The organism is Colwellia sp. MB3u-45 (genome assembly GCF_014077005.1).
Lineage (GTDB): Bacteria > Pseudomonadota > Gammaproteobacteria > Enterobacterales > Alteromonadaceae > Cognaticolwellia.
The window spans coordinates 115,343-230,685 of the sequence record NZ_JACGVC010000044.1 but is presented as its reverse complement, the minus strand read 5'-3'; the positions used below and the strand labels follow the sequence as shown (position 1 = coordinate 230,685).

General features: G+C 40.2%; 103 protein-coding genes (2 of these 103 running past the window's edge). 17 read left to right on the top strand and 86 right to left on the bottom strand.

Annotation, left to right across the window (positions count from 1 at the left end; all coding sequences use genetic code 11):
* Both secA and H4J41_RS06315 read right to left on the bottom strand, forming a co-directional pair.
* On the bottom strand, positions 1-895 hold the start of the coding sequence (secA, locus tag H4J41_RS06320; RefSeq protein WP_182136589.1) for a preprotein translocase subunit SecA. The gene continues 1,784 nt to the left of window position 1, outside the view; the window shows 895 of its 2,679 coding nt (coding positions 1-895); the start codon lies at positions 893-895; its stop codon lies beyond the left edge, outside the window.
* A gap of 139 nt (positions 896-1,034) precedes the next feature.
* Positions 1,035-1,883, bottom strand: a complete 849-nt coding sequence (locus tag H4J41_RS06315) for a M23 family metallopeptidase (protein WP_259364544.1) — start codon at positions 1,881-1,883, stop codon at positions 1,035-1,037.
* A gap of 83 nt (positions 1,884-1,966) precedes the next feature.
* Between H4J41_RS06315 and H4J41_RS06310 the strand changes: the two genes are divergently transcribed.
* Positions 1,967-2,428 carry a DUF721 domain-containing protein gene (locus H4J41_RS06310; protein ID WP_182136591.1) on the top strand — a complete coding sequence of 154 codons (462 nt, stop codon included), beginning with the start codon at positions 1,967-1,969 and terminating at the stop codon, positions 2,426-2,428.
* 661 nt (positions 2,429-3,089) lie between these two features.
* Here H4J41_RS06310 and lpxC read toward each other — a convergent pair.
* The 21 genes from lpxC to mdh all read right to left on the bottom strand — a co-directional run bounded on the left by lpxC (position 3,090) and on the right by mdh (position 27,288).
* Positions 3,090-4,007, bottom strand: a complete 918-nt coding sequence (gene lpxC / locus H4J41_RS06305) for a UDP-3-O-acyl-N-acetylglucosamine deacetylase (protein ID WP_182136592.1) — start codon at positions 4,005-4,007, stop codon at positions 3,090-3,092.
* A gap of 136 nt (positions 4,008-4,143) precedes the next feature.
* Positions 4,144-5,307: a cell division protein FtsZ gene (gene ftsZ, locus H4J41_RS06300; protein WP_182136713.1), complete on the bottom strand. Its 1,164-nt coding sequence runs from the start codon at positions 5,305-5,307 to the stop codon at positions 4,144-4,146.
* 112 nt (positions 5,308-5,419) lie between these two features.
* A complete protein-coding gene (gene ftsA / locus H4J41_RS06295; RefSeq protein ID WP_182136593.1) occupies positions 5,420-6,655 on the bottom strand; it encodes a cell division protein FtsA in 1,236 nt (411 codons plus the stop codon).
* 5 nt (positions 6,656-6,660) lie between these two features.
* The gene (locus H4J41_RS06290) at positions 6,661-7,440 is read right to left on the bottom strand and encodes a cell division protein FtsQ/DivIB (protein WP_182136594.1); all 780 of its coding nucleotides are present in this window, start codon (positions 7,438-7,440) and stop codon (positions 6,661-6,663) included.
* A gap of 3 nt (positions 7,441-7,443) precedes the next feature.
* Positions 7,444-8,379 carry a D-alanine--D-alanine ligase gene (locus H4J41_RS06285; RefSeq protein WP_259364548.1) on the bottom strand — a complete coding sequence of 312 codons (936 nt, stop codon included), beginning with the start codon at positions 8,377-8,379 and terminating at the stop codon, positions 7,444-7,446.
* Entirely contained in the window at positions 8,379-9,785 is a 1,407-nt protein-coding gene (gene murC / locus H4J41_RS06280) for a UDP-N-acetylmuramate--L-alanine ligase (protein WP_220461005.1), read from the bottom strand. The genes H4J41_RS06285 and murC overlap by 1 nt, the downstream gene beginning before the upstream one ends.
* 74 nt (positions 9,786-9,859) lie before the next feature.
* Positions 9,860-10,966 carry an undecaprenyldiphospho-muramoylpentapeptide beta-N-acetylglucosaminyltransferase gene (gene murG, locus H4J41_RS06275; protein WP_182136596.1) on the bottom strand — a complete coding sequence of 369 codons (1,107 nt, stop codon included), beginning with the start codon at positions 10,964-10,966 and terminating at the stop codon, positions 9,860-9,862.
* The gene (ftsW, locus tag H4J41_RS06270) at positions 10,959-12,221 is read right to left on the bottom strand and encodes a cell division protein FtsW (protein ID WP_182136597.1); all 1,263 of its coding nucleotides are present in this window, start codon (positions 12,219-12,221) and stop codon (positions 10,959-10,961) included. The genes murG and ftsW overlap by 8 nt, the downstream gene beginning before the upstream one ends.
* Positions 12,221-13,615, bottom strand: a complete 1,395-nt coding sequence (gene murD / locus H4J41_RS06265; protein WP_310649804.1) for a UDP-N-acetylmuramoyl-L-alanine--D-glutamate ligase — start codon at positions 13,613-13,615, stop codon at positions 12,221-12,223. Before murD ends, ftsW begins: the two co-directional genes overlap by 1 nt.
* Before the next feature lie 10 nt (positions 13,616-13,625).
* Positions 13,626-14,708 (bottom strand): phospho-N-acetylmuramoyl-pentapeptide-transferase, encoded by a 1,083-nt coding sequence (gene mraY, locus H4J41_RS06260; RefSeq protein ID WP_182136598.1) that lies wholly within the window; start codon positions 14,706-14,708, stop codon positions 13,626-13,628.
* Entirely contained in the window at positions 14,708-16,108 is a 1,401-nt protein-coding gene (gene murF, locus H4J41_RS06255) for a UDP-N-acetylmuramoyl-tripeptide--D-alanyl-D-alanine ligase (RefSeq protein WP_182136599.1), read from the bottom strand. Before murF ends, mraY begins: the two co-directional genes overlap by 1 nt.
* Entirely contained in the window at positions 16,105-17,718 is a 1,614-nt protein-coding gene (locus H4J41_RS06250; protein WP_182136600.1) for a UDP-N-acetylmuramoyl-L-alanyl-D-glutamate--2,6-diaminopimelate ligase, read from the bottom strand. The genes murF and H4J41_RS06250 overlap by 4 nt, the downstream gene beginning before the upstream one ends.
* Positions 17,711-19,474: a penicillin-binding transpeptidase domain-containing protein gene (locus H4J41_RS06245; RefSeq protein WP_182136601.1), complete on the bottom strand. Its 1,764-nt coding sequence runs from the start codon at positions 19,472-19,474 to the stop codon at positions 17,711-17,713. The genes H4J41_RS06250 and H4J41_RS06245 overlap by 8 nt, the downstream gene beginning before the upstream one ends.
* 15 nt (positions 19,475-19,489) lie before the next feature.
* Entirely contained in the window at positions 19,490-19,804 is a 315-nt protein-coding gene (gene ftsL / locus H4J41_RS06240) for a cell division protein FtsL (protein WP_182136602.1), read from the bottom strand.
* Positions 19,805-19,819: 15 nt separating this feature from the next.
* Positions 19,820-20,761, bottom strand: a complete 942-nt coding sequence (gene rsmH, locus H4J41_RS06235; protein ID WP_182136603.1) for a 16S rRNA (cytosine(1402)-N(4))-methyltransferase RsmH — start codon at positions 20,759-20,761, stop codon at positions 19,820-19,822.
* Between the two features lie 51 nt (positions 20,762-20,812).
* Positions 20,813-21,271: a division/cell wall cluster transcriptional repressor MraZ gene (gene mraZ, locus H4J41_RS06230; RefSeq protein ID WP_182136604.1), complete on the bottom strand. Its 459-nt coding sequence runs from the start codon at positions 21,269-21,271 to the stop codon at positions 20,813-20,815.
* A gap of 305 nt (positions 21,272-21,576) precedes the next feature.
* The gene (locus H4J41_RS06225; protein WP_182136605.1) at positions 21,577-22,677 is read right to left on the bottom strand and encodes an ABC transporter ATP-binding protein; all 1,101 of its coding nucleotides are present in this window, start codon (positions 22,675-22,677) and stop codon (positions 21,577-21,579) included.
* Complete coding sequence (locus H4J41_RS06220) at positions 22,674-24,302, bottom strand: iron ABC transporter permease (protein ID WP_310649806.1); 1,629 nt, start codon at positions 24,300-24,302, stop codon at positions 22,674-22,676. The genes H4J41_RS06225 and H4J41_RS06220 overlap by 4 nt, the downstream gene beginning before the upstream one ends.
* Positions 24,303-24,326: 24 nt before the next feature.
* The gene (locus H4J41_RS06215) at positions 24,327-25,328 is read right to left on the bottom strand and encodes an extracellular solute-binding protein (protein WP_182136717.1); all 1,002 of its coding nucleotides are present in this window, start codon (positions 25,326-25,328) and stop codon (positions 24,327-24,329) included.
* 205 nt (positions 25,329-25,533) lie between these two features.
* Positions 25,534-26,013, bottom strand: a complete 480-nt coding sequence (locus H4J41_RS06210; RefSeq protein WP_182136606.1) for a YcxB family protein — start codon at positions 26,011-26,013, stop codon at positions 25,534-25,536.
* Positions 26,014-26,352: 339 nt separating this feature from the next.
* A complete protein-coding gene (gene mdh, locus H4J41_RS06205) occupies positions 26,353-27,288 on the bottom strand; it encodes a malate dehydrogenase (RefSeq protein ID WP_182136607.1) in 936 nt (311 codons plus the stop codon).
* 620 nt (positions 27,289-27,908) lie between these two features.
* Here mdh and argR point away from each other — a divergent pair.
* On the top strand, positions 27,909-28,382 hold the full coding sequence (argR, locus tag H4J41_RS06200) for a transcriptional regulator ArgR (protein ID WP_182136608.1): 474 nt from the start codon (positions 27,909-27,911) through the stop codon (positions 28,380-28,382).
* Between the two features lie 104 nt (positions 28,383-28,486).
* Here the strand turns inward: argR and H4J41_RS06195 are convergent, their stop codons facing one another.
* From H4J41_RS06195 to H4J41_RS06175, 5 genes are all read right to left on the bottom strand, one after another.
* Positions 28,487-29,410 (bottom strand): Dyp-type peroxidase, encoded by a 924-nt coding sequence (locus H4J41_RS06195; protein WP_182136609.1) that lies wholly within the window; start codon positions 29,408-29,410, stop codon positions 28,487-28,489.
* Between the two features lie 206 nt (positions 29,411-29,616).
* Positions 29,617-30,882, bottom strand: coding sequence for an ammonium transporter (locus tag H4J41_RS06190; RefSeq protein ID WP_182136610.1), 1,266 nt, complete (start codon positions 30,880-30,882; stop codon positions 29,617-29,619).
* A 10-nt stretch (positions 30,883-30,892) separates the two neighbouring features.
* Positions 30,893-31,231, bottom strand: coding sequence for a P-II family nitrogen regulator (locus H4J41_RS06185; RefSeq protein WP_182136611.1), 339 nt, complete (start codon positions 31,229-31,231; stop codon positions 30,893-30,895).
* Between the two features lie 569 nt (positions 31,232-31,800).
* Positions 31,801-32,649, bottom strand: coding sequence for an HDOD domain-containing protein (locus H4J41_RS06180; protein ID WP_182136612.1), 849 nt, complete (start codon positions 32,647-32,649; stop codon positions 31,801-31,803).
* A 113-nt stretch (positions 32,650-32,762) separates the two neighbouring features.
* Positions 32,763-33,563: a DUF2797 domain-containing protein gene (locus H4J41_RS06175; RefSeq protein ID WP_404842475.1), complete on the bottom strand. Its 801-nt coding sequence runs from the start codon at positions 33,561-33,563 to the stop codon at positions 32,763-32,765.
* A 172-nt stretch (positions 33,564-33,735) separates the two neighbouring features.
* Between H4J41_RS06175 and H4J41_RS06170 the strand changes: the two genes are divergently transcribed.
* Together H4J41_RS06170 and H4J41_RS06165 are read left to right on the top strand one after the other, a co-directional pair.
* On the top strand, positions 33,736-34,002 hold the full coding sequence (locus H4J41_RS06170) for a GIY-YIG nuclease family protein (RefSeq protein ID WP_182136614.1): 267 nt from the start codon (positions 33,736-33,738) through the stop codon (positions 34,000-34,002).
* 116 nt (positions 34,003-34,118) lie between these two features.
* Positions 34,119-34,835 (top strand): DUF3581 family protein, encoded by a 717-nt coding sequence (locus H4J41_RS06165; protein ID WP_182136615.1) that lies wholly within the window; start codon positions 34,119-34,121, stop codon positions 34,833-34,835.
* Between the two features lie 104 nt (positions 34,836-34,939).
* Here the strand turns inward: H4J41_RS06165 and H4J41_RS06160 are convergent, their stop codons facing one another.
* Both H4J41_RS06160 and H4J41_RS06155 read right to left on the bottom strand, forming a co-directional pair.
* Complete coding sequence (locus tag H4J41_RS06160; protein ID WP_182136616.1) at positions 34,940-35,194, bottom strand: PGPGW domain-containing protein; 255 nt, start codon at positions 35,192-35,194, stop codon at positions 34,940-34,942.
* Positions 35,195-35,384: 190 nt separating this feature from the next.
* Positions 35,385-35,924, bottom strand: a complete 540-nt coding sequence (locus H4J41_RS06155; protein WP_182136617.1) for a hypothetical protein — start codon at positions 35,922-35,924, stop codon at positions 35,385-35,387.
* A gap of 219 nt (positions 35,925-36,143) precedes the next feature.
* Here H4J41_RS06155 and H4J41_RS06150 point away from each other — a divergent pair, with 219 nt between their 5' ends.
* Complete coding sequence (locus H4J41_RS06150) at positions 36,144-37,022, top strand: DNA ligase (RefSeq protein ID WP_182136618.1); 879 nt, start codon at positions 36,144-36,146, stop codon at positions 37,020-37,022.
* A 40-nt stretch (positions 37,023-37,062) separates the two neighbouring features.
* Positions 37,063-37,677, top strand: a complete 615-nt coding sequence (locus tag H4J41_RS06145) for a LysE family translocator (protein ID WP_182136619.1) — start codon at positions 37,063-37,065, stop codon at positions 37,675-37,677.
* Positions 37,678-37,779: 102 nt separating this feature from the next.
* Here H4J41_RS06145 and H4J41_RS06140 read toward each other — a convergent pair whose 3' ends face one another.
* From H4J41_RS06140 to H4J41_RS06110, 7 genes are all read right to left on the bottom strand, one after another.
* Positions 37,780-38,673 (bottom strand): class I SAM-dependent methyltransferase, encoded by an 894-nt coding sequence (locus H4J41_RS06140; protein ID WP_182136620.1) that lies wholly within the window; start codon positions 38,671-38,673, stop codon positions 37,780-37,782.
* Between the two features lie 111 nt (positions 38,674-38,784).
* The gene (locus H4J41_RS06135; RefSeq protein ID WP_182136621.1) at positions 38,785-40,209 is read right to left on the bottom strand and encodes a sodium-dependent transporter; all 1,425 of its coding nucleotides are present in this window, start codon (positions 40,207-40,209) and stop codon (positions 38,785-38,787) included.
* 185 nt (positions 40,210-40,394) lie between these two features.
* The gene (locus H4J41_RS06130) at positions 40,395-41,234 is read right to left on the bottom strand and encodes an HDOD domain-containing protein (RefSeq protein WP_182136622.1); all 840 of its coding nucleotides are present in this window, start codon (positions 41,232-41,234) and stop codon (positions 40,395-40,397) included.
* A 73-nt stretch (positions 41,235-41,307) separates the two neighbouring features.
* A complete protein-coding gene (locus H4J41_RS06125) occupies positions 41,308-43,002 on the bottom strand; it encodes a M28 family metallopeptidase (RefSeq protein WP_182136623.1) in 1,695 nt (564 codons plus the stop codon).
* Positions 43,003-43,248: 246 nt separating this feature from the next.
* Positions 43,249-43,728: a winged helix-turn-helix transcriptional regulator gene (locus H4J41_RS06120; RefSeq protein ID WP_182136624.1), complete on the bottom strand. Its 480-nt coding sequence runs from the start codon at positions 43,726-43,728 to the stop codon at positions 43,249-43,251.
* Positions 43,729-43,954: 226 nt separating this feature from the next.
* Positions 43,955-46,516 (bottom strand): EAL domain-containing protein, encoded by a 2,562-nt coding sequence (locus tag H4J41_RS06115; RefSeq protein ID WP_182136625.1) that lies wholly within the window; start codon positions 46,514-46,516, stop codon positions 43,955-43,957.
* A 120-nt stretch (positions 46,517-46,636) separates the two neighbouring features.
* Positions 46,637-46,924, bottom strand: coding sequence for a hypothetical protein (locus H4J41_RS06110; RefSeq protein ID WP_182136626.1), 288 nt, complete (start codon positions 46,922-46,924; stop codon positions 46,637-46,639).
* Between the two features lie 327 nt (positions 46,925-47,251).
* On the opposite strand from H4J41_RS06110, the gene H4J41_RS06105 reads away from it, so the two are divergent.
* Positions 47,252-48,091 (top strand): isopenicillin N synthase family oxygenase, encoded by an 840-nt coding sequence (locus H4J41_RS06105; protein WP_182136627.1) that lies wholly within the window; start codon positions 47,252-47,254, stop codon positions 48,089-48,091.
* Positions 48,092-48,204: 113 nt separating this feature from the next.
* Here H4J41_RS06105 and H4J41_RS06100 read toward each other — a convergent pair whose 3' ends face one another.
* Positions 48,205-51,408 carry an efflux RND transporter permease subunit gene (locus H4J41_RS06100; protein WP_182136628.1) on the bottom strand — a complete coding sequence of 1,068 codons (3,204 nt, stop codon included), beginning with the start codon at positions 51,406-51,408 and terminating at the stop codon, positions 48,205-48,207.
* A gap of 2 nt (positions 51,409-51,410) precedes the next feature.
* Positions 51,411-52,628: an efflux RND transporter periplasmic adaptor subunit gene (locus H4J41_RS06095; RefSeq protein ID WP_182136629.1), complete on the bottom strand. Its 1,218-nt coding sequence runs from the start codon at positions 52,626-52,628 to the stop codon at positions 51,411-51,413.
* A 693-nt stretch (positions 52,629-53,321) separates the two neighbouring features.
* Here H4J41_RS06095 and H4J41_RS06090 point away from each other — a divergent pair.
* Positions 53,322-53,789: a TerB family tellurite resistance protein gene (locus H4J41_RS06090; RefSeq protein WP_182136630.1), complete on the top strand. Its 468-nt coding sequence runs from the start codon at positions 53,322-53,324 to the stop codon at positions 53,787-53,789.
* Positions 53,790-53,868: 79 nt separating this feature from the next.
* Entirely contained in the window at positions 53,869-54,705 is an 837-nt protein-coding gene (locus H4J41_RS06085; protein ID WP_182136631.1) for a S1 RNA-binding domain-containing protein, read from the top strand.
* 77 nt (positions 54,706-54,782) lie between these two features.
* On the opposite strand, the gene tldD is transcribed toward H4J41_RS06085, so the two are convergent.
* The 26 genes from tldD to H4J41_RS05955 all read right to left on the bottom strand — a co-directional run bounded on the left by tldD (position 54,783) and on the right by H4J41_RS05955 (position 85,193).
* Positions 54,783-56,231, bottom strand: a complete 1,449-nt coding sequence (tldD, locus tag H4J41_RS06080) for a metalloprotease TldD (RefSeq protein ID WP_182136632.1) — start codon at positions 56,229-56,231, stop codon at positions 54,783-54,785.
* On the bottom strand, positions 56,224-57,072 hold the full coding sequence (locus tag H4J41_RS06075) for a carbon-nitrogen hydrolase family protein (protein ID WP_259365556.1): 849 nt from the start codon (positions 57,070-57,072) through the stop codon (positions 56,224-56,226). The genes tldD and H4J41_RS06075 overlap by 8 nt, the downstream gene beginning before the upstream one ends.
* 49 nt (positions 57,073-57,121) lie before the next feature.
* On the bottom strand, positions 57,122-61,303 hold the full coding sequence (locus H4J41_RS06070) for a YhdP family protein (RefSeq protein ID WP_259364541.1): 4,182 nt from the start codon (positions 61,301-61,303) through the stop codon (positions 57,122-57,124).
* Positions 61,304-61,483: 180 nt separating this feature from the next.
* Positions 61,484-62,947 (bottom strand): ribonuclease G, encoded by a 1,464-nt coding sequence (gene rng, locus H4J41_RS06065; RefSeq protein WP_182136634.1) that lies wholly within the window; start codon positions 62,945-62,947, stop codon positions 61,484-61,486.
* 12 nt (positions 62,948-62,959) lie between these two features.
* Complete coding sequence (locus H4J41_RS06060; protein ID WP_182136635.1) at positions 62,960-63,547, bottom strand: nucleoside triphosphate pyrophosphatase; 588 nt, start codon at positions 63,545-63,547, stop codon at positions 62,960-62,962.
* A gap of 1 nt (position 63,548) precedes the next feature.
* On the bottom strand, positions 63,549-64,028 hold the full coding sequence (gene mreD / locus H4J41_RS06055; RefSeq protein ID WP_182136636.1) for a rod shape-determining protein MreD: 480 nt from the start codon (positions 64,026-64,028) through the stop codon (positions 63,549-63,551).
* Entirely contained in the window at positions 64,025-64,906 is an 882-nt protein-coding gene (gene mreC, locus H4J41_RS06050; RefSeq protein ID WP_182136637.1) for a rod shape-determining protein MreC, read from the bottom strand. Before mreC ends, mreD begins: the two co-directional genes overlap by 4 nt.
* A 135-nt stretch (positions 64,907-65,041) precedes the next feature.
* Positions 65,042-66,085 (bottom strand): rod shape-determining protein, encoded by a 1,044-nt coding sequence (locus H4J41_RS06045; RefSeq protein WP_146879278.1) that lies wholly within the window; start codon positions 66,083-66,085, stop codon positions 65,042-65,044.
* Positions 66,086-66,342: 257 nt separating this feature from the next.
* Positions 66,343-69,378, bottom strand: a complete 3,036-nt coding sequence (locus H4J41_RS06040; protein WP_182136638.1) for a LamG domain-containing protein — start codon at positions 69,376-69,378, stop codon at positions 66,343-66,345.
* A 1,394-nt stretch (positions 69,379-70,772) separates the two neighbouring features.
* The gene (locus H4J41_RS06035; protein WP_182136639.1) at positions 70,773-71,297 is read right to left on the bottom strand and encodes a pilus assembly PilX N-terminal domain-containing protein; all 525 of its coding nucleotides are present in this window, start codon (positions 71,295-71,297) and stop codon (positions 70,773-70,775) included.
* The gene (locus H4J41_RS06030; protein ID WP_182136640.1) at positions 71,287-72,156 is read right to left on the bottom strand and encodes a PilW family protein; all 870 of its coding nucleotides are present in this window, start codon (positions 72,154-72,156) and stop codon (positions 71,287-71,289) included. Before H4J41_RS06030 ends, H4J41_RS06035 begins: the two co-directional genes overlap by 11 nt.
* Entirely contained in the window at positions 72,156-72,731 is a 576-nt protein-coding gene (locus H4J41_RS06025; RefSeq protein ID WP_182136641.1) for a prepilin-type N-terminal cleavage/methylation domain-containing protein, read from the bottom strand. Before H4J41_RS06025 ends, H4J41_RS06030 begins: the two co-directional genes overlap by 1 nt.
* Entirely contained in the window at positions 72,721-73,242 is a 522-nt protein-coding gene (locus H4J41_RS17735) for a prepilin-type N-terminal cleavage/methylation domain-containing protein (RefSeq protein ID WP_310649807.1), read from the bottom strand. The genes H4J41_RS06025 and H4J41_RS17735 overlap by 11 nt, the downstream gene beginning before the upstream one ends.
* Positions 73,243-73,276: 34 nt before the next feature.
* A complete protein-coding gene (locus H4J41_RS06015) occupies positions 73,277-73,738 on the bottom strand; it encodes a type II secretion system protein (RefSeq protein ID WP_182136642.1) in 462 nt (153 codons plus the stop codon).
* A gap of 262 nt (positions 73,739-74,000) precedes the next feature.
* A complete protein-coding gene (locus tag H4J41_RS17730) occupies positions 74,001-74,507 on the bottom strand; it encodes a prepilin-type N-terminal cleavage/methylation domain-containing protein (protein WP_182136643.1) in 507 nt (168 codons plus the stop codon).
* Between the two features lie 66 nt (positions 74,508-74,573).
* The gene (locus H4J41_RS17725; protein WP_182136644.1) at positions 74,574-75,191 is read right to left on the bottom strand and encodes a prepilin-type N-terminal cleavage/methylation domain-containing protein; all 618 of its coding nucleotides are present in this window, start codon (positions 75,189-75,191) and stop codon (positions 74,574-74,576) included.
* Between the two features lie 257 nt (positions 75,192-75,448).
* On the bottom strand, positions 75,449-75,955 hold the full coding sequence (locus tag H4J41_RS06000; RefSeq protein ID WP_182136645.1) for a hypothetical protein: 507 nt from the start codon (positions 75,953-75,955) through the stop codon (positions 75,449-75,451).
* Between the two features lie 28 nt (positions 75,956-75,983).
* Entirely contained in the window at positions 75,984-77,222 is a 1,239-nt protein-coding gene (locus H4J41_RS05995) for a type II secretion system F family protein (RefSeq protein ID WP_182136646.1), read from the bottom strand.
* 11 nt (positions 77,223-77,233) lie between these two features.
* The gene (locus H4J41_RS05990) at positions 77,234-78,949 is read right to left on the bottom strand and encodes a GspE/PulE family protein (protein ID WP_182136647.1); all 1,716 of its coding nucleotides are present in this window, start codon (positions 78,947-78,949) and stop codon (positions 77,234-77,236) included.
* Between the two features lies 1 nt (position 78,950).
* Positions 78,951-80,063 (bottom strand): lipopolysaccharide assembly protein LapB, encoded by a 1,113-nt coding sequence (locus H4J41_RS05985; RefSeq protein WP_182136648.1) that lies wholly within the window; start codon positions 80,061-80,063, stop codon positions 78,951-78,953.
* Positions 80,060-80,968: an ExeA family protein gene (locus H4J41_RS05980; protein ID WP_182136649.1), complete on the bottom strand. Its 909-nt coding sequence runs from the start codon at positions 80,966-80,968 to the stop codon at positions 80,060-80,062. Before H4J41_RS05980 ends, H4J41_RS05985 begins: the two co-directional genes overlap by 4 nt.
* Positions 80,969-80,979: 11 nt before the next feature.
* Positions 80,980-82,680, bottom strand: coding sequence for a pilus (MSHA type) biogenesis protein MshL (gene mshL, locus H4J41_RS05975; RefSeq protein WP_259364540.1), 1,701 nt, complete (start codon positions 82,678-82,680; stop codon positions 80,980-80,982).
* Positions 82,677-83,000, bottom strand: a complete 324-nt coding sequence (locus H4J41_RS05970) for a hypothetical protein (RefSeq protein WP_182136650.1) — start codon at positions 82,998-83,000, stop codon at positions 82,677-82,679. The genes mshL and H4J41_RS05970 overlap by 4 nt, the downstream gene beginning before the upstream one ends.
* On the bottom strand, positions 82,993-83,691 hold the full coding sequence (locus H4J41_RS05965) for a type II secretion system protein GspM (protein WP_182136651.1): 699 nt from the start codon (positions 83,689-83,691) through the stop codon (positions 82,993-82,995). The genes H4J41_RS05970 and H4J41_RS05965 overlap by 8 nt, the downstream gene beginning before the upstream one ends.
* A gap of 4 nt (positions 83,692-83,695) precedes the next feature.
* Positions 83,696-84,292: a PilN domain-containing protein gene (locus H4J41_RS05960; protein WP_182136652.1), complete on the bottom strand. Its 597-nt coding sequence runs from the start codon at positions 84,290-84,292 to the stop codon at positions 83,696-83,698.
* Positions 84,285-85,193, bottom strand: coding sequence for an MSHA biogenesis protein MshI (locus tag H4J41_RS05955; protein WP_182136653.1), 909 nt, complete (start codon positions 85,191-85,193; stop codon positions 84,285-84,287). The genes H4J41_RS05960 and H4J41_RS05955 overlap by 8 nt, the downstream gene beginning before the upstream one ends.
* Positions 85,194-85,323: 130 nt before the next feature.
* Here H4J41_RS05955 and H4J41_RS05950 point away from each other — a divergent pair, with 130 nt between their 5' ends.
* On the top strand, positions 85,324-86,268 hold the full coding sequence (locus H4J41_RS05950) for a 1-aminocyclopropane-1-carboxylate deaminase/D-cysteine desulfhydrase (RefSeq protein ID WP_182136654.1): 945 nt from the start codon (positions 85,324-85,326) through the stop codon (positions 86,266-86,268).
* On the opposite strand, the gene H4J41_RS05945 is transcribed toward H4J41_RS05950, so the two are convergent.
* The 11 genes from H4J41_RS05945 to H4J41_RS05895 form a co-directional block, all read right to left on the bottom strand.
* A complete protein-coding gene (locus tag H4J41_RS05945) occupies positions 86,222-88,072 on the bottom strand; it encodes an EAL domain-containing protein (RefSeq protein ID WP_182136655.1) in 1,851 nt (616 codons plus the stop codon). The two genes, H4J41_RS05950 and H4J41_RS05945, sit on opposite strands and share 47 nt — an antisense overlap.
* A 457-nt stretch (positions 88,073-88,529) precedes the next feature.
* Positions 88,530-88,982, bottom strand: coding sequence for a 50S ribosomal protein L9 (gene rplI, locus H4J41_RS05940; RefSeq protein WP_182136656.1), 453 nt, complete (start codon positions 88,980-88,982; stop codon positions 88,530-88,532).
* 20 nt (positions 88,983-89,002) lie between these two features.
* On the bottom strand, positions 89,003-89,230 hold the full coding sequence (gene rpsR, locus H4J41_RS05935) for a 30S ribosomal protein S18 (RefSeq protein WP_077283912.1): 228 nt from the start codon (positions 89,228-89,230) through the stop codon (positions 89,003-89,005).
* 64 nt (positions 89,231-89,294) lie between these two features.
* Positions 89,295-89,627 carry a primosomal replication protein N gene (gene priB, locus H4J41_RS05930; RefSeq protein WP_404842473.1) on the bottom strand — a complete coding sequence of 111 codons (333 nt, stop codon included), beginning with the start codon at positions 89,625-89,627 and terminating at the stop codon, positions 89,295-89,297.
* Between the two features lie 7 nt (positions 89,628-89,634).
* Positions 89,635-90,078: a 30S ribosomal protein S6 gene (rpsF, locus tag H4J41_RS05925; protein ID WP_182136657.1), complete on the bottom strand. Its 444-nt coding sequence runs from the start codon at positions 90,076-90,078 to the stop codon at positions 89,635-89,637.
* Positions 90,079-90,515: 437 nt separating this feature from the next.
* On the bottom strand, positions 90,516-91,274 hold the full coding sequence (gene rlmB / locus H4J41_RS05920; RefSeq protein WP_182136658.1) for a 23S rRNA (guanosine(2251)-2'-O)-methyltransferase RlmB: 759 nt from the start codon (positions 91,272-91,274) through the stop codon (positions 90,516-90,518).
* 136 nt (positions 91,275-91,410) lie between these two features.
* Entirely contained in the window at positions 91,411-93,858 is a 2,448-nt protein-coding gene (gene rnr / locus H4J41_RS05915; RefSeq protein WP_182136659.1) for a ribonuclease R, read from the bottom strand.
* A gap of 157 nt (positions 93,859-94,015) precedes the next feature.
* Positions 94,016-94,633 carry a tetratricopeptide repeat protein gene (locus H4J41_RS05910; protein ID WP_182136660.1) on the bottom strand — a complete coding sequence of 206 codons (618 nt, stop codon included), beginning with the start codon at positions 94,631-94,633 and terminating at the stop codon, positions 94,016-94,018.
* A 477-nt stretch (positions 94,634-95,110) separates the two neighbouring features.
* Positions 95,111-96,520: a M20/M25/M40 family metallo-hydrolase gene (locus H4J41_RS05905; protein WP_182136661.1), complete on the bottom strand. Its 1,410-nt coding sequence runs from the start codon at positions 96,518-96,520 to the stop codon at positions 95,111-95,113.
* A gap of 289 nt (positions 96,521-96,809) precedes the next feature.
* Entirely contained in the window at positions 96,810-97,151 is a 342-nt protein-coding gene (gene erpA / locus H4J41_RS05900; protein ID WP_146879306.1) for an iron-sulfur cluster insertion protein ErpA, read from the bottom strand.
* 64 nt (positions 97,152-97,215) lie between these two features.
* Positions 97,216-97,959, bottom strand: a complete 744-nt coding sequence (locus H4J41_RS05895) for a DUF6776 family protein (RefSeq protein WP_182136662.1) — start codon at positions 97,957-97,959, stop codon at positions 97,216-97,218.
* A gap of 58 nt (positions 97,960-98,017) precedes the next feature.
* Here H4J41_RS05895 and H4J41_RS05890 point away from each other — a divergent pair, with 58 nt between their 5' ends.
* From H4J41_RS05890 to hemL, 4 genes are all read left to right on the top strand, one after another.
* Positions 98,018-99,706, top strand: a complete 1,689-nt coding sequence (locus H4J41_RS05890; protein WP_182136663.1) for a chloride channel protein — start codon at positions 98,018-98,020, stop codon at positions 99,704-99,706.
* Positions 99,706-100,137, top strand: a complete 432-nt coding sequence (locus tag H4J41_RS05885) for a CopD family protein (RefSeq protein ID WP_182136664.1) — start codon at positions 99,706-99,708, stop codon at positions 100,135-100,137. Before H4J41_RS05890 ends, H4J41_RS05885 begins: the two co-directional genes overlap by 1 nt.
* A 534-nt stretch (positions 100,138-100,671) precedes the next feature.
* The gene (locus tag H4J41_RS05880; protein ID WP_220460999.1) at positions 100,672-101,682 is read left to right on the top strand and encodes an aspartate carbamoyltransferase; all 1,011 of its coding nucleotides are present in this window, start codon (positions 100,672-100,674) and stop codon (positions 101,680-101,682) included.
* Positions 101,683-101,727: 45 nt separating this feature from the next.
* Positions 101,728-103,011 carry a glutamate-1-semialdehyde 2,1-aminomutase gene (gene hemL, locus H4J41_RS05875; RefSeq protein WP_182136665.1) on the top strand — a complete coding sequence of 428 codons (1,284 nt, stop codon included), beginning with the start codon at positions 101,728-101,730 and terminating at the stop codon, positions 103,009-103,011.
* Between the two features lie 90 nt (positions 103,012-103,101).
* On the opposite strand, the gene H4J41_RS05870 is transcribed toward hemL, so the two are convergent.
* The 9 genes from H4J41_RS05870 to zapE all read right to left on the bottom strand — a co-directional run bounded on the left by H4J41_RS05870 (position 103,102) and on the right by zapE (position 111,113).
* Positions 103,102-103,584, bottom strand: a complete 483-nt coding sequence (locus H4J41_RS05870) for a ClpXP protease specificity-enhancing factor (protein ID WP_259364539.1) — start codon at positions 103,582-103,584, stop codon at positions 103,102-103,104.
* Positions 103,585-103,595: 11 nt separating this feature from the next.
* Entirely contained in the window at positions 103,596-104,237 is a 642-nt protein-coding gene (gene sspA / locus H4J41_RS05865; protein WP_182136666.1) for a stringent starvation protein SspA, read from the bottom strand.
* A gap of 96 nt (positions 104,238-104,333) precedes the next feature.
* Positions 104,334-105,032 carry a cytochrome c1 gene (locus tag H4J41_RS05860; protein ID WP_182136667.1) on the bottom strand — a complete coding sequence of 233 codons (699 nt, stop codon included), beginning with the start codon at positions 105,030-105,032 and terminating at the stop codon, positions 104,334-104,336.
* Positions 105,029-106,297 carry a cytochrome bc complex cytochrome b subunit gene (locus tag H4J41_RS05855; protein WP_182136668.1) on the bottom strand — a complete coding sequence of 423 codons (1,269 nt, stop codon included), beginning with the start codon at positions 106,295-106,297 and terminating at the stop codon, positions 105,029-105,031. Before H4J41_RS05855 ends, H4J41_RS05860 begins: the two co-directional genes overlap by 4 nt.
* Positions 106,297-106,887: a ubiquinol-cytochrome c reductase iron-sulfur subunit gene (gene petA, locus H4J41_RS05850; RefSeq protein ID WP_182136669.1), complete on the bottom strand. Its 591-nt coding sequence runs from the start codon at positions 106,885-106,887 to the stop codon at positions 106,297-106,299. The genes H4J41_RS05855 and petA overlap by 1 nt, the downstream gene beginning before the upstream one ends.
* 1,019 nt (positions 106,888-107,906) lie before the next feature.
* Entirely contained in the window at positions 107,907-108,299 is a 393-nt protein-coding gene (gene rpsI, locus H4J41_RS05845) for a 30S ribosomal protein S9 (RefSeq protein WP_182136670.1), read from the bottom strand.
* A gap of 3 nt (positions 108,300-108,302) precedes the next feature.
* Positions 108,303-108,731 (bottom strand): 50S ribosomal protein L13, encoded by a 429-nt coding sequence (rplM, locus tag H4J41_RS05840; RefSeq protein WP_182136671.1) that lies wholly within the window; start codon positions 108,729-108,731, stop codon positions 108,303-108,305.
* Positions 108,732-108,960: 229 nt separating this feature from the next.
* Positions 108,961-109,935 carry a hypothetical protein gene (locus H4J41_RS05835; protein WP_182136672.1) on the bottom strand — a complete coding sequence of 325 codons (975 nt, stop codon included), beginning with the start codon at positions 109,933-109,935 and terminating at the stop codon, positions 108,961-108,963.
* A 62-nt stretch (positions 109,936-109,997) separates the two neighbouring features.
* The gene (gene zapE / locus H4J41_RS05830; protein ID WP_182136673.1) at positions 109,998-111,113 is read right to left on the bottom strand and encodes a cell division protein ZapE; all 1,116 of its coding nucleotides are present in this window, start codon (positions 111,111-111,113) and stop codon (positions 109,998-110,000) included.
* Between the two features lie 178 nt (positions 111,114-111,291).
* On the opposite strand from zapE, the gene H4J41_RS05825 reads away from it, so the two are divergent.
* From H4J41_RS05825 to H4J41_RS05815, 3 genes are all read left to right on the top strand, one after another.
* Complete coding sequence (locus H4J41_RS05825) at positions 111,292-111,756, top strand: YhcB family protein (protein WP_182136674.1); 465 nt, start codon at positions 111,292-111,294, stop codon at positions 111,754-111,756.
* A gap of 118 nt (positions 111,757-111,874) precedes the next feature.
* Positions 111,875-113,242 (top strand): Do family serine endopeptidase, encoded by a 1,368-nt coding sequence (locus H4J41_RS05820; RefSeq protein WP_182136675.1) that lies wholly within the window; start codon positions 111,875-111,877, stop codon positions 113,240-113,242.
* 577 nt (positions 113,243-113,819) lie between these two features.
* Positions 113,820-114,509 (top strand): glucosaminidase domain-containing protein, encoded by a 690-nt coding sequence (locus tag H4J41_RS05815; RefSeq protein WP_182136676.1) that lies wholly within the window; start codon positions 113,820-113,822, stop codon positions 114,507-114,509.
* A 233-nt stretch (positions 114,510-114,742) separates the two neighbouring features.
* Here H4J41_RS05815 and H4J41_RS05810 read toward each other — a convergent pair whose 3' ends face one another.
* On the bottom strand, positions 114,743-115,343 hold the final stretch of the coding sequence (locus H4J41_RS05810) for an EAL domain-containing protein (protein WP_182136677.1). Its footprint extends 2,813 nt past the window's final position; 601 of the gene's 3,414 nt are visible here — the last part of the coding sequence; the start codon falls outside the window, past its right edge — the gene reads right to left on this strand; it ends in the stop codon at positions 114,743-114,745.

Here is a 115,343-nt window from a genome sequence, read left to right as displayed (position 1 = left end):
AAAGTGAGTCTCCTTGCTGCATCAAACCTTTTTCGAGCATGATTTCTTCGATATGAATTTGACCAAGCTCGGTTAAATAAATTTGCTTGGCTTTTTCATCGATAGTGAAGTCACCGGTGCTTTCTTCACCTTCTTTATCTTCTTCTTCCTGTTGTACTAGTGTGGGTACAACGAGGTTGATATTACGATAAAGCGCTGAGCTGTCTTCTGCTTGGCCAGAAATAATGAGCGGTGTACGTGCTTCATCAATTAATATCGAGTCAACTTCATCGATAACCGCAAAGTTTAACGGTTTTTGTGTCCGCTCTTCTGGCGAAAAAGCCATGTTATCACGCAGATAATCAAAGCCGAATTCGTTGTTAGTACCGTAAGTAACATCCGAATTATAAGCGGCTTGCTTATCTTCTGGTGCCATACCGGCGACATTACAACCAACAGTCATACCTAAAAATTCAAATAATGCCCGATTCCAATCGCCATCTCGCTTAGCAAGATAGTCATTGACCGTAATTACATGCACACCTTTACCGGTTAGTGCATTTAAATAAGACGGTAAGGTGGCGGTAAGTGTTTTACCTTCACCGGTACGCATTTCCGCTATTTTACCAGAATTGAGCACCATGCCGCCGATCATTTGCACGTCAAAATGACGCATACCAAATACCCGTTTACTCGCTTCGCGTACTACCGCAAAAGCTTCAGGAAGAAGAGCGTCAAGCTCTTCGCCTTGTGCAATACGTTCTTTAAACTCAGGTGTTTTTGCTTTTAGTTCTTCATCACTGAGTGCCTCAAAAACCGGCTCTAGGGCATTAATCTTACTTACTTCTTTCTGCATTTGTTTAAGCAATCGATCATTTCGACTACCAAACAGTTTTGTCATTATATTTACAAACATCGTGTTAAACCATATTGAGAAGAATATCTTCAACTGAAAATAAAATGATCGGTTGAGCCGATCACATAAACTTGCTTAGTATTGTAATGCCAGTTCTATTTTAAACAACTGAAATTAGAGCAAAAGTTATTATTTTGCATTATTTTGCTTTGCGATAAACATATTTTCTTGGATCTATTTGTCGGTTATTACGTAAAATTTCGTAGTGTACGTGCGGCCCTGTCGAGCGCCCTGTACTGCCCATTTTCGCAATAACTTGACCTTTGTTAACTACATCACCAACTGATACTGCTATGGTTTTATTATGACCGTAGCGAGTTTTTAAACCATCACCATGATTAATCTCAATTAAATTACCATAACCGTAACGAGAACTCGCCCAACTTACCACACCTGATGCCGTGGCAATAATGTCATCATTTTCACTGCCCGCAAAATCAACACCTTTATGCATGGCAGGTTTACCATTAAAAGGGTCTTTACGTAATCCGAAATACGATGACAACCAACCCTTAGTAATTGGTCGACCAGATAAATACCGAGTATTCTCTATATGGTGTCCAAAACTAACAGATTCAAGCATTTTTAATTGTTTTTCTTCATGTTCGAGTGTTTCTGCCAATGTATCTATACCTTGGCTCAATTCGGCTAAACTTTTTTGCTTAACACTATCGGCCTGATACATTGGGCCACCGCTAGGCGGCGCTTGTTGAAAATTAAACTCATTGTCTGGAATGCTAGCTTCTTCTGCTAAGCGATCGCCTAAAGCATTTAACCTCAACACTTGGCTTTGTAATTCGGCCAATTTCATGGTTACTGCGGTTACTTGGCTGTTGACTTTAAGGTTATCAATAGTGGGTAAACTTGACAGGAGATAAGCCGGATTTTGTGGTACGTCATCTGCTGAAGCAATTAAATGCACAATGAGGCCAGAAACCAAGGCAAAGACAACGAGAGCAGATAACCAATGCAGCTTATTTAGCTTCATTGAAAATCTAACGTTCTTTCCACGGTATAGTAATGTTAAACTCATATATCATTTATCATTTATCGTTTGTTCAGAGCTGACTTATGGCACGAAAATCTAGAATCCCCACAGACATGTCAGCGCTGTTTAATTCAACGTCAGGCACTTTGGCACAAATAGCCGCAAAAACCAACTCTTTAACCTTATTGTCGGACATTGTACGCCAAATTTGCCCCGACCTACCAGCCGATGTCTTCAAAATAGCCAATTTCAAAGCCAATGCTATTATTATTGAGGTAAAATCAGCTGTTTGGAGCCAACGTTTACAATTTGAAAGAATGAATATTTGTCGTGAATTAGCCCAAGTGACCAACAATGAGTTTAATCAAATAGAGATAAAGATCACGCCTTTTCGACATAAAGTGCTCGAAAAAACGGTTATCCCCAACGCTATTAACTCAACAATTTCAGCTGCTACTGCCGCAGATTTATTAAAAATAGCGGCAACTGCGCCCGAGAGTTTACGTAAAAAACTCGAAAAACTGGCTGCACACGCTAATAAATAGTTTGATATACGCAACTTACTCATCACTCTTAGGCTTATCCATCACTTTTAGGAATGTACTTTAGCCATAGCTTATTGCAGCAGTTACACTGATAAAAGCAATAAAGGTTATATTTCTTTGTGCAATATTCATTAATATTGGCTGTTCAACTGCCACCGTTAAGACATCAAGCCGAGGGATTAACGTCCAGCCTAGATTGAGACTACGAACGACTACTCGGTATTTTGAATCTTGTAGGTGATATTGTAGTCTTGAGTGAGGTTTTGTAGGTCAGACTTTAGTCCGTCAACCGTTCAGCGAACACATAACCTAATGTTCAAAAATCCAACAAAGCATTAAAGTAAAAGCAGTAAAGTAAAAGCAGCTTTCTTTTAGTTGCCATTGTCAGCTAAAAAATCAAAGCTATTTATAGCTCAGCATTTATGTCGTCAGACTGGTAAAATTTAGCCATATCTATGCCTCCTTCACAGATATGTCAACGCGACATACCCTTCATCGACGTGAATGGCGGCACTAACGTTGTGGAGCTAGGTTCTTACACGGATGTAAGTCAGTAGAGTGATGCAGAAGTAATTACCGAGATGGCTATGAACATCTGAACATAAAAAAACCAGTACATTGACTGGTTTAATTTATGGGACTTTGCGATTAAACGGCAGTATTAAAAAGCAGCCGCATTAATCTCTTGAAATTCAATAGGTGATTCAATCGTATCTTCGTACGTAACCCATTCAAAACAATCAACTTGTTTAAATACTTCGCGTAACAACATGTTATTGAGAGCATGGCCAGATTTAAAGGCATTAAGTTCACCTAAAATACTCACACCACCCATATACAAGTCGCCAATGGCATCAAGAATTTTATGTTTTACAAATTCGTCGTCATAGCGCAGGTCATCTTTATTAAGCATACGGTATTCGTCTAGCACGATGGCATTTTCTAAGCTGCCACCCAAGGCTAAATTATGAGAGCGTAAAAACTCAATATCTTTCATAAAGCCAAAAGTACGCGCACGACTAATTTCTTTGATAAATGAACAGCTTGAAAGGTCCATACTCATCGATTGACAAGTATTTACAATCACAGGGTGTTCAAATTCAATCGCAAAATTGACTCGAAAGCCTTCATAAGGCTTTAGTTCTGCCCATTTATCGCCTTCTTCAACACGTATTGCTTTTGTAATACGTAAAAAACGTTTAGCAACATTTAACGTTTCAATGCCAACCGACTGAATTAAGTAAACAAAGGGTAAAGCACTGCCATCCATAATTGGAATTTCAGATGAGTCAACCTCAACAATAAGGTTGTCAATACCTAAGCCTGCAACAGCAGAAAGCAAGTGTTCGACGGTGGAAATCTGAACACCTTGCTCATTCACTAAACACGTACATAAGGTAGTTTCGCCCACAGCTTCCGGTGTCGCGGGGATATCGACAACGGGATCTAAATCAACTCGGCGAAAAATAATACCGGTGTTAGCGGGTGCAGGACGGAGAGTAATCTGCACCTTTTCACCTTTATGTAGCCCTACACCAATAGCAGAGACACTTTCTTTTAACGTACGTTGTTTAATCATAAATAGCCTTCTTAAGCCTATATTTTTGTATCAATTAGCCGCCACTGAATATGCGGAGACGTAATATATCAAAAAAGCCTAACAAAATCAAAATTCCAAATTTTTAGCAGTATTCAATTAGCTTCACTAACACGTATTAATCTGCTTGTTTGCGTAAAAATGCTGGAATATCTAAATAATCATCAAGCTCTGTTGCTGTTACTCTTTGCGCTTGAGCATTTGCTTCTGGCATAGTGACCGGATTTGACGATAACTCTGGCTGCGCGCTTGGTGTATAATCACCACCAACCACTTGTGGCTCTGCTATCGGTGTTGGGTTAACTAGCGTAATATCAGGCTTGCGATCAGCACCAATACCCGTGGCAACAACCGTGACTCGTAGTTCATCTGTCATTTCCGGGTCAATAACTGCACCAACAACCACAGTGGCGTTTTCAGAAGAAAAGGCTTTAACGGCATTACCAACAGTTTCAAACTCATCAATACTAATATCCATACCGGCTGTAATATTAACCAATATGCCGCGAGCTCCTGCCAAATCAACGTCTTCAAGTAATGGACTTGAAATTGCAGCTTCTGCTGCCTCTTCTGCACGATCCGGACCTGATGCTGTACCTGAGCCCATCATCGCTGTGCCCATTTCAGACATCACGGTTCTAACATCGGCAAAATCAACGTTTATGAGTCCCGGACGAGTAATAAGTTCAGCAATACCTTGAACTGCGCCTAATAAAACATCATTGGCTGCTTTAAAAGCATCTAACAAACTGGTACCAGGCCCTAATACTTTTAATAGTTTCTCATTAGGAATAGTGATCAGTGAATCAACACTTTTTGATAAAAACTCAATGCCTTGATCGGCATAATTCATCCGTTTTTTGCCTTCAAATGGAAATGGCTTAGTCACTACCGCGACGGTCAAAATACCCATTTCTTTCGCTATTTCAGCAACCACAGGCGCGGCGCCTGTGCCTGTACCTCCGCCCATACCTGCGGCGATAAACACCATATCTGCACCTTTAAGTGCTTCTTTGATAGTTTCTCTGTCTTCTTCTGCACTAAGACGACCAATTTCAGGGTTAGCGCCAGCGCCTAGACCTTTAGTAACATTATGGCCTAGCTGCAAAGTCACATCAGCGCCCGAATTGCGTAGTGCTTGTGAATCGGTATTTGCGGTGATAAATTCAACACCTTCTATGGTTTGTAACACCATATGTTCTACCGCATTGCCACCACCACCACCAACACCGATGACTTTGATGATTGCTTCTTCGTTATGATCTTCCATTAATTCAAACATTTTATTATCTCCAATTTTTGTTACGTTTTGTTCCACCAAAACTCTTTTTACTTTCTAAGACCCATGCCATTAAATGATTGGCATGGGTCTAACTAGCCGCCAAAGCAGCTAATTAAAATTCACCTTTAAACCAAGCAAGTACTTTCGAGCCGATGCTCCTGACTGATTCACTTTTCTTTTGCTCTTTATTTTTTTGCTGATGCGCCTGCATACCATAATGCAGCAAGCCAACTACCGTTGAATATGTGGGGTCGTTGACATACTCTTTCAATCCACAAACATCAAAAGGCTTGGCAACGCGTGCTGGCATTTGAAACACTTCTTCTGCAAATTCAACCACACCTTCCATTTTGGCTGTACCACCGGTTAACACGTAACCTGCAGCAATTTGATCTTCTAAACCAGATTCACGTAATTCTTCTTGGATCAGTTCAAATAATTCCTGATACCTAGGCTCAACAACTTCTGCTAATGTATGACGTGACATAGACCGCGCAGGACGTCCACCGACACTAGGGACTTCAATGTTTTCTTCCATACTAACCATTTGGCGTAATGCGCAAGCATACTGAACTTTAATGTCTTCCGCGTGGCTTAATGGCGTGCGGAAAATTTTTGCAATGTCGCTAGTCACTTGGTTGCCCGCTACGGGAATTACCGCGGTATGGCGTAAAGCTCCGCCGGTAAAAACCGCGATATCCATGGTGCCGGCGCCCATGTCAACAATACAAATACCCAGCTCTTTTTCATCATCTGTTAATATTGCATAACTAGAAGCTAGCGCCGAAAAAATCAGTTGATCCGCTTTTAAATCGCAACGTTCAACACATTTAACAATATTTTTTGCCATGTCATTGGCACAAGTCACGATATGAACTTTCGCTTCCATTCGTACACCTGACATACCAATCGGGCTTTTAATGCCGTCTTGACAGTCAATGCTATATTCTTGTGGCAAAACATGTAGCATGCGACGCTCTGCAGAAATAGGGACTGAACGGGCGGTATGAATAACGTTATCAACGTCATCTTGCATAACTTCTTTGTCGTTAATAGGCACCATACCGTTCTCATTTTGACAACTAATATGCTTACCAGAAATACCCAAATATACCGAGGTAATATGGCAGTCAGCCATCAATTCTGCTTCATTGATAGCCCGTTGAATTGACTGAATAACTAGGTTTAAATCATTAACGCCACCTTTATCCATACCACGTGCCGGTTGATTACCAACACCAACAATACTCAGCTGGTTGTCAAGCGTGATTTCACCAACGGCTACTGAAATTTTTGACGTTCCAATATCTAATCCAACCACTAAATTTCTTTCAGTTATTTTTGGCATTAAGGCTAAACTCTTTCTTTATTATTCGCGGCTTTCCAACCAACGGCTAGACCAGTATCGTATCTCAGATCAACATAATCGACTTGTTGATCCTGCTTTTTATTCAATTTAATTTCTGGATAAATGTCCATAAAACGCTGTATGCGTTCTACACGATTATCACGTCCTAAATTAATGGTGACACCATCATTTAAGATTAACTGCCAAGCAAAACGCTCAGTTAGTACTAATTCATCAATGGCTAATTGGCTAAAATCTAATAGCTTGTTCAAGTTTCTAAAGTTCTCTAAGGCTATTTGTTCACTGCCCTCTGGACCAAAAAATGCTGGTAACTGTTTGACCAGACGCTGCACATCAGCCTGAAACGCTTTGCCATTAGCGTTAAGGAGAAAATCACCATTCCAGTGGGCAATAGGTTTTTGGTCAACAACATAAATTTTCAATTCATCAGGCCATTTTTTCCGTACTGAAACGGAATAAACCCATGGCAACTTAGCCACTTTTTGCTGAACATCATTAACATCTAAGTTGAAAAAATTGCCTAAATTAACTTGTTCTATCGCACGTTCAATATCTAAACGCGTGGTATATGGCATTTCACCGGCAATCGCAATTGAGGTAACCGGCGCTGACTCTTCTGAACTTAAATTTTTGTTCAGAAAAATACCGAAGGATAATATAGCGACAATAACAGCAACGAAAAACGCAACACCTAGCCAAAATGACCAGTGTAAGTTTGCTACTTCTTCCTTTAAAGGCAGTTGTTTGTCTATTGCCGCAACCATATTTTACAAAGCCCCTTGTGCGCTTATAGCGACAATTTCTGTCACTAATTCACTAAAGCTTAAGCCGTGAACTTTAGCGGCTTTGGGTACTAATGACGTTTCTGTCATACCAGGTACTGTGTTAACTTCCAATATCTGCCATTGATTTTGGCCATTGCGCATAATATCTACCCGGCCCCAACCTTTTGCTCCGGTGGCATTAAAAGCTCGCAAGGCGATATTTTGTACCTCTGCCTCATCATCTGCTGATAATGAACACGGACAATGATATTGCGTACTAGTTGATTTATATTTCGCATCGTAGTCATAAAAATCGTGCGGCGTTTCCATATGAATCACTGGCAAAGGTGTTTGGCCCAGAATGGCGACAGTATACTCAGGGCCTTGCACCCAAGCTTCTACTAATACTTGTTGGTCGTAGTTAAACGCGGCCATAAGTGCTTGATGCAATTCTTCGCTATTATTTGCCTTTGACATGCCAATACTTGAGCCTTCATTGGCAGGTTTAACCATAACAACAGCGCCTAACTGCTGTGAAATTTTTGCCGCGTCGCCCATTTGATAGTCAGTTTTACTGACAATGGCAAAGGCAGGCGTAGGTAAGTTCATCGCTTGAAATACTTGCTTACTACGAATTTTGTCCATTGATAGTGCAGAGCCAAGCACATCAGAGCCGGTGTAAGGTATATTCATATATTGCAGCGCACCTTGCACACAACCGTCTTCGCCACCACGACCATGTAAGGCAATAAAAACACGGTCAATATCCAGTGTTGCTAAATCACTTAAGCAATAATTTTGGGTATCAATTAATTGCACATTAAAACCGGCTTCGGTTAAGCCTTTTGCAACCGCTTTACCAGAATTTAGTGATATCGCTCTTTCTGCTGATGTACCACCATATAAGACGGCTAATTTTTGCTCGATTAAAGGCTTCATCATAGTGCCACCGTTAATTTTTTATCTGTCGCTAAATTACTGGCAATAGTACCGATATTTCCAGCACCTTGCGTAATAACCATGTCGTTGTCACGTAACTGCGCTGCCAATAATTCAGCTAACTTGTCACTGTCGCTGACATAAATCGGTTCAATTTGGCCGCGTTGACGAATACTGCGCGCTAAACTTTTACTGTCGGCATTGGCAATGGGCGTTTCACCCGCACCATAAACATCAAGTAAAAATAAGCAATCTACCTCAGATAACACTTCGACAAAGTCTTCATAAAGATCACGAGTACGCGAATAGCGATGGGGTTGAAATACCATCACCAGGCGTTTTTCAGGCCAGCCATTTCGCATGGCCGCTATAGTGGCTTTAACTTCTGTTGGGTGATGACCATAATCATCTATGAACATCATTTCGCCTTGCTCAGTGCGTAAAGTTGCTAATTGTTCAAAGCGTCGACCAATACCAGCAAAGTTTTGTAAAGCTTGCTGAATAGCGTTATCGGCAACACCTTCATCAATAGCAACGGCCACACCTGCTAAGGCGTTTAACACATTGTGCTCACCTGGCAAATTAACGCTAATGGCTAAGGGTGCGTGGTCTTTGCGCTCAACAACAAATGAACTAACGCCGGCTGATTGTTGATATTGCGTGGCTCTTACATCAGCATCTTGACAAAAACCATAGGTAATAACCTGACGACTAATACGTGGTAATATTTCTCGCACCGCTGGATTATCTAAACACACCACGGCTAAACCATAAAAAGGTAAGTTGTGGAGAAACTCGATGTAGGTGTCTTTAAGTTTCTCAAAATCACCTTGATAAGTCTCCATATGGTCTTCGTCGATATTGGTGATCACAGAAACCATAGGTTGTAGATGTAAGAAAGACGCATCGCTTTCATCCGCTTCTGCGATCAAATAACGGCTACTGCCTAAACGCGCATTGGTGCCCGCGCTATTAAGTAAGCCACCAATCACAAAAGTGGGGTCTAAATTTGCCTGAGCAAAAATACTGGCAATTAAACTTGTAGTGGTGGTTTTACCATGTGTTCCCGCAATGGCAATACCGTGGCGAAAACGCATCAGCTCTGCCAACATTTCAGCGCGACGCACTACAGGAATACGTTGTTGATGTGCAGCAAGTAGCTCTGGATTTTCAGCATTAATCGCTGTTGACACCACAATAACACTCGCATCGTTTACGTTATCTTGATGATGACCTAAGGTGATTTTTGCACCCAAGGATGTTAGCCGTTTAACGACTTGGTTTTCACCAATGTCAGAACCGGTAATTTGATAGCCTTCATTTAGCAAAACTTCAGCGATACCACCCATACCCGCACCACCAATACCAACAAAGTGGATGGTTTTAACCCGACGCATTTCCGGCATCCTATTACTGGCATTATTTGATGTTGTATTGTGTAATCTTGCATCGCTGTTACTTGCTGTTGTCATTGCTTTACTCATGTTTTTGCCACCTCAATACAAGCTGTTGCTACCAGGTTAGTGGCATCAGCATGGGCAGCGTTGTGTGCAGCTTTAGACATCTGCTGCAGCACTTTGTCGGATATAAACAAACTATTAAGCATTTGCCCTAGTGTGGTGCCGTTAAATTCTTTTTGAACAATTAACTTTGCCGCGCCACAGTTAACCAAATACATAGCGTTCTTGGTTTGATGATCATCAACCGCATGCGGCAAAGGTACGAATATAGCGGGTTTTGCTGCCATCGCTAATTCAGACACAGTGAGTGCGCCCGCTCGGCAAATCACTACGTCAGCCCATTTATAGGCTGCTGCCATATCATCAATAAACTCTGTTACCTTAACCTTCTCTTCTGGTAAACCGTAATCTTGATAACTTTTTAACACTGACTGTTCATTGCCGCCACCGGTTTGATGCCACACATCAATACTTTGTACTTTAATTTGCTTCATCGCTTGTGGCACAACATCATTGAGTATTTTCGCGCCTAAACTGCCACCCACAACTAATACTTTTTTGCTGGTGGCTGGTTTTTCAGGCATCACGGTTTCAATAGCGATAATCTCGCTACGCAATGGGTTGCCAACCACCTTTGAGGTGACGCGATTGCTAAATGCGCCCGGAAACGCACTTAACGTTCTGGTGGCTAGATACGACAGAAAGCGATTACTCATGCCCGCAACGGCATTTTGTTCATGTAATACCAAGGGAATACCTAATAACCATGCTGCCACACCACCCGGTGCACTGGCATAGCCGCCCATCCCAAGCACCGCATCAGGCTTAACCTTGCGCAGTATTTGAATTGACTGCAGTACAGATTGCAAAATTTTAAACGGTGTTTTCAACCACGTTTGCCAGTTTTTATTACGTACGCCAGACATATTGATAAATGAAATGGGAAAACCATTTTTTGGTACCAATTCCGCTTCCATACGCTCAGCGGTACCAAGCCAATGGATGTTCCAGCCTTGTTTTACTAGGGCTTGTGCAACCGCAATACCTGGAAATATATGACCACCGGTTCCACCTGCCATCACTAGCAGGGTTGGGCGCTTTACTTCATGACTTGTCTGTTCAGTCATTTTCGCTCTCAATAATTTTTGTTTGATGCACTTTTCTGGGTTTCTTATTGCTGTCTTTATGATCACCAGTCGTGCGACTAGTGGCTTGAATACTTTGCAAGCGAATTTCGTGGTCTATGCGAATCAAAATCACTACAGCAAGAGTCATAATAATCATTGAACTACCACCATAACTAATCAGCGGCATTGTTAAGCCTTTGGTTGGTACTACGCCTGCACTCGCGCCGATATTAACCGCTGCTTGAAAGCAAAACCAGATACCAATGGCATAGGCAAAAAAACCTTCAAAATACTTTTCTTGATTAACCGCTTTTCGACCTAGCAGTAAAGCTTTAAAAACCAAGGTCATACTTAACAGTAAAATAACACTAATACCGATAAAACCAAACTCTTCTGCCAATACAGCCATAACAAAATCAGTATGTGCCTCAGGCAAGTATTCTAATTTTTGTACGCTATTACCTAGGCCTTGACCAAATGTTTCACCGCGACCATAAGCCATCAGTGATTGAGTTAACTGATAACCACTACCAAAAGGGTCTTTCCATGGGTCGAGAAAGCCGGTTACCCGTGCCCAACGATAAGGCGAGAAATACGCTAACATCGTCAATAAAGTAATACCCACACCTGAGATAGCAATAAACTGCCATAATTTTGCACCGGCTAAAAACAACAAACCAAACGTGGTAACAAACATCACAATAATGGTGCCTAAATCAGGCTGCATTAATAACAAGGCACTTAATAGACCAAAAACCATTAAAGGCTTGGCAAAGCCTTTAATATTTTCCATTACCTCATTACGGCGCCTAACTAAGTAAGCAGACAAATAACAAAAGAAAAAAAGTTTAGCCGGCTCTGCAGCTTGTACCGTTATCGGTCCAACGCTAATCCAACGGGTAGCACCATTCACATTTCGGCCAACAACTAAAACAACCACAAGTAAAATAACAGCGATTAGCAGCAACTTACTGCTGTATTCATGCCAACGATGCATAGGTATTTGCAAAGTAAAGGCGGCGACACCCAGACTGAGTATGATATAAATCATATGACGGACAATAAAATGAAACGGGTTGTCAAATAAACGTTCAGCAATCGGCATTGATGAACTTGCTACCATAATTAACCCTATGATATACATACTAAATGCAAGTATTATGTAGCTACGGTCAAAGGTCTCTACCCTTCTTTCATCGGTTTGCAACCATGGCGGTAAGGCCCATTGTGATAAATTAGCAAAGGATAGCGACATTACCTTTGCTCCTGATGCGTTAATACTGAGGTGATAAATACCACGCCCCGTTCAACGTAGTTAGCAAACATATCTAAACTGGCACAGGCGGGGGAGAGTAAAACCATATCGCCGGCCTTTGCCTGTGTTCTGGCCAGTGTTACTGCTGCGGCTAGCGAATCAACGTGCGAGGTTTTATCGGCTTGGCTTGGTAAGCGTAACGCAGTAATAGCAGGTCCGTCTTTGCCGAGCGTGATCAAGTAATCTACGTGTTGAGTTAAGGCTTGAGATAATGGAGAGAAATCAGCACCTTTACCATCACCGCCGGCAATTAAAATCAGTTTATTCGCGGATAAGGTGGGCGCTAATCCTTCAATGGCGGCCAGTGTTGCGCCAACATTGGTGGCTTTTGAGTCATTAATCCAACGAATACCATCGTTTGTTTCAATCACTTCACAACGATGTGCTAAGCCTTTAAAGGTCATTAAACTGGCCAACATAGCTTTTAAATCCCAACCGGCACATTTTCCTAACGCCAATACGGCTAAATAATTTAACGCATTATGAAGACCTTGTAATGGCAATTCAGCTAAAGAACATAATGGCTGCTCACCTAACATTAAGTGGCTGATACCCTGATGCTCTGCAAGACCAAAATCACCATTTTGTGCGGGGTCGCTACCAAAACTTAACCGCTGACTATCGCCATAGCAGGCTTTAGGCAGAGTAGCCTTGTCATCACGATTATAAAGCGCATAGGTACAGTGTTGATAAATGCTTTGTTTGATTGCGCCATAATTTTCAAGGGTTTTGTGACGATCTAAATGATCGTCACTTAAGTTCAATACGGTGGCGGCCAATGCCTTCATACTTCTTACTGTTTCAAGCTGAAAACTTGATAGCTCTAACACAATAAAATCGGCAACTTCTTGATCTATTTGATCCAGTACGGGCAAACCAATATTGCCACCTAACTGCACGCGGTAACCTAAGGCATTACCAATATAATTTAACATGGAAACAACGGTAGATTTACCATTGGAGCCAGTCACCGCTAAGATCGGCGTATCACTTAATCGGCAAAACAATTCAATATCACCAATAACATCACAATTTTCAGCCATGGCGTTACGAATAGCCGGCTCAGCCATATTAATGCCAGGGCTAACAATCAAAATATCGGCTTGGGCTATTAATGCTTGCTCCCAATGGCCAAGCACTAAGGTATTATCAGCAAATTGCTGTTTAAAATCACCGGGAGAAATAGGCATTGCTCGGCTGTCGTTTACAGCAAAAGAAATTTGATGGCGATGTAAAAAGCGCGCGCACGACAAGCCCGTGATCCCAATTCCTAAGATCACGATTCGCTTATTGGCTAATTGCGTCGTTACCGACTGGTGCAATTGTTTATTCACGCGTTTATTTTTACCTTAATTTCAAGGTTGCTAATCCAACCAAGACTAAGACTAAAGAAATTATCCAAAAGCGCACAATCACTCTTGGCTCGGGCCAACCTTTTAACTCATAATGATGATGAATGGGCGCCATACGAAAAATTCGTTGCCCGCGCAACTTGTATGAGCCTACCTGCAAAATAACCGAGAGCGTTTCTATCACAAAAACGCCGCCCATAATAAATAGCACTAACTCTTGCCTAACTAAGACAGCAATAACGCCTAGCGCAGCGCCTAAAGCAAGCGAGCCAACATCACCCATAAAAACTTGCGCAGGGTAAGTGTTAAACCATAAAAAACCTAAACCTGCACCAACAATAGCGGTACAAACCACCACAAGTTCACTCGCTAAAGCAATGTGTGGAATATGTAAATACTCAGAAAAATTGGCATTACCTGTCATATAAGCAAATATCGCAAACGCACCTGCCACCATAATAGTTGGCACAATCGCTAAACCATCAAGACCGTCTGTTAAGTTAACGGCATTACTGGTACCAACAATCACGAAATAGACTAAGCCGATATAGAGCAAGCCTAACTGCGGCAACACATCTTTAACGAAGGGAATTAATAACGTGGTTTCTTCAGGGCCTTGAGCAAACTGGTATAAAAATATAGCGGTTGCTAAGCCGACTACGGTTTGCCAAAAATACTTCCAACGGGCAATTAACCCATTGGAGTCTTTGCGAATAACTTTACGGTAATCATCAACAAAACCAATCAAGCCAAAGCTGACCAACACAAACAACACCACCCAAACATAGGTATTGGTTAAGTCAGCCCACAATAAAACGCTGACCACAATTGACGCTAAGATTAGCAGCCCGCCCATGGTTGGCGTACCCGATTTTACTAAATGACTTTCTGGACCATCGTCACGAATCGTTTGGCCAATCTGCATATTTTGCAGAGCGCGGATCAATTTAGGACCAAAATATAACGAGATAATCAAGGCGGTAAGCGTTGATATGATCGCTCTAAAAGTTAAATAAGAAAAAACATTAAAGAATGAATAATACGGGGTGAGATACTCACCTAACCAAAGTAACATTATGCCTGCTCCTGCATAGTCTGACTGTTATGCCATTTAATAATATCAGCCACTACGTATTCCATATGAGCACTGCGCGAACCTTTAACTAATAATGTCACTTGCTGTTCTTCATCTTGAAGTAACTGTTGTAAACGTGACATGAGTTTTTCTTTGCTACTAAAATGTTGTGCCTGTGTATTGCGCCCTCGATAAAAAGCATCAGTGGCATTTTGACTTAATACACCTAAGGTCAACAAATCATCAATCTCTTTACTTTTTGCATGCTCACCGACTTCTTGATGGTAACGACGAGCTTCACCACCTAATTCCCCCATATCACCGAGAATGAGTATCCGGCGCCCTGAGTAGCTCGCCAATAAATCTGACGCTGCATTGATTGATTCAACATTGGCGTTGTAACTATCGTCGATTAGCTTAATTTTACTACTCAGTTGATGTAGATTCAAACGCCCTTTCACCGCAGCCATAGCGGCTAAACCCAAGCGAATATCATCTAAACTGGCACCAAACTCTAACGCTATCGTTGCAGCCGCAACTGCATTGCAGACGTTATGGTGGCCTGGCACAGTGAGTTCAATATAAGTATTACCGATTGGCGTTATTAACTGAAAACTCGCACAGCCGTTATCATCTAAGACTTCTTGATGACTATAACAATCTGCACTGCCTTGACAGGAAAAACGCCGTACTTGCTTGTCAGTTAAACGCCATTGCCACTTATCCGCCCACGGGGTGTTTTGGTTATAAATCGCCACACCACCGGCGTTTAAGCCAGAAAAAATTTCACCTTTCGCTCGGGCGACTCCACATAAATCGCCAAAGCCCTCTAAATGAGCCGCGGCGATATTATTAATCATGGCAACATCTGGCTTGACTAGCGCAGCAGTATAAGCAATTTCGCCAATATGATTAGCGCCTAATTCGACCACCGCAAAGTCATGTTTTTGCTCTAGTCGTAATAACGTCAACGGCACACCGATATCGTTATTAAAATTTCCTTTTGTGGCTAAAACATTGCCTAAACGATTTAAAATCGCCGCCACCATTTCTTTTACCGTGGTTTTACCGCTACTGCCGGTGATCGCCACGGTTTTTGGCGCCACTTTTGCTTTAACATAAGCCGCAATGTCGCCTAGTGCTTGATGGCTGTCTTTCACCACGATTTGCGCAATATTAAGCTTGTCTTGAGCTTGCTCAACAATAACAGCGCTACAGCCAAGTTCGCTGGCTTGAGTTAAAAATTTGTGACCATCAAAATTTGGTCCGTGCAAGGCTAAGAAAACATCACCGGCCTTTAATGCTCGACTGTCGGTACTAATGGCATTAATGGTGAGGTTTTCACCGATTAATTGGCCATTAACAGCTTGCGATAACTCAGTTAAGGATAAAGAGATCATAACGTTAGCTCTTTTTCTAGTGAGTAGAATGCTTTGACAATGGCGCGCTCATCATAATGACGTTTTTCATTGCCAAAAATAATGTAGTCTTCATGGCCTTTACCAGCACAAAGAATGACATCATCAGCATCGGCTTGTTTTAATGCCATTAATACCGCGGTTTTTCTGTCTAATATTTTTTCAAAGTGAGCAGTTTTGCCTAAGCCAGCAATAATATCAGCGGCAATAGCCTCAGGGTTTTCGCTGCGTGGATTGTCGTTGGTAATGATGATGTGATCGGCTTTACTTTCTGCCACCTTCGCCATCAAAGCCCGCTTACCCACATCACGATCACCACCACAGCCAAACACTAGCCATAACTTGCCATGACAGTGTAAGCGACAGGCATCTAACGCACTAGATAATGCGTCGGGGCTATGAGCATAATCAACCACAGTGGTTGGTTTACCCGCAGACGAAAAGGCTTCCATACGGCCCATAATCGGCACTAGTTGGCTAATCGCGCTAGTAATAGTGGTTAGTGCTATATTTTCGACCATCAATACGGCAATCGCCGCTAATAGATTTTCAACATTAAAATCACCTAACAACTGACTTCGAATTTCAGCTTGGCCTTGCTCAGTGTTGAGCGTGAAACTGACACCCTTAGTGTGGTGCTCAACATTAAGTGCTTGGGCAAAGCGCGGAAAGTTAGCGATATTTTCGCCTCGACCATAAACCACAACAGGCTGTAATTTTGGCCAATGGGCTAACCAACTTTGCGCTTGGGGGTCATCACCATTAATAACGGCAACTTGCTTACCATCACAGCTAAATATTGCTCGCTTAGCCGCCGCATATTCGGTCATGGTTTGATGATAATCTAAATGATCACGGCTTAAATTAGTGAAAACTGCGGTGTTAAATAGGCTTGCACTGACGCGTTTTTGCGCTAGGGCGTGGGATGATACTTCCATTGCTACATCGGTAATTTTTTCTTCCGCAAATAACGCCAGTAGTTGATGTAGCTCTGTCGCACTCGGCGTCGTGTTTTCAATAGTTGTTAAGTGCGCAAGCTTGCCAGCACCATTAGTGCCGATAACCGCACAATTTTTCTGACAAGCATCTAATAAGTTGGCAATAATTTGGCTGGTACTGGTTTTGCCATTAGTGCCGGTAATACCAATGATATTTAAATATTGCTGGGGCGCGTTATAAAACGCTTTTGCTAGCTCGAATAACTCATGGTTAAGTTGATAGTAACTTAACACGGGTATCGCATTACCTGATGCCTGTTGACACCAAGTGAGTTGACCATGCTCTGATGACTCGGTAGTTTCTTGCAATATCATCGCACAATTTGTGGCCAGCGCCTGAGCAATATATTCGCGGCCATCGCGTAAGCTGCCAATAACTGCACAGAATACATCACCGGCAATAAGTGCTCGTGTATCGTTGACTAAATTAGCCTTAGTAGCACTAGCTTGCTGATTAAAAGTCGCTTTAAGTTGAGTCAAATCATTTGCTGTTAGCGATATTTCACCCAAGCTTAATACTGCTTCGATAGCAGCAAGGTTTTTAGCAGCAAAGTTTATGGCTTGATTTGAAACCGTTAAAGCGTGATCAGACATGATCATGCTCCTTAGTTGAACTTTTCGCTTTTTGCTCTGCTTGCACCGAAGATACTCGCGTGTTGTCATCAGGCGGCACATTAAGTAGTCGTAGTGTGCCCTTCATAATTCGTGAAAAAACTGGCGCAGCCACTTCACCGCCATGGTATAAATCACCACCGGGATCATTAATCACCACTACCACGGCAATTTCGGGATCTGAGATCGGTGCTATACCGGCAAACAGGCCAACATAATCATCACCATAACCACCGGCAAAGGCTTTAATCGCTGTGCCACTTTTACCGCCCACGCGATAACCATCTACTTTTGCAACGGTATAGTGTTGATTAACCACATTTTCCAACAACTCGACAACATTTTGACTATTTTCAGCTGAGAAAATACGCTCCTGTTTTTGCTTCGCTAGCGATGCTGCATCTTGCTTTAAAATCGTTAAGGGCATTTTAATACCGCCATTGGCTAATGTGGTGTAAAAACGCGCCAACTGAATAGGGGTAATGGCTACGCCGTGGCCCCAAGACAAAGTTGCTAACTCAAATTTTGACCAACGCGGCCTATCGTGCATCATGCCCGAACTTTCACCGACCAGACCTGTACCTGTGTCTTCAGAAAAGCCCGCGTCAAAAAATTTGTCGATAAGGTAATTTTTTGGTACAGATAACGCCAACTTAGTGGTGCCCATGTTAGAAGAGTGTACTAATAATTCTGAAAGGGTAATTTTGCCAAGGTAACGTGGATCAGAGACACGACTGCCACCTAAGCGCATCCAACCGGGATAAGTGTCAATAATGCTATCTTTTTTTATACTGCCAAATTCCAAGGCGGTTAATACCGTTAGTGGCTTCATGGTTGAACCCGGCTCATAAATATCGGTAATAGCGCGGTTACGAAAACGATGAATGGCAACACCAGAGCGATTATTTGGGTTATATGACGGGCTGTTTACTAGCGCTAAAACTTCACCGGTATTGACATTGGTGACCACTGCCGAACCTGATGTAGCTTTAAACGCCTTCACTGCGCCCTTTAATTCACGATAAGCGAGTGCTTGAATACGTTGATCTATACTCAAGGTGATTTTTTCTGGTGGCGTGGCCGCTTTGACCGACAATATTTCTATTTTTCGACCTTTGGCGTCTTTACGATATTGTTTCTCGCCATTTTCGCCCGTCAGCAATTGATCATAAACGCGCTCAACTCCCTCAATGCCTTTATCATCAACATTGGTGAAGCCAACGAGATGAGCACTTATTTCACCCGCCGGATAAAAGCGTTTAGATTCTTTTCGCAAATGAATGCCAGGAATTTTCAATTCTTGAATGTAAACCGCCATAGCGGGGGCAACTTTACGTTCAATATAAACAAAACGTTTACTTGGGTTTTCAGTTACCCTTGCTTTTAATTCACTAACGTCTTGGCCCAAGACATCAGCCAAAGCCTGCCAATGTTTTGTCATAGACAAGGCATTAGTATCAAAAATAATTTTAGGATCAGCCCAAACGGTTTCTACTGGCACACTAATGGCTAACTCATGACCATTACGGTCAACAATCGAGCCTCGTTGCACCGTTTTAGTATTGGTACGCAACGAGCGATTGTCGCCCTGTTTTTTCAACATGTCAGGTTCAAACACTTGAATGTATGCGGTACGGGCCATCAAGCCAGCATAAATAAGCACAACAGCAGCTAGCACAACGTAAAAACGCCATGCTACCGTGTTTGGATTATGTTGTGCTGGTTTTTTCATTGCCATACCCGTGGTAATAAATCATGGTAATTTAATAATAACTTCCGAGCTTGCATCTGGCCTTGTCATATTAAGTTGCTTTGCTGCACTGCTTTCTATCGCGCTGTGTTCGGCTAAGCTGTTTTGTTCTAGTAATAAGTTGCGCCATTCAATTTCTAAGGCGTCACGTTCAGTTAATAAAATTTCAATTTTACTGGTTGTTTGTCGATTTAAGTGGGTAAAATAAACCACTGAAAACGCTGATATCAACACCAATAATAAAACGCCATAAGTGGCTAAATGACGTTGAATGTCATACCAGATATCAAAAAACAACACTACTTTCTTGGTTGCCATACTAACGCACCATGATTAGCGCGCCAGTCTCTGTGCAACCCTTAATACTGAGCTGCGAGAGCGAACATTCTCTTCCACTTCATCTTTACTGGGCTTTAATCTGCGACCAATTAAGCTCAAGTTTTTACCCTTGTTCAATTCTTCTTCGCTAATGGGTAGGCCCCGTGGCACTTTTCTGCCTTGCGAATGCTTTTTCATAAACTGTTTCACTAACCGATCTTCGAGCGAGTGAAAACTAATCACCACCAAACGACCATCGGTCGCCAATACCGACAAAGACGCAGACAGTACTTTTTCAATTTGCTCTAACTCACTATTAATATAAATGCGAATCGCTTGAAAACTACGTGTTGCAGGATGCTTTTTCATTTCTCTTTGTGGTGCTGTTTTCTTAATTAACTGTGCTAATTGTCCGGTACGTGTCAGTGCCGTTTCTTCACGCTCGTCAACAATGGCATTAGCAATTCGCCAAGCATGTTTTTCTTCACCAAAAGTTCTTAGCACCCAAGTAATATCTTCAACGTCGGCCACTGCTATCCACTCGGCAGCTGTTTGGCCACGTGTGGTATCCATTCGCATATCGAGTGGGCCGTCTTTCATAAAACTAAAACCACGTTCTGCTTCATCAAGTTGCGGAGAAGACACGCCAAGATCAAGTAAAATGCCGTCTATTTTTTCAGTTAACTCATGCTTCTCAACAATCATCTGTAAGTCAGCAAAACCGTGATGTTCGATAATAAAACGCTTATCGGCGGCATATTTTTTTGCCGCTTCTATCGCGGTTAGATCTCTGTCTATCGCGATCAAGCGTCCGTTAGGACCTAAATTATCAAGAATTAAACCTGAATGTCCGCCACGACCGAAGGTACAGTCGATATAAGTCCCCTCTGGTTTTATCGCCAATCCAGAGATTGACTCGGCCAGTAAAACTGAAATATGTGCATTATCATGTTGCATTATAAATTTATCAACGCCATCTAGTTATCATAATTTTCATTGAACGATTTATCATAAAGATAAATCAAGTAATCGGTCAGTGAGCTCTGTTTCACCTGACTGAATCTGTGCAATGCCTTGCTGCATTTGGTTTTGCCAAGCGCTATCATTCCAGATTTCAAACTTTCTCAACTGACCTACCAACATCAAGTTTTTTTTCAAGCCTGCATGTTGGCGCAGTGGGCCATTAATTAATAAACGGCCACTTTTATCGATTTCGCAATCTGAGGCATTACCTAATAACACTTGTTGTAATAAACGCTCTTGTGGATTCATACTCGACAATTCACAAAGCTTTAATTCTATTTCTTCCCATTCGGGTAGTGGATATAACAATAAACACGGATGTTGAATATCTACAGTGCAGACCATTTTTCCTTGGCAATCAGCAAATAGCTCCTCGCGATACCGCGTAGGTATAGTGATCCTATTTTTGCTGTCGAGTGTTATTGCACTAGTGCCTCTGAACATAATCTACTTTATTATCCACTTTGATTGTTTTGGGATCACCTACGATCCACTAATTCCCACTTTTTACCACATTGTTACAGTTTAGTGAGTAAAGTAAACTTATGTCAAGTAAAGTTTTTGCAAATCCATAGCGCTGAATGCCTGTAAATAAAGGCTTTGAGGGAAGTGAATGAAATTGTGCACTTTTGTGGATCTGACGCCCAATGTAGACTGAAAATTAATTTTTTGTAACTAAAAAAGTCATTCTAGTGTCAACAATTAGTGACAATAAACCCACTTTTTTCATCTGGCAAAAATCTGCCTATTCAAGTGGCGCGGGTATATAAATTAAAGTTTTCGCCCTTTAACTTTATCGCTAGTTTATCACCTAAGGCAAATAGTTCTGGGCTATAAAAGCTCAATTGTGAGAAGACTAGTGCGCTATTTTGCTCAATACTACTGAGTAAATAGTGATAGCCTTGTTCAGTTACGCCGATATGTTCAACGATGACATTACTGCCCTGTTGTTCGCATAACTCGATATTATTGGGTTTAACCAATAATTGGTAACTAAGTGTCGAGTCTTTCTTGTTGTCTACTGGTGCATTAACGATAGCACTAGGCGCTAATTGGCCAATTAGGCTTGTTACTTGCGCGTGATTATAATCCGCCAGTAGTGCTACCGGCAGCCAACTACCCAGTTGTAAAAAGTCAGCTACTTGCCAACTATTAGGCTGCTGGCAAACCTGAGCAGGAGGGCCAATTTGTAGCACCTTACCTTGATGCATAACGGCAATTTTATCCGCAAAGGTGAACACTTCATCTTTATTATGAGTAACAAAAATAGCGGTCATACCCAAACGCTTTAATAACTGCCTGATTTCAATCATTAATTCATTACGTAACCTAGCATCAATATTTGAAAAAGGTTCATCAAGTAATAATAAGCTAGGTTGTGGAGCTAAAGCACGGGCGATAGCGACTCTTTGCTGCTGCCCACCAGATAGTTGATGCGGGTAACCTTGTCCAAACTCAGTTAATTCAAGTAAAGTCAGTAACTCTTTACAGCGTTTTGCTTGCTCTGTTTTTGTTAATTTTTTCAGGCCAAAGCAAATATTTTCATTAACGCTAAGGTGAGGGAACAAAGCATAGTCTTGAAATATCATCCCGATATTACGCTGTTCTGCCGGCAACATGGCTGCAGTACTGATTTTTATTTGCTGATTATTGCTGGTGTTAATTTCAATGGTGCCGGCACTTTGTGCGACAAAACCCGCTAAGGTGTTTAGTAAGGTTGTTTTGCCACAACCACTGGGGCCAACCAGTCCTAATATTTCACCTTTAGCCAATGATAAATCAACTTGCGTTAAAATCACTTTTGTTTGTAATTCAACGGCTAAATTTTCAATATTAATCAGTGGTTTCACTGGGTGTCCTTCTGGCGGTTGAGAATAATAATCGGCAATAAGCCAAACAAGACAATTAAGATAGCGCCTAACGCGCCCTGCTCTAAACGTTCATCTGAGATAAGCTGATATATCTGCGTACTCAAGGTTTCAAAGTTAAAGGGTCGCAATAACAGTACCGCAGGTAGCTCTTTCATGGCTTCAACAAAAACTAACAACCAAGCCACCAAAATAGATGATTTTAATAACGGCAGATGAACACGAAAAATAGCTGACAAGGTAGTTACACCTAAGCTCGCTGGTGCTAAATCAAGTGATTTTGGAATTTGCTCTATACCCGCGCTAATAGTGCCGTTGGCAATAGCTGAAAACCTGACGATATAAGCAAAGACAATAGCAAAAACCGTACCTGACAATATTAATCCAGGCGCGGCAAAACCTAACGCCTTAGCCACGTCGTTAATAGCATGATCTAATGGGCCAAAAGTGGCGAGCATGGCCATTGCAAGCACAGTACCTGGAATAGCATAACCAAAACCAGAAATTTGCACTGGCAACATCCGAAACCGGCTTTGATGTAAACGTTGAAATAAAGCCAGTATCAAGGCAATGAACGTGGCGATGGTCGCTGTATAAGTCGCAATTTCAATACTGTTTTTACCGGTAGCAATTAATGCAACAAGCTGTTGATAATCGGCATAATCTATCACCATTACTAGCAATAAAATAACCGGCAATAAAAAACCAGCAAAGACTAAAAACCAACAGAATATACTGCCAATGATTTGCTGAGCAATACTAAGCTGCTTACGCTGGTGTTGGGTATTTGGCCGGCTTGATTGATGTCGCTGCCCCGCTCTAGCGCGTTGCTCTGCAACAACAATAAATAAAATAAATAACATCAACACACTGGCTAATGCGTTAGCGGCAGCAAAATCATTGTAGCCAAGCCAAGTATCATAAATAGCTGTGGTTAATGTACTGACAGCAAAATATTGCACAGTGGCAAAGTCGGCTAATGTTTCCATAGTGACTAGCGCTAATGACACGGCAATAGCCGGACGAGCTAAAGGTAAAGTCATCTGAAAAAAACTTTGTCGCTCGGTACAACCCAATAACCGACTTGCTCTTAACAAGTTACGGTCTTGTTGCTCAAAAGCGGTGCGTGTCAACATGTACACATAAGGAAACATGACCAAGGCAATAACAACAGCTGCACCACCTAGGGTTCTAATATCAAAAAAGTAATAATCATTGGGTGATTGCCAATCAAACCACGCGCGCAATAACCGTTGCACAGGGCCAGCATAATCAAATAAATCAGTATATAAATAAGCGACTAAATACGCAGGCATTGCGAGCGGTAACATCAGCAACCATCTTAACTGCTTGCCCATAACAATATTAGTTTGGCTAATAAGCGCGGCTGCCGGCACACCAAAGCAAAATGATAACAAGGCCACCAACGCTCCAAGTACCAAGGTATTACGGATATATTCAGGTAATACCGTCGCCCATAAATGGCTAAAAAGATCGCTGGACGCATTAATGCTGCCCAATAACATCACCACAATTGGCGACATTAAGGCTAAAGCAAAAAACCAGCTGAAGAATTTCCAACTGGTGTTTTTATTACCGGTGAGCACGAGGCGAGAACTTAATGATAAGCGCTATAAATCAAATTTTGCTTTATCCAGTAAAATCAAAGCGGCTTTACGGTGTTTAGCCATAGTTTCTAGCGGTAAACTGTCGGCTTTGAACTCTCCCCAAGCAGCGACTAATTTAGACGGTTTTACCCCTGGGCGTACAGGATATTCCATGTTAGTTTCCGCATACATTTTTTGCGCCGGCGCTGATACTAAAAAATTCATTAATGCTAATGCATTGGCTTTATTTGGCGCATATTTTGCCATCGCCATGCCGGAAATATTAACATGGGCACCACGATTATTTTGATTCGGGAAGTTAATATAAACCGCCTCAGCCCAAAGCTTTTGTTTTTCATCTTTGAGCATATTACCAAAGTAATAACTATTACCTAACGAGATGTCACATAAGTTTTGATGAATGGCTTGCACTTGTGCACGATCACTGCCTTGTGGTTTACGCGCTAAATTGGCTTTAAATTTTTGTAACCAAGTCAGCGTATCTGCTTCACCGTGTTCTGCAATCATAGATGCCACTAAAGCAACATTGTAAGGGTGCTTACCACTGCGTGTACAAATTCGACCTTGGTATTTTTCATCAGCAAGATCTTCATAATTGAAGTCAATTTTACCTAATCTTTTTGCTGAGTAAATATTTCGTACCCGTGTAGTTAACGCATACCAAGTATTGTCAGCCGCTTTAAATTGCGCAGGAATTGCCGCACTTAATTCAGCAGATTGAGCCGGTTGTAATAAGCCATTATCTTGTAATTCAATTAAACGGCTAATGTCTGTGGTTAATAAGATATCTGCCGGACTGTATTCACCTTCACGTGTTAGGCGTTCGGCCATACCTTTTTTGGCAAAAACCACATTAACCTTAATACCGCTTGCTTTAGTGAATTCATTAAATAGAGGTTCAACCAGAAACGGTTGACGGTAAGAGTAAACATTAACCTCGTCAGTTGCTGCTACATTAAAACTTGCCGCTAAAAGTGCAACTAATACCAAAGGAGAAAACCAGATTTTATTCAACGTGAAGCCCGCCTAAATAATCAAAAATTTGATGAATTTATATTTTCTGTCAGACTAATCAAGATACTGATCACTGTCAAGGTTTTTGAGAATTATTCTCATTCAGCTTTCATGCGATTTTTCCTAAAATCTTACTAAATCAGAAAGATAAAAAGTTGTTTAGGAAAACTCATCAGCATGACCGCTTATCTATTGGTTATTGGCTAACTTTAGCCTGCAAAAAATCCTGAGCTGATGCATTGAGGCAACGATTAGAAATATAGTGTCTAAATGAATTATGACTAATTAACCAACCCTGATCTGTGTGTGTTATTCGCTCTATATCGCTAAATTTCATCTTGTTGTCGTTATAAAATGACGATATATGCACACTGTCTGCATCAATTTTTAAGCTCACCTCAGCTTTCGCCACTTTACTTAACATCTGACGTGCCACCCACCAGGCTTTTTTATAGCGACTGCTGACAACCTCTAACAAGCCTAAAGAGAAAATAAACCAAGCGGCATACGGATTAAGTTCAGAAAACATCACCAACAATGCACCTATCAGTAGCAAAAATGCGCCTTTACGATATAGCACAACGAAAGTTGGCGCGGGTACCGATTCATCATAGCATTCACTAAAATGAGATTTGTCTAATATAAATGTTGTTTGGTAACTAAAGGGCTGAGTCATATTACAGTTATGTTTAATGAAGTTATCCGCATTTTACCAATATTTTGGCATTATACCAATGCCATTAAGTTGCTGATTTTGTTGTGCGCAGGAAAAATAAACTAAAGCGGTTCACTTTATTTCTAATCTGGCGTTTATCCCTGCTCTACTTCAGGAGCCAGTGTCGAAGTTAGGCTAGGAAATCAGCTTAAAGGGTGATTAATAAAATCACGACTAAAGCTGTTGATATATCATCCGCTTTATCAACATAACTTTGTTAGCATAATAGCAGCCCTGAACAAAATTTAGGCAACAAAAAACCGCGTTAAACGCGGTTTTTAAAGCAAAATTTATAACAAATTAGCCGTTGATATAATCAACACCTTCTTTGATATCAGCTTTTAATGTTGCAAGCATGTCATCTTTTGCTTTTTGTTCAAATGCACTTAGCTCGCCGTAAGGTAATATTTCAGCAATACCATTAACACCTAAACGAATTGGGTGAGCAAAATATGCCGCATCGCCGCCTTCAACGTCTACGTAAGCGTAATCAACAACATCTTCACCTTGTAAACCTTTAACTAAAGATAAACAAAAACGAGCAGCAGCAGCGCCCATTGAAAGTGTAGCAGAACCACCACCCGCTTTAGCATTGACTACTTCAGTACCGGCATTTTGAATGCGAGGTGTTAAAGCCGCAACTTCTTCATCAGAGAAAGTCACACCTTGAACTTGTGAAAGCAATGGTAAAATTGTGGTACCTGAATGGCCACCAATTACTGGAATTTTAACTTCACTTACGTTCAAGCCTTTTAATTCAGCAATGAAAGCTTCAGAGCGAATAACGTCAAGCGTTGTAACACCAAAAACGCGGTTTTTATCGTAAGTACCGGCTTTTTTGAAAACTTCAGCAACAATTGGCACAGTACCGTTTACTGGATTAGTAATAATACCGACTAGCGCTTTAGGGCAATTTGCAACAATGCCTTCTGCTAAGGTTTTAATAATACCGGCATTAACAGCAAATAAGTCTGCACGGTCCATACCAGGTTTACGTGGCATGCCGGCTGGAATAATAACAATATCAGCTCCAGTAAGGGCACCAGCTAGATCATCAGCACCAAAACCAGCAACTTTTACTGCTGTTGGGATGTGTGATAAGTCTACGGCAACACCTGGAACAACTGGTGCAACGTCATATAAAGATAACTCAGAACCCGCAGGTAATTGAGTTTTTAATAGTAAAGATAACGCTTGGCCAATACCACCAGCAGCGCCTAGCACAGCAACTTTCATTCGATGTCTCCAGAAATTTGAGTAATTACGTAATAATTTGTCGGCCAAAAGATATAGTAAAAATGGCCAAAAAACAATGATTTTACCAAACAGATTAACTTATTGTACAACTTAGCGCCTCTGAATGAATTTAGCTCAAGCAAAATATTTTATAGATAATTATGCTTGTATTTACCCTCTGAGTCGCCTGACCTAGGGTATTCATTCAGCGATATATTAGATTTATTTTCAAGCTTATAAGTTTACAACTAAATACCCAAATGGCGAGTTTATAAGACTTATGTTCGGTATTATTAATTTTAATAAAGATCCCCACACACAGCTTCCATCTTGAACTATAAACCTGTGCCGCTAACCTTTCATGCTCAATAACTTAGCAAAATGGCTATAACCCTATACGGTTAAATTTGTTTTCTGCACGACTTAACTTAGCCGGCTCAGACTTAAATTAACTTAGTAAACTTAACAGACTTAATAGAGTTGGTAGACTGAGAATTATTAACCTGTATTGCCTTATAAGGATAACGTATAATAAAAATTATGAAATAATACTTAGGTCTTAAGTAGGTATTATATATCAATAATAGTCGACCCTAATTTTTATCAAGTAGTGGACCTATATGAGCGGACAACAAAAACAAGAAGCTTTAGTACAAGCATTCAAAGATTTATTAAAGCAAGAACAATTTAGTTCACAAGCTGATATTGCCGAAGCCTTAAAATCTCAAGGCTTTGAAAATATTAGTCAGTCGAAAGTATCGCGTATGCTAAGCAAGTTTGGTGCGGTACGAACCCGTAATGCCCGGCAAGAAATGGTTTATTGCTTGCCGGCAGAATTGGGTATGCCTACGGCTAAAAGCCCACTCAAACAATTAGTACTCGATATTGAGCACAATGACGTTATGGTGATTATTCGAACGAGTCCTGGTGCGGCGCAATTAATCGCGCGCTTGCTCGACAGTTTAAGTAAAAGTGATGGTGTACTTGGTACTATTGCTGGTGATGATACTATTTTTATTGCCCCGACTGACGTTAAAGCAATAAAACAAACCATTGTTAGGCTTGAAGCATTATTTTTGAAAAACTTAACTTAAGTCTTTAATTCAGGATGGGGTTTACTTATTAGGTTTAATTAGGTGTCGCTCAACGCTATATTTATCTGCCAAACAATATAGCGTTGGCACTAAAATGCCCAGTATTAGTGACCAAGCTGTGCCAAAACATTTAAGCTAGGTACAAAAAATGCAGCCCCCGTTTCCGCTTGTGTATACTTGAGTAGATGATCACTATGGCCATGAGCATCACCAGCAATCATACTTTTTAGCATTAATTCAAAAGGCTCAGGCGAGTGACAATAAGCGACGAAGAACAAGCCTTGGAGCTTCATATCACCGTACGGCATACTTTGGCGTAATATTTCAAGGCTATTGCCTGCACTGTCTTTTAAATTAACCCGCTTAATATGCGAAGATGGCGCTTTATTTTCTTCTGAATACTCTTCATTGTTCACTTTAGTACGTGAGAAAACGTCTTCTTGTTCTTTAACTTCCAATGAGTTCCACAAATTTAAGTTATGGCGATAACGCTGGATATGCAGGTAACTACCGGCAGAAAATTCGGCATCTTGTGCGTCGGTGATCAGCGCAACACGACGACGGTGATGGCCTTGTGGATTTTCAGTGCCATCAACAAAGCCGGTTAAGTCTCGGCCATCTAAAAAGCGAAACGCTCGAACTTGCTCAACCAATTCAACACTATCTGCTAATAACTGACAAACTTTTGTCGCAACAATATGATTTACGTCAGCTCGGTCACCACGAATTTCGATATAAAGATCATAGTTATTTGCTGGAGCGGTGCGGTCTTCTATCGCCATTTCTGGAAATTGACGTAAATGCTTAGGCCGTCCTTGCGGGTAAAGTTCATCCCAAAAGTTTGTGCCAATCGCAATAACGCCCGCTAAATTGGCTTCTGAAAAACGGTCAGCATATTTATCAAATAAGGCGGGTAAACGCGATAGTGCTTTACGTAAAAATAAATTTTTATCATCTAACGCATTAAATAATAAATAATATCCGTGAAGGCTGGGCTCTGCACAAACACCAAACTGCTCTCTTGCCATCTAACAATCCACTCATAAACATATCGGTTAATAACTTAATCTTACACACTTTATGACTAATGGTAGTAGAACTTTGATAAATATTTCAAACTCTTGCTCTGTTATAAATAATCAAACTGAGTGTTGAGCCATTAAAATAATAAAAGCCTGTGTAAGTTAAGACACAGGCTTTTTAATGTTTTAATCGCTTTATTAACCTAAGTTATTTAGCCACGAGTAAACTCTGGATAGGCTTCCATACCACAATCAGATTGATCACAACCTTCATATTCTTCGTCTTCGCTGACTCTGATACCGATAATTTTTTTCAGCACAAACCAGACCACAAAACTAGTAGAAAACACCCAAACAAAAATGGTTGCAGCACCAATTAATTGCCCGCTAAAGCTTGATGCACTATTGGTTAATGGCACTAATAATAAGCCCAGTAAACCAACCACGCCGTGTACTGAGATAGCACCCACCGGATCATCAATTTTTATTTTATCTAAGCTGATAATGGATAACACCACCACAATACCTGCAATAGCGCCAAACAAGGTGGCCTGAATAGGTGTTGGTGTTGATGGCTCTGCCGTAATAACCACTAGCCCTGCCAAAGCACCATTTAACGCCATAGTTAAATCTGCTTTTTTAAAGAGCAATTTAGCTAGAACTAACGCCGAGATTGCACCTGCCGCTGCTGCTGCATTGGTATTTAGAAATACCATAGCGACTGAGTGTGAACTCGCAATATCGCCAAGTTTTAATACTGAACCACCGTTAAAGCCAAACCAACCCATCCATAAAATAAAGGTTCCTAACGTTGCCATTGGCAGGTTTGAGCCTGGTATAGCGTTTATTTGGCCATTTTTACCGTATTTACCTTTACGTGCTCCTAACAGTAAAACACCCGCTAATGCCGCGGCTGCACCTGCCATATGTACGATACCCGAGCCAGCAAAGTCAGAAAAACCCAGTTCAGAGAGAGTATATAAACCAAAAACAGCATTACCGCCCCAAGTCCAGCTACCTTCCATTGGGTATATAACGCCGGTTAACACGACCGCAAAGGCTAAAAAGGCCCATAGTTTCATGCGCTCAGCTACTGCACCAGAGACAATTGACATAGCAGTGGCAACAAAAACTACTTGGAAAAAGAAATCAGATGCCGCCGAATATATTGCTGCACCGGTAAAGCCATCTTCTCGTGCTGAAAAGTCTTCTAATACCTTGGCGGGATCTACCGTTTCAATACCGGATAAGAACATGCCGCCGCCATACATAATGTCGTAACCAACAAATAAGTACATCATGCAAGAAATCGCATAGAGCGCGACATTTTTAGTCAAAATTTCTGTGGTATTTTTGGCTCGAACTAAACCGGCTTCTAACATTGAGAAGCCTGCCGCCATCCACATTACCAAGGCGCCACAAATGAGGAAATAAAAGGTATCCATTGCGTACTGAAGTTGAAAAATATTTTGTTCCATAATTTTGCTCCTATATCGCTTCTACGTCTTGTTCACCAGTACGAATTCGCACGGCATGCTCAAGGTCATAAACAAATATTTTGCCATCACCAATTTTACCTGTATGTGCTGCTTCTGCGATGGCATCAACTAACCGTTGCACAACATCATCATTGACCGCAATTTCAAGTTTCACTTTCGGGAGAAAATCTACTTGATATTCAGCTCCCCGATATAATTCGGTATGCCCTTTCTGGCGACCAAAACCTTTTACTTCACTGACCGTTAGGCCTTCAATGCCTATTTCAGAAATAGCCTCTCTGACGCTATCAAGCTTGAATGGTTTTATAATTGCACTTACTAGTTTCATGTTGTTATTCCCTAATTATTATTAACTAATACTTATCAATCTTCATGCCAATTAAAATACTGTATAAAAACAATTAGATAGGAATTTACAGCTTGATGCTGCCGCACCAGGATAGTGCGTATGAAATTTATTTGTCAGCTACTGGTGCAATATTTTCAGCAAGAAAAATTAGCCCCTCTCCATTAAAACAGAGCTAAATGAGTAAGGCTTAATAGCTATATTTTTGTACAAACTGATATGTCAGGCATTAATGTAAAAACTAAAGACCTAATGGCATTAAGCTAAAGGGGGAGGTTTCAATGAGGTATTCAATGAGGTATTCAATGAGGTATTCAATGAGGCATTAAAGGCTGATATTAAGCAGAATTGTTGAAGTTTTCAGTGAGGGATTAAAAGCTGATACTCAAGCAGCCGTTGAGGTTTTTTAAAACCAAAAGATCATTAAAAAAACATCACCGCTAGCGCTTTATTAATGACTAGAGACTGGTATTAAGACTTATATTGATGCATGTAAAGTATCAATATAAGTTGTGGTTAATGTCGCTATAAACAATGAAATGGCATAACCATTAAAAAATCATTGCCGCGCCTGGATTGATAATGGCTAAAATACTTAAGCGCTCAAAGTCACAAAAATTGATCGCCTCTTGTATCGTGTTTTCATCTATCGGTAATTGCTGCAAGGCATCTTCGCTTAATAACAACTCAATAGGGTGTGAGCTACAATCAAACTGACTCAACATTATGCGTTTTGCTAGATACAAGAGTTTAATTTCATCTGTGCTGTAAGAGAAATCGCTATTATCTTGATTACGAATAGGTTCGATAATGCTGTACGGTAATTGCCATTGCTTTAAAAGTTCAGCGCTGCATTCACCGTAAGTAAAACCAAGTTCATGATGTTGCTTTTCCCAAGGGAGCTGTGGTGAAGAAAAATTGTTAGCCGCTAATATTTTTTCTGGCGATATTTGCTGAACAACAAGCTCACCCAAGTTATGTAGTAACCCGATAATAAACAAGCGTTCAGCATTGGGGATATTAAGTTTGCTACCGATATATTTGATAATGAGCGCACAATCCACACTTTTACACCAAAAGTCATCTAAATAGTCCTGTTCAACATTCACTCTTTTAAAGGTACGGTTAGTAAAAAAAGCTATCACTAAATTATAAACTTCAGTAATGCCCAACACGAGTAAGGCTTTAGAGATAGTATCAATTTTTCCTGGATAATTAAAAAATGAGCTATTAGCAAGTTTTAAAATGGTTGCTACTAATGCCGGGTCCAAAAGAATAACATCAGCAATATCGTCAATCGTTGACTGTTCATCATCAATCAACTCTTTAATGCGGACAAAAGAATCTGAAAGTACAAATATTTCACCGGCTGCTTTTGCATAATCGTTCACATTCTTCATAATGATCCTCACATCTCTTTTATCGCTATAACTCACGTAGCGGTAAAATTAAACCGCCCCGTAATAGTTAAAATATAATCTATCCTAGGTAAATTGATTATCCTTGGCAATAATTAACTTACCTGCAAACTAACATGATATGACGTAAATTTACGTAAATTAATCACACCGGTTTCAAAAATCAAATATTGCCCTTTTATCCCGAGTAAAACACCTGAAACTTCGGGCGTTTTATCAAAATTAAAAGATGATATTTTTGTTAAATATTGCTTAACGGGGAAATGCAAGTTAACCACATCCTCATCCAACTCAGTCACGGCATCAGCACCATATTTTAAGCTAACACTTGCCAATTTTTCGGCGATTTTAGGCTTGAGTTCTTCAGCAATAACTTTTAAATCTATCGCTTCTGCACTGCCTTTAAGCATTGCCCGCCAATTGGTTTTATCCGCAATAAATTCAGCTAAAGCAACTTCTACTAACCCTGACTGTAAGCGAGTGCTGACTTTAAAGATAGGTAATGCCTGAGTAGCACCCTGGTCAATCCAACGCGTTGGAATTTGTGTATGACGGGTAATGCCAACCTTTAAACCTGAGGTATTGGCGAGATAGACATAATGCGGGATCATACAATTACTTTCGCCCCATTCTGGCTCTCGACAAGTGCCTTGTTCAAAGTGGCAAGTTTCTGGTTTCATGATACACATGTCACATTGCGCAAGTTTTTGCATACAAGGAAAACAATAACCTTGAGCATAACTTTTTTTGACTTTTCTGCCACAATGCTGACAATCTATATGACCACTAAAATTCAGCGTTAGGTGCTTGCCTATTAGGGGATTTAACTCAACTTCTTGCTCACCGAGCACCATACGGTAATTTACCGTACCATCTGCCGCTAAATCCGCACGCATTTTGCGTAAAGCACCTGTTTCTGTTTGCAACATATCTCAACCTATTATTTTTTCAGGTGGCAATAGTATAAAAATCACCAACTAGCAGCCAGTATTAATTCATTTTTATCTCGAATCTCAACAAAAAAATTGCGAAAATGCATCATTAGCTCTCTGATCAGACTTTATTACTATGTGGTACGTTTATTTTCTTCGTTGTGCCGACAATAGCCTTTATGCGGGTATTACCACCTCACTTGAACGACGGGTACTTGAGCACAACGAATGTAACAAAAAAGCGGCAAAATATACCCGAGCTCGCCGTCCGGTAACTTTAGCTTACGCTGAATCTCAACCAAATCGACAGCAAGCAAGTCGTCGCGAGTATCAACTTAAGCAACTTAGCAAACATAATAAAGAACAACTCGTTTATAACTATTCGCTGCAGCTGTTAGCTTAAAGGCCTTAGTTTTACTGGTCTGCTTTGTCAGTTAAATATTAATAAGCTTCGATTTTGACTAAGCATACTGATAGAATAGCACCGATTTCAATAGCTTAAAGTGATGACAAGACTCCATGTTTTTAGAGAATTATTGCCGAATTTCGGATGATAAAATTAGTTTCACACGTCAACAGGCGAGTGATTTTGCTAAACAAATTGCTGATGATTTTAATCCTCTACATGACATAAACGCTAAACGCTTTTGTGTTCCAGGTGACTTACTGTTTTCATTAATATTAGAGCGCGCAGGATTGCACCAAGAAATGAGCTTTAGATTTTCTGGTATGGTCACAGACGCCACTACCTTAAATATTCCAACAGAAATCAACAGCACCGCGCGTATTACTGACGATAAACAAAAAGAATATTTGAATATGTCGGTGGCCGGTAATCACACAAAAAATAGCCAATCGATTGAAGCATTAACGCGCGCTTATGTTGAATTTTCAGGACATACTTTTCCACATATTTTGGTCGACTTAATGCAAAAGAATAAGGTGATGATCAACCCAACTCGCCCTATGGTTATGTATGAAAGTATGTCTATTAAACTGGATAATCTTGATTTTCAAGATATCACCTTACGTTTATCTTCAACCACTTTAGCGATAGAAGGCAAACGCGGTAACGCCTGTTTATCATTTGATTTAGTTTCACAAGAAAAAATCATCGGCCACGGTAAAAAGTTCATGCTACTAAGTGGCTTGCGAGACTACTGCCAAGAGACCATTGATAGTATTGTCACGCAATATAATCATACTAAAGCCCAGTATATCGCCCAGAAAAGTTAACGATATAATAAAAGTGAGTCATTGAGATTAAAGCTAATGACTCACTTTTATTAGCGCTTAAATTAAGCACTATGCAAGCCGTTACAATCACATCTCACCTGCTATTAACGACCTAATTTTCTCCCCAACCAAGACAAACCTTGATCTGTTTTTACTGCCGCTTGACGAAAGTAGCCTTGGCTTTTTTTTAAGCCTATTTTTGCCCACGGGTATTCCAAACTTAACATCGCTAAACCCAGCGGTATAAAAATCATCGCAGGGCCAGGCAGTAAGATAAAAACCATACCGAGCAATAAGCATAAAAAACCTAGCATAATGCTTGCGATGCGCTTTATTTTTAATAGTCTATTTTTTTGCATACTTTACGCCCTCTTTACTGTTAACTTGTCTATAAGCCTATTTAACAATCCTACTTAACAAGTTAAGAGCAAAAGCCGTTCCAAAAATAATTATCATTAGTTATCAAACAACTAAATTCAAAACACCTTGAAGTCATGATACTCAAGTGGTGTAAAAGACAATCAATTCGTGAATATTACAAACACAAGCTTAATAGCTGTTTTCAAATTCAGTTTGTTGGCTACGCTTGTCTTCAACACATTTAGCAAAATCTTGTATAGATTTTGGTCGAGCACACTTTTTCGCTGGTTGATAAAATACCAGCCAAGCCTGTAACTGTTCACCTTGATATTTTGAACGCATCACTAGAGGGTTATTGCTAGCAAAAGGCACTAAAGCTTTACTATTTTTGTATAGCTTAAGGGCAGCGGATTGACTACGGTTTTTATTTTGTGCTTTCTTACTAGCGAGCTTTTGCTTTGATTTCTTCTCTTGCTTGGACTTGGACTTACCTTTAGCTTTAGACTTAGCTTTAAGTTTACCGGTTTCACAGCGCCACCATCTATCGCGTGCTTTAGCTTCTTTGCTCGACAAACTATGACTGCGTTTATGTGTACTGGCTTGGCGTTGTTGCGCTTGAATATTATCGAGTTTTTGACGATAGTCTTGGCAGTGTTTTTTCCCCGCTGTCGTTGAAAATGAAGCGCATAAAAGCATCAACATTAGGCTACAAAGCATTATCCGTTTCATCGACTATCATCCATTAAATTCTATTTTATGCAAAAGTGTAGTCAACATTGAAGAAATTTCGACCTTAAATAGTTGTTTTCCTAAAGTATTGTTTAAGTATTTTTTAAGTAAGTCACCAAACGAATAGCCCAAAATGCTGAAATGCTTCTATACTTTCTTTAAAACTGCCCAAGATATTCGTTTTGATCATTTGGGCTCAGATACTGAAAAGGAACAAGGATGTTTCAAGCAACCACATATCAAAAAATTTTCTGCTTTAACTTTTTAATCTTCGTATTCCCCTGCGTACTTGCTCAGCAAGCAAACCTAGAAATAAAAAAGCCACAAAAGCCTCGGCTACAGCTTGCTACTAAATATCAGCAGAGCGCGGTTATTGAAGATTACTGGGTAAGCGAGAAGTTAGACGGTGTTCGCGGATACTGGACTGGACAACAACTATTAACCCGCAATGGTAATGTCTTGTCACCACCGGGTTGGTTTATTGAACATTGGCCTAACATACCTATGGGGGGTGAACTTTGGAGCGGCCGAGGACAATTTGCCCAAATCAGCGCCTGTGTTCGACGTAAACACTCAGATGGAAAATGCTGGAAAAAGCTTAAATTAATGCTTTTCGACTTACCCAATCACAGCGCTGATTTTACTCAGCGTATTGTGACCATGAAGCAATTGATAGCCAGTAATAGCTCGCCTTACCTCGCGATGATTAAGCAAAAAAAGCTAGCCAGTAATATGGCCTTGTATGATCTGTTGGATGACACTGTTGCTCATAATGGCGAGGGCTTAATGCTGCACCTAGCATCAGCAAATTATCAAAGTGGCCGTAGCAAGAGCTTATTAAAACTAAAAATATATCAAGACGCTGAAGCGCTAGTCATTGCGCATACGCTAGGTAAAGGAAAATACCAGGGTTTACTGGGCGCCGTTAAAGTAAAAACCCCCGAAGGTATCACGTTTAAAATAGGCACAGGTTTTTCCGATCAGCAGCGCCAGCAACCACCTAAAATTGGCAGCATAATAACCTATAAATACATTGGTAAAACACAACGGGGTGTGCCAAAATTTGCCAGCTTTCTTCGCATTAAAAATCAACATTAGTCGCACAAATCAACTTAACCAATTTAAGGCGCATTAAATTATGGAGTTTCATTTATGGCTATCACTCGTGGTTATTTGTATTCTTGGTGCTCTTTCACCAGGCCCAAGCTTGGCCGTAGTGATTAAAAACACTTTAAATGGTGGTGCAGGCCAAGGTTATGCCACCGCCATCAGTCACGGCTTAGGTGTGGCGTTATATGCGGCAATAACCGCAACAGGTATCGGCCTGCTTATCGTGCAATCACCCGTGTTGTTTTCAGCCATAAAATACGCTGGTGCGGCTTTTCTTTTGTACTTGGGTATTAAAGCGCTAATGAGTAAACAACAAAACATTCAGTTTGTCCAACAAGGTAAAACAATAGATCCAACCATTAATGGTTGGCGAGATGGTTTTTTGATTGCTTTTTTGAACCCTAAATTAGCGATTTTTTTTCTCGCTTTATTTAGTCAGTTTGTTGATCCTAATGCAGGTTGGCAGCAAAAAGCTGTGATGACCGCCACTGTCGGCATTATTGATATGCTGTGGTATGTCATTATTGCTTTTATGATGTCACGCGGGCCTATTTTAGAAAAATTAAAAGCTAATAGTCATCTGGTAGACAAGGTTACCGGTAGCTTTTTGATTTTATTGGCCGCACGCGTGGTGTTAAATTAAGACTATCTAAAGTGGACAAATGTTCACTAGCTGAGACAAATAATAATAAGGTTTGCTTGACCCTAAACTAGACAAGCAAACTAGACAGGAAAAAATTGAAATTTATGCACTCGGTTTATATATAAAATACAAACATTTAAGCCCTTTACCTTGATGCGCTTCTTTAAATACTGCGGGTGTCTTAAGTTGATACTGAAAAACGCACTCAGGGCATTCTCTTGCAACCTCAGCCATTAAAAAATCCACATTAAGATCAGGAGAGTTTAAGCACAACAATACATCACCATTATCTGACATTAGCTCAGGCAAGCGACGAATAATTTTCTTATAGTCTCTGACAATATCAACACTCCCTTTTTGAAAAGATGGCGGATCGCACACTAATAACTGATACGGTCCATACCTTTTCAGGCGTCCATAAGACTTAAAAATGTCAACACCTTCAAAAATAACTTTGCTGAGATCTTGTTGGTTTAATCTATGGTTTTCTCGACCTTTAGTTAATGAGCTTTTGCTCATGTCAACGTTCACCACTTTACTGGCGTTACCAGCCAATGCCGCAACAGAAAAAGCACAAGTATAAGAGAATAAATTTAATACCTGCTTATTTTCACTATGCTTTTGAACCCAGTCTCGGCCATTACGCATATCCAAAAACAAACCTGAATTTTGCGCTTTACCTAAACTAATATGGTATTTCAAACCATACTCTACAGCACACAAGTCAGTGACTTCCTGCCCCCAGAGCAATTCACATGGAGCAAATTTACGGCAGCGGTATTGCACTTGAATTGATTGACACTTATCGCTCAAAGTCTGTAAAGCCGCTACTTGTTCTGCTAGCCAATGAGCTTCAACTTCTTGATATAAACTGATCAAAATGACGGGTTCAAACCAATCAACATTGACATGTGACAATGCGGGGTATGCATGGCCACGGCCATGAAATAGTCGCTGGCTTTCACTAAAATCAGATACGGAGATAAATTCAATCATTATAAGCAGCTCTAGCTAGAAAAAATAAGGCCGGATAATAACAAATTATCCGGCCTTAAGTCTTATTTAACGTGTTTTATTCATCTTAAATTATGCTTGCTTACCAAATGTTTAAAAGCCAAAGATGCTATAGCCAAAGAATTTTTGCAGCACAGTATTAATAAAGATAGCAAAAACAATAACAGGGATAAAAGTACCTAAAGAGAAGTTAATATACTTTTCGGCCCAAGACCCTATATAGTTTGCATTACCTCTCGCTAGCTCTTCAGATAAATTAAGTTTCTTCCAACGATAGCTAACAAATACACATAATAAAAAGCCATTCAAGGGTAAAATAGTCTCGTAGAAAACATCATATACCACATCAAAAAATGACCGAACGCCGCCGGCATATGAGGTAAACTCGGTAAAGAATGACACCATACCAAACGACAAGGTAGCAAAAATAGTGAGTAGCCCAGCACTCATCAATAATATTGACAATGCTTTCTTACGGCTGTGTTTTTTCTCTGTGACTAGATAGGAAACCGGTACTTCTAAAATTGACACTAGTGAGGTGATGGCAGCAAAGAATACTAAAGTGAAGAAAAATGCCGCAACAGCACTCGCGCCGATGTAACCGATTGAGCTTTGTAATGCTAAAAATATTTTAGGTAAAAAGGTAAAAATTAATGACACTGAACTATCACTTAATTCAGCTGGATTAACGTTGGGATTAAATGAAAATACCGCGGGTAAAATCATTAAGCCAGCGATGAATGCTACCGCCGTATCGGTCAGAGCAACAAGTTTTGCGGAGCCAACAATATCCGTTTTACGGTCAATATAAGAGCCATAAGTGATCAATATCCCCATACCTAGAGACAAGGAGAAAAATGCTTGTGACAAAGCGCCATTAATTACCGATGGGGTAATTTTAGCAACATCCGGAATTAAAAAGAACTCAACACCTAAAAGCGCATTCTCTAGTGTTAGGACATAACCCACCATAATCAGTAGCATAATAAACAAGGTTGGCATCAATATTTTTGAGGCGCGCTCAATGCCATCTTTAACACCCGCCACAAGAATAAAGTTAATAATGGCTGCCACGACAATCATACCCAAAAATAAGTAGGGGCTATTAACAAACTCACTAAAGCCGTTATTACTGGCTAAATAATCTAAATTACCGCTTAGTGTTAGCACAAGATAGCCAAAAATCCATACCGTTATCACCATATAAAATACAGCAATCATAAAGGGCGTTAACACGCCAAGAAAACCTGCCGCCCCCCAAGCTTTACTACCGCCACTCAACGCTTTGTAAGCCCCCACCGGTTCTTTCGCGGTTTTGCGACCAACGGCCATTTCAGCAACCATCACAGGTAAGCATATAAGTAAAACAAAAACAGCGTACATTAATAAAAATGCACCACCACCGTTTTTGGCCGCATTCACTGGAAAGCCAACCAAATTACCAATACCAACTGCAGAACCCGCAGCGGCTAAAATGAACCCTAAGCGGGAACTGAAATGCTCTCTTTCTGTACTCATAAGTATCCTTCGTTGTATTTTTTTAGGGCTAATAATTATAATTTTTTACTTCACAGCGCCCGTTTTTATTGAGGTAACTTTTATTAACTGATCGATGCTAGCAGGCTTCTTTAATAAAGTCTTGTTTTTAACCGCAGCATTTATCGAGTAGCCTGTATAATATTTGTTGCACTTGTTAAGCCCCATTAACCATAAAACTTTACGTTCATAATATTGAAGATATTATCGGTTTCTATTGTCGCGAAATTTGCCGCAATTTCTAAATCATCTGTTGATATTTTCAAGGCCTGACATAGTGTTGCATCAATACTATCATCGTAACTAAAAATCTCCGGATGACACGCGACTAATGCCAATCTTGAGGCTAAATACAGCACGTTAACATCTTTATTGAGTTCAATATTATGGGCATTATTATAGTGGCGAATAGGTAAAATTATTTTTTCTGGTAACTGCCAAATTTTAAGTAACTCAGCAGAGACTTCAGCGTAACTAAAACCCAATACCTGTTGCTGTAATTGCCACGGTAATACATCCGCATTATAAGCTTCGCATTGCTTTGCTAACGCGGGCGAAATTTTGGCCACAATAAGCTCGCCAAAATTTTGTAATAAGCCCGCAACAAATAGCCGTTCTATGTCTCGAATTCCGGCGGTAATGGCTAAGTTCTTTGTCACTAAACCACAAAATACACTGAGACGCCAAAAGCGCTTTAAATCGATCGACTGATTTGAAAAGTGCTTAAAGGCTGTCGCGGCTACGTCGACTAGCATCAGGTTGTAGATGGCTTGCGTACCAATAATAGTAATGGCACGTGAAATGGTACTGATCTCACCCGGGAAGCTGTAAATGGCACTATTAGACATTTGTAATAAACGCGATGTCATCGAGGGATCCACACGGATGACATTGGCGAAATCTTCTAGCGTAGAACTCTCATCTTCCATTAAGGCTTTTATTTTAAAACACGCGTCGGGTAAGGCAAAAGAACCATTGGCTTGCTGGGCATATTCAAGAGCATTCATTAATTCATAATTTCCTTATTTAAGCGCTTCACGACTGAATTTAATCGCCCTAATTAAAAGCTTGTCAGTTTATTTATTGCCCAAATGTTGAACCAAAAAAATCATCACTATGCCACTCTGGTCGTGCCACTTGGTTAGCAATTTCTAAACCTATCATCATATTAACCAATGCAAAGTTAGCCGCCGCTTGGTAATTTATGGGTAAGCTGATTTCGTCACTGTGTTGGTGGTAATGATTTTTCAAGAAATCACCAAATACTGCACCACCATCAATACTTGCATCTGTTGATTTAAAACCTGTCATTAAAAAGACCGATGGAATGCCAACCTTAACAAAGCTGTAATGATCACTACGGGTAAAAAGCGCCTGTTCTGGCATTGGGTCTTCACTCAGTTCTATATCGATTTTCTGTGCTGCTGTCGCGACAATTTTCCCCATCGTTGAATGAGTAGAGCCAAAAGCGATAACATCAGCAAAAGGATATAAAATTAACGGCATATCTAAATTCACATTGGCGACTAATTGCGACACAGGTAGGGTGGGATTATTGGCAAAATAACTCGAACCTAGCAAACCTTTTTCTTCGCCGGTCACGACAACAAACAACACTGAACGTTTTGGCTTAATTGGCATTTGTGCTAATAAACGTGCGGTTTCAAGTAAAATGGCCACACCCGAAGCATTATCTAAGGCGCCATTATTGATAGTGTCTTCATTGTCACTATCAACGCTTATGCCAATGTGATCAAGGTGGGCACTAAAGACAACATATTCGTTTTTTAATTTTTCATCGCTACCTGTAACGGCAGCGATAATATTAGGGCTAGTGATCTGTTCATGACGTGAGCGGTTTTTCAAGGTAACTTGATAAGGCAAAGCAAAACCTTTAATGGCCATATCATTAGTGTCGGCAGCATAAATATCCGCTAGTGTGCTTGCTGCGCCTACAAATAACGCCTCGGCTGCCTCTGGGGCTATATAAGCTCCTGTTATAATTTTTTCTTGTTTACCAAACGGCATATTATCTTGAGTAAGCCAGCTGACACTCGGCGCTTTTGCATATTGCGCTGATTTTTCAAAACTGCGCACTTTTTCACGCTTGGGACTGTGTATCGTAATAAAACCGATAGCACCATGTTCTGCAGCATGTCGACTCTTCTCGGCATTTGAGCCGATATGTGCACCTTCTTCAGAGGGTAAATCATCAGGTCGGCCGGTTAAAGCAACAACAATTTTGCCATTAACATCAATGTTTTCATAATCGTTATAACCAAACTCTGCAGATATAACCCCGTAACCAACAAACACGGTTGGGGCGGTAATCGCCGTTTCATTTTGTAAGCTTGAGCCTGACATTAAAAAATCGGTCAAAAAATTCAGTTCAATGTCGCCCGCTAAGCCATGAATAGTTGCTTGGGCAGAGTCGTCAATAAGATAACTTTTACGAAATCGGACTTGCTGTTCAAAACCGAGAGACTCATTGGTGATATTGCTCCCTTGTGGAGTTAACCCCAGCTGCTTAAAATAAGATTTCACATAGTTGGCCGCAATTTGGTAGCCACTACTACCGGTATCTCTACCCTGTAAGGTGTCATCAGCCAGAAATTCTATATGGGCTTTGATATTGTCAGCATTAACCTCACTAGATAAGTCTTTTAGGTTAATTTGCAAGGGCGCAGAGGTTGGCTTATTACAGCCAAATAAAGCGATGATAGCCAGGGCAACTAGGCTTGATTTTTTGATTATCTTTGATGGGTATATATTCATGGTATTTCATTAACCTCTACCAATTGGACACTTAAATTACTTGCTAATTGGGCAATTAATGCAGTCATTTGGTTTTATTATTTTATAATTACATTTGGCCTATTTAGCAATATACCTGACTAAAATTGGCTAAAAACATCTCAAGACACTATATCGACTGTCATGTAAGAAAACTAGTTCCACATTGCAAAAGCAAACGCTGGCTAAACCAAGCAGTGTTAATATAACTTTGCACGCTTGTGCTTGTTAGTCGAAAATAGGTACGCCCGAGTAGCGCTTTACATGCTCCATAACCACATAAGTATGGGTTTGAGAGACTCCTGGCAACTCAACAATATTACCTAATAGTATCCGATAGGCTTCCATATTTTCAAAACGTAATTTTAATAAATAATCAAAGCCACCAACTACCATGTGGCATTCAGCTACTTCTTTAATTTCAATAACCTGTGCACGAAATTTATTAAATATATCCGCAGTGGTACGATCAAGGGTCACTTGAATAAAAGCTGTCATGCCATAATTTAATTTACTGGCATTTAAAAAAGCACCGTAGCGCTCGATATAGCCTTCTTGTTCAAGACGTTTTACCCGCTCTAAGCACGGGCTAGCACTTAAATTGACTCGTTGTGCCAGTGTACTATTTGAAATTCGACCATTTTTTTGTAAAGCATCTAAAATAGTTAAATCGATACGGTCTAAGGTTTTAGGTTTGTTACTTGTCATTTTCAGTCAATTTTATGGTTAATCACTTTATTTACAGCATAAATTACCGCAAACAGCTAAAAAACTCCAACACATTCAAATTTTAGTTCATTTAAATGCAGAGCAAAAATAGCCCTTATGATGATAAAATAATTATTTGGCTAAGGTTAGATCTAAAAAATCCACACATAAGATCGTTATTAGTGGATTTTTACCGCATTTTTCTTTCAGTACTAAATGCTAGGGTTTAGCTTTGACTGAACAAAAGGCTAGTTATTTCTTCGGCTGGTAACGGTTTAAAATAGTAATAACCTTGACCATAAACACAGCCCATTGCTCTTAATAATTGCGCATCCGATTCATGTTCAATACCTTCACCCACCGTCTCCATATTTAAATTGGCGGCTAAATCAATAATGGTTTTAATGATCGCTTGATGATTACTTCTTTCGTGCACACTATTAATAAAAGAACGATCTATCTTGATCACATCCATTGGAAAACGATGCAAATAGCTTAAACTCGAATAGCCGGTACCAAAATCGTCGAGTAATATCTTCACACCCATTTTGTTCAATAACCGCATATTTTCGAGCACAACATCACTATTGTCTAACAAAGCTCGCTCGGTCAATTCGACACGAATTTGATGCGGTTGCACACCGGTTTTATCGATAATAGCTTGAATATCTTGCGGTAAATGTAAACTGAAAAAATGATTACAATATAAGTTACAACTGACATAAAGTTGATCTGAGCCTGAACTCTGCTGCCACAGTTTGAGTTGTTGGCATGATTTTTCTAGAATTTGTAAATCAATCGCCATCACTAAATTGGTTTCTTCTGCTAGTGCTATAAAAGCATCCGGTAACACAAAGCCACGCTTATCACTTTGCCAGCGCGCCAAAGCCTCAAAGCCAACGATCTTACCGTCAACAAGTTGTACTATAGGTTGAAAGTAAGGCATAAATTCTTGGTTATCAATGCCCTCTCGAATATCAGTTTCCAGTGACAAGGCATTTTGCATTTTTGTATGCATACTTGAGTCAAAGACCTCAAAGCGCCCTTTACCGTTATTTTTTGCGTGATACATGGCTATATCGGCATCTCTGAGCATAGAATCCGCGTTGGTGTAGCGTTCGTCATTAAATAACACCCCTATGCTGGTGCCTATAAATATGGTCTGCTTTTCAATGATAAAGGGTGAAGATAACAAGGCTGTTATGCGATCGGCAATTTCATATGTTCCAGCAGTGCTTTCTATATTTTCTATTAAAATAACAAATTCATCACCACCTAAGCGCGCAACAGTGTCATTGCCTCTGACCACGTCAATTAACGCTCGAGCAATTTCTTTCAATAACAGGTCGCCAGCGTGATGACCTAAATTGTCGTTGACCATTTTAAAGCGGTCTAAATCTAGGAAAAATACAGCAAATTTAAATTCTGGTCGCCGTTTATTACAAGCAATAGCACTATTTAATACCTCAATAAATACGCCTCGATTAGGTAAACCGGTGAGAATATCGTGTGAGGCAGCATGCTGCAGTTGTTTTTCGGCTGCTTTACGCTGTTTAATTTCATCTTCTAAATCGGCAGTGCGCAGTTTTACTTGGTGCTCTAACAGTTCATGCGCTTTGCGCTCATTATCAGTAATTTTACGACGATTCATCGCTGAGGCCACATGGCGTGAAACAAATCGCAATAACTCAGCATCTTGTTCCGTAAAACATATGGCTTGCTGGTAACTTTGTAAAACCATAGCACCGAGCATTTCACCCGCATGAACTAATGGCACGCCAAGCCACGATACAACATTAACATCCGGCTTAATGGTTTTACCTTGTTGATGTAACGCTAACATAGCTTGCTGGTCTAGCAACACAGTTTCGCCGCTTCTTAAAACTAATTCAGTAAAATGGTTTGACAGTTTTCTTGCTTGATAATTTTGGTCGGTGTTATTACAGCCTTGGTCAAGGAGATAAGCAAAAAACAGTTCATCATCTATTTGATTATATTCAGCAATATAAAAATTTTCTGCATTGATTAACTGTCCAACAATGTTGTGCACCATGTTGTAAAAAGTATCAATATCTAAATCGTGATCATTGGTGAGTTCTGAAATTCGGTATAACGACTCTTGCAGTAACTCCGCTTTCTCTCGATCGCGAATTTGTGCCATTAATTCTTGTGTACGTGCATCAACAGCGGCTTGTAATCGCTCTCGATCCTGTAAGCGCGTTAATGCAGTGACAATATGTTGAGCGGCAAATTCCAGTAAATCTCGTTCATACTCTTGATAGCGCGTTGCTGCAGAGTAACTTTGCACGGCCATAAGCCCGATGACAAAACCATCATGTATCAAAGGTACGCCAAGCCAATCGATGCCGGAGGCTCCAATAGACTTAATTTTTTTCTCTTGCGCTAGTTGTGCAATAACTTCTGGTGTCGCCAATAAGGCTTTTCCATGTTCAATAACATAATTTGTTATTGAACCTTTAAAGTCATCCATGGGGTAAACACCCAGCTCCATTTTGTCTTTCTCATCAATATGATAAACAATCTCTACGGTAGATAATGTTTGTTCATATAGCACGATGTAAAAGTTATTGGCACTCATCACAGTAGCAATGACGTGATGAACTTGTTTAAAAAATTCACTAAGGTCAACACAATCAATTGATAATTGGTTTAGGGTCAATAAGGTGGTGTAGCGGTCTTGAAGCTTTTGATACTCGTTCAATAATGTAAGAGATTCTTTTGCCGAACCTGTATTTGAATTGGCTAATGTATCTAATGAATTTGTCAACTTTTACACCATACTGCACAGTTAAATGTTTATTATGAGGCTGATTATATATCCCCAAATTTTTTACATACCATTTAAAGTATCAAAAAACAGGCAATACATATAGCTAAAAACTTACTTTTACTGGCTAATTTTTTGAGACTCAACAACTTCTGCTTTATTGCCACAAACGCCAGTTTGTTTCTCGTCGCGATAGTAGCGAATATCAATACAATCTTGTTGGTATCTGCGTTCCAATTCTGTGCGTATCAAAGGTTTATTTTTAGTGTTAATAATTTGTTTATGCAATGACTGACATTGCTGCACTTGCTCTGCAGCTAATGTTACATCTTCACAAGCACTATTATTGCTACTACATGCTGAAAAAAACACCACGGAGGAAACTATCAGAGCCAGGTTTTTTATCATCTTACTTCTCTTTGATTTACAAAATTCGTTAATAACCAATAATAACCGATAATGAGATGGTTATGAACACTAAAATATCCCTGTGTTAGGTAAAGACGGTACAAACTCAATACAAAGTTATTTAACCTAAAGTAAAATAAACATTATTATTGGCTTTATCACCACCGAGAGTCAATTCGCCGCTTTTCCTTTAACTTATCTATTTGTAGCTAGCGTATATTTAACTAGAATATAGAACACTTGTGGTACTCATCAATGGATCAGTTAGCGAAAATTATTTCAATAGGTATAATACCTAAGATAAAGATTAAGCATTAGGGAAATATTATGCAAGTACAAGTTATTGATTATCAGGCAAGTGATGCAGCAGAAAAATTTGTTGAAAGTTTACGAAATACAGGTTTTGGTGTGTTAACTAACCATCCAATTCAACAAGCTTTAGTCGATAAAATATATCAAGATTGGTATCTGTTTTTCTCACAAGAAGAGAAACAAGGGTTTGCCTTTGATCCTGAAAAGCAAGACGGTTATTTTGCCCCTGAAATATCAGAAACCGCCAAAGGTCATAACAAAAAAGATATTAAAGAATATTATCATGTCTACCCTTGGGGACGCATTCCAGCACAACTGAAAACTGATATTCTTAATTATTATAAAATGGCTTCAGATCTAGCGAGTGAGTTACTTGATTGGGTAGAAAAATATAGCCCACCAGAGGTCACTAAACACTATTCTGAACCGCTGTCGCATATGATCAAAGATACGCCAAACACCTTGTTACGCATTCTACATTATCCGCCATTAAACGGTACAGAAGAACCCGGTGCTATCCGTGCAGCAGCACACGAAGATATCAACCTACTGACCATTTTACCGGCAGCCAACGAGCCTGGTTTACAAGTAAAAGCACAAGATGGTGAATGGCTAGATGTACCGGCTGACTTTGGTCATTTAATTGTTAACATCGGTGATATGTTACAGGAAGCATCGCAAGGCTACTTCCCATCAACCAGTCATAGAGTGATTAATCCAACAGGGGAAAATGCCGCGAAATCACGTATTTCTTTACCGCTATTTTTACATCCGCGTAATGAAGTGGTCTTGTCAGAAAAGCACACGCATGCGAGTTACTTATTAGAAAGATTAAAAGAGCTTGGCGTAAAGTAATACCAGAGCACGTCAACCTGATAAATTAAATAGCTTAACTTAATAAGAAGCCATCACATTGTGATGGCTTCTTTAGTTTTAAGTTTTAAGTTTTAAGTTTTAAAACATTATCCCTACAAGCTTTCACTGCTAATATTATCTGACACGGGCGCCTGAGCTAAAGGCTCTGCTTTATTGCGTTTAAATAATACTTTAATATCTTCCACAATAAGGTAGAGGCAAGGGATAAGTACTAGCGTGACTATAGTGGCAAATAGCACGCCAAAAGCTAGTGACACCGCCATTGGAATGACAATTTGTGCTTGTGCACTCACTTCAAAGAAGATAATTGGCACTAGACCAATAAAGGTAGTAATTGACGTTAACATGATGGCTCTAAAGCGTTTACTACCCGCATGCATCACCGCATCTTTTAAGCGTTCGCCACGTTTTCTAGCATTATTAACATAATCAACCATAACTAACGAGTCATTCACCACCACCCCGGCAGCCGCTAGTATTCCCATCACAGATAAAGCACTTAAGTCCATCCCTAAAATAAAGTGGCCAATAACAGCACCAATAACACCAAAGGGAATAACCACCATAATCATCAGCGCCTGTGAATATGATTTTAATGGTATCGCTAGCAATGAAAATATAATCATGGCTGAGATGACAAAATCGCGTAATTGACTATCAGCACTATCCATTTCTTCTTGAATACTGCCGGTGACTTCACTGTTAACTTGTGGATATTTTCTTAATAATTCTGGCATGAAATTATCTTGAATATCATTAGCCACTTTAAACGGTTCGACCTGATCCGCATCAACACTGGCCCAAACGTTAATGGTACGATTACCATTTTCACGGCGAATACGTGTCACACCATCTTGTAAGGTAATAACTGCCAGTTCAGATAAAGGTAATTCCGCACCATTGGGCGCTTGTATCATTACATCATCAACATGACCCACAGAGCTGCGTTGCTCAAGCGGGTATCGCACCATAACTTTCACTTCTTCACTGTCACGTAAAATGCGCTGCGCTTCTAAACCATAAAAGCTATAACTCACTTGTGAGGCAATGTCTGCTAAGGTTAAATTCAAGCTATAGGCTAACGGCTTTAATTCAAATTGCACCTCTTTAGCGCTAGTTTGGCGGCTGTCATTAACATCACCAATGCCTTTAAGCGAGTTAAGCTTAGTTTTTAATTCTTTTGCTGCTGCGAGTAATTCTGCATCATTTTGACTTTCTAATCGAAAGGCAATATCACCATCATCTCGGCCGCCACCAAATAAGTTGTCACCTATAGTGAATGATTTAACGCCGGGATAATTTGGAATAGCTTTACGCCATAAATCAGCGAGCTCAAAGGTATCCATCGGCCGTAATTCAGGTGTCACTAACTTCACCATTAACTGGCCACTGGTTCTGCTGCGCAAATCGACCTGCATATCAGAGATCATTGAATTACCGTATTGCTCGGTGATTTCTTGATCAATACGGTTAATAACCCCTTGAATATTTAGCAAGGTATCTAAGGTCGCTTTTTCAGAAGCATCAACATTCATTTCGACAGTAACACGCGGAAAATCATGTGGAATTTTAGGCTGGCCAACAAAACGAACAAAACCACCACTAAACAAACCGCCACTGATGAGCATTAAGCTAATAAAAAACATTAATACCCCATAACGATATTGAATAAATATCGCTAAAGCTGGGCTATAAACATGCTCTATAAAGCTTTTTAACTTGCTATCAATCCAGGCGCGTAATCTATCAATCGGATTTTTAGGGTTAAATGCTTTCATTTTCATTTTAACTAAGTGCGCAGGCAAAATAAGTTTAGATTCAATCAAAGAAAAAATTAAGCACAAAATAACCACAGAGCCAATAGCTTTACCAAACGCTGAAGACGGCCCTTCGCCAAAAAGAAAGGGCAAAAATACCGCAATCGTAGTTAAAACACCAAAGGTGGCCGGCATGGCAACACGCTTGACACCACGAATAACATTATCGGTACTATGGCCATGCTCTTCAATTTCTTCATGGGCACTCTCCCCCATAACAATCGCGTCATCAACCACAATGCCTAGTACTAAAATGAAGGCGAACAAACTAATAACGTTGATGGTGACATTAACAAACTCAAGTGGCATGACAAATAAAGTACCGAGGAAACAAACCGGTAAGCCCATCATCACCCAAAAAGCCAAGCGCACGCGTAAAAATAGCGCCAACATTAAAAATACCAACACAGCACCACTTTTCATGTTGTCTACCATCATGTTTAAGCGACCTTCGAGGTAGTAGGTCATGTCAACCCAAGTTTCTAACTTAACCCCTGCAGGTAATATTGCTGACTTTTCTTCAACGTATTTTTTCACCACAGTGGCAATATCTGTGATGCTTTGGTTATCAGCGGCACCGATAAATAAGGTGACTGAGTTTTCACCGTTGAACTTAGAGTATTGTAGACCTTCTTCAAAGCCATCAATAATAGTGGCAATTTCGCCTAATACAATACGCGTGCCATCGGCTAAAGTTACCACAGGAATTTGTTCGAATTCATAGCCTCGATAAGCTTGATTTTCTACCCTTAGGTTAATATAACCATTTTCTGCACGGATTTGTCCCGCCGACATATTTCGAGAAGAACTGCGCACCGCATTGGCGATATCATTAAAACTTAAGCCATACTCTCGCAGCTTATCTTTGCTAACTTCAATCGAGATTTCATAATCTAAACCACTAAATAAATCAGAAATATTAACCGCAGGTAGTTGCTGAATTTCATTATGTATTTTACGGCCAAGCTCTTTTAATTCGCCGTTGGTTAGATCGCCATATAAACTCAAGTACATCACTTCTTGACGAAATTTTTCCCGCTCGACTTTTATTCGCTCCATGCCATCAGGGAAGCTAGAGATTGAGTCTATTGCTGATTTAACTTCTTCCAACACGACTTGAGGATCATAATCTAGCTCAACTTCAAACCAACCGTTAGAGAAGTTACGATTTGAATAAGTAATAACACGCTTAAGGCCTTGAACCGTATCCAATGCCTCTTCGATTTTAATGGTTATGCCTTCTTCGACTTCTTGTGGTGCGGCTCCAGGATATGGCGCCGTGTAGGAAATCCAATTGATCTTAACTTGCGGAAACATTTGTTTGTTGATGGTTTGAATGGTGAGTAAACCACCCACTAAAATAAAAATCATCAATAAGTTGGCGGCGACACTATTACGAGCAAACCAAGCTATAATGCCGCTATGAGTGTCAATGCTGTGGTCAATTTCAGCCGGTTTTTTAGGCTTAAGAGTGCTCATGGTTATTCCCCTGAATCACTGTCATTTAATGCCACTTGCGACTCACTTGCAATAGCATCTTCTGGCTGATCATTAAGCTTCTCAGCTTGGTCAGTAATCAACGCCAGTTTCATCCCATCAACTGGGTAGTCAAGCGCTGAGACAATTAGTTGGTCACCATCAGCTAAACCACCTGAAATAATGACATTTTGACCATCTTGGCGAACAATCTTTACTGCTGAGTAATGTAATTTCGATTCACTGTCCAACAGCGCAACGCGACTATTTTCAACTAAATAACGCGGCACACTGGCCGCTTGTGCTATGGCTGCCCCTAAAATTTTTGCCTTAACATAAGCACCAAAGCGTAGCGGCGTTTTTTGATTGTTATCTCGTAAAGCATAAGGGTCAAAAATTTCAGCTACTAAATAACTCATGCGACTTTTGCTATCAATAACACCTTCACTACGGACAATTTTCGCTGCCCATAAGGTCTCACGGCCAGCAAATATGCCGGTTAAATTAACACTCGCGCCTTTACCTTGTGCAATTAAAAACTCTAATTGATTATCGGCAACGGGTAAACGTACCTCAGCAATGGCAATACCGAGTAATTTACCTATCATACTACCGGTACCAACAAACGAACCTAAGCCGACATTACGGCTGTCGATCATCGCATCATACGGTGCTCTAATTTCGGTGCGTTCTAAATTACGTTTAGCGCGCAGAATAAACGCTTGTGCGGATTTTACTCGTGCTACTTCTTGGGCTAATTGTGGTTTACGTAAACTCAACGGCGTAGGCGCTGCATCGGTAATACGTTGCCATTCTTGCTCAGCAACTTGCCCTTGCGCACGTTCCTGCTCTAAGGATGCCTGTGCTGATGCCATGGTTGCTTGGGCTTCAATGAGTGCGGCTTGATAATCGCTGGGATCTATACGGGCCAATAGTTGACCTTGTTGAACAAAACCACCACGAACAAATTTTTCTGATAATTCAACAACTTCCCCGCTAACTTGAGCGACTAATTCAGTTTCATATTTTGGTTTAACCACACCGTATGAATCTACGAGTAAGGTCATGGGTGCAAGTGAAATCGCTTCAACAGCAACGATAGGGGTATTATCAACAACGGCTTTTTCTTCCGGTGGTTTTTTCATACTTGAAAATAAAAAGAAAATCAAAAAACCAGCGATTAAAATGACAATAGGTATAATTATTTGTTTTTTCCGTGTCACGATTTCGTCCTCGTAAAGTCTAAATAGTTGTAAATATTAATTTAATTGCCAATAGGATACAGAAATTACTGGCTACAAAACTAACAAAGTTGTAAATGCTTGTTACAACATTCGCGCCGCTTTTCAAAACGGTCCAAATTATAATAAAATAACATTATATAACAATAAGTTAAGGCATCTCCTTATTATAAAAAAACAAATGAGGCCTTAAGTTAATAGTGACTTTAATAACATAGTGGTTTTTTTCACTATTAAGTAAACTTTTATAAAAATTTTTAGTCGAATTAACTAATACCAGAATAACCTTTGGATAAATACTACAAAATGGCGTTTAAGCGTTGCTCTTGTACTTATTGGCCCAAGGTTAGGGTAATACCAAAAAAATGACTACTGTCTACTGTCACTTAGCCATGAACCCGCTTAATATAAACACAGGTAATACACACCATGATCAAAAAAGTATTTTACGTTAATATATCGAAAAAGGTACCAAAGATCACTAACAACAAAAGTAAAAAACTGAGCATTAACAATACCACAGTCCTTGTTGGTGGCTTAATTAACCGCAACCAAGGCACTTGAGTTAAGCTATGCATATTCAAGGTTACAATTTTTTATTAACAGTAAGTTAATTAAGCACTTGTCCCTAAAAGTAAGTACATTAATATTCATCATCTACAAAGAGAGTAATTTATGTTGTCAAAAATTAGTGCCTTTTTCCAATTATTAGGCGAAGAAAATAATCAGCAAGCAGATGAGTTAAGCTTAGAAATTGCCGGTAGTGTATTATTATGTGAAGTCATGCTTGCCGATGGTCAGCTTGATAAAGCTGAACAACAAAAACTCAATGATATTATCGCTAGTCAATTTCATTTAACTAGCGATGAAGTCACTGAGATCATAAAGCACTCGCTCTTACTTTGTGAACACGCTACTGATTTTTACCAATTTACCTCTAAAATCAACGAAAATTACAGTACTGAACAACGGGTGAGAATGTTAGAGCTGTTATGGCAGGTCGCTTATGCCGATGGCGAACTCGCTAGCATTGAGGAGCATATTATTCGTAAGATTGCCGATTTGTTGCATTTACGACATAGTGAATACATTCAAACCAAACTAAATATGCAATTAAAAGCAGCAGAGTTAAATAAAAATTAGCCCCAGCATTGAAAGTTATAGTTAACTTGCCGCCAGATCGGTTATTATAGCCGCAAGTTAACTGACCTCAAGAATTCACATGGCAAGCATCGGCAAATACAACACTCTTCCTGTAGTAGCAATTACTGACAATGGCGCATATTTAAATGCAAATGAATTAGGTGAACTGTTATTACCTAATCGCTTTGTGCCTGAAAATTGCCAAGTGGGTAGTGAAGTTAAGGTTTTTATCTATGCAGATACTGCAGATAGAATCGTGGCAACAACGGAAAAGCCATTAGCGGAAGTTGATGAATTTGTCTCGTTAAAAGTTAGCCAAGTCAATAAAATGGGTGCCTTTCTAGATTGGGGCTTACCTAAAGATTTACTGGTACCTTATAACCAACAACATACCCCTATGGAAGCGGGCAAGTATTATCTTGTTCGGATTTTTCTCGATCTCAAAACTGACCGTTTAGTTGCCTCAAGTAAGTTAGATAAGTTTATTGATATTTGGCCAGCCGAATATCAAAAATGGGATAAAGTAACATTAACCATTGCCACGAAAACTGACTTGGGTTTTAAAGCGATTATTAATGATCTGCATTGGGGTTTACTTTACGATAATGAAATATTTAAGCCACTGCGTACTGGTAAAAAAATAACTGGTTATATCAAGCAAGTACGTGAAGATGGTCGTATTGATTTATCATTGACCCGCCCAGGCGAAGGTAAAGTTAAAGACTTTAGTGAGGTATTATTAGCTCATATTGCCGAGCACGACGGTTTTAGTCCGTTGCATGATAAAAGTGACCCAGAATTGATCAAGCGTATTTTAGGGGTCAGTAAAAAAACCTTTAAGGCCACCGTAGGTAATTTAATGAAAAACGGTAAAATTACCATTGAAGCGAAAGGCATTCGCCTCAAAGATTCTTAATTTTTCTCATCACTTAAAATAAAAAAGCCCGAAAGGGCTTTTTTTTATGATTCTGAGAATAGTACTTTAAGCCGGCGTTATTGCGTACCACCTACCGTCATTTGATCAATCTTCAAGGTTGGTTGACCAACACCAACCGGCAAGCTTTGACCGTCTTTACCACAAACACCCACACCAGCATCTAGTTTCAAGTCATTACCTACCATGCTCACGTTCTTCATGGCCTCAGGGCCACTGCCAATGAGAGTAGCGCCTTTTATGGGTGAAGTAATTTCGCCATTTTCAATTAAATACGCTTCTGAACTAGTGAAAACAAATTTACCCGAAGTAATATCAACCTGCCCACCGGCAAAATTGGGGGCGTAAATACCTTTTTTAACTGATTTGATAATGTCTTCAGGCTTATGTTCACCTGCCAACATATAAGTGTTGGTCATGCGCGGCATAGGTAAGTGTGCATAAGATTCACGTCTGCCATTACCTGTGGGCTTTACGCCCATTAAACCGGCATTGTGTTTGTCTTGCATGTAACCTTTGAGTACACCTTTTTCAATCAGCACGTTGTACTGCCCTGGCGTACCTTCGTCATCAATACTGATCGAACCACGACGATTTGCCATAGTGCCATCATCAACAATAGTACATAAATCAGAGGTAACTTTTTGGCCAATTTTTCCCGAAAATGCTGAAGAGCCTTTACGGTTAAAGTCACCTTCTAAACCATGACCAACCGCTTCATGAAGTAATACTCCTGGCCAGCCGGCACCCAGCACTACCGGTAATAATCCTGCCGGTGAATCAATCGCGACTAAGTTAACTAACGCTTGGCGAACGGCTTCTTCTGCATAGGCTAAATAACGTGGTTTATTATGCTCTAACTCAAAGAAATAACTATAATCTGTACGTGCACCACCACCGGAACTAGCGCGCTCTCGCTTACCGTTTTCTTCAACTAACACCGAACAATTAAGCCGTACTAATGGTCGTATATCGGTAGCATAAGTGCCATCACTGGCCGCCACTAATATTTTTTCATAAATACCTGACAAGTTAACAATCACTTGTTTAACCCGTTTATCAACACTGCGGGCATGAGCCTCTACTTCGTGTAATAAGGTTATCTTTTGCTCTTGAGGCAAACTAGCCAGTGGATCTGTTGCCTGATATTGAGCGGGGTTTTGCTGCATCTTTTTGCCATCAAAAACTTGCACTCGCGCAGACTTTTCAGCATTAGCGATGCCTTTCGCCGCATCAGCCGCTTTTTTTAATGCGCTGGGCGAAATATCATCAGAGTAAGCAAAGCCGGTTTTTTCACCTGATATAGCACGTACACCGACACCACGTTCGATGTTATAAGAGCCTTCTTTGACTATACCGTCTTCCAGCATCCATGATTCATGGCTACTGGATTGAAAATATAAATCCGCTAAATCGACTTTACGTTGGAAAATGTTATCCAAGGTATCCATCAGCATACTTTGATCAATTTCACTATTGGCTAAAAGCTCTATCTCAACATTATTCATACGACATCAACTTATTTTTAAAACGATTATGAGTGGCAACAGGCATAGCTTTACGCACCTTGTCTAATTCTTGTTCTTGGTAATCAGCACAAATAATACCTTTTGAGATATCAAGCTGAGTCAGTATTTCGCCCCATGGACTAATGATCATACTGTGGCCCCAAGTTTCCCGACCATTTAAATGCACACCTTCTTGCCCTGCGGCAACAATATATACTTGATTTTCAATCGCGCGCGCCTGCAATAAGGTTTGCCAATGTGCTGCGCCCGTTACCCGAGTAAAAGCACTGGGTACAGTAATAATTTTTGCCCCTTGTTGGCATAACTGGTGAAATAGTGCTGGAAAACGCAAATCATAACAAATTGACAAGCCAACCTTAACGCCAGCCACATTCACTACGCTAGTATGATCACCGGCTTTGACATAACGAGATTCACAGTAATTTTTTTCGTTGTCTTGCACCGCAACATCAAACAAATGAATTTTATCATAGCTCCCAAGTTCTTGGCCTTCAGGGGAAAAAACAAAACAACTGTTAGTAAATTTTTCTGGCTGATTTGATAGTACGGGAATACTGCCCGCCACGAGAAAAACATTATATTTTATTGCCAGCTTTCCAAGCCGAGTTTTTAGCCCATTGCTTTGCTGATTTTCTTTTGCCAACGCCAGTTGCGCTTTATCTTTACCACCAAAAAACAAACAGCATTCAGGCAACAAAACCAGTTGTTGTTGCGCTAGTTCCAAAGTAGCTAATTGCTGTTCAATATCAGCAATATTGTCTTCAACACGGGTATTAGAAGACATTTGTATCGCACAAATTTGCATTATTTTATTACCCATTATCATCATTAATCAAGGTTATCCATCCATATCATCTATCAAAGTTCCACTACAAAGGTTGTTCTTCAGGCTGCTCTGAAGCCTTGATTTTAGTGGCATCTTCTGAAATATTTTCAACTATTTTAGGTGGTGATGAGCGGCCAACGCTGATATTTTGATTTTTACGACTGACTTGTTTAAATTGCGGATCGTCTAAGTTTCCTGTTACTTCAAAATTAATTTCAGCAATTACCGTCGACGTGATCACTTCATCCAGTGCCATGCCCGCTAAAAAGGTTACGGGATTTAGTGTCGCAATCCAAGCCAATACCGGCAAACTAGAAGTTAAATTGGGTTTATATGACATCCGATAATCAAGGTTACCATTATTTAAATTAGTATTACCCACTATGGTTAAATCACCGGCAGTGCCATTCATCTGAATATTATCAGTATATGCCACGCCATCTTTTACCATAAAGTGACCTTTTAGCTCACTATAGAACATACCATCACTAAAAATATCTCTAAAATCAAAACTAAGTTTACGCACCAGTGACTGCAAACTTAACAAGGATAAAATACGCACGCCTTTATCATCAACATCAGCCAAATAGCCATCATCAAATGTTGTTGATAGCTCGCCATTAAGCGTCGCAGTTGCAAAGTCATGCGGCCCACCCTGCCAATCAAGGTTGTACTTCATCTCGACACCACTATCTTTTATAATCGAAACGTAACCTAATTGCGCTATTTCACCCGCCACATCATCAGTAGCCAAGGTGCCGGTAACACGAGTATTTGACCCCTCATTGTCTTGTTGCCACTGAGCGTTAAATGCCAATGCATTATTATCGCGTTTAGCGGTGAAATTTTTCAATAATAATGTATCTTCATCTGCTCGCTCTAAGGTGAAACTTACCTCACCAAAGTCATAATTATCATACTGGCAACTGGCACAAGTCACCTTTAATGGTGGCACATTAGCAAAAAGTGCCGCATTACGCACAGTATCAATCGGTGACGATATTGGCTGTTCAACTGAGTTTATTGGCTCAAATTCAGTCACTGTGTTACTTTGTTGAATTGGCTTTACTTCACCAGCCTCTGGCTCAACTTCGTGAGTTGGCGCTAGTTTTACTGATGCTGTACTACCAGATTTTATCTCCTCAGTAACTTCTGCCTCATCGATCAGATTTTCATCAGTCACAGTTTTATCAACTGACGTGTTATTAACCAAAGTGTTATCAACAAAACCTTCAAGGCTCTCTGCTGGCACTAACTCATTTTTAGCGCTGGTTAAATGCACAAAATCTGCATTAATGTCTATACCTTGCTGATGCCAGTCAGGATAAAACTTAGCTGAGCCTTTTAGTGCTTTAGCATTGATATTGAGCAGCCATCCATCCAACTCAGGTGTAAAGTCAAAATTGACTTGCTGGAAGTTTTTATCATAAACCATTAAGTTGCCCACCTGACCCTGTATTTTATCAGGCGCTGATAATAAGCTCTGCTCCTTGGTCTTTATATCGGATGACACGGCTGATGGATCTAACTTGTCTGGTGTGGGCTCAACAGCCGCCAAAATATCTAACACTAAAGGCTGCCATTGCTGATAATTTGCTTGGGCTAGATCAGCACTAATATGAAAGCCTGAAATGGGTGACCCTAAAGTTTGCTTGCCTAGCACTAAATGCGCTAATGAAAAACGCGTTTGTTGATGATCCAGTAAAGCATAAAAGCCTAGCTCATCACCCATATCCGCGTTTATGGTGCTATTAAGCTTATTGCCAAAGGCGTGAATTTTTACTGCAACTTGTTCGCCTATGCGCTTACTAAAAGGTGCGGGTAAGGCTAAATTCACCTCATCTATGGTCGAGTGTATTTGGTAATCATAGTTAAATTTATCATCACTAATATTCAGTGCTAGCATACCTTGCCAGTCTATTTTACCGTCGGCATATTTCACTAATTCATCAGGTAATTGTCTTTGCCATTGGCTAGTTTTCCACTGACCTAGTGTTTCAATACTGACCTTATAGTGCTCAGGATTTTGTTCAGCGGTAACATTAATAGTTAACGGCATACCGCGCCAATCAAGCTCAACACCCGAAACAGTTATTCGATCATTATAATAGTCTAAACGGCCATTAACTTGGCTAAAGTCCATTCGCGGTGCTTGTAACGCGAGATGATTATTTTTAAACTCAACATAACCTTTAGCGATAACAGCTGCAGGATTATTTAATGGTAATGTTAAAGAGAAATCACCATTAATCGGCGCTGAAACCACCACTTGCTCTAATGTTACACCAATCGTTTCTTGCATTGGACTCGCCGCCATCAGTTGCTGCACTAATTGCGGCTCGGTTTGAGTAAAGTCGGCGTCAACTGTTAATACTTGACTACCTGTTAACTCAGCAATAGCGGCTTGAACACCGTTAACGTCAATACCCGACAATGTGCCTTCTCTGCCGGTAATAAGCATACTATTATTGGTGAAGTTTAAGTTCGCGGCGAAGTTTTCAATCGCCGGCCACTGTGGGTCAAATTTAAATGTACTTTGAGACAACTCAGCGTCAACCACAAAAACACCTTCACGGTGGTTAAACGGAAAGCTTTTTAATGGCCCATTAAATAACACTAAAGCCTGCTTAATTTTACCATTAACAATCGCGCCATTTAAGTAGTTCACCAAACCCTCACCCATTAATAGATGGGGATAAAAATATTCAGCAAACTCTGTATTATCCTGACTTGCACTCGCCAAGAGTGACATTGTTATCGCTTGATCTTTAACACTCTTTATTTTTACGTCTGCACTTAAACTCAGCTGCGGCGAATTAAATTCTATATTTTCAACCGAAAATTGCCAGTCATCCGCTGAAAACTTTGCATTGATCAAACTCGTTAAGCGAGTGTAAGGAATAGGGTATTTAAAATGTTTATCGAAATCGAGTGCGCCATCAACAGCACTTAATGATATTTGCAGCTGATTATTAGCATAAACTAATTCACCACTGACATTGTCAATGCCGGGAATACCTTGACTAAAATGGCTGTCAACATCGCTAAATGCGGCTGTGATAGCGAAATTATCCGCAGTACTGCGAAAATGAATCTCTTCAACTCGGCCCTCTGGGTCAAGGTCTAATAATAGTTTTTCAAGGCCAACATCGTCAACTAATAGCGGTGATACGCCGGCAAAACTGGCTAGCTCGATAGCATTAATATAACCATTGATATTGGTACCATTAACCTTGGCCATCAAGGATATTTTATTAGTTTCCCTACCATTACGTTTAACAGTTAATGGTGAGCTTGCTAGATTAAACACTAATTCGTTTAAGATTTTTATTTGAAAATCACCACCTATAATCTCAAATTTTTGCGCTTTACCCTGATGTTGCCAAGTGATTTCATTATCACCAAGAGCGACCTGAATAAACTCGGGCTTACCCGTGTTAAGCTTTAACCAAGCACTAAAATTAATCGCTGAGTGGGTGTTGGCATCCTTAATCGCGAGAAGTGTCCCTAACCAAGGGGTAATGTCAATGTCATTGGCTTCTAAATAGGCTTGGCCACTGAGTTGATCAAACCTTGGCCCTTGAAAGTCTAACAACACTTTTAAATTATTAGAGCTGAGACCGTCGACGATAATAGTACCGTTAGCTCTATGCTGATTGTTTTCATTTACCCAAAACAATTCATTAATGGTAAAGGCTCGCACCCCACTAAGGGTATGATAAAGCACATGACTATCACGAATCGAAAAACGAGAAATTTGTTCAAGTAATATTGAGGAAAGCGACGTTATTAAGTCTTTATTATCCGCTTCATTGGTAGAGATTTCTGCGGCGGAGTTAGCCAGTGCCGCTTGTTCGAATACTAATTCTGCGCCCGAGATAACAAAGTTTTGCGTCACCAGTTTCCCTGAGCGCATGCTGCGCCAAAAGTCCAATTCAACCGCCAAACTATCAAGGTATATTTTACTCTTGTCATTAGACAAAAGCTCAACTTTTTGGGTGATCAATGTTGGCCCTAACTGACCCCAGCCCATGCTTAACGAACCAATAGAGATGTTACTTTTATAGCTATTGTTGAGATAATCTTCGACCGCTTGGCGATAATTATGTGCATAGGGTAAAAATAAGCGCAATAGACTAATTGACACGGCAAAAGCTACTAACAAAATTGCTAATAGTTTATACAGACGTTTGAGCCATCTATTTAAGACCGTGGAAACACTCATTAATATTTTACCAACACACTTTATTCACTGATAGGAATGGAACCAAACGATAGCTACTTATGCTACTTGCACAGATTATATCAGGCTTTTCTCCGTCAAATTGACAGCTTAAATGCGACCTGCATGCTCATTGTGCTTTAAACTTGACCTGCTAATTCAAAGCATAGACACAAAACAGCATCACATCATAACCACATCAAATTGTTCTTGATTATACAGGGTTTCAGTCTGTACTTTAATCTGCTTGCCGATGAAGACTTCAAGCTCAGCCAAATTATGATACTCGTCATTTTCTAATGATTCACTCACCGATGATGAGGTGTAAACAATAAATTTATCCGCGTCATAAGCGCGATTTACCCGCACAATTTCTCGTAGAATTTCAAAACAAACGGTTTCAACTGTTTTCACATAACCACGACCGTGACATACCTCACACTCACCACATAAAATATGTTCTAGGCTTTCACGTGTGCGTTTTCGGGTCATTTCCACCAGGCCTAATGCGGAGAAACCTGACAAACTGTATTTAACATTATCTTTCGCCATCGCCATATCTAAACTATGTAAAACACGGCGCTGATGATCTTTTATATTCATATCAATAAAATCAACGATGATAATACCACCAAGGTTTCTTAACCTAAGCTGTCGAGCAATCGCTTGTGTTGCCTCAATATTAGTATTAAAAATTGTTTCTTCTAAATTACGATGCCCGACAAAAGCACCGGTATTAATATCAATGGTGGTCATGGCTTCGGTTTGATCTATGATCAAAGACCCCCCTGATTTCAAATCAATTTTGCGATGCAATGAGCGCTGTATTTCGTTTTCAACGTTAAACAAATCAAAAATAGGTCGTTCGCCCGGGTAACATTCCAACACAGGGGCTAAATTGGGGACAAATTCAGTGGTAAACTCAAGCAATTGTTCATAAGTGAGTTTTGAATCAATACGAATACGCTCAAGTGAGGCACCAACAAAATCGCGCAGCACACGAAATGCTAACGATAAATCTTGATAGATAGGATCTTTGGTTTGTTTACGCTCTTTTCGCTCAACCACTTTTGCCCAAACGCGACGCAAAAACTCAGCATCATGTTGTAGTTCTTCAATATTGGCACCTTCAGCGGCGGTGCGAACAATAAAGCCATGCTCTTTCGAACAATAAGGCGTAACAATCGATTTCAGACGGTTTCGCTCTGCTGGGTCATCAATACGCTGTGATATTCCCGCGTGGCTAGCGTTAGGCATTAACACTAAATAACGCGCCGCAATGGTAATATCTGTGGTGAGTCGCGCACCTTTGGTGCCCATAGGGTCTTTAACCACTTGCACCACAATATGCTGGCCCTCATGCACCAAATTTCTAATGTCAGGCACTTGTTCACTGTTGTTATCTTCGTTTAAAATGAGTTTAGAGTTAATGTCTGAGGCATGTAAAAAAGCCGCTTTGCCGAGATTAATATCAACAAAGGCCGCTTGCATACCGGGTAAAACACGAATAATTTTACCCAGATAAATATTGCCGACTAAGCCACGCCGAGTTTCACGCTCAACATGGACTTCTTGTAGTGAACCATTTTCGATTAACGCTACTCGTGTTTCACTTGGCGTAACATTGATAAGTAATTCACCGCTCATATCGATTCCTATTTATGCTTGTGTCATTGACGATTCTACGCCAAATGCTGATAACAGCTGTGCTGTTTCATATAAAGGTAAGCCAACAACGGCAGAATAACTACCACGAATTTGTTTGACAAATTGTCCTGCAATTCCTTGAATACCATAGGCACCGGCTTTATCTTGTGGCTCGCCTGTTTGCCAATAGCGCTTTATTTCTTGTTCGGTGAGGATTTTAAAGTCTACTTCAGTACTGACCACAACCACATCAATACGTTCACCTTTTACAGCAGCAATCGCCGTAACTACCTGATGAGTATGTCCCGACAGCATCTTAAGTATAGTAAGACAATCAGCAAGAGATTCAGGTTTGCCTAATATATGTTGACCAAAGACCACACTAGTATCAGAGCCAAGTACCACAACATCATCAGCATATTGCTTGGCAATGACTCGGGCTTTTGCTAATGCCAAGCGCGCGACATAGTGTTCAGGTTTTTCTGCTGCGAGTACAGTTTCATCAAGATCTGCAGGTGCACAGACAAAGTCGTAACCCATTTGTTGAAGTAGTTCTTGTCGGCGCGGTGATTGTGACGCCAAAATCAAAGTAGTAGACATGTTATGTTATTCTAAAGTTTCGTCTTATTTTACGTAAGAGTAAAAAAGCCCAGGGCCAGAGGATAATGGTGGTAAACACCGGATATAAGTAACTGGGTAAAAACACAGCGTCAGTTAAAAATCGTTGTAACCAAAAAACAATTAAGTGATATAACGCCGATAACACACCCATAATCAGTGCTTGCTGCCAAACAGAAAAGTTACGTATTTTCTGAAAATTCCCAGCAACAATATAAACGCTAATCGCCATAGCGCCAGCATGCACACCTAAAGTAGAGCCCAGTAAAACATCGAGAATAAAGCCCATAACCCAAGCTGAAATAACATTAACGCGCGAGGGTAATGCCAAACACCAGTAAAGTAAAACAACCAATACCCAATCAGGGCGAAAAGCATCAACGCTCAAGGGTAGCGGCATAATACTGGCGAGTAGTGCAACTAAAAGCGTTAAAAACATAATTAAACGACTAACAATACTCATTTAATTTTGGCCTTTTCAGCGGGCAATGTTTTACTTTTATTTGGCCCTTGAAGATTATTCTGCTCTGGCCACAATAATAACACATAACGTAAACGATCTATTTTGGCTACTGGCTGGCTTTGAATTTGAGAAAAAGCCCGTGATTCATCTTGAATAACCGCGGAAACTTTTGCTACCGGATAGCCTTCTGGGAATTTACTACCTAAGCCTGACGTCACTAATAAATCGCCCGTACGAATATCACTACTGTGAGGAACATAATTATGGGTTAAACGATCAATAACACCGCCGCCAGTGGCGATGAGCCTAAGCCCATTGCGGCTTATTCTCACCGGCACAGCGTGGGTAATATCAGTGATCAATAACACGCGGCTACTTGTCGTACCCACATGCAATATTTGGCCAACAATGCCTTCATCATCAATAACCGCTTGGCCTTCATAAACGCCGTCGTTAGCACCACGGTTGATCACCACTTGATGAGTATAAGGGTCACTGTCGACGCTAAGAATTTCTGCCACCATTTTTTTAGCATCACCGCGCAATGGTGAAGCAAGCAAGGCTCTGAGTCGATTATTTTCACGTTGAACAATATCTAATTGTAAAGCTTGCTCATGAAAGACTAACTCGTTGATTTTATATTGTTGATTATCGGCAAGGAGTTGGCGACGAGTGATAATATTATCTGCCGCCCAATTCATCATTTGTTTTGGCGCAGTAGCCAAATACTGTAATGGGCTGACCAGTGATTGCAAAAAGCCTCGAGCAGGCTCAAAGCTATTCATTTTATGATCAAAAAATATTAATGTTGCAGAACAAAGCAGCACCAAAACAAGTCGGTGCACAGGAGATGGTCCATGCTTAAATATAGGGTTCATAAATTAAACTTGTATAAATGCTAATTTATTTACCACCATTGGCTTTAAATACCCAGCAAATGTACGAAGTTGACGCTAATCAATGAGTACATTTGATAAGGGTATTAAGCAAAATGGCGATAAATAATGAGTATGCTACTCGTAGGAGAATAAATCGCCACCGTGCATATCAATCATTTCAATGGCCTTACCACCACCACGAGCTACACAAGTTAGTGGGTCATCAGCAACCACAACCGGAATACCGGTTTCTTCCATCAGTAAGCGATCTATACCTCTTAACAAGGCGCCACCACCGGTTAAAATCATACCGCGCTCTGAAATATCAGAGGCTAGTTCAGGTGGTGATTGCTCTAATGCAACCATAATCGCACTAACAATACCGGTTAACGGCTCTTGTAGCGCTTCTAAAATTTCATTGCTGTTTAAAGTGAAACTACGTGGCACACCTTCTGCTAAATTACGCCCGCGCACTTCAATTTCAAGTACTTCGTCGCCAGGATAGGCAGAACCAATTTCATGCTTAATGCGCTCAGCGGTTGCTTCACCAATTAAACTACCGAAATTACGACGTACATAGTTAATAATGGCATCGTCAAACTTATCACCGCCGATGCGGGCAGAAGAAGAATAAACCACACCGTTTAGAGAAATAATGCCGACTTCAGTGGTACCACCACCAATATCAACCACCATGGAACCGGTTGCTTCTGACACTGGCATACCTGCGCCAATTGCTGCCGCCATAGGCTCATCAATCAAATACACTTCACGCGCGCCAGCACCTAGTGCAGATTCACGAATAGCACGTCGTTCAACTTGTGTAGAGCCGCAAGGCACACAAACTAAAACGCGTGGGCTTGGTCGTAAAAAATTATTGCTGTGTACTTGTTTAATGAAGTACTGCAACATTTTTTCAGTCACAAAAAAGTTAGCAATAACGCCATCTTTCATCGGACGAATGGCTTCAATATTTCCGGGTGTGCGACCTAACATTTGTTTGGCTGCCGTACCCACGGCAGCAACACTTTTAGAGCCACCAGAGCGGTCTTGTCGAATAGCCACAACTGAAGGCTCATTCAAAACAATGCCTTGGTCTTTTACATAAATAAGGGTATTTGCGGTTCCTAAGTCAATTGATAAATCGTTAGAAAACATGCCGCGTAATTTCTTAAACATATTGTCGAAATGTCCTTTAAACATAACCTAGGCAACAAATTGCCAGAATATTGTTGTACTTAATTTGCCCGCTACAGATTAGCTGACAAATGATATTTTTTACTGTTAGCACGCTATCATAGCGCAGACTATCGCGCTTGTGTTATTTCAATGACAAAATATGATGAAATATTGAGATTATTTAACTAAAAAAGATAATTCGATAAACATTATCCCCATCGCATTAAATAAATATCTGAAGTTAGCCAAGCGTAATATTAATTGAGGACTTCGTACCATGAGATAATTCGGTCATTACCACGATAAATCCCAAAGCTTAATGTCGCACTTGGGTTGTCATCGTAAAAATTCCCATCATTATTCGCGTCTAAGGTATCCCAGTTAAATGCTAACCAACTTGGCACTTGATATTCCCATTCGAGCGTCCCTTGTTCTGTGGGCTTGGAGAAAAACAATTGGCTTTGAATACCATTATAAAAATCACCTGACACGCTAGCTTCGGTATTACTAACCTCTATGTCATCACTATCACCATCAATGTCGATTAAACGATAATCCCAAAGCTTCATATTACCTGAGTATTTAGCCCCATCCTCTTCACTACCAATAAGCGGCATTAAACAACTTTCATCACTATGAGTGTTAAAGCTTTTATCTTCATCATATACTTCAATAGTTAACTGCGATCGTAACTTGGCATTCTCTGAGCCGTAACTATTTTGTAACACCATACGAGCAAAGCGAATTTCTACCCCATCGGTAACAAAGGTTTCAGTAGCTGATTCTGCTACTTTATTCGTCGAGATATTTATGGCTAATTTTATGCCATCTGTATCATTAACTTGCTCAGTAACAAAGGGGATTTTTGCAGTAAAAGGCGGTAATAAACTGCTACCATCACGGAGATAAGTGAAATGGTCATTAGGCGAAAAAGTATAAAACAATTCACCTGCTTTATCAGGACTGGCCGTTAAGTTACCTGTGTGCATAACGGCACTAATAGCAACGGGTTCATGATCACCGCTAGTGCTGTCAACAACTTGCTGCTCTTTATCATATGACGGTAAACTGATATCAACACTACTTGCCAACAACTTCATAAAACCTTCAGGCTCGCCCAAGGTATAATTTTGGGTGATGGCGTTATTAGCATTGAATGCCGTAATCTTTATTTTCGGTTCAAAATCAATATTATAAGAAATAACGCCTTTATCATCAGTCGTACGTTGTCCGGTATAAGCCCAATTAGAAATGCTACAAGCAGCTCTTTCGTCAGGGTAATAAGGGGCAGCATCAAAATCACCTTTATGTTCTTCCTTAACAGTTTGCTTAAAATAAGCTGGCGTAAAACGCCCAACCTCTATACCTGTCGCTTCAACCCGGCCATTTTTATTACCCAAACCACCATAATTAATATCTTGCACATAACTTTTAATGATCCCAACTTCATCATATTGAGCACCATTAAAGTCCGATTGACCTTTTACGCCATCATTAAAACTGGTGAGCGTTACATCTTGAGCTAGAGGGGTTGCGGTGATTGACTGCTCTGCTGCGTAGGTAAAACTGCCATCAATTGCACCGTTTAGTGAAGGCGCTACTCGCGAGACCTTTAGCTGTAACCTGCCATCTGCTTGGCGATAGTTTTGCGTTAAATCGCCCACAAAGTTTAATGCGCTAACAGTAAATTTGAAGTTTTTACCAGCTTTGTGTTTTATTGAACTAGCGGCACTATCACCCACTAAAGCGCCGTTAGAGTTTGTTGCTGTTAATGCAAAGTGATGGGGTTTCACCCAAAAATTATTAGAGCTACCCACAATCGTAATGTTGGAATTAGAAAATTTAGCATGTAAACGAATTTCACCTGCATCAAAATAATTTGGTGTTGGTATAATAGCCATACTGTCAGAAGCAAAATTTAGTATCACATCATCGGTAAATTGTGGATGTTTTGCGATAGTAATACCCTTGGTTTGAAATGCTAAACCAGCGTTAAAATCCAGGTTAGGGGTAATGTTTTGTTGAGCAAGGCTTACCTTTACATCACCACTGAAAAGTCCTTCACAAACACCATTTTCACTTTTAACCGCGTGTAACTTTACCGTTTCACCAAACTCTTTACCTGCCGTTTGCGCGCTAATAATTTCACTATTGCTATCACCATAAAGAAACCTAAAGCCAGTATCAGAAAAAGTCATCTCACAACCAGTATCAACGCCTGAGCACTCAACAGCATTGCTAGTATCAATCGATAATACAATCGTCTCAGCGGTAACATGTTTAAATTTAAAGCTGCTGCTACCCGTAAATTCTAGTGAAGCTTTTTTCTCCTTGTTGCCTTCTGGTGTGGTAATAGTAAAGTCTACATTGACCGATTCAGTACTTACAGTTGTACAGTCGCTATTGGTACAAGCTTTTATAGTAATTGGCTCAGCCGCACAAGTTAAGCCATTGCCATCATGAACAATTTCATAATGGTCAATAGCCGGCTCTGCACAAGCATGCTTTTGATTATAAAGCTGCTCAATTTCTGTCTCTGTTAATGCACCTTTAAATACATGAGCTTCATCTATTTTGCCAGTAAAATGAAAGCTGTCACCGCCTTCTGCTGATGATTTTGTTTCACCACCTATACTAGCAGGTCCAGTGTCAGTGCCCCAAGTACCGGTATAAGCACTAATGGTGGTAACACCATTAAGCGTTTGTGCCACCCCATTTATATATATTTGCCGTGTTTTAGTAAGGCTATTGTGTACTGCCGCAACAAAAGTCCATCTATTGGGCGTGATAGAGGCCGTAGTATCAACACTGACCGGATTAACTCCACGCGAAAAAAAACGTAATTGGCCATTGCCAGCATCGCCTAAACTAAAACCAAAGCCTTGTTGGTTATTTTCATCATCAATAAATATTCTTGAGCCACTGTTGACATTTTCTGGGTGAATCCAAGCCGTTATTGTAAAACTGTTGTGTAGATCTTCAAATGAACTCGGCAGCTCAATATAATCATCACTACCGTCAAATGCGGCATAACCACAAGTACCTGGGTTGCCCATTAATGCTGGTGAGCCCTTGCCGGTAGTTGCACCATTAACCGCTTGTGCACTAAAGTTACCGGTTTCATCTATCACTTCACCTTTAACACCGACATAATCTGTTTCGTCAAATTTATAGTGAGCAATGGTGCTAGCGCTTCCTAGTAGGGTTACTTCTACGTTGTCTGTAACAGTATCTTCAAAGGCACTTGTCGAAAATGAAAACAAACAAACAAACAAAAAAACAAAATACTTCATGTACTTAATATCCCTTAAATATCCAAAACAGATAACCTTGCACCTGAACTAAATTTGAGCTTTGAAAATTACAATTTGACCAATAATTGAGGCGGGTGCTATTTTTGCCTCATATCTCTAAAAGAACAAAAAATACAAAATGCTGTGTGTGCAAAACTCTCATCTGGCTCGTTTAATTAACACCTGTTTGATATTAAAAAACCATATCGCTTATAAAATTAACATTTGACTTATATGATCAACATTTTGACTCATCTGATCAATACTTTGACCCATATTATTAACCATTAAATTACCAGATCAACATACTTAGTCGAATAATTAACGTTTAAATCACATAATTAACACTTTGTTAATTATGTGATTTAAACGTTTTTATAACAACAAGTCAAGAAAAGCTGTTTTCACTTTAGCTGACTGATATTAGTCAATTCCTTTAAGCTACTTGTTTGGCATCGCGCAGTTTGCCAGCAATAGCCTTGTCATTTGGATTGTTTTTCCCCTTAGTCAGACTGAAGGCACTTGCTTTTAAATGGACGGGGTTGGTAGATTTTTATCAAGCTATTGTTGAATAGGTTTAGCCATATAAACCTTAGAAGTGCTGGAGCTAAAATCAATCAGGAGGTAGGCTCAGGCACCTTTGTTGTGGCTGCTCGAACATAAAAGGTCTCGTAATAGTTAACAACAGACACCTCTAACGACTTAATACCAGATCGACTGTTAACGTTGTAAGTATTTATGTAAGTAAAGTGAGGGTGAGTAAAATCAGCATTCCAGTAAGCTGCTGATTAAATTACTCTGCCATTGCGCTGAAAATTAGCCAAAGACAAAAAAGCTACAAAGATCAATCAGATTTACAATAATATGGCTATTAAAATAACCATAGCGTAAAAACAGCTGACAGGTATGCTGGAGGATAAAACAATAATTTCAATCCAGCTAAGGCCTAATGATAAAGCCGTCGACTCATGGCTTGTCTTAATATTCTATTTTTAAAAACGCAGCTATTGCCAAGTAAGCAACAGGTTGAATGGCTTTAACGGTTGGGTTTGTCACTGAAAAAATTTACTCTGAGACAACATAGGTGGTGAGATATTAGTAGGATGCTAGTAAGATATTTTAAGCCCGACTTGACCCTCTTCGATATTAATAGATTTAGCTAAGTCGTTATTGTAACTATGATTAAAGCTAAAATATTGATGAGATATTTAACCCAGTCAAGCTTAGGCTTAGCGTTTAAAATGGCGGCAACGGCTATCTTAGGCAGTAGGGTCAAAGCGAGTTAAGTGTTACGCTTTTGACTAAGTATCTAGTGTTTCCTCTTCATAATTTGCTTAGCTTCAATCCTGTCTTTAGCGATTAATCTCGGCAGCTAAAGAGAGTTTGATACAAAATCAAAGCAGGCTATGTGCTTCCACCGCTATTTTTCTTGAGGTTTCTTCGTTGTTAATATCACAGGTGCCAGTGGCAGTGATTGTGTAATAACGAATACCAGTACCAGCGTGTACAAAGTCATCGCAGCTAACGCTAACTTTACACTGTGCTAAGCCCAGCGTATTGTCAAAAATAAGGGGGGAATTGTTAATATCAGCCTTACAAGCAATGGCAGGGCCGTTTAACGGAAATACTTCAGCCAACTGCCACTGTAAGCCACTCAGTGCTGCAGTATAAGCCCGTGTTCCTAATACTTCATAGGCGACACTTTCTTGGCTCGACTCTAACATTTTCACTAAAGCGGCGCCGAGTAATGACAAGACAATAATCACAAAAATAGCGATAACTAATGCGCTACCCGCTTGTTGATTTGGGTATCGGGGCTTTCCTGATTGGCTAAGCAATTTGCGAGGCAATTTGCGAGGCAATTTGGGAGGTAATTTGCGAGGCAATTTTGTTAGTATAAACGATTGTTTATGGAACATTCGGCACCTGTATCTCATTATTAAAGACAATCTCTTCTAGGTTACGAGCAAACTTCAACCTGATGACTGCTAAGCCATTTCGTTGTAACGTCGGTGGACTGGTTTGAAAGGGATACTCGTTGACTGCATAATTATCGACATATTCTGCCATCAACACTTTCTTAGTAGTAGTATTAGTAGCGGTGATAGATGGCTTACCATTGATATCGTAGCTATCGTCATCCCCAAAACCGTAATCTTGGTAACGATAAATAGCTTGACCTTCAACACAATAACTTACCGGTGAGCCAATAAAATACAAACGTTCGGTTGGCGATTCCTCTTCAAATCTAATCTTGCTATCAAATCTTATTGTTGATACAACTTGCCTATCGCCGGAATTAGCTACTGATGAAAATTTTTCAATAACACCGGATTTTTTGTTATATATATCATCACTATTTAACGCATAAACAGCCACATATTGTGATGATAAAGCACCTGCCAACATAAGCACCTCAACACTATCACTTGCCGGTTCTGGTGCCACAGGAATATCAAGATAAATCACGCTTTTATCGATTGGCACAAACTCTAAGCATGGATTATTATCGCCGCCGATAGTACGAATGCTATTAGGTAATGCGTTTCTAACTTCACGATTAAGCCGTTCCACCACGAATCTCGCGGTAGAGATTAAAGCATCTCTGTCTGCAGCATCGGTATAACTTTGCGTGCCAAAGCGAAGAAATGAGCTAATACCGGTCGCCAACACACCTAATATAACAATCACGGTGACTAGCTCAATTAAAGTAAAGCCCTGCTGACTTTTAGCTTGATACTTAGGATGATTTTTAAGCTTATGTTTAGATCCAGACATTAAAAATTCGCCCGATAGACCGCAAAAACAAAATCGAAATCTTGCGGTGTGGTTACGGTTACTGTAATAAGCTTGGCGGTAGAGATGTCATCCTCATCGTCATGGTCGCCATCGTAATCACTATCGTTGATCACCTTAACGTTAATTTGATAACCAACATAGATATCGTTTAGAGAGTCATCACCTCCCAACGAACTTTCCATTATTGATAAATTATTATAATCATCAACATCATCAAATCGCTCTCTTGCCCCTGACTCTTCATCAGCTAGGGTTGAAGAACATGCTGTTGCACCACTTTCACCACAGCGATAAATACCGCCCGACTTATCAGAATTTTCATCAAAGGCTTTAGCAATAATTTCATTGATCATCGACTGGCCAAGTTCTGCGGCTTTAATTTGATGTACTTGCTTAGCACTTTGATTAGCTAACGGGTAAATTAAGGTGGTAAATATCGAAAAGGCAATTGATAACACCACAATACCGACAATGATTTCAATGAGGGTGAAACCTTGCTGTGATGCTTTAGTGGGCAGGGTCAATGTTGGGGATACCTTTTGCTTAAAGCGCATGAATATAACCTTCTGACTCTATTTGCACACTGATATTTTGCTCACCGTTAATGGTGATTTTACAAGGAGCATTACAGGAAGAGGATGGTCGGCCCATACTGTCAAATGAAAAGCTATTGTCAGTTATGTTTTCCCCAGAAAAGATGACATCGTCTTGGTCAGCTATCTTCACTTTTGTAGTACTATCTTGCCATGTACTGTTAAAACTTAGCTCGTCAACACAGTTATCAGGCGTGCCTAACTTTTTATCGGTTAGCAAGACAGTGTGGCATCGGTTCTCGTTTTCTGGGTCTGGTGCGGCTTGAGTTTGTTGCATGGCTTTGATTTGAATCAAGCGTAATTTCGCTATCACATCGGTACGATAGCCGTATTCTGAAAAGCCCTTAGCGGTGAAAAATTTAGGGGCTACTGTGACTGAGAGAATGCCCAAGATAATGATCACGATAATCAGTTCAATCAAAGTGAAGCCCTGATTTAAGCGTTTATTTTTCAGATTGTTCAAAATATTCACATTTACCCCACCAGCAATAGCTATATCAAAGGCACTAAATACAGTCGTTTAATATAAAAGAAGGTTTACTGCCTGCACTAGCCGGCTTAACATAATAAACCATACAAGGGTCCGTTATGCTCGTGGGCGACGTAACGTCACTGCGATAGATAGCGATAACATCTCCCAATTCATCATAGTTGAAATCGGCGACATCAAGACTAAGCAATCGTTGCCAGTCGACTTTATTGGCTAACGGATAACCAAAAGTAATAGCTAGCTCACCACCCTCTTCGATATTAACCGCCCCAGTACCAAGCTTTTGATTACCTTTAACTAACGACTTACTATAGACCTTAGCCGCAGCACCCTGCATTGTCGCCTTAACACCTTGTAATGTTGCCGTTTGCGCATCCGCGTTTAAATTAATAAATTTAGGCGCGGCGGTGGCGGCCAAAATGCCAAGAATAACAATGACGACAACCAACTCGATTAAGGTAAAGCCTTTGGAATTCATATTAACTACCTTTACTACTTTAATTAAATAAATCAAGCTGTTATTAGCTGACAGTACTAACACCATTAAAGCTTTAGCGATAAATAGTTGGCTATTAATCAGCTTAATCTAATTAGTGTTTGAAATAAATAACCATATTTATTTCAAACCACGCTGAAAGTTAACATTAATTAGCGTACTTGCCTTTAATATTCCAAGCCTTTTCATTAAATTCAGGTAAAAAAAAGGAGAGCTTAGCTCTCCTTTTAACAAATCTATGAGTTTAACATGCTGTAAGAGCAGTCGCCGTTAATACTGGTGGCGTTTCCGAATCTACCGCGTTTGTATAAGTTAATTGGCAAGTTGCATCAGCTGTTGCGCCAGAATGAGTAATGACCGTAGGAGATGCATCAGTAAACAAAATATCAGAAGCATCTTCAAGCTCTATAAGGTCTTCAATTCCTAAGCCTAATGTGTTTGTCGAACCATTGCCTAGAGCTTTAGCCACAGGATAACCATGCTCTAATGCGTAAAATTTGCTACCAATTTCAATCACACCGTCGTTGCCCGTTTGACCAGCAACCAAAGCTTTAGCGTGAGCTAAATTTACCGCACTGTAGATACTGCCTTGCACACCTTTCATGACAGATAATCGCGCATCACCGGTTAAATCGATAAACTTAGGCGCAGCTGTTGCCGCTAAAATACCTAAAATAACAATAACGACCACTAATTCAATTAGGGTAAAACCTTTTTGCTTGCTAAAACTATTATTTGTTAACTGCTTCATAACATAAACCTTTATTGTTGATAAATAATTGTAATTAATTATTTAGTGTTAATTAATTACCATTAATTAATTATTGTTGATATAAACAACCACCGAACTATCAGCTGGTTGGTAAGTAAAACTGTTGCCCGTACTGGTTAAAGCACCGGGATCAGTGAAGTCATTGTTGCCATCTTTATTTAAGGTTTCTTTCAAATAAAAATGGCATAAGGTTGTTGCTCCCGAACCCGACTTATCAGCTAGGTAATCTAGGGTGTTGTCACTGTTTAATGTGGCAATGGTGTCAGTTAAACGCGGTGGCTGTTGAAAAATACTTTGCCATATATCCACGCAGTTTGCCTTGGTAAAGTTACCGTCTAATGCTGCGCCATTATTTTGACCCGCAACTGAAGACACCACATAACCAGGACGAATATCATCTGTTTCTGTAGTCAATATTAAATCTGTGCCGTCATAATCCACCATATTTTGGCTGGTGGCATCTTTTGGACGACCTTCAGCCTCCCATTGAGCACGCACCAATGAAACAGCGGTGGCGAAACCGCCGGCCATGCCTTCAATATTGGCTTGCTTAGCTTGATCAGTTAAGTCGAGGAACTTAGGAATTGCGGTAACCGCCAAAAAGCCTAAGATCACCACCACAATAACTAGTTCTATAAGGGTAAAACCTGACTGCTTATTCATAACCACCTCTTGACGTTTTCTCAATCATAAATAATATTGACTTGATTATCTTAACGATTGTAATGTTATTTTAACAACTAGCGCTAATGCCATTTTGACAACTAACTTTACTGCCATTCTTTGTTGCCATTTTAACAACTAAATGTCAACAATGTAACTTACTTATTCACATTACGTGTTAAATGCTTATTAAATGCTTACTAAAGGCTACAAAACCTGCTACTTAACAGGTAATACATTGCATTTAATATGCCAACTTAATATGTTAATTTAATTTCACTCACTTTGCCGTTATGGCGCTGATAAGTGAAATACTCACCACTGGGTAGACTATATTGGCAATATGGCAGCACTTGCTTTTGCTGCTCAACCAAAACAGCACTAATAGGATCTTTCATATACAACAAAGGTGCTTCCATCACATAGTGCCAAATTATTTGACACAACAAAGCTTGATCATGGGTATCGACCCAACCCCATTTATTCACTGGCACTTGCATCAAAAGACCGCCATCAGGTTGAATTTGGTTACTGGCAAGGCGAACAAAACGCGGTTTTAAATCCATAAACCATTGACCACGAATACCATTGACTCGCGCGGCGAAAACTTGCGCTATTGATGAAAATCCGGCTTGGCTTATTTGCCCTTGCTGTTTAAAAAAGTAAAAAATAAAACTCGCCATTAATGACCCGACGAGCACCACCACCACTAAAATTTCGGTTAATGACTTTTCACTTTTATTAGCCACTTGTAATGATGTCATGATCTTTGCCTCCTAATAACAAATAAACTTACTTGCCTTGAAAGGCTGACATCATATTCCACATTGGGCTAAATATACCTAAGGCTAATACTAACACCATGGCGGCAACTATGGCGATGAGAATAGGTTCAATACGTGCGGTTAAGGTACTTAGCTCGTAATCTACCTCGCGCTCGTAGTAATCACCCACTTCAGCTAATAACTCATCAACTCGGCCTGTTTCCTCACCAACGGCAATCATTTGCAGTACCAACGGGGTAAATAAGCCACTGGTTGCCGATGAACGTAACAAACTTTCGCCACTTTCAATACTGCTGCGCATCGCCAAAATCTTATCGCGCATATAAGTATTGTCAACTGCGTCAGCCACTAAGGTTAAGCCGGTGGTCATGGGTACACCCGCACGCAATATAATAGAAAAACTGTGGGCAAAGCGTGACAAAATTGAGCGTTCAATAACGCTGCCAACAATCGGCAATTTTAATTTGCGTTTATCCCAGACATACATGCCATCTGGTGTGGCTAAATAACGTTTCAGTGAAAAAATGCCGACAATACTGGCTATTAGCATATGTGGCCAATAATTGAGAAAAAAGCTTGAGCTACCAATGAGCATTTTTGTTGCCCAAGGTAAATCAGCGCCTAGTTTGGCGAACATATTGGCAAACGTGGGGATAACGAAAATATTTAAAATAACTAACGCAGCCACTAAGGCAATTAACACAAAGCTGGGATAACGTAAGGCGGTTTTAATACGTTTTCGGGTTTCTTGCTCGCGCTCAAAATAGCCGGCAAGCTTTAAAAAGGCTTCGTCGAGATTACCGGTATTTTCGCCCACATGGATTAATGAGACAAATAAAGGATTAAATATTTTTGGGTGTTTGTGCAAGCTAGTCGACAGGGGAAAGCCGCCTTCTAATTGTGCTGAAATATCAAGTAACGCTGACTTTAATTTTACTGAGGTACTCGATTCAGCCATCCCTTTAATGGCTCTTAAAATAGGCACACCTGATCTGACCAAGGCATACATTTGTCGACAAAAAACAATCACGTCATCAAGGGTAACTTGATTAAGCCCTAATAAATCCTCGATATCAATATCTTTACTAGCAACGGCTGTATTAGCTTGTTTTGCCGTTTCTATTGATATGGGAATAATACGTTTGCGAGACAATTGCTCTGCCGCCAGAGCAGAGTTTGCTGCTTCAATAACCCCTTTGACTTGGCTACCGTTAGCATCTCGGCCAATATAATTAAATGCGGGCATAATATTATGACTTATCCTGTGACATCAACGGTTTCTACTAAACGCAGTACTTCTTCAACACTGGTGACACCCAGTTTAGCGTAGTCGAATGCAGCTAATGCTAAAGGCCTAAACCCTGGATGTTGTTTAGCGGCTTGGGTGAAAGCTTCGGTGTCATCACGCTTTAAAGCCGCCATCATGGGTTCATTCATTTCTAATAACTCAAAAACACCAATACGGCCTTTATATCCTGTGTATTGACAAGTTTGACAACCTCGACCATGACTAAATTTAAGGGCATTAATATCATCGTCAACCAGATGAGACAGCCACATAATTTCTTGTTGTTCGGGTTGATAAGCTTGACGGCAACTTTCACACACTTTACGTACTAAGCGCTGAGCGATAATGGCGCGCAGCGAACTGCCGACTAAAAATCCTGCCGCACCCATATCTAAAAGACGTAAAGCACTGGTGATGGCATCATTGGTATGTAGTGTTGATAACACTAAGTGACCTGTTAATGCGCCTCGTAAACCAATTTCTACCGTTTCTTGATCGCGCATCTCACCCACCATTAGAATGTCAGGATCTTGTCGTAAGGCGGTACGTAATACACTGGAAAAGGTCAGGTTAATTTTACTGTTAATTTGTACCTGATTAACCCGCGGTAAGCGATATTCTACCGGGTCTTCTGCTGTGATAATTTTTTTACTGGCTTTATTAAGTTCACTTAATGCCGCATACAAGGTGGTGGTTTTACCACTACCGGTTGGGCCAGTAACTAGCACCATGCCGTGTGGTCGTGAAATTTGATGACGAATACGTTTAACAAAGTCTTCTGGCATACCGGTTTCATCAAGCGACAGTAAACCCGCTGACTGATCAAGTAAACGCATAACAACAGACTCACCATATTGCACTGGCATGGTAGACATACGCACATCGATATTATGGCCATTAATTTTTAAATTAAAACGACCATCTTGAGGTAAACGCTTTTCTGAGATGTCTAAGCCGGCCATGAGTTTTAAGCGTAAAACCATCGCAGAGGCAATTTTATTTTCTTTTAAGATATTTTCTTGCAGCACGCCATCAATACGCTGGCGAATACGCAGAGCGTTTTCATCTGGTTCAATATGAATATCAGAGGCGCGCATTTGCACCGCATCTTCAAACACTGACTGCAATAACTTGCCAACGGTTGCATCACCGCCTTCTTCGAGGAAATTGTTTGACATATCAAAGTTACTACTTTGATCATATTCTTCCTCTAATTGACTCGCGAACGACTCTATGTCTGCGGTGCGTCGATACAAGCCGTCAAAGGCATTGAAGAGTTGTGACTCCATCACCACCGCAAGTTTTAAACGCTTTGGTGCTAACATTTGCTCTAGTTGGTCAAGGGCACTTAAATCAGCCGGATCGCTCATGCCAATTAGCACAGAGTCACCTTGGTCTTCAATTATAATGGCGCGTAGACGCCGTGCGTGCACCTCAGGTAACAATATGGCCACTTCAGCTGGAATTCTACGTTGGCTTATATCTAAAAAAGGCACATCGAGTTGTTGGGCAAAAAACTCGAGTAGTTGTCGTTCGTTAATATGGCCTAGCTCAATTAAAGCACCACCGAGCTTTCGGCCACTGGTTTTTTGGCTGCTTAACGCCTCCATCAGTTGCTCATTACTGATGATGTTTTCGTAAACAAGTAAATCGCCCAAACGCATTTTTAATTTAGGTGCTGCCATATTATTCTCCTAACTCTATCAGGCGTTCTCGAGCAAATTTCATCGCACTGCTAGATAAATTATTGCGTGCTATTGCTTGCTTATAAGCGTCTCTTGCGGGCACAAAATTGCCCATACTATCCAATGAAACTGCAACGCCTAACCACCATCGACCTACATCAGGCTCTAGTGTTATTAATTTTCGGTAAGCGGCAATAGCACTGTTATGCTCATTCAGTTCTGCCGAAGTGTTAGCTATTAGTGTTTGTATCTCGGCACTATTACTAGCTTTTATTGGCCGTAATATATTGTATGCTTCCCGTGCCTGACCTTGTTCGTAGTAAATGCGAGCACTCATTAAACGCATTTCTTGTGCTTGTGGTGCTAGTGCAATACCTTGCGACAACAGGTTGATCGCATCTCGATAAGACTTTTTGCCGTACCATAAGGCCGCTAACTGTTTACGTGCGGTTTCATGCTCAGGCATAACGAGCAGCACTTCTTCAAATAACGCTTCAGCTTTAGCCAGATTATTGCGTTCCATGGCTTGCTCAGCTTCAGAAATTTTATTAGCTGCCAAGGCTTGTGGTGATAATTGTGTGCGAGAAATAGTTAAACTTGACTTAGCTTGCAGCGTTGCATTAACCGGTTCAGGTTCAATACTATTATCGGCGGTTTGAAGCGGCGAGGGCTTTACAGGCACGATATTTTTTTCTGTCATTTTCGTGGCTATGCTGATGGCTTTATTTTCAACTTTTTGCTGGAGATTACTCGCCAAGGCACGGTTATCTTTAGGGCTTGGGCTGGGCAATTTTGATGCAACCATAGCCGTTGGCGCTTTTGCTTCTGCTAGCTGTGTAGCCGATATTTTATGCTTTTTGGTTGCGGCTAAATTTTGTTCTGTCGCCAGCCTCATGGTTTCTTGCTGTACTTGCATTCTTAATTGCTGGTTTTCACTGTAAAGTTGCCAGCCAAATATGCCCGCCACATTCAACATAATAATCGCAGTAACTATGACGAGAATCAGCTTACTATTTGAGTTTTTTGTTGGCCCAGAAACAGCTAGATTAGCCGCACTTTGCTGCTCGTTTTGACGCTTATCTAAATCTTTTAACATTTGGTTAATGACACTCATAACAAGGTCCCCAAAATATCCCACGAAAAGTATAAGCCAGCCAAAACGGTCACAATTAATAAGCTAATGAGATAATATTTTCCTGGTGTCTTGTCTTGCATACCTTCAGTATCTTCTATCGCTCGGCTTAAATGTTTATTGGTGAGTTGATAACGACCTTCGCCATAAGCAAGCATCAGCATTTTATGGCAAATAATGTTAACCAGCCTTGGAATACCACCACTGACCTTAGCCACTTTTTTTGCCAAAGCCCGATTAAATAAAGGGGCGCCGTTATGGCCCGCCACTTGTAATCGATGTTGAATATAATGTTCGACCTCAAATGTATTCAGCGGGCGCAATTGATAAGAAAATGTAATACGTTGTTTTAATTGCCGAAAGGCCTTTTCAGCCAACCTTTCATCTAACTCTGGCTGAGCAAATAAAACCACTTGTAATAATTTGCGGGTTTCGGTTTCAATATTGGTAAATAAGCGCAATGCCTCAAGACTCTCACCTGGTAGCGCTTGCGCTTCATCGAGAATCAGTACCACTGAATTACCTTGACTGTTTAGCTCTAATAGTCGTTGCTGAATACGTTGAGTTAACAGCTGCACCGACATACTTTGTGCCTGTTGAATACCTAACTCAACCGCTACCGCACGGCGTAACTCATCAGGCTCTAAATAGGGATTGGGAATATAAGCAGTAACAAAATTATCTGGTATTTCATTTAACAATTTGCGGCATATTAAGGTTTTACCTGTACCCACTTCACCAACTACTTTAATAAAACCTTCACCGGTTTTTAGCGCGGTAAACAGCACAGCTAGTGCCTCGTTGTGAGATTCCAAGCCTAAATAAAAATTAGTGTTTGGGGTCAGGGTAAAGGGTAATTCCCTTAAACCAAAATGATTAAAATACATAGGGTTATAACTTAATTGCTAGCTGCGTCTGCATCTTCAGGGAACCACTGTTTTAATAAAGCTCGTGCATCTTGTAATTGATTCTTCCAAGTGTCTTGGCCAATAACAATCGGTTTAAGTAAAATAACCAACTCTTTCTTTTGCACCGATTCACTTTTGCTCTTAAATAATGCGCCGACAATGGGAATATCACCAAAGAAAGGTGTTTTAGACTCCAAGTCAACTTTACGGGTTTCAATCAGACCACCAATGACAACAATTTCACCTGATTTAGCGCGAATAATGGTATCGGATTCACGCACACTGCTTTGTGCCAAAGGCAAGATAATATCTTGATCACTTAAACGGATAGTTTTTGTTTGCTCATCCGTGATGGTGACCGATGGATGAACATGAAGAATAACTTCACCATCAGCATCAATTTGCGGCGTTACATCAAGAGCAATACCTGAAAAGAAAGGCGTTAAATCAATTTCAGGTGTCGTTGTGGTTGAAGTACCTGTGGTGGTGGTGCTGGAAACATCAGTAACAAAATACTCGTCTTCACCGACTTTGATGATAGCTTTTTGATTGTTAGTGGCGGTAATTCTCGGACTAGAAAGGACCTGCACATTACCTTGTGTTGATAATAATTCAATCACGCCACTAAAGTCTTTATTGAGGAAGCTTAAGTTTGTTACGCCACCAATGGCCGAAGCAATAGCATTATTTGCAATATTGCCTGTTGTTGAAAAATTAATGTTAGTGCTTTCAATATGCCCTAGCACTTGATCCCACTTTACGCCTTGTTGATAATCGTCATTTAAGGTAACTTCCATTATTTTCGCTTCAATAATTACCTGACGGCGTAAATGCTCTTCGGTACTTTCAATAAAGCGTTTAACTGCGGTTATCTCAGCAGGCATGGCTTTAATGGTAATCAGGCCGGCTTGGGGAGATACAATCACAGAGCGACCATCTTCACTGCCAACCAACGCGCTTAATGTTACTTGTAATTCAGACCAAAAATCAGATTCATTTTCAGTATAAATATTTACACCACTACTCGTACTACCGCTTTGATTACTGCTATTACTACCGTTATTGCCACCGCTGTTGCCGCTATTACCATTATTACTACTGCCCCCACTTGAATTACCACTACTGGAATCATTACCAGAAACGCCACCCGAGTTGACGCTAGTACTAGAGATACCGCTGCGTTTAACATACAAGTAGTCTAATGGAATAGTTTCAGTGCGAATACCTGCCGGATACACTTGAATAACGCGGCCTTCACGGCGAATATCATAGCCATAGAGTGACTCAATTACGTCAAGAGTTTCATCTAAGGTAACATTTTTTAAATTTAGGGTGATGGTGCCAGTAACGTCAGGATGAACCGCAATACTGTAAGGTGAATCATCAACAATAGCGGCTAAAAACTGCTCAGCGGCAACGCCACTGGCGGCAATTTCTAGACGTTTTTCTGCTAATAAGCCATGACGGGCTTGTTGAATTTCTTTTTGCATAAGCTCTTGACGAACAGAGTTGGGTAAAGCTTGCAGGGGTTTAGGCGCTGCCGGCTGATTGGCTTGAGCAATCGCTTTGTCTAATGCTTGTGTTACATCAGTTGGCGGTTTGGGCGCTGACTGACAACCCACCAATACCAGTATTGCTGAACAACATAACAATTTCATTGGCTGCTTTTTATTTTTATATGCTTTTTTCATTGTGAGTTCGCTATAACACTGGAAAATATTGATAATTCCATTCTACCTTGTGGTGAATCTAATACCACCCCATTGGCATTGATTGCAATCAATGCAAAGCCTTTATATTTATCACCAACATTAAGTACTTGACCGTTAATAATCGCTTTTTTGTTGTTGTTACTTTTGATAACTGACTGCAAAACTAACCTTGTGCTCTTTTCACTACTATTCGTTGATACTGAGGCTACTGCACCAAAAGGCTTAGTGGGATCAACCTGTTGACTATTTGCGTATTGAGGCAAAAATAGCAGTAATGCAACGAGTATAATTTTATACACCAATAAACTCCTGTGCTGTACTTAAGCTATAAATTTCAATTTCTAGCTCACTTACTGGATACTCTTTTAGTTGATAGTCAAATTCTTGCCAAAAAAATGTCCAAGATAAACTCTCTAATTGGGTTAAATAATCTTTTAACTGAAAATATTGCCCTTGCAGCTTAATGTTAATGCCATGACGATATAACTGCAATTGCTGGGTCTGTGCCTTGATGTCACCGACGGTCGCGGTTGCTATTTTATCAGTTGAAGAGTTAGTTTTGCTTTGTGTTACCGCACTGGCAGGAAGCACTTTAAATGAAAGTAATTTCACGCCTTTTTGTAACTTTAATAGTTTGATCAAGGCATAACGCATTTGAATAGGATCAATTAAATCAGAGGTTAACGCGAGCAAGCCCTCGTCAATACCACCAAGTTTAGCTTGATATTGTACTAACTGTTTTCGCAAAGCAACATTAGGGTCTTCACTTAATGCTTGCTCTAATACTTGGATCGAATCCTGATTGTTTTTATTGCTTTGCTCAGTTTGTACAACTTGTTTATTAAGCTGCTCAACACGCTGAATTGGTGCCTCCAAAAACAAACTATACAAGATGAAAATTATTGCCACTAAACCGCTAGCAATAATTAAATATTGCTCACGTGGTGTGGTATTGCTGAATTTCTCACTGTAAGCTAACCACTGTGCCATTGTGCTACTCTCCTTCACTTTGTGCAGAGCTAACCACAAACTCAGTTAATTTTTGTTCATTTTCCGTTAAAGAAAAATTAATAAATCGCTGACCTGACAGAAAAGTTGATGATTCAAAGCCAGACAACCAATTAGGTACGGCGTCAGGGGTACGTGCAAGGCCTGAAAACGTCATATTACCATGACCAATATTAACTTTTTGTAAGCTAATATCATTATCGTGCAACGCTGCTAGTTCTTCCATCGCCTTAGAGAAACCGGCACTATAGGTTTTTGTTGGATCGGTTAATTGTTGGTGTAAATGCTGTTTATTTGCAATGACTAGCTTAATGGTATTGAGTTGCGCGAGTAACTCAGTGTCTTGACGATTATTGCTAATGGCCGATTTTAAATTTTTTAACTGTAATTTTTGCTGACTATTGACAGATTTTGCTGTTGCAAATTCTGTAGTTAAGTGACCCACTTGCAGTTGAACAATAAAAATCAACCCGAGCATAACAACTAGAGTCGTTCCCCATAGTGCCACAACACGGTTCAGTGTCCATAACGCTTTCACTGTTTGCAGTTCAGCCTGCAATAAGTTTATTGAATGTTTAGCCATCTTGATTTGGCTCCATAAAATTTAACTGTGTTGCGCCGATAGCGACGGCGCTGCCTCGAAGGCTCTCTAATGTCTCTGGCATAGCAAACAATTTAACCTCTACATTGGTGTTTTCCGCCAACTTACGGGCTAAAAATGCTTCTTGTTCCAAAGGTAGCAAAATTTCAATAGTTTTGATGGGCGCTTGTTTTAATTGGCGCTCAAAATAATCAGTAGAACGCTGAATCTCTAAACTCAGAGAGTCGATAATACCCATAGTTAATTCATCTTCACTTTTATTAGCAATGTGTGCAAAACCACGCAAGCGTCGACTGAAAAATAGTTGGCCGTTTTTAACAATTAAAAGGTTTATTTCTTCATTAGGCTGCTGGCAAACAAACAATACGGCATCTTGTTGCATCGGCAGTAAGCTTGCAAAGGCAAACTCTTCAGTGGTTATGCTATTTATGTTGAGTTGTGCATCGTTGAATATGGAGACTAGCTCCATCAGATCATTTTTAGCGACGCAAACCACATTAATTTTTTCATGTCCCCCGGCCAACGTTGGGCCATCGAAGTAATCCAACATCATATTTTCAGGTGCTATGCTAACCAAGTCTTTTATTTGCCATTTCAAAGCAGCCTTTATTTCGGCCGCTGGCACATTAGGCTTATCTACTTGTACAATTTGCGAATGAGCGTGTGCCAACACTAAGTGACATTGTCCTGACAAGGGTTCAACACTTACCAAAGCCTTTAGTGCTTTTGCAATTGCATCGCCTTTATTTTCAAAAACTTTACCTTTACTTTCATCAGTCTTTCTAACGAAATAACTAATCGATTGCTGTCGCAAAGCTACACCAATCAAGTCAGTGGATTTTACTTTTGAGAAAGCATTTTTTATACGTGTAATAATTGACATTAAGCGATATTATTATTTTGTTTAGCTTTGATCATAAAACTATTATCGCTGATTCTATTCTCGGTGCAAGTGTTTTCATTGTTTCATGCCTTAAACTACAATATAAGTTAAAAAATAAGATGCAAAATTTATGCCTACTTTATCACCTTTACAACCTATTACTCATCCAATTTTTACTCAGCATAAAATAACCGTACAGGTTAAGCGTGATGATCACATTCATCAAATTATTTCTGGTAATAAATGGCGCAAACTTAAATACAACTTACGCTACGCAAAATCTATTGGTGCTCAAGGTGTTATAACTTTTGGCGGTTGTTTTTCAAATCATATTCATGCTTGTGCGTTCGCTTGCCAACAGCAGCAATTGCCTGTTATTGGCATTATTCGTGGCGAAGAGCACAATCAAGACAATTATACGCTAGCCTGGGCTAAGCATTGGGGCATGCAGTTGTCTTTTGTTGATCGAAAAACCTATCGGCTGCGCTCTGAAGACAGTTACTTACAAGAGTTGCAGCAGCAATACCCTAACCACTTTATTATCCCTGAAGGTGGTAGTAATGCGCTCGCGTTAACGGGTATTGCTGAAGTGATGAATGAGCTAAAACTACAAAGTGAATTTGATACTATGATAACCCCGGTCGGCAGTGGTGGTACCCTGGCAGGGCTTATTATTGGCGACCAATCACAACATAATCTATTAGGCATCGCGGTACTAAAACAACAAGGTTATCTTGAAGATGAAGTAAAGGCGCTATTACCGCCCAGCGATAACGATCAGCAAAACTGGCGAATAGCGCATCAATTTCATCGGGGTGGTTACGCTAAGTTTAGTGCGCAAGATGCAGAAGAAATACGTCATTTTAGTGACATAGTCGGTATTGATTTTGAGCCGGTTTATTCAGGAAAAATGATTTTAGCACTATTGGAACTTATCAAATCTGGTTATTTCCCCGCGTATCATCGTATTGTGCTGCTGCATACAGGTGGCTTGCAAGGTCTCGCTGGTATGTTTGAGCGAGGTTTGCTTAATCCAGCGCAATGGCCTGCGCTGCCTGTGCCACCGGTTCAGTAAAAAAGTGACCTTGACCACCTTTTATACCCAGTTGCAGTAAAGCACGCCATTCAGCTTGTTTTTCAACCCCTAAGGCGTAAACCGAAATGTTTTTTGCTACGGTTAGGGTTCTCAAACTTTGAATAAATACTTGGTTTTCTATTTTTTTATCTATGTCGATTACAATACTACGGTGTAATTTCATCGCATAGATAGGATAGATATTAATATAGTGGGCACTGACAACATATTGCCCCACTTTGTCAGCGATTATTTTCACCCCTGCAGTGCTTAACGCGGCTAACGTGGGTTGTAATTTTGACAAGTGATTTACTAACTGATATTCGCTAATTTCAATCATTAACCTGTCTTTGACTTCAGGGAAGCTGCACAATATTGAGAGAAACTTCTCCGCAAACCCAGGTGATAACAGCGAGTCTATTGAAACATTAATACTACACTTATTTTGTTGGGCTTTTTTGGCCGTTAACATACGACAAACTTGTACAAGAATGAGTAAATCTATTTGCACCATAAGTCCACATTTTTGTGCCATGGGAAAGAAAACACGGGCACTGATCAAAGCGCCATTTTTATCTTTAACTTTTGATAGCACTTCATGATGCAAAACTTTAGTACTATCACTGGCAATAACAGGCTGAAAAAAGATGACAAATCCATTGCCGTTTATCGCTGCATTGAGCAAGGTGCGCCATTTTAATGACCCTTTTGCTTTGACTACAGTCAACTCACCCGCTTCAAACATAAACCATTGAGAGGGCCCTTGTAACTGCGCCGCACGTAACGCCATATCGGCTTCTGACATTATTTGATAGGGTACTTGCTCAGCACCAAAATAACTGATGCCGATGTGAACAAACTCTTCTTGATTGATCCCGACCGGCATCACTACAGTTTCTAATTTTTTCAATAATAGATCCGCGAATTTCTCAACATCCTGAATGAAAACATTGGGTAATAACACCGATAACTCATCATCGCTGTGCCGCGCAAGAAAATAGCCAGGCTGGTCTTGTAATCTTTGCTTAGTGACTTGAATAAGGGTTAATAAAAGCGACATGGCTTGCTGATAACCGTATAAGTTTTGTACCAAGTCTATTTCTTTAAATTGGATCAAAAGCACAGCCCCTTGGGCATCTTCCTCTTTAAGCAAGGCTTGTAATCTATTATCGAAAAATGCTCGGTTACCAATACGGGTTTCTTGATCCAGTAAAGCGCTAGCTCGAATACTTTTATCCCAAGCAATATCATTAGCGGCATTGTCATTTATTTGTTGCTGTAATTGACGAATGGCCAAGGTAATAGCTTCCATCTCTTGTGATGAGTTATCAATAGCAAGTGCATTAGCCGAGCCCTGCATTAGAGTGAGACTGGCCCAACGTTCCAATTGTTGTAAAGGTTTAAGCTTGATGACTAACTCTCGCTGTAGTTTTTTTTGCAGTAGCCAGCCCATGACAAATAATACCAGGGTGAAAAAAAGGTGTAATGGCGAGGTAAAGACTACATAAATGGGCTGTTGAAAACTTAGATACCAGCGGCTGTTAGTAATAGCCAACTGACGAGAACTGCTTTCTTTTTTTAGTGTTAATCGAGAAAAATTTCTGTGTAATAAAGCGCTTTTACTGGCAAGATCTTCTAATTGCTGGTTATTGAGCGCTAATGTTTCTAGGCTATGGTGTTGGCTATTCTGCGCTTGGTAAACCGCTAGCACCGAAAAAACACAAACCATTAAATAAAATACTGCCATGATCATAAACAGAGGTTTTATCTGCAGTTGTTCTATTAGTTTAGCCTTTGCCAACATGAGCACTCCATTGCTAAATAAATCTTTTTTTAAGAGCCATTTAATATCAGTTTGATTAATTAAGTGATCTACTTTTATGTAAAAATGAGTAAATACCTGAGATAAAATTTAATCCGTAGTTTTGCTACTGATAGATTTTATAACAGCGTATTTGTTCATGTTAATCCATAAAATGAACAGGTAATTAATCAACTTGGTATAACAAGGTTCTATTAATACCTTTTAGTATATCAAGCTAATTGAATTAATTGTAGACCATAAAAAATCAATATTTTTTTAATTTTTGTTGATGATTTTTCTTTAAATGCTTTGTTTTAATGGTAATAAAACTGCTTGCTAGCAGTATATTGAAAACCTACTGTGGCTAACTGATTTATAAATGCCTAATATTGAGACATAAAAAAACCCTGAATTCATAACGAATTCAGGGTTTTCAATAGATGATTACTTAAGGCAATTAAGCTTGAGCAATAACAACAACTTTAATTGTTGCATCTACATCGTTATGCACATGAATTACGATATCGAATTCACCTGTTTCACGGATGCTACCTAATGGTAAACGTACTTCAGCTTTAACAACTTTAACACCAGCTTCAGTGATTGCATCAGCAATATCACGTGTACCAATTGAACCAAATAATTTACCTTCATCACCAGCTTTAGAAGCGATAGTGATTTCAGCTAAATCAGTTAATTTAGTCGCACGTGCTTTCGCAGCAGTTAGTTGCTCAGCTAGTTTAGTCTCTAAGTCAGCGCGACGAGCTTCAAAGTGCTCAACGTTTGCTTTAGAGGCAAAAACAGCTTTACCCTTAGGTAATAAAAAGTTACGAGCGTAACCAGATTTAACTGTTACCTTGTCACCAAGACCGCCTAATTTGGCGATTTTATCAAGAAGTATTACTTCCATTTTCAAAACCCCTTTTTAGGTTACTTATGTAAATCAGTATATGGTAATAACGCTAAGTAACGAGCACGCTTGATCGCACGACCAAGTTGACGTTGATATTTAGCACTTGTACCAGTAATACGGCTAGGAACAATTTTACCACTTTCAGTGATATAGTTTTTTAGTACAGCTGTATCTTTATAATCGATTGCAGCAGCACCTTCCGCTGAAAAGCGGCAGAACTTGCGACGTCTAAAAAAACGAGACATGGATTTCTCCTAATATGGCTTAAGTTATTAAGGTGAAAACACCGTTAAATAAAAATAGCCTAAATTAAATCATTTCAATTTGTTGGGCATGTAATACTAAAAGCGGATTTCCGTTTCTAGATTCATGACGGTTTATAAAACCAGTCACTCTAACATTACAGCCTTCAATTAAATCACGAGTTAAGTGTTGTGACACTTTACCTGTTGCAACAACTTGTATTCGAACAAACGCTTGTCTGTTCATGCCGGCCTCATTTTGTATGGACTTGTGGTCCATTGAAAACTGACAATGTTGAATACCCGCTGGGCTGGTTGACGTTTTAGGTACTTTTAGCACCTGTCCGGTCAACACCAAGCAATTCTCTTGGCTATTATTCATAGGTAGAGAATTGGTCACAGGTTACTTATTCTTCGCTCGCAGCTTCTTCTGCTGGTGCTTCAGCAACTGGTGCTTCAACATCTGATGCTTCAGTAGCTGGTGCTTCAGTAACCTCTTTCTTCACTTCGCGACGCTCATCACGACGGTCTTCTTTAGCAACAGCCATAGCTGAAGCTTCAGTAACCGCGTCTTTAGTGCGCATAATCATGTTACGAATAACTACATCGTTGTAACGGAAAGAAGTTTCTAGTTCATCAATAGCTGCTTGGGGCGCTTCAATGTTAATTAAAACATAGTGTGCTTTGTGCAATTTATTGATTGGGTAAGCTAATTGGCGACGGCCCCAGTCTTCAAGACGGTGGATTTTGCCTTCAGCATTAGTGACAATGTCACTGTAACGCTGAATCATAGCTGGTACTTGTTCACTCTGATCAGGGTGAACCATAAATACGATTTCGTAATGACGCATTACGAGCTCCTTACGGTTGTAGCCTCATTGTCTGGCTCAGCCAACACCAGTTGAGGCAAGGAACAAAAGTTCAGGCTGAATTAAGGAGGCGTATTGTAGGGAAAATGAGCAAAAAAGGCAAGAAGATGCTGTATATTGTTTTTTTATTTAATTTTAAACTTAAAATTCATTAACTTAAATGATTTTAGGTCCACAGACAACTAGCATAACAGCGCTAAATTTGGTCGCTTCAAAGCTTGTTTTTACTTATGGTGAGCCAATAGGTGAAGGATTTTCATACTTAACGAGACAAGCAATAATGCGAAGGAAAGACTAGTAAGCATGAACTAACCCGCATAAAAAAGTATTTATGCGGGTTAGGATCAGCTTAAACAAAAGCACTTCAAGCTAAATTCATCGAAACGAAAAAATTCAGCTTGAGGTTAATACTCAATGCGTTAAACCGTTAAACGTTGTCGTACAATTTCAAATAAACAAATACCGGTTGCTACTGAAACGTTTAAGCTAGAGACGCTACCCGCCATAGGTAGCTTAACCAATTGATCGCAATTCTCGCGAGTTAAACGGCGCATGCCTTTACCTTCTGCTCCCATCACTAAGGCCATGGGCCCAGCGAGTTTGACATCATAAAGACAAGTCTCGGTTTCACCCGCGGTGCCAATAATCCATACACCCATTTGTTGTAACGCTTTCATGGTTCTTGATAAATTAGTCACTTGCACTAAAGGCACAGCTTCTGCGGCACCAACGGCGACTTTGCGGACGATTGCACTCAAGCGAGCGGCATTATCTTTCGGCACAATAATCGCTTGCACACCAGCCGCATCAGCATTTCGTAAACATGCGCCTAAGTTATGCGGGTCGGTCACGCCATCTAAAATCAATAGAAATGGTGCTTGATCTTTACCTGCTGCTTCAGCAAGAATGTCATCTAAATCGGCTTCAGTGAAGACTTTTCCTGGTTTAACTCGTGCCACAACACCTTGGTGCTGATCACCTTCACTTTTATCATCCAGTACTTTACGACTCGCCATTTGTGCAGGTATACCGTATTGTTGCGCTAAGTTAATAATCGGCATCAACCGGTCGTCTTCACGACCTTTAAGTAGCCATAACTCAATAAATCGTTCAGGTGCATTTTCAATCAAAGCTTTTACCGCATGGATGCCAAATACTAATTCTTCTTGCTTTGCCATAAACTTATTTCTTTCTCTATTAATTAATTACTTTAAAAGCTTGTCTGCATTGCATTTGCTAACACAGCCACCTGCTAAGGCCTATACCCAAGCCACTTGAATATGCAGATTCAGCAAGTGCTTTGGGTATATATGACTAATCGGTTGTTTTACGAGCATTTTTACCAGGACGTTTTTTTCTTGCCTTGCGCTTTTTGGCTTTAGTCGTGGTTTTGTCACTCGCTTTATCATCAGGTTTAGCTGACTTTTTATTTGGCTTAGCTTGTTCACTTTCTGCCTTGGCCTTGCCAGCAGTGCCTTTGCCACGTTTATGCTTATCGCTGCTTTTACCTTTTGCTGCCGGTTTAGCACGTTTAGTGACGGCGTTTTCACCCGCTAAGGCTAAATCGATTTTTTTCTCATCAAGATTAACCGCGGCAACTTGTACTTCTACCGTATCACCGATGTGATATTTAGCGCCGGTATTTTCACCGGTTAAGCACATACGTACATCATCAAAATGATAATAGTCATGACCTAGCGAGGTAATATGTACTAAGCCTTCGATATGTAGGTCGGCTAAACGAACAAATAAACCAAAGTTAGTTACCGTTGAGATCACACCAGTAAAAGTATCGCCGACATGATCTTGCATATATTCACATTTTAGCCAATCAGAAACATCACGCGTGGCGTCATCAGCACGGCGTTCAGTCATTGAGCAATGTTCACCCAGTTCTATGACTGCTTCGGGTGTATAACTATGTGCACCAGCATTGGCTTCATGTTGTGCTTGCTCATCTAAAATGGCTTTAATCACACGATGCACAACTAAATCTGGGTAACGGCGTATCGGCGAAGTAAAATGGCTATACGAGGGTAATGCTAAGCCAAAGTGACCTATATTTTCACTTTGATAAACGGCTTGGCGCATTGAGCGCAAGAGCATGGTTTGAATAAGCTCTTGATCTGGTCGGTTAGCTATTTTCTCTAAAATATGGCAATAATCCATAGGTTCAGGTTGTGCTTTGGTTTCTCCCATCGAAGATAAATCAAGCCCTAGCTCGTTTACGTAGCTGATAAAGTTATTATATTTATCTTCGCTAGGCTTATCATGAACACGGAATAAACCGGGTTTTTTATGTTTTTCAATAAACTCTGCGGTCGCAACATTGGCTAAAATCATGCACTCTTCAATGATTTTATGCGCGTCATTACGCACCATAGCCACAATAGACTCTATTTTTCTCTCGCTGTTAAAGAGAAACTGTGATTCTGTGGTTTCAAAGGCAATAGCGCCGCGCTTAGTACGAGCAGCCGCTAGCACGTGATACATGGTATTGAGGTTTTCTAAATCAGGAATCAAGGCCTGGTATTGTGTGCGTAATTCCGCGCGATAGTCTTCATCTTTTTGTTCTGGGTTCACCCCTAGAATGGTCGCCACTTTACTATAAGTGAAACGCGCTTTAGAGTTCATCACAGCAGGATAAAATTTAGATCCTGCTAGATCTCCCGCTGCGCTGATGGTCATTTCACAAACCATACAAAGGCGATCAACATCCGGGTTTAATGAACACAGTCCATTAGAGAGTTTTTCCGGCAACATAGGAATAACTTGGCTAGGAAAATACACCGAATTACCACGAGAAATGGCTTCTTCATCTAATGCGGTTTTATTACGCACATAATAGCTAACATCCGCTATAGCCACCCATAAGGTCCAGCCACCATCAGCATTGGGGTGGCAATAAACCGCATCGTCAAAATCTCGGGCGTCTTCGCCATCGATGGTCACTAGGGGTAAGTCACGGAGATCAACTCTTGGCGCTTTGGCTGATTCTTCAACTTCATCAGCAATACCGCTAACTTCAGCAATCACTTCAGCAGAAAACTGGTTGGGCAAGTCGTGTGCACGCAAGGCAATTTCAATTTCCATGCCTGGTGCCATGTGTTCACCGAGCACTTCAATCACTTCACCAACGGCGTTCGAGCGTTTGGTAGGTCTTTGAATAATGTTAACCACCACGACTTCACCATGACGAGCGCCTAGCTTTTTATCGGGTTGGATCAGAATTTCTTGTGGAATACGCGCATCATCTGGGATCACGCAGGCGATATGATGATCAACAAAGAATCGACCAACAACACCGGCAGTGCGAGGTTTAATAACATCGAGTATTTTAACTTCTTTACGACCTTTACGATCGCTGCGATCAAGTAATATCGCTTCAGCAATATCACCATGGATCACCCGTTTCATTTCATAAGAAGAAATATAAAAATCTTTGTCACCATTGTCGGGAGAGAAAAAGCCAAAACCATCACGATGACCAATAACTTTGCCGGTCAACACATCACTAAGTTTTGCTATGGCATATTGCTTAAATTTATTAAACACAATTTGACCACTGTTTTCCATAGCACGTAATCGATGCTTCACTCCCACTACCATGTCGTCATCAGTATATTGCAATTGACTCACAAGGGCTTTAAACGTCGGTGGGATGTTTGATTTTTCGATCAGAGACAATAGCAGCTCACGGCTCGCTACTGGCTTGTCATATTTGTCAGCTTCTCGCTGTTGGTGCGGGTCGTTTTTGGTCACATTTATTCAATAATGGTTTTTTGTTTAGTATATCGTAGATTAACTATATACCCAAGCCACTTCAATATGCAGGCTTGTGCGGCGTATTGAGCTGCTTAACACCTAGCGAGATAAAAGTTGAAACATTCGCAAAAGTACGGTTTATCGACTTGAGCCTTTAATACTTGCCATTTTTGGCGGCATTGACCACACGTTCAGGCATTTTTTCCGTTAGCTTTGCTAAGTGCTGAGCGATAACTTTATGCGTTTTTTTGTCGTCAGTCACTGATTGGTGTAATTGCGTATATAGCTGAGGGAAATCCAACGGGCTACCATGACCGGCTAAATAAATATTGGCTAATCTAAGCTGTGCTTTTATGTTATTCAATGCTGATGATTCTTTAAGAAAAGTAATAGCTTGATGAATATCTACTTGTACGAATTTACCCAGATGATAATAGCGACCCATTTGCTCTAACGCTTCAGGTAATCCCTGATCGGCTGCCGCTTGCATATAATGTAAGCCCAAAGGTACATCTTTTTTTATGCAAACACCGTAGGCAAGCATATCCCCCCAAAGGAACTGATAGCCTGGCATTTGCGCCTTTACCGCTCGCGCTTCAATATCTTGCACCAGTTGACAGTCATCAATAACTACTTGGCTTAAATGCTTGTTTTCTTTTATTAAATCAAGCAAGACGTTATCACTATAAATTTGCACCGCCCTCAATTCAGCAGCAGAGGCACTCATAACATGAGTTATTATCAATAAGATCGCGATAAGTAGTTTTTGCATAATGCCTCTTTGCACAATTTGTAATTCAAGGTGTGATTCAGGGTGTAACTCAAGTTAGGTCATGCTTTAAGTTAGGTCATGCTTTATATCGGCCGTTAGCAGAAATAACTTAGTAAACCGCTCATAGTATTTTTTCACACTTGAGGTAAGTTACTTTGAAGCAGGTAACTAACTTATCTTATTTAGCTGGTTTAACTGGTTTAACTTCAAGTAAATAACATATCAACATAAATACCTATAAGTGGCTTTTGTCCGCTAATGGCTAAAGCGATTAACGCTAAAGACTTTGATGTTGATCGCAATCAGATAAGCGAATTTTGATCACTGGGAGATTGCTAAAATTTAACAAAAGGCAAACCGCAGTTGCGCTCAATTGAACTTTGCATTCAATCGAACATACCAAACTGCAATTTGCCTGTGCTATAACAAAAACTGCCCTCATTTACCCAAGGGCTAACTTAGCACAATTGCAATGCTTTACTTTCTAAAGCCCACCATAGCTTGTGCGGCAAAGTAGGCATACATAGTATAAATGGCGGTATTGACCTTGAGTGCTTCAGGTTCAACTTTGTCCAAAGTATCATTTTCAGTATGGTGATAATCAAAGTAATTTGAGCCGTCTGGTGCAAAGTCAATGCTTGGCATACCTGCGTCACTTAACGCGCTCATATCCGACTGACCTTTGGCATTATTCTCTGGTGCAAGCGCTACACCCATTGGGGCCAAGTACTGCGCTAATTCACGTATTGCATTGAGCGATTGTGCACCAACACCCGGGGTCATTTTGTATATACGCCCTATGCCAAAATCCCACTCAGCACCAATAACATGCGCCGCCATATCATCTTTATGATCTTTGACATATTGCTTCGCGCCTAATAAACCCACTTCTTCAGCGGCGAATAAAATCACTCGAATGCTGCGTTTTGGACGTTCAGGCAATTGCCCAATGTGATGCGCTGCCGCCATGACCATACCGATACCTAAGCCATCGTCTAATGCGCCTGTGCCTACATCCCAACTGTCTAGATGAGCACCTAAGGCGACAATTTCTTCTGGAAACTCACTACCGGTAAACTCGCCAATAACATTGGCCGATGTTGCAACAACTTCAGCTTTAGTTCTAGCCGTCATGTTCAAATACAGACTAACGGCTTCGCCACGCTTAAGTTGATTCACTAATAAATCAGCATCAGGGTTTGATAAAGCGGCCGCAGGAATTTGTTTAACTTTATCTTTATAACGCATGACCCCAGTATGAGCGGTACGGTTATTGTCTGTTCCTACTGAGCGCATCACCAGAGCAGAAGCGCCTTTTTGTGCAGCGACAACAGCGCCATTAACGCGCGTACCAACAGCAGGGCCATAGCCGTTACCGTCGATATGACGCTCCATTTGATAGGAAACAAAGGCTATTTTGCCATTTAGGCTATTATCTGGTGCTGCTTTTAAATCAGCAAAAGTTTCAAAATGCGCTATCTCAGCGGTCAAACCTGCTTTAGCTGTACCTATGCTGCCACCAAGCGCTAAAACCACTACGTCATGCGGATACGGTGCAACAATGCGTGCTTCTGCCTCACCACGTAACCAGTAGCTGCCGGTAACTTCTTCGGTCCATACTTTATCAAAGCCTAAGGCTTTCATTTTATTAACCGCCCATACTATCGATTTTTTATCCCCTGTTGAGCCCATCATGCGATGACCTACTTCGGTAGTTAATGACTCGATTAATTGGTAGGATAAATCTGATTGCAATGCCGTTGTTTTTAACTGCTTTAATTGCGCTTGTTGCTCAGTATTTAGTTGTTGTGCACTAGTAGCAAAACTACCCACACTCATTAAAATGGCGAGACAAGTGCCGGCAATCAATTTTGTTTTTGGGAACATGTTTTTCCTTAACTGAATTATTTTTTATTGATGGTATCGTTATCATTAATCAACCTAGTATAAGTATCTATAAAAGGTAATTAACTTGCAATCACTTCGCCTGATTTGGGTCATATCACCAAGAATAAACCCTAGGTAAGTGTAAAGATAAACTGCCTTTAAAACGCAAAACAAAGAGCCTGTTGCTTTATAACGACAAGTTAGTGATGTGGCATTAGATTTTTAATTCTCGCTAAGCCAAGATCAAAAAAGCCGACAGTCGTCGGCTTTTATTTGCAATCGATGGTGATTAAATCGAGAAAGAAGAACCACAACCACAAGTCGTACTCGCATTTGGGTTGTTTACCAAGAAACGACTGCCTTCCAAGCCTTCAGTATAATCAACTTCGCCGTCAACTAAATACTGTAAACTCATGGGGTCAATCACCATAGTAACGCCTTTTTTGACTATGGTCATATCGCCGTCATTGACTTTTTCGTCAAAGGTAAAACCATACTGAAATCCTGAGCAGCCGCCGCCTGTAACGTAGACACGCAATTTCAAGTCTGGGTTTTCTTCTTCCGTGATCAACGATAATACTTTGGTCGCTGCAGCATCGGAAAATTTAATAGGTAATTCAGTATTTGACATATAACTCAACTTAAAACGGATGAACTGACGTAATTATCTTAAACTTGACTGTTTTAGTCAAGTATTATGGTGAACTCTGCGTAATATTATCAATACTTTTCAGCCATGGATAACTATGATCGATACGATTATATTTTTGCCATCTGGTTTTTGGCAATATTGCTGCCACATTGATGGTTTCAGGGACAAAGTTTTCCGGTAAGGTTAACTCGCCACTTATAATTTGAAAGTATTGAAAACTAAAAGATAGGTCGTCTTTGTTTAGTGTCGTCAACTCAGACAAGGCAATACTCGTTGGCTTATTATTTAAACTCCCAATGATGGTTAGCTCAATAAAACCTTTCGCATAACGCTTACGTAATACTTGTTGCACCAACACCACTTGAAAACGGTAATGAGCAGGACTTTGACTTTTTGTTAAGGTCACGCCGTCAATGACTAAGCCATTTGCTTGTTTCTCAGGTGCCATGACTTTTTCATAAAAAGCGAGTTCTTTTTTAACTTGAAAGTGCGCTTGTTCAATCAATTTTAAGGTTTGTTGGCTGCGTGCATTCGCCATACGTTCAACTTCAAGCTCAACTTCTAACGTGTTGATGTGTTGAGTCTTCTCAGCTAATTGTTGATAGATAAAATCTAAGCGAGCTTTCTGCTGTGCTAAGGTCTGAGTCTGATAGCCATGATAAAAATTACCTAGGCGATAGCCGCAGAAGAATACAATGGCCAGGATCACCAGCAGTAAAATCGCTGAACTAAAGCTTCCAAGGCGCATCACCACAGTGCGGAAATTTATTTTTGCTAACCAATTCATTTGAAAGTATTATGATATCCAGAGTGTCTGTAAATATGTCCAATAAAAATAACTCAATATGAAGACAATAACTCAACTAAAAAAACGTCTCGCCGTGCCACAAACGTCATGGCAACTCTGTTTACTAGCCGCTATTGGGGGTTTTGCATCGGCGTTGTTAGTTGTGCTATTTATTTTTACCATTGAAGGCATTCAGTTATTTTTTCTGCCCGAAAAAGACGACTATAACAGCATCAGCGCTTTAAGTCGTTTTCAATTACCTATTATGGGTGCTGTCGTTATTCTCTTATTTGCCTGGCTAACCGGTTACAAGTATATCCGCAGCGGCATTCCCTTTGTATTACATCGCTTAAAAGTTGCCAATGGTGTCATGCCATTTCGTAACACGGTTAATCAATTTATTGGTAGTGCCACCGCACTTGCTGCCGGTTTTTCAGTGGGCAGAGAAGGTCCGGCTGTGCATTTAGGCGCCGCCTGTAGCAGTTATATTGCCAACAAGTTAAATTTACCTTATAACGCCATTCGCAGCTTAAGTGCTTGCGGTATTGCGGCGGGTATTGCCGCTTGTTTTAATACCCCAATAGCCGCGGTTTTGTTTGTGATGGAAGTTATCTTACGAGAGTATAAAGTTCATATTTTTATACCGGTAATGATTGCGGCTCTGGTTGGGTCGATGACCACCAGTCATATTTTTGGTGTCAACCATGAATTTGGCCATTTTACCGCCATTACTTTAAACATCGACCATTATCTTGTTTTGGCTGTACTCGGCATGGTGCTAGGTGTTTTCGCCTTTATTTTTAATCGCAACCTGATATTAGTGATCAAACACAGTGCTCGTTTTCATCTTGTGCCAAGAATACTGACTGCGGCATTAATTACTGGCAGCTTGGGTTATGCACTGCCTTATGCGATGGGAACCGATTTAAGTGCAATTAATTTTTCTTTGCAAAATAGTCTTGAATTGCAACTACTCCTGGGTTTATTAGTCGCAAAAGTACTGATGACCATTTTTGCGCTTGGCTTAGGCATTCCCGGCGGTGTTATTGGCCCTATTCTTGGTATCGGCGCTATCGCAGGTACCTGTGGCTCTGTGGTCGCAAGCTATTTTATCGGCGGTAACATTTCTGCCAGTGACTTTGCGTTAATGGGCATGGCTGGCTTTATGGCTGCAACACTTAATGCCCCGTTAGCTGCATTGCTCTGTGTGGTGGAATTGTCTAATCAGATAGAGATTATTGTACCCGCCATGATTGTTATCACTAGTGCTTGTGTGTTTTCTGGACAATTTTTTGGTAATCGTTCAATTTTCATTCTCCAGTTAGAGATTCAGGGCTTACCCTACCGCCAACCCCCTATTGAGAAGTTCTTACAGCGCATTGGAGTCATTGGGGTGATGGATGAGCGCATCACGCTGTTGCGACAAGTCGATGATAAGACTATTGCCACTGCATTATCAAAGCAAAAACCACAGGATAATGTTATCCACCAGATAAAACAGCCTGATGAAACAACACAATTTGTTTTTTACCAGCAAAGTATGACGGACATAGACGCAAAGCCGACGCTAACAAAACACACACTGATCCCGCTTTCTAGCCAATCGACACTGACTGAAGCCTATTTACTGCTCATGAAGAAAAGGACGGGTGGTGTTTATATATATCAGGATAATCCAGATGAAATTATGGGTATAATAACCTTTGATTATATTAGCGCTTATTTATTAAAAGGAAAAACCAACTGATGGTTACCATTCTCTGGCTTAAAGCATTCCATGTTTTTTTTATGGTTGCGTGGTTTGCCGGTATCTTTTATTTACCGCGCATTTTTGTTAATCATGCCGAATCAGCTGAACCTCTTGTACATCAACACCTCAAAGGCATGGAGCGACGATTACTTTATTTTGTTACCCCCTTTGCCCTATTGACGGTTTTATTAGGGATTGCCATTATTTATCAATATGGCTATCTCTGGTTTGTGGCGGCAAAATGGTTACATGTAAAAATATCCTTGGTGCTGCTATTGCTCATTTATCATGGTTACTGCTTTAAATTAGTCAAAATATTTGCTGCAGATAAAAATACTCGTTCTGGCAAGTTTTATCGCATTTTCAACGAAGTGCCTGTAATTATCCTACTGATTGTCATACTGCTAGTTTACCTAAAACCTTTTTAAGTTTGGCATATTAAACTGTTGGATATAACCTGATATATACAACGTGAATTAAAGCTCAAAGGCTATACTCATCAGTGCTGAAGGTGCAATTATACTGCCCTGTACAACACGTACAGGGTGTTAGGTAAGTCTTACTCTAGCCTATTAAATTGACGGTGAAAAGTAAGACTTATCCGCTATAGTAAGTCGTAATATCTAAGCATAATATCAAGCCGTAATACCAAACCGTAGACTTAAATGCTGAACAAGCAAACAAGCATCTTATGCTGTCTCTCCGTGGCGCTTAGTCACCTTACTACAGCCCTTGAATTGCCCAGGCTGTAATCTTGTTTAACCCTCTCAACCTTTCAGTCAAACTCCAGATATTTTCTTAATTCAAATCTTGATAATACATTCTCAGCATTGAACTTTTATGCTATATTTCGCAACAATTTTTCGTTGTTAGCTTAACAGCAACGGTCCACTATATAATGAAATTATCAAATCAGCTGGCACAGTGCCTTGCTCAAGATTTCGATAATGTAGGTATTATCTATGATGAAATTTGAAGGAAGCCATATCTTATCTGTATCGCAGTTCGATAGAGAGAGTATTTCCCGTATTTTAGAGATTTCAACCTTAATGGCGCCCTACGCCATGCGAAAAAAGCGTTGTCATGTGCTTGAAGGCGCAATATTAAGTAATTTATTTTTTGAGCCCAGCACCCGCACACGTGTTAGCTTTGGTACCGCCTTTAATTTACTGGGTGGCTTTGTCAGAGAAACAGTTGGACAAGAGAACTCTTCGCTTTCAAAAGGCGAGTCATTATTTGACACCGCCCGTGTTATTAGTGGTTATTCAGACGTGATTGCCATGCGCCACCCCACCATGCACTCGGTTGCTGACTTTGCTAAAGGCAGCAGTGTGCCTGTGATTAATGGTGGCGACGGCGCTAACGAACACCCAACACAGGCGCTACTGGATTTATTTACCATACAGTCAGAAATGGCGCGTTATGACATGGGGCTAGACGGCTTAAACATTGTCTTAATGGGCGATCTTAAACATGGTAGAACCGTGCATTCTCTGTCGAAATTAATTAGCTTATATAACAATATCAAAATCACTATGATTGCCCCTAAGGCTCTGCAAATGCCAGATAGCATAGTGGCTACCTTAACCAACGCCGGACACCAAGTGGTTATTACTGACAAAATTGAAGGCAATTTGGCCTGCGATGTTATTTACCAAACCCGTATTCAACAAGAGCGTTTTGCCAGTAAAGATGAAGCCGACTTATACCGTGGCCACTTTAGTTTGAATCGAAAAATTTATCAGCAATATTGTCACGAACATACGGTAATCATGCACCCATTACCGCGCGATTCTCGCGCTGAAGCGAATGAACTCGATATCGATTTAAATGACCTCGATAATTTAGCCATATTTCGCCAAGCGCAAAACGGTGTACTGGTACGTATGGCATTATTTGCCCTAAGTTTAGGGGTTGAAAACCAACTTAGCCATTATGAAAAGCCGGTAATTTGGCACACCAATAAATACTAATTTTAACCTCAATAGTTAGGTTACCTTAACAGCGAGTAGCATATTATGACAAAAAATTCTCAGCAATTATTTAATGCCGCCCAAGACATTATTCCTGGTGGCGTAAATTCACCGGTTCGTGCCTTTAATGGCGTAGGTGGCACACCACTGTTTATCAAGAAAGCTCAAGGGGCTTATATTTTTGACGTTGATGGTAAGCAGTATGTCGATTATGTTGGTTCATGGGGACCGATGATTTTAGGCCACAATCACCCAGCAATTCTGGCCGCCGTGATTGAAACTGCCCAGAACGGGCTTAGCTTTGGCGCTCCAACAGAACTCGAAATAACCATGGCTGAAAAAGTGCGTGAAATGGTTCCTTCAATGGAAAAATTACGTATGACCAGTTCAGGCACTGAAGCAACCATGAGCTCTATACGATTGGCCCGTGGCTTTACGGGTCGTGACAAAATATTAAAATTTGAAGGTTGTTATCACGGCCATGCCGACTCTTTATTGGTTAAGGCTGGCTCAGGCATGTTAACCATGGGCGTGCCAAGCTCTCCCGGTATTCCTGAAGATGTTGCTAAACACACGTTAACTGTTAGCTTTAATAACCTTGATGAAGTCAAACAAATTTTCGCTGAAATGGGTGATGAAATCGCTTGTATCATTGTTGAACCTGTTGCTGGCAATATGAACTGTGTACCACCGATCGAAGGTTTCTTGGAAGGATTACGCACCATTTGTGATCAATATAAAAGCCTGTTAATTTTTGATGAAGTCATGACCGGCTTTCGCATTGCTTTAGGTGGAGCCCAAGCTCACTACAACATAGTGCCTGATTTAACTACTTTAGGTAAAGTTATCGGTGGTGGCATGCCGGTAGGAGCTTTTGGTGGTAAAAAAGAAATCATGGATTACATTGCCCCTATTGGACCTGTTTATCAAGCGGGTACATTATCAGGCAACCCTATTGCTATGGCAGCAGGTTTGGCGACGTTAAATGAGCTATCTAAAGGTAATAAGCACGAACAACTCAGTGCTACGACAGAAAAGCTAGCAATGGGCTTAAAAGCCGCTGCAGAGCGCAATGGTATATCATTAGCGGTTAATTATGTTGGCGGTATGTTCGGTTTCTTTTTTACTGAGGAAGAGACCGTGACTTGCTTTGCTCAGGCAACCGCATGTGATGGTGAAAAGTTTAAACGCTTCTTTCATTTGATGTTGGATGAAGGCGTTTATCTTGCCCCTTCTTCATTTGAAGCCGCCTTTGTATCAACGGCACACGGTGAAGCAGAAGTTGAATTTACCTTAGCCGCAGCTGATCGTTGTTTCGCTCAACTGTAAACTTTACATTATCAAGCAGACAATAAAAAAGGTAAGCATAACGCTTACCTTTTTTAATGGTTAACAAAATTATAATATACTTAATTTTGCTTAATTTTTTACTACCGACAGGCTGGGCTTTTTCACTTTTGATGCTTGAGTGCTTTGCTGCTTAGCTGACGTTTTAGTCGTTGTCTTGCTATCTACTGCTTTGACTGAAGACATTTTCACCGGTGAAGGTAAAGGTTCCTCAGCAATAGTGCCTGGCTCAGGGTGCTCAATCGCTAGCGATGTGCCAGCACCATTTTCTTTGGCATAAATAGCCACAACAGCACCATAAGGTATGCTCATGTTTTCAAGCTTGCCGCCAAAACGTGCGCTAAGCTCGATAATTTCTTCACCCATGGCAATACTACCGACAGCTGACGGCGAAACATTTAACACGATTTGACCGTCATTAACATAAGACATAGGCACCATAACACCATAAACATTCACATCAACAACAATGTAAGGTGTTAAGCCGTTATCAAAAATCCAGTCATAAAAAGCCTTAACAACATAAGGCTTATTTGAGCTCATTTCACTTGTCATAGCTTACGACTTTATACTGGAGCGCCAAAGCGTAGTTCACGCTCAGACTCAGTTAATGCCGCTTGAAATGATTCACGTTCAAACACTCTTAACATGTAAGTTTTTAATTCTTTTGATCCTTCACCATCGAGCTCAATACCCATAACAGGTAAACGCCATAATAGCGGCGCTAAGTAACAATCAACCAAACTGAATTCTTCACTCATGAAATAAGGCGCTTCATTCAAAATAGGCGCAACACTTAACAAGCTTTCTTTCAATTCTTGACGTGCTTTTGCGGCTGCATCGGCTGGTCCACTGTAGATAATTTTAGCTAGGCTGTACCAGTCTTGTTCGATACGATGCATCATTAAACGGCTACGACCACGAGATACCGGGTAAACTGGCATAAGTGGTGGATGCGGAAAACGTTCATCCAAGTATTCGATAATAATTGACGCTTCATAAAGCGCTAATTCGCGATCAATTAACGTAGGCACTGTTCCATACGGATTTAAATCCAATAAATCCTCAGGTAAATCGGCTAAGTCAACCAAGTTAATGTCAACTCCGACACCTTTCTCTGCCAACACGATGCGGGTTTGATGACTATACATATCATCTGCATGCGAATATAAAGTCATAACAGAGCGTTTGTTTGCGGCGATGGCCATAATGCCTCCAAAAAATTCTTATTTAAAAAACTAACAAAGGGGGCCAAAGCCCCCAGTAATATCTAAAGTTTACACGGTTTCACAAAACATTTGTAATTAGTGTACATCTCTCCAGTATTCTTTCTTCAGTAAATAGGCAAAGAACAACAAGATAAAGAGGAAACCAATAACCCAATAACCTAGGCTTTCACGCTCAAGTTTATTTGGCTCACCGGTGTATTCCAAGAAGTTGGTTATATCACGAACAAAAGTATCATATTCTTCTGTTGTCATTGAACCGCCAGTAGCCTCAGAAAGATTACCGTGCTCATCTATTGTTTTAACACCTTGAAGGTTTTGTAATACATGTGGCATACCCACATCTTTAAAAACTTTATTGTTCACACCAAACGGACGACTTTCATCAACATAAAAAGATCGCAAGTAAGTGTAAATCCAATCAGGACTTCTAAAGCGTGCTTCAAGTGTTAAATCTGGTGGCGCGCCACCAAACCACTTAGCCGCATCTTTAGCTGGCATAGTATTGGTTATATGATCACCCACTTTTTCACCGGTGTACATATAATTTGCTAGGCCATCTTCATCAGAAATACCCAGGTCAGCAAAAGTGCGATTATAACGCTGATACTGCAACTGGTGACAAGCTAAACAATTATCAATAAAAGCTTCAAAACCACGTTTTAACGAGGCTTTATCACGTAAGTCATTATTAGCCTCATCTAATTGTATGCTGGGCCCAGCTGCCAAAGCGAGCATAGGAAGCACAGCTAAAATTGCTATAATAAATTTTTTCATTTTCCTGTCACCCTATCTGGAACTGGCTTCGTTTTTTCGTTTTTACTGTAAATCCAGATAGCCACGAAAAAGCCAAAGTAACCGAAACTTGCCACAACACCAATCATGTTATTCAGTGGCGATGCAGGTAAAGTACCTAAAACACCTAAAATAATAAAACAAATAGCGAATTGAACAAGGTTTACCGTATGAGCGGTACAACGGTAACGTATTGATTTAACCACACCACGGTCACACCAAGGCAACATGAACAAGGCGATAATCGCACCAAACATACCCACAGCGCCTAAAAGCTTATCAGGAATAATACGTAAAATGGTGTAGAAGGGACCAAAGTACCATACAGGTGCTATATGCTCTGGTGTTTTCAGGCCATTAGCCGGCTCAAAGTTTGGCGCTTCTATAAAGTAGCCACCACCTTCTGGCGCAAAGAACATAACCCCACAGAATATAATTAAGAAGATCACAATAGCGACCAAATCTTTAACTGTGTAGTAGGGATGAAAAGGTATGGCGTCAACAATGTCGTACTTCTTAGTGTACTGCTCATGAAAGGCAAATTTACTTAACTCTTCGGGAGCCACACTACCTTTAGGCTTTTTAATATTAGTGCCGTCTGGGTTGTTTGAGCCCACTTCATGTAGCGCTAAAATATGTAGGAAAACTAACACGACCAGCACTAATGGCAAGGCAATAACATGTAAGGCAAAGAAACGATTTAATGTCGCTCCTGAGATAACATAATCACCACGTATCCACAGCGTTAAGTCATCACCAATAATCGGAATAGCACCAAAAATGGAGATAATGACTTGCGCTCCCCAATATGACATATTACCCCAAGGTAATAAGTAGCCCATAAAGGCTTCAGCCATTAGTACCAAGAAAATCAGCATACCAAACAGCCACAATAATTCACGAGGTTTTTGGTAAGAGCCATACATCATGCCACGGAACATATGCATGTAAATAACAACAAAAAATGCTGATGCACCCGTTGAGTGCATATAACGTAATAACCAACCGTAGTCGACGTCACGCATAATATACTCTACAGAAGCAAAGGCACCTTCACCTGATGGTTCGTAGTTCATTGTTAACCAAACACCCGTTAACAATTGGTTGACTAAAACAACACTCGCTAAAATACCAAACACATACCAAAAGTTGAAATTTTTTGGTGCTGGGTATTGTGTAACATGCTTGTTTATTGCTTCCATTAAAGGTAGACGCTGTTCGATCCAATCCATTAATTTAAAAGACATTATGCTTCTCCTCCAGACACACCAATGAGTAAGGTATCTTCATTTGGGAAAGAGTGTTCAGGCACCATCAAGTTAGTCGGTGCTGGGACATTTTGGAAAACACGACCGGCCATATCAAATTTAGAGCCATGACAAGGACAGTAAAAACCGTCTTTAACACCAGCAACTTCCTGATCAAAATCACCTTTGCGGTAAGTTGGTGCACAACCTAAATGTGTACATACACCCAGTGCCACCAATAAATCAGGTTTAATCGAGCGATGTGCATTCATCGCATAAGCAGGTTGTTGTGGCACTTCTGATTGTGGATCTTTTAATTGGTCATCATGTGTACTTAAACCAGAAAGAATTTCTTCTGATCTACGTACCACATACACTGGTTTACCGCGCCATTCAGCACGAATTAATTGACCAGGCTCTATTTTGCTTACATTGACTTCTACTGGCGCACCTGCGGCTTTCGCACGAGCACTAGGGTTCCAAGAACCAATGAAAGGCACAGCCACACCGACAACACCAATACCACCGACTACCGAAGTAGCTGCAGTCAAAAAGCGTCGACGACCGTTGTTAACAGGCGCATTGCTCATTCAAACTCTCCAATTATTATCTAGCTAATACAACAACACATGACTAAGAGGATTACCTAGTAATTGTGTAGATTGTTGATCTACTAAATCAACGATAAAAAAATTGCTCTGATAATAAAGAAAACCCTCGTTTTTTACAAGGCAATTAACCTTTTTCAAGACAGGTTTATGCAAATAAAAGTCAATTATTATAACCACACACTAAGTGAATAAAAACCATTCGTATTTAGATTTTTTTAACTTGCAAGTTGCCATAAAATGGCGGTCAGTTTTAAGTATTTAACTGGCTATTAAAAAGAAAAAGCACCACGCTGTTGGTTAAAAGTTTACTTGTAGGCTGGGGATGTTTGCCATCTTGGCGACATGATCACTGAGCTAAAAGTGACCTTGCACCTTAAAGCTCATTTGTTGATTAAAGTACACAGATACATTACACCCATGGAGTAAAATTCAATCCGGATAATGGCGATAAATAGTCACATTCTCATGGCTATGGTTATAGTTATAGCTCCAGACTAAGCATAAGTACCTACATCCCTGCAGGTAATGCGCTTAATGGAGGCTTACATGGCAGTAAACCGTTAAAACAACACATGAGCATATTCTTGAGTAATAGCTCGCGTATATGCTCGTTCACAACGTATTAGCTTATTATGTTGCGCATTGGCATAGTGAACAGTTGATTTATCGTTTGGGTACAGAGCACTTTGCTACAGAATAAGTGATATATAACACCCAGAAAATTTTGCCATCGCCGCACTTTCACATCGACGTGCATGAATGCACGAGTGCCATAAAGCCATGCTCTTATAGGGATATAAGACTAATCTCATTAATTTTTTGTTCATTTCACTAAGTTAAAATAAGCGGATAGTTAATCCATTTAGTATCAGTCATTAGGGTAATGCAGGAGCAATTACCGAGATGGCTAAGAACGACCCTATAATCGTGAGATAGCCGGTATTTTTGACATAAAAAAACCGGCAGAAGCCGGTTTTTGAAATAACATAACGTAAATATTAACGTTTTGAAAATTGTGGCTTTTTACGAGCCTTGTGTAGACCAACTTTCTTACGTTCAACTTTACGAGCATCACGAGTAACGAAACCAGCATTACGTAGAGCACCACGTAAAGTTTCATCGAACTCCATTAATGCACGAGTAATACCGTGACGAATTGCGCCAGCTTGACCAGAAATACCACCACCTGTAACAGTGATGTTAAAATCAAACTTTTCTAACATTTCAACTAAGTCTAATGGTTGACGAACAACCATACGAGCCGTTTCACGGCCAAAGTATACAGAAATGTCACGTTTGTTAATTGTGATTGCACCGTTACCAGCTTTCATGAACACACGAGCAGTTGAGCTCTTGCGACGACCAGTACCGTAATATTGATTATCAGCCATGACTTACAGCTCCAAAAGTTGTGGTTGTTGTGCAGTATGTTTATGTTCAGTACCCGCGTAAACTTTAAGCTTACGGAACATTTCACGACCTAAAGGACCTTTAGGTAACATACCCTTAACTGCGAATTCAATAACGCGCTCTGGAGCTTTTGCGATTAGCTTTTCAAAACTAATTTGCTTAAGACCACCAACAAATTCTGTATGCGAGTAGTAAATTTTACCCTTCGCTTTATTACCAGTTACTTTTACTTTCTCAGCATTGATAACAACGATGTAATCGCCAGTATCTACATGAGGAGTAAATTCTGCTTTATGCTTACCGCGCAAACGGCTTGCAATTTCAGTAGCGATACGGCCTAAAGTTTTATTTTCGGCGTCCACTAAGAACCATTCGCGTTGTACGCTCTCTGGTTTAGCTACAAAAGTTTTCATTAAAAAACCCAATTATATAAATGTTACTTAAATAATAACCTAAGAAAACCTCAAGTTATCCGTTAAAGACTACGCCATTGCCCCTTCGAGCATCGAGTCCGTTGCCGGTCCTCTGGAAAAAGAACAGGCTTTGTAACGTAGGGAAGCCGGATTATACAGAACAATAAGCAAAAGATCACGCCTAATCATTGATCTTTCTTTATAAGCCAAACGAAATTAACAAAAAGTGCTACTCGTGCTGATTAAACGCTTCATTCAACTGTGATTTACTCATTTTCAATCTACTTAACTGCAATTTTACATAACTCATAGTATGAGCTTCAATGCGCTGATATAGCTCAGGATAAAGCGCTCTAATTTGCCTTAATGCTGATATTGTTGCTAACTTGTAGGCATACGTTGCCGATAAACTGGCGGCCTGGGCATAACTTGCTCGCCAAAGCTCGTCAGGTAATTTTTTACCTTTTACTTCGCTATACGCCTGAGTTATTTCTTTCATCAGTAAATGGTTATATTGATAGCTACCGCTAAGAGCAGAAAATGCACTGATTGCCTTTTCATTTTGTTGTATCATGGCATAAATTTCTGCATCTATGATGTGAGCAAATGCTTGTTGGCGTTTAATAAAGGCCGCAAAAAAATGCTGATTAACCACACGCATTGAAAATAAATCAGCTTGCCATGCTTTAAACTCGGTTTGATCAGTTAGTTGCCAAGGTACTATAGGCAAATCATCAGACGGATACTGTTGTGATATTGTCTTAGCATGCGCACATAAATCTGCACTGATTTCAGGGTGATATTGCTGAATTATTCTCAGTCGTTCTGTATAAGCATAGGCGTATACTCTGCTAAAAATTTGGTAATACAACTTATTACTATCTTGCAATATCAGTTTAGCGTTTTCATCAATTAGCTGATGATTTATTATCGCTTGATCAATAATGACTTGATTCACTAAGGTAAATCCGGCATTAATCGCGTGCTTTACCGCTTGAGTATTTTCCTCGCACGCGCTATTAAATAACTGAGCACGCCATATCAAATGCTCACTCTGCCACATAGTCAAAATAGCTTTTGGCAGATATGCTTCTGTTATTTTGACTGATTTCCTAAAAGGATTATCAGTGACCCCAGCAAATACATTTAACGACACTAGCGCCATGAATATGACGCTAAAGCTAACAACCCGCTTGTTAATCATTTTTTATAAACTCCTTTTCAATATAAAAACAACTTATGATGTTTTACTCATAAAAACATTAATTATGGTAAATGCTCACTCGCTAAATAACTGTGTGACTGCATTTCTTGCAGCCGACTTAAACACCGCTTGAATTCAAAGCTTAAACGACCGTTAACATATAAACACTCTAAAGCGACTTCTGCCGAGATGATTAATTTAACATTGCGCTCATAAAATTCATCGACTAAGGCAATAAATCGCCGTGTACTGTCATCATTATCAACGCCCATTTGCGTAACATTAGCCAGTAATACCGTATGATATAAACGGCTTAGTTCCATATAATCGCTCTGACTACGCGCAGACTCACACAAGGTTGAAAACTCAAAGTGCACCACGCCATCTGATTCCTGAACACTGGGTAATGGGCGATTATTAATTTCAATAACCTTGTCTTTTTGACCCGCTTCAAGTGACAAGCTTTGAAAGTAATGCCTTAAATTGTCATCAGCTTGTTGATCCAAGGGAAAATGGAATATTTCTGCTTGCTCCAAAGTACGAAGACGATAATCGACACCGCTATCAACATTGATAATATCGCAACATTGATTAATTAACTTTATTGCCGGCATAAAACGTTCACGTTGTAAGCCATTGCGATATAGGTCATCTGGAATAATATTTGATGTCGCCACAAGCGTGACATTGTGGGCAAATAATTCTTCAAATAAAGTCCCTAAAATCATCGCATCGGTAATGTCTGAAACAAAAAACTCATCAAAGCAGATAATGCAGGTTTCATCGGCAAAACGTTTAGCAATAATTTTTAGTGGGTCAGATTGCCCTTGAAGCAATTTTAACTCTTCATGCACACGATGCATAAAACGGTGGAAATGCACGCGCATTTTATTAGAAAAGGGTAAACCATCATAAAAGGTATCAACCAGATAGGTTTTACCACGCCCAACACCCCCCCAAAAATAAATGCCCTTTATCTGCTTAACTTCGGGTTTTTTTACCACGCGCTTCCAGCGATTGAGCACCTTTTTAAAGCCCGTTACCGGTAAAGGTTGAGTCATTAAATCGTCGTACAAACGTTGTAAATTTTTAACTGCATTTTCTTGTGCCGCGTCAAAGAGAAAATCATCGCGGGTTAAATCTTGTGTGTATTTTCCAATTGGAGATAATTTGATCATTTAACTGCCATTTAATTAATACTGACTTTATTTTTTATAACGTTTAAGCCAACTCAGCTTGAAATATTTTTTTTTACAAATATATTCATTAGGTAAGTAGCGTGAAGCACGTTATATTAAATTTATTGAAGCTTATTTTCTCTAATTTTTTCCATGAATACAATGAAGGTAAAGAAATATGAATGTTGTTTTAGGGCTCGGACTATTTATCGTTGGCGCAATTGTCGGTTTTTTTGCTAACAGAACGCTTTTCTCATCGGCACAAGAAACACAAAAACTTGCGACTAAAGCCAGTCAAAGTGAAGCAGAATTAGCACGATATAAACTTGACGTAGCAGACCATCTTGCAAACTCCGCCAATTTACTTGAGCAAATGAACAGTACCTGCCAAGTTGCTATGGCTCAAATGGCGCAAAGCACCCAACTGTTGCAACAAGTAACCCCTGATCATATTGAAAGTATGCCCTTTTTCTCTAAAGAAACCCAAGAGCAATTAGCGGAAACGGTAAATTTACGACACGACAAAAATCTTCGCAAAAATGACGAAACAACATCAGAGCCTCCGTTAGATTATTCCGGCGCGCCCAGTGGCTTGTTTAATGATAAGAAATATAGTGCTACAAATGCTGAAAAAAATAATTAGGAACTAATCTTTTTATTGCAGGTCTTTAATTGAGTGACCCAACAGGTTTGTTTAACTGATTTATGTAACTAAACAATCCTGTTGCTTATACATACTTTAATTAGGAGTTTTCTGTTACATGAAGAATTTATCAGTTTTAATCAATATTGTCTTACTTTCCTCAACGATTGCCATGGCAAGTTTACCCGCACAAGCCAAATTACCTCAATCGTTCAATGGGCAAAATATGCCTAGCCTTGCACCCATGTTAGAACAAGTAACACCGGGAGTTGTGCTCATTTCAGTTCGTGGCACCCATGAAGTTGAACAGCGTGTGCCAGAAGCTTTCAAATTTTTCTTTGGTAACCCCCGCCAAGGTCAAGGCCAAAGCCAACAAAAAGAACGACAGTTTCGGGGTTTGGGCTCAGGTGTCATTCTTGACGCTGACAAAGGTTACATTGTCACTAACAGCCATGTGATTAACGATGCTGACGAAATTCAAATTACGCTAAAAGATGGTCGCCAACTTGATGCTAAAAAAATTGGTGGTGATGAAGCCAGCGATATCGCTTTATTACAGATAGTAGCGGATGACCTGGTTGCAGTAAAAATCGCAGACTCTGACACCATACGTGTGGGTGATTTTGCGGTTGCTATAGGTAGCCCATTTGGCTTAGGACAGACGGTTACCTCTGGTATCGTCAGTGCCCTAGGTCGTAGCGGCCTAAACGTTGAAAACTACGAAGATTTCATTCAAACCGATGCCGCGATTAATAGTGGTAATTCAGGGGGTGCCTTGATCAACTTACGTGGTGAGCTTATTGGTATCAACACCGCCATTTTAGGTCCTAACGGTGGCAATGTCGGTATTGGTTTTGCTATTCCAAGTAACATGGTACAAAACTTGGTTAATCAAATTATTGAGTTTGGCGAAGTACGACGCGGCGTTTTAGGTGTTGCCGGTCGCAGTGTAACCAGTGAAATTGCTAAAGCAATGGAACTTGATATTAATCAAGGCGGTTTTGTCGAACAAGTCATGCCAGATTCAGCCGCTGATGAAGCCGGTATTCGTGCCGGTGATGTTATTATTAAAGTTAACGGTAAAATGATTAAAACCTTTAACGCACTCAGAGGTAAAATTGGTTCAATTGGCGCTGGACAAACGGTAAAAATTACCGTGATCAGAAAAGACGGTAAAGAAAAAACCTATGACGTTACTTTGAAAAAAGCTGACATGGCTAATATTGAAGCCGCGAGTTTACATCCCATGCTTGATGGTGCTGAGCTAGAAAATAACAGTCAAGGTAATGGTATCAGTGTTGCTGAAGTTGCTGAAAACAGCCCTGCTGCTGCCGTGGGTTTACGCAAAGGTGATGTTATTAATGGTATTAATCGCCAACCCATTAATAACATTGGTGAACTACGTAGTTACTTAAGTGATCATAAGGGCGTTTTTGCACTGAATGTTCAGCGTAACAATACGTCATTGTTCTTGATGATCCGCTAATACTATCACCTTAAGAGCTATCACTAGCTGCTACCGGCACGGTATAAACCCTAACCACCAACCTAAGCACTAAACCTAAGCCTGTCAAACGACAGGCTTTTTTATAATATTTATTCTAACAATATCAACGATTAAACCTTTAACTTGCCATGGATTAAGACGTATTTGACCACTATGTCTCACGTTGCAGGCTCGCCTTTACTTTAACTGTGAACAAAATTACCAGCAATATAGCTAGAACTTATGCTAAACAGTTTCACTAACAAAGGGATAAGTGCGCTAAGTATTATTGAGACTGAAATCTAATAACACTTGCTTGTATCCCATCTGGGTAAACTAAAGGCCCACCTCTTGTGAACTGAACAAGTCTGTTGCTCAGTTCACTTTCACCAATGTTCAGTCATTGGCCAGCAAGTTTGAACAGGTAGACTATTACAAGTAAAAAGTGACTGGGTAAACCAACAACTTTTATTGTCGACCAAGGTAAACGCTCAGCTCAGTGAGCGATTTTTCAGCAGAGATAAATTATATGCTATTATAGCTTAATATTTTTTTTACCCTTTAAGTAAGGCTTTATATGAAATTAACTTCTTTGCAATCAAAACTATTAGCTGCACTTATTGCCATACTCTTATTCTCTGCCGTTATTTATTTTTACTCATCAAAAGATACAGCGCTGCCTAAAATGACAGTGCAAGAAAAAAAGGCCAGGTTTAAAAACCTTATTATTCCGGCAGTAAACGATGTTTATGCTGAGCTTATGGTCCGATATAATAAGGTTTCAGCGTCACTAGAATCAGGTAGTGATGCCGATAGAATAGCCAAGCTGAAAGTGGAATATAAAGCAAAAAGCGATGCAGAGCTGTTAATGGCACTGAAACCGCACCCTAAAAGTATTGCGATTGCACAAGCGGCAATGGAAAGTTCTTGGGCAACATCTCGTTTTTTTAGAGAAGCTTATAATATATTCGGTGTTTGGTCGTTTGATAAAGATGAACCTAGAATTCCTGCCCTTAAAAAACGCGGTGATAAAACTATTTGGGTAAAAGAATATTCATCGATAAAAGCCTCTGTTAGCGACTATTATCGAACCATTGCCCGTGGTGGTGCATTTAAAGAGTTTAGAAAATTAAAAATGAAAACTGATGACCCATTTGCTTTAGTTAAAAAATTAGACCGTTATTCTGAAAAAGGTGCAGAATATGGTCATGAATTAACCTCGATTATTAAGTTTAATAAATTTCATCAACTTGATGCTAATAACTAAAATACGCATAATTCAAGTACTATGCACTAAAATTAGCGATGAAATTAGCGCTAAAATTAGCGATGATATTTAATCTCACCTTAGATTTATAGCATTGAAATATTTCATATAGGCTAGAGAAATAAGTTAGAGAAATTTTTAAGCGACAACAAGCCTATTAATGACAGCCTGCAACAGATTTTATTGCAGGCTCATTGATGATGATGTTATGTCCCAGATCCAAAAATTTTTAGTTATTTGCGCAGTGGTTGGAGTTTTCCAACTGCATATCCTTGGACATAATTCACTCCCAGTGTTTTCAATACAGCTAACGTCTGATCATCTTCAACCCACTCGGTAATAGTTTGCATATCCATCACCTGAGCAACATCATTGATCGACTTTACCATCGCTAAATCTATTGGATCTTGAGCACAATTTTTGACCAAACTACCATCAATTTTCAAATAATCTACCTGCAGGTTTTTCAAGTAAGTAAAAGAATACATACCTGAGCCAAAATCATCTAGGGCAAAACGACATCCCAATGCTTTTAAGCTACTAATAAAGCGTTTAGCTTGCTGTATATTTCTTATCGCTGAGCTTTCTGTGATTTCGAAACAGAGTTTATTGCACCATTGAGGATTGTTTTTTAAACTATTTGTCAGAAAAGCTAAAAATCCCTCATCACTCAAAGATTGAGCAGAGATGTTGATACTGCAAAGTAATAAGCCATTGAGTTCATCAGGATATTGTTGGAAAAATTTAAGCGCGGAATTAAGCACCCAACGATCAATCTGGATCATCATGTTATATCGCTCAGCCGCAGGTAAAAATGCCCTAGGGCTAACCAAT

What these genes read in the sequence shown, in the direction of transcription:
- mraZ (WP_182136604.1), bottom strand. Translation starts at nt 21,271, where the DNA reads ATGTTCAGAGGCACTAGTGCAATAACACTCGACAGCAAAAATAGGATC.
- H4J41_RS06135 (WP_182136621.1), bottom strand. Translation starts at nt 40,209, where the DNA reads ATGAGTACAGAAAGAGAGCATTTCAGTTCCCGCTTAGGGTTCATTTTA.
- mreC (WP_182136637.1), bottom strand. Translation starts at nt 64,906, where the DNA reads ATGAACCCTATATTTAAGCATGGACCATCTCCTGTGCACCGACTTGTT.
- H4J41_RS06075 (WP_259365556.1), bottom strand. Translation starts at nt 57,072, where the DNA reads ATGGGTAATAAAATAATGCAAATTTGTGCGATACAAATGTCTTCTAAT.
- ftsW (WP_182136597.1), bottom strand. Translation starts at nt 12,221, where the DNA reads ATGTCGCTATCCTTTGCTAATTTATCACAATGGGCCTTACCGCCATGG.
- erpA (WP_146879306.1), bottom strand. Translation starts at nt 97,151, where the DNA reads ATGTCAAATACTGAATTACCTATTAAATTTTCCGATGCTGCAGCGACC.
- ftsL (WP_182136602.1), bottom strand. Translation starts at nt 19,804, where the DNA reads ATGGCAACCAAGAAAGTAGTGTTGTTTTTTGATATCTGGTATGACATT.
- H4J41_RS05870 (WP_259364539.1), bottom strand. Translation starts at nt 103,584, where the DNA reads ATGACAAGTGAAATGAGCTCAAATAAGCCTTATGTTGTTAAGGCTTTT.
- sspA (WP_182136666.1), bottom strand. Translation starts at nt 104,237, where the DNA reads ATGGCCATCGCCGCAAACAAACGCTCTGTTATGACTTTATATTCGCAT.
- H4J41_RS06085 (WP_182136631.1), top strand. Translation starts at nt 53,869, where the DNA reads ATGGCAAGCATCGGCAAATACAACACTCTTCCTGTAGTAGCAATTACT.
- H4J41_RS06210 (WP_182136606.1), bottom strand. Translation starts at nt 26,013, where the DNA reads ATGACTCAGCCCTTTAGTTACCAAACAACATTTATATTAGACAAATCT.
- rpsR (WP_077283912.1), bottom strand. Translation starts at nt 89,230, where the DNA reads ATGTCTCGTTTTTTTAGACGTCGCAAGTTCTGCCGCTTTTCAGCGGAA.
- rng (WP_182136634.1), bottom strand. Translation starts at nt 62,947, where the DNA reads ATGAGCGGTGAATTACTTATCAATGTTACGCCAAGTGAAACACGAGTA.
- H4J41_RS06030 (WP_182136640.1), bottom strand. Translation starts at nt 72,156, where the DNA reads ATGTCTGGATCTAAACATAAGCTTAAAAATCATCCTAAGTATCAAGCT.
- H4J41_RS06035 (WP_182136639.1), bottom strand. Translation starts at nt 71,297, where the DNA reads ATGTTCCATAAACAATCGTTTATACTAACAAAATTGCCTCGCAAATTA.
- H4J41_RS06025 (WP_182136641.1), bottom strand. Translation starts at nt 72,731, where the DNA reads ATGCGCTTTAAGCAAAAGGTATCCCCAACATTGACCCTGCCCACTAAA.
- H4J41_RS06130 (WP_182136622.1), bottom strand. Translation starts at nt 41,234, where the DNA reads ATGAATGCTCTTGAATATGCCCAGCAAGCCAATGGTTCTTTTGCCTTA.
- H4J41_RS06110 (WP_182136626.1), bottom strand. Translation starts at nt 46,924, where the DNA reads ATGATAAAAAACCTGGCTCTGATAGTTTCCTCCGTGGTGTTTTTTTCA.
- H4J41_RS06170 (WP_182136614.1), top strand. Translation starts at nt 33,736, where the DNA reads ATGTGGTACGTTTATTTTCTTCGTTGTGCCGACAATAGCCTTTATGCG.
- petA (WP_182136669.1), bottom strand. Translation starts at nt 106,887, where the DNA reads ATGAGCAATGCGCCTGTTAACAACGGTCGTCGACGCTTTTTGACTGCA.
- H4J41_RS05860 (WP_182136667.1), bottom strand. Translation starts at nt 105,032, where the DNA reads ATGAAAAAATTTATTATAGCAATTTTAGCTGTGCTTCCTATGCTCGCT.
- mreD (WP_182136636.1), bottom strand. Translation starts at nt 64,028, where the DNA reads ATGAGTATTGTTAGTCGTTTAATTATGTTTTTAACGCTTTTAGTTGCA.
- H4J41_RS05815 (WP_182136676.1), top strand. Translation starts at nt 113,820, where the DNA reads ATGAAATTAACTTCTTTGCAATCAAAACTATTAGCTGCACTTATTGCC.
- H4J41_RS06040 (WP_182136638.1), bottom strand. Translation starts at nt 69,378, where the DNA reads ATGAAGTATTTTGTTTTTTTGTTTGTTTGTTTGTTTTCATTTTCGACA.
- H4J41_RS06145 (WP_182136619.1), top strand. Translation starts at nt 37,063, where the DNA reads ATGGAGTTTCATTTATGGCTATCACTCGTGGTTATTTGTATTCTTGGT.
- H4J41_RS06175 (WP_404842475.1), bottom strand. Translation starts at nt 33,563, where the DNA reads ATGCGTGCGGATTTAGCGGCAGATGGTACGGTAAATTACCGTATGGTG.
- H4J41_RS05960 (WP_182136652.1), bottom strand. Translation starts at nt 84,292, where the DNA reads ATGGCTAAACATTCAATAAACTTATTGCAGGCTGAACTGCAAACAGTG.
- H4J41_RS06150 (WP_182136618.1), top strand. Translation starts at nt 36,144, where the DNA reads ATGTTTCAAGCAACCACATATCAAAAAATTTTCTGCTTTAACTTTTTA.
- H4J41_RS05825 (WP_182136674.1), top strand. Translation starts at nt 111,292, where the DNA reads ATGAATGTTGTTTTAGGGCTCGGACTATTTATCGTTGGCGCAATTGTC.
- murG (WP_182136596.1), bottom strand. Translation starts at nt 10,966, where the DNA reads ATGACTGAACAGACAAGTCATGAAGTAAAGCGCCCAACCCTGCTAGTG.
- H4J41_RS06290 (WP_182136594.1), bottom strand. Translation starts at nt 7,440, where the DNA reads ATGGTTGCGGCAATAGACAAACAACTGCCTTTAAAGGAAGAAGTAGCA.
- H4J41_RS06160 (WP_182136616.1), bottom strand. Translation starts at nt 35,194, where the DNA reads ATGCAAAAAAATAGACTATTAAAAATAAAGCGCATCGCAAGCATTATG.
- rsmH (WP_182136603.1), bottom strand. Translation starts at nt 20,761, where the DNA reads ATGCAACATGATAATGCACATATTTCAGTTTTACTGGCCGAGTCAATC.
- murF (WP_182136599.1), bottom strand. Translation starts at nt 16,108, where the DNA reads ATGATCTCTTTATCCTTAACTGAGTTATCGCAAGCTGTTAATGGCCAA.
- H4J41_RS06070 (WP_259364541.1), bottom strand. Translation starts at nt 61,303, where the DNA reads ATGAGTGTTTCCACGGTCTTAAATAGATGGCTCAAACGTCTGTATAAA.
- rpsF (WP_182136657.1), bottom strand. Translation starts at nt 90,078, where the DNA reads ATGCGTCATTACGAAATCGTATTTATGGTTCACCCTGATCAGAGTGAA.
- H4J41_RS05855 (WP_182136668.1), bottom strand. Translation starts at nt 106,297, where the DNA reads ATGTCTTTTAAATTAATGGATTGGATCGAACAGCGTCTACCTTTAATG.
- H4J41_RS06125 (WP_182136623.1), bottom strand. Translation starts at nt 43,002, where the DNA reads ATGAATATATACCCATCAAAGATAATCAAAAAATCAAGCCTAGTTGCC.
- H4J41_RS05985 (WP_182136648.1), bottom strand. Translation starts at nt 80,063, where the DNA reads ATGAGTGTCATTAACCAAATGTTAAAAGATTTAGATAAGCGTCAAAAC.
- H4J41_RS06285 (WP_259364548.1), bottom strand. Translation starts at nt 8,379, where the DNA reads ATGAAGCCTTTAATCGAGCAAAAATTAGCCGTCTTATATGGTGGTACA.
- mshL (WP_259364540.1), bottom strand. Translation starts at nt 82,680, where the DNA reads ATGAAAAAAGCATATAAAAATAAAAAGCAGCCAATGAAATTGTTATGT.
- H4J41_RS05880 (WP_220460999.1), top strand. Translation starts at nt 100,672, where the DNA reads ATGATGAAATTTGAAGGAAGCCATATCTTATCTGTATCGCAGTTCGAT.
- H4J41_RS17730 (WP_182136643.1), bottom strand. Translation starts at nt 74,507, where the DNA reads ATGAAGCAGTTAACAAATAATAGTTTTAGCAAGCAAAAAGGTTTTACC.
- rplI (WP_182136656.1), bottom strand. Translation starts at nt 88,982, where the DNA reads ATGGAAGTAATACTTCTTGATAAAATCGCCAAATTAGGCGGTCTTGGT.
- H4J41_RS05820 (WP_182136675.1), top strand. Translation starts at nt 111,875, where the DNA reads ATGAAGAATTTATCAGTTTTAATCAATATTGTCTTACTTTCCTCAACG.
- H4J41_RS05980 (WP_182136649.1), bottom strand. Translation starts at nt 80,968, where the DNA reads ATGTATTTTAATCATTTTGGTTTAAGGGAATTACCCTTTACCCTGACC.
- H4J41_RS05905 (WP_182136661.1), bottom strand. Translation starts at nt 96,520, where the DNA reads ATGTTCCCAAAAACAAAATTGATTGCCGGCACTTGTCTCGCCATTTTA.
- ftsZ (WP_182136713.1), bottom strand. Translation starts at nt 5,307, where the DNA reads ATGTTTGAATTAATGGAAGATCATAACGAAGAAGCAATCATCAAAGTC.
- H4J41_RS06105 (WP_182136627.1), top strand. Translation starts at nt 47,252, where the DNA reads ATGCAAGTACAAGTTATTGATTATCAGGCAAGTGATGCAGCAGAAAAA.
- H4J41_RS05890 (WP_182136663.1), top strand. Translation starts at nt 98,018, where the DNA reads ATGAAGACAATAACTCAACTAAAAAAACGTCTCGCCGTGCCACAAACG.
- H4J41_RS06000 (WP_182136645.1), bottom strand. Translation starts at nt 75,955, where the DNA reads ATGACATCATTACAAGTGGCTAATAAAAGTGAAAAGTCATTAACCGAA.
- H4J41_RS06190 (WP_182136610.1), bottom strand. Translation starts at nt 30,882, where the DNA reads ATGGAACAAAATATTTTTCAACTTCAGTACGCAATGGATACCTTTTAT.
- rpsI (WP_182136670.1), bottom strand. Translation starts at nt 108,299, where the DNA reads ATGGCTGATAATCAATATTACGGTACTGGTCGTCGCAAGAGCTCAACT.
- H4J41_RS05885 (WP_182136664.1), top strand. Translation starts at nt 99,706, where the DNA reads ATGGTTACCATTCTCTGGCTTAAAGCATTCCATGTTTTTTTTATGGTT.
- rplM (WP_182136671.1), bottom strand. Translation starts at nt 108,731, where the DNA reads ATGAAAACTTTTGTAGCTAAACCAGAGAGCGTACAACGCGAATGGTTC.
- H4J41_RS05945 (WP_182136655.1), bottom strand. Translation starts at nt 88,072, where the DNA reads ATGTTGGCAAAGGCTAAACTAATAGAACAACTGCAGATAAAACCTCTG.
- H4J41_RS06250 (WP_182136600.1), bottom strand. Translation starts at nt 17,718, where the DNA reads ATGTCTGATCACGCTTTAACGGTTTCAAATCAAGCCATAAACTTTGCT.
- H4J41_RS06120 (WP_182136624.1), bottom strand. Translation starts at nt 43,728, where the DNA reads ATGACAAGTAACAAACCTAAAACCTTAGACCGTATCGATTTAACTATT.
- H4J41_RS05995 (WP_182136646.1), bottom strand. Translation starts at nt 77,222, where the DNA reads ATGCCCGCATTTAATTATATTGGCCGAGATGCTAACGGTAGCCAAGTC.
- H4J41_RS06195 (WP_182136609.1), bottom strand. Translation starts at nt 29,410, where the DNA reads ATGGCAAGAGAGCAGTTTGGTGTTTGTGCAGAGCCCAGCCTTCACGGA.
- H4J41_RS06090 (WP_182136630.1), top strand. Translation starts at nt 53,322, where the DNA reads ATGTTGTCAAAAATTAGTGCCTTTTTCCAATTATTAGGCGAAGAAAAT.
- H4J41_RS17725 (WP_182136644.1), bottom strand. Translation starts at nt 75,191, where the DNA reads ATGAATAAGCAGTCAGGTTTTACCCTTATAGAACTAGTTATTGTGGTG.
- H4J41_RS06180 (WP_182136612.1), bottom strand. Translation starts at nt 32,649, where the DNA reads ATGAAGAATGTGAACGATTATGCAAAAGCAGCCGGTGAAATATTTGTA.
- H4J41_RS05990 (WP_182136647.1), bottom strand. Translation starts at nt 78,949, where the DNA reads ATGGCAGCACCTAAATTAAAAATGCGTTTGGGCGATTTACTTGTTTAC.
- H4J41_RS06060 (WP_182136635.1), bottom strand. Translation starts at nt 63,547, where the DNA reads ATGTCTACTACTTTGATTTTGGCGTCACAATCACCGCGCCGACAAGAA.
- argR (WP_182136608.1), top strand. Translation starts at nt 27,909, where the DNA reads ATGAGCGGACAACAAAAACAAGAAGCTTTAGTACAAGCATTCAAAGAT.
- rlmB (WP_182136658.1), bottom strand. Translation starts at nt 91,274, where the DNA reads ATGGCAAAGCAAGAAGAATTAGTATTTGGCATCCATGCGGTAAAAGCT.
- H4J41_RS06165 (WP_182136615.1), top strand. Translation starts at nt 34,119, where the DNA reads ATGTTTTTAGAGAATTATTGCCGAATTTCGGATGATAAAATTAGTTTC.
- H4J41_RS06045 (WP_146879278.1), bottom strand. Translation starts at nt 66,085, where the DNA reads ATGTTTAAGAAATTACGCGGCATGTTTTCTAACGATTTATCAATTGAC.
- H4J41_RS06140 (WP_182136620.1), bottom strand. Translation starts at nt 38,673, where the DNA reads ATGATTGAATTTATCTCCGTATCTGATTTTAGTGAAAGCCAGCGACTA.
- H4J41_RS05895 (WP_182136662.1), bottom strand. Translation starts at nt 97,959, where the DNA reads ATGAATTGGTTAGCAAAAATAAATTTCCGCACTGTGGTGATGCGCCTT.
- H4J41_RS06185 (WP_182136611.1), bottom strand. Translation starts at nt 31,231, where the DNA reads ATGAAACTAGTAAGTGCAATTATAAAACCATTCAAGCTTGATAGCGTC.
- ftsA (WP_182136593.1), bottom strand. Translation starts at nt 6,655, where the DNA reads ATGCCAAAAATAACTGAAAGAAATTTAGTGGTTGGATTAGATATTGGA.
- H4J41_RS05955 (WP_182136653.1), bottom strand. Translation starts at nt 85,193, where the DNA reads ATGTCAATTATTACACGTATAAAAAATGCTTTCTCAAAAGTAAAATCC.
- H4J41_RS06315 (WP_259364544.1), bottom strand. Translation starts at nt 1,883, where the DNA reads ATGAAGCTAAATAAGCTGCATTGGTTATCTGCTCTCGTTGTCTTTGCC.
- H4J41_RS06155 (WP_182136617.1), bottom strand. Translation starts at nt 35,924, where the DNA reads ATGAAACGGATAATGCTTTGTAGCCTAATGTTGATGCTTTTATGCGCT.
- H4J41_RS05965 (WP_182136651.1), bottom strand. Translation starts at nt 83,691, where the DNA reads ATGGCACAGTGGTTAGCTTACAGTGAGAAATTCAGCAATACCACACCA.
- tldD (WP_182136632.1), bottom strand. Translation starts at nt 56,231, where the DNA reads ATGAATAATGTTGAGATAGAGCTTTTAGCCAATAGTGAAATTGATCAA.
- H4J41_RS05950 (WP_182136654.1), top strand. Translation starts at nt 85,324, where the DNA reads ATGCCTACTTTATCACCTTTACAACCTATTACTCATCCAATTTTTACT.
- H4J41_RS06100 (WP_182136628.1), bottom strand. Translation starts at nt 51,408, where the DNA reads ATGAGCACTCTTAAGCCTAAAAAACCGGCTGAAATTGACCACAGCATT.
- H4J41_RS06310 (WP_182136591.1), top strand. Translation starts at nt 1,967, where the DNA reads ATGGCACGAAAATCTAGAATCCCCACAGACATGTCAGCGCTGTTTAAT.
- hemL (WP_182136665.1), top strand. Translation starts at nt 101,728, where the DNA reads ATGACAAAAAATTCTCAGCAATTATTTAATGCCGCCCAAGACATTATT.
- H4J41_RS06245 (WP_182136601.1), bottom strand. Translation starts at nt 19,474, where the DNA reads ATGGCAATGAAAAAACCAGCACAACATAATCCAAACACGGTAGCATGG.
- H4J41_RS05910 (WP_182136660.1), bottom strand. Translation starts at nt 94,633, where the DNA reads ATGCAAAAACTACTTATCGCGATCTTATTGATAATAACTCATGTTATG.
- H4J41_RS05835 (WP_182136672.1), bottom strand. Translation starts at nt 109,935, where the DNA reads ATGATTAACAAGCGGGTTGTTAGCTTTAGCGTCATATTCATGGCGCTA.
- murC (WP_220461005.1), bottom strand. Translation starts at nt 9,785, where the DNA reads ATGCCGGAAATGCGTCGGGTTAAAACCATCCACTTTGTTGGTATTGGT.
- mraY (WP_182136598.1), bottom strand. Translation starts at nt 14,708, where the DNA reads ATGTTACTTTGGTTAGGTGAGTATCTCACCCCGTATTATTCATTCTTT.
- mdh (WP_182136607.1), bottom strand. Translation starts at nt 27,288, where the DNA reads ATGAAAGTTGCTGTGCTAGGCGCTGCTGGTGGTATTGGCCAAGCGTTA.
- lpxC (WP_182136592.1), bottom strand. Translation starts at nt 4,007, where the DNA reads ATGATTAAACAACGTACGTTAAAAGAAAGTGTCTCTGCTATTGGTGTA.
- H4J41_RS06015 (WP_182136642.1), bottom strand. Translation starts at nt 73,738, where the DNA reads ATGAATTCCAAAGGCTTTACCTTAATCGAGTTGGTTGTCGTCATTGTT.
- zapE (WP_182136673.1), bottom strand. Translation starts at nt 111,113, where the DNA reads ATGATCAAATTATCTCCAATTGGAAAATACACACAAGATTTAACCCGC.